The 115,343-nt window shown below is 38.2% G+C and carries 85 protein-coding genes and 1 tRNA gene (1 of these 86 running past the window's edge); 20 read left to right on the plus strand and 66 right to left on the minus strand.

Annotated elements, in window-relative coordinates:
* Positions 1–357 precede the first annotated feature (357 nt).
* From A9996_RS03225 to rnr, 4 genes are all read right to left on the minus strand, one after another.
* Positions 358–1,038, minus strand: a complete 681-nt coding sequence (locus A9996_RS03225) for a LysE family translocator (protein WP_066430826.1) — start codon at positions 1,036–1,038, stop codon at positions 358–360.
* A 130-nt stretch (positions 1,039–1,168) separates the two neighbouring features.
* Positions 1,169–1,735: a head GIN domain-containing protein gene (locus A9996_RS03230; RefSeq protein WP_248912312.1), complete on the minus strand. Its 567-nt coding sequence runs from the start codon at positions 1,733–1,735 to the stop codon at positions 1,169–1,171.
* Between the two features lie 215 nt (positions 1,736–1,950).
* On the minus strand, positions 1,951–2,247 hold the full coding sequence (locus A9996_RS03235; RefSeq protein ID WP_066430830.1) for a YbjQ family protein: 297 nt from the start codon (positions 2,245–2,247) through the stop codon (positions 1,951–1,953).
* 43 nt (positions 2,248–2,290) lie between these two features.
* A complete protein-coding gene (rnr, locus tag A9996_RS03240) occupies positions 2,291–4,489 on the minus strand; it encodes a ribonuclease R (protein WP_066430832.1) in 2,199 nt (732 codons plus the stop codon).
* A gap of 894 nt (positions 4,490–5,383) precedes the next feature.
* On the opposite strand from rnr, the gene rpiB reads away from it, so the two are divergent.
* From rpiB to A9996_RS03255, 3 genes are read left to right on the plus strand one after another with little or no spacing between them, the layout of a single operon-like run.
* Positions 5,384–5,818, plus strand: coding sequence for a ribose 5-phosphate isomerase B (rpiB, locus tag A9996_RS03245; protein WP_066430833.1), 435 nt, complete (start codon positions 5,384–5,386; stop codon positions 5,816–5,818).
* Positions 5,819–5,821: 3 nt separating this feature from the next.
* Positions 5,822–6,721: a cation diffusion facilitator family transporter gene (locus tag A9996_RS03250; RefSeq protein WP_066430834.1), complete on the plus strand. Its 900-nt coding sequence runs from the start codon at positions 5,822–5,824 to the stop codon at positions 6,719–6,721.
* A gap of 60 nt (positions 6,722–6,781) precedes the next feature.
* A complete protein-coding gene (locus tag A9996_RS03255; RefSeq protein WP_066430835.1) occupies positions 6,782–7,225 on the plus strand; it encodes a GNAT family N-acetyltransferase in 444 nt (147 codons plus the stop codon).
* On the opposite strand, the gene A9996_RS03260 is transcribed toward A9996_RS03255, so the two are convergent.
* The 6 genes from A9996_RS03260 to A9996_RS03285 all read right to left on the minus strand — a co-directional run bounded on the left by A9996_RS03260 (position 7,222) and on the right by A9996_RS03285 (position 14,647).
* Positions 7,222–8,055, minus strand: a complete 834-nt coding sequence (locus A9996_RS03260; RefSeq protein ID WP_066430837.1) for an OmpA family protein — start codon at positions 8,053–8,055, stop codon at positions 7,222–7,224. The two genes, A9996_RS03255 and A9996_RS03260, sit on opposite strands and share 4 nt — an antisense overlap.
* Positions 8,056–8,127: 72 nt before the next feature.
* Positions 8,128–9,762 carry a S41 family peptidase gene (locus tag A9996_RS03265; protein WP_066430840.1) on the minus strand — a complete coding sequence of 545 codons (1,635 nt, stop codon included), beginning with the start codon at positions 9,760–9,762 and terminating at the stop codon, positions 8,128–8,130.
* Between the two features lie 19 nt (positions 9,763–9,781).
* On the minus strand, positions 9,782–10,165 hold the full coding sequence (gene rnpA / locus A9996_RS03270) for a ribonuclease P protein component (protein ID WP_066430842.1): 384 nt from the start codon (positions 10,163–10,165) through the stop codon (positions 9,782–9,784).
* Positions 10,166–10,246: 81 nt separating this feature from the next.
* Entirely contained in the window at positions 10,247–12,139 is a 1,893-nt protein-coding gene (locus A9996_RS03275) for a M1 family metallopeptidase (RefSeq protein ID WP_083993829.1), read from the minus strand.
* Positions 12,140–12,155: 16 nt separating this feature from the next.
* Positions 12,156–13,772, minus strand: a complete 1,617-nt coding sequence (locus A9996_RS03280) for a S8 family peptidase (protein WP_066430846.1) — start codon at positions 13,770–13,772, stop codon at positions 12,156–12,158.
* Positions 13,773–13,783: 11 nt separating this feature from the next.
* Entirely contained in the window at positions 13,784–14,647 is an 864-nt protein-coding gene (locus tag A9996_RS03285; RefSeq protein ID WP_066430848.1) for an MBL fold metallo-hydrolase, read from the minus strand.
* A 205-nt stretch (positions 14,648–14,852) separates the two neighbouring features.
* On the opposite strand from A9996_RS03285, the gene A9996_RS03290 reads away from it, so the two are divergent.
* Both A9996_RS03290 and A9996_RS03295 read left to right on the plus strand, forming a co-directional pair.
* Entirely contained in the window at positions 14,853–15,167 is a 315-nt protein-coding gene (locus tag A9996_RS03290; protein WP_066431103.1) for a DUF202 domain-containing protein, read from the plus strand.
* 139 nt (positions 15,168–15,306) lie between these two features.
* Positions 15,307–17,187 (plus strand): cation:proton antiporter, encoded by a 1,881-nt coding sequence (locus tag A9996_RS03295; RefSeq protein WP_066430849.1) that lies wholly within the window; start codon positions 15,307–15,309, stop codon positions 17,185–17,187.
* 38 nt (positions 17,188–17,225) lie between these two features.
* On the opposite strand, the gene A9996_RS03300 is transcribed toward A9996_RS03295, so the two are convergent.
* The 4 genes from A9996_RS03300 to lepA all read right to left on the minus strand — a co-directional run bounded on the left by A9996_RS03300 (position 17,226) and on the right by lepA (position 23,175).
* Complete coding sequence (locus A9996_RS03300) at positions 17,226–18,488, minus strand: glucose-1-phosphate adenylyltransferase (protein ID WP_066430854.1); 1,263 nt, start codon at positions 18,486–18,488, stop codon at positions 17,226–17,228.
* Between the two features lie 2 nt (positions 18,489–18,490).
* Positions 18,491–19,894 carry a glycogen synthase gene (locus tag A9996_RS03305; protein ID WP_066430855.1) on the minus strand — a complete coding sequence of 468 codons (1,404 nt, stop codon included), beginning with the start codon at positions 19,892–19,894 and terminating at the stop codon, positions 18,491–18,493.
* A 71-nt stretch (positions 19,895–19,965) separates the two neighbouring features.
* A complete protein-coding gene (locus A9996_RS03310) occupies positions 19,966–21,105 on the minus strand; it encodes an ATP-binding protein (protein ID WP_245905265.1) in 1,140 nt (379 codons plus the stop codon).
* Positions 21,106–21,378: 273 nt separating this feature from the next.
* Complete coding sequence (lepA, locus tag A9996_RS03315; protein ID WP_066430862.1) at positions 21,379–23,175, minus strand: translation elongation factor 4; 1,797 nt, start codon at positions 23,173–23,175, stop codon at positions 21,379–21,381.
* Between the two features lie 201 nt (positions 23,176–23,376).
* Here lepA and A9996_RS03320 point away from each other — a divergent pair, with 201 nt between their 5' ends.
* Positions 23,377–25,752, plus strand: coding sequence for an outer membrane beta-barrel family protein (locus A9996_RS03320; protein WP_066430863.1), 2,376 nt, complete (start codon positions 23,377–23,379; stop codon positions 25,750–25,752).
* Positions 25,753–26,127: 375 nt separating this feature from the next.
* On the opposite strand, the gene A9996_RS03325 is transcribed toward A9996_RS03320, so the two are convergent.
* Positions 26,128–27,231 carry a TolB family protein gene (locus A9996_RS03325; RefSeq protein ID WP_066430864.1) on the minus strand — a complete coding sequence of 368 codons (1,104 nt, stop codon included), beginning with the start codon at positions 27,229–27,231 and terminating at the stop codon, positions 26,128–26,130.
* Positions 27,232–27,322: 91 nt separating this feature from the next.
* Between A9996_RS03325 and A9996_RS03330 the strand changes: the two genes are divergently transcribed.
* From A9996_RS03330 to dusB, 4 genes are all read left to right on the plus strand, one after another.
* A complete protein-coding gene (locus A9996_RS03330; RefSeq protein WP_066430865.1) occupies positions 27,323–28,549 on the plus strand; it encodes a M20/M25/M40 family metallo-hydrolase in 1,227 nt (408 codons plus the stop codon).
* Positions 28,550–28,617: 68 nt separating this feature from the next.
* Positions 28,618–29,001: a DUF4345 domain-containing protein gene (locus A9996_RS03335; RefSeq protein ID WP_066430866.1), complete on the plus strand. Its 384-nt coding sequence runs from the start codon at positions 28,618–28,620 to the stop codon at positions 28,999–29,001.
* A gap of 270 nt (positions 29,002–29,271) precedes the next feature.
* On the plus strand, positions 29,272–29,766 hold the full coding sequence (locus tag A9996_RS03340; protein ID WP_066430867.1) for an Hcp family type VI secretion system effector: 495 nt from the start codon (positions 29,272–29,274) through the stop codon (positions 29,764–29,766).
* A gap of 351 nt (positions 29,767–30,117) precedes the next feature.
* Positions 30,118–31,110, plus strand: coding sequence for a tRNA dihydrouridine synthase DusB (dusB, locus tag A9996_RS03345; RefSeq protein WP_066431110.1), 993 nt, complete (start codon positions 30,118–30,120; stop codon positions 31,108–31,110).
* A gap of 270 nt (positions 31,111–31,380) precedes the next feature.
* On the opposite strand, the gene A9996_RS03350 is transcribed toward dusB, so the two are convergent.
* Together A9996_RS03350 and rbfA are read right to left on the minus strand one after the other, a co-directional pair.
* A complete protein-coding gene (locus A9996_RS03350) occupies positions 31,381–32,583 on the minus strand; it encodes an ABC transporter permease (protein ID WP_066430868.1) in 1,203 nt (400 codons plus the stop codon).
* Positions 32,584–32,979 (minus strand): 30S ribosome-binding factor RbfA, encoded by a 396-nt coding sequence (gene rbfA / locus A9996_RS03355; RefSeq protein WP_066430869.1) that lies wholly within the window; start codon positions 32,977–32,979, stop codon positions 32,584–32,586.
* 242 nt (positions 32,980–33,221) lie between these two features.
* On the opposite strand from rbfA, the gene mce reads away from it, so the two are divergent.
* The gene (gene mce / locus A9996_RS03360) at positions 33,222–33,626 is read left to right on the plus strand and encodes a methylmalonyl-CoA epimerase (RefSeq protein ID WP_066430870.1); all 405 of its coding nucleotides are present in this window, start codon (positions 33,222–33,224) and stop codon (positions 33,624–33,626) included.
* A gap of 49 nt (positions 33,627–33,675) precedes the next feature.
* Positions 33,676–33,749: transfer RNA gene (locus A9996_RS03365), tRNA-Ile, on the plus strand.
* 714 nt (positions 33,750–34,463) lie between these two features.
* Here A9996_RS03365 and A9996_RS03370 read toward each other — a convergent pair.
* The 6 genes from A9996_RS03370 to A9996_RS03395 form a co-directional block, all read right to left on the minus strand.
* On the minus strand, positions 34,464–38,405 hold the full coding sequence (locus A9996_RS03370) for a hypothetical protein (protein WP_146608924.1): 3,942 nt from the start codon (positions 38,403–38,405) through the stop codon (positions 34,464–34,466).
* A 111-nt stretch (positions 38,406–38,516) separates the two neighbouring features.
* On the minus strand, positions 38,517–43,556 hold the full coding sequence (locus tag A9996_RS03375; protein ID WP_066430876.1) for a hypothetical protein: 5,040 nt from the start codon (positions 43,554–43,556) through the stop codon (positions 38,517–38,519).
* 339 nt (positions 43,557–43,895) lie between these two features.
* A complete protein-coding gene (locus A9996_RS03380) occupies positions 43,896–44,348 on the minus strand; it encodes a nuclear transport factor 2 family protein (protein ID WP_083993830.1) in 453 nt (150 codons plus the stop codon).
* Positions 44,349–44,564: 216 nt separating this feature from the next.
* On the minus strand, positions 44,565–45,488 hold the full coding sequence (locus tag A9996_RS03385) for a hypothetical protein (protein WP_146608925.1): 924 nt from the start codon (positions 45,486–45,488) through the stop codon (positions 44,565–44,567).
* 278 nt (positions 45,489–45,766) lie between these two features.
* The gene (locus A9996_RS03390; RefSeq protein WP_211272627.1) at positions 45,767–46,855 is read right to left on the minus strand and encodes a hypothetical protein; all 1,089 of its coding nucleotides are present in this window, start codon (positions 46,853–46,855) and stop codon (positions 45,767–45,769) included.
* Positions 46,856–47,113: 258 nt separating this feature from the next.
* Entirely contained in the window at positions 47,114–47,956 is an 843-nt protein-coding gene (locus tag A9996_RS03395; RefSeq protein ID WP_066430881.1) for a helix-turn-helix domain-containing protein, read from the minus strand.
* A gap of 1,369 nt (positions 47,957–49,325) precedes the next feature.
* Here A9996_RS03395 and A9996_RS03400 point away from each other — a divergent pair.
* Complete coding sequence (locus tag A9996_RS03400) at positions 49,326–51,098, plus strand: ABC transporter ATP-binding protein (protein WP_066430882.1); 1,773 nt, start codon at positions 49,326–49,328, stop codon at positions 51,096–51,098.
* Between the two features lie 44 nt (positions 51,099–51,142).
* Here A9996_RS03400 and A9996_RS03405 read toward each other — a convergent pair whose 3' ends face one another.
* The 5 genes from A9996_RS03405 to A9996_RS03420 all read right to left on the minus strand — a co-directional run bounded on the left by A9996_RS03405 (position 51,143) and on the right by A9996_RS03420 (position 56,739).
* On the minus strand, positions 51,143–51,940 hold the full coding sequence (locus A9996_RS03405) for a glycosyltransferase family 32 protein (RefSeq protein WP_066430889.1): 798 nt from the start codon (positions 51,938–51,940) through the stop codon (positions 51,143–51,145).
* Positions 51,941–52,832: 892 nt separating this feature from the next.
* Positions 52,833–53,228 (minus strand): hypothetical protein, encoded by a 396-nt coding sequence (locus A9996_RS20415; protein WP_248912313.1) that lies wholly within the window; start codon positions 53,226–53,228, stop codon positions 52,833–52,835.
* Between the two features lie 32 nt (positions 53,229–53,260).
* Positions 53,261–53,986, minus strand: a complete 726-nt coding sequence (locus A9996_RS20420; RefSeq protein ID WP_248912314.1) for a porin — start codon at positions 53,984–53,986, stop codon at positions 53,261–53,263.
* A gap of 276 nt (positions 53,987–54,262) precedes the next feature.
* Positions 54,263–55,165, minus strand: coding sequence for a phospholipase A (locus A9996_RS03415; protein WP_066430890.1), 903 nt, complete (start codon positions 55,163–55,165; stop codon positions 54,263–54,265).
* A 26-nt stretch (positions 55,166–55,191) separates the two neighbouring features.
* Entirely contained in the window at positions 55,192–56,739 is a 1,548-nt protein-coding gene (locus A9996_RS03420) for a hypothetical protein (RefSeq protein ID WP_066430891.1), read from the minus strand.
* Positions 56,740–56,886: 147 nt separating this feature from the next.
* Here A9996_RS03420 and A9996_RS03425 point away from each other — a divergent pair, with 147 nt between their 5' ends.
* The 4 genes from A9996_RS03425 to leuB all read left to right on the plus strand — a co-directional run bounded on the left by A9996_RS03425 (position 56,887) and on the right by leuB (position 61,389).
* Positions 56,887–58,062, plus strand: a complete 1,176-nt coding sequence (locus A9996_RS03425; protein WP_083993833.1) for a 2-isopropylmalate synthase — start codon at positions 56,887–56,889, stop codon at positions 58,060–58,062.
* Between the two features lies 1 nt (position 58,063).
* The gene (leuC, locus tag A9996_RS03430; protein ID WP_066430895.1) at positions 58,064–59,446 is read left to right on the plus strand and encodes a 3-isopropylmalate dehydratase large subunit; all 1,383 of its coding nucleotides are present in this window, start codon (positions 58,064–58,066) and stop codon (positions 59,444–59,446) included.
* A 102-nt stretch (positions 59,447–59,548) separates the two neighbouring features.
* The gene (gene leuD / locus A9996_RS03435) at positions 59,549–60,136 is read left to right on the plus strand and encodes a 3-isopropylmalate dehydratase small subunit (RefSeq protein WP_066430896.1); all 588 of its coding nucleotides are present in this window, start codon (positions 59,549–59,551) and stop codon (positions 60,134–60,136) included.
* 134 nt (positions 60,137–60,270) lie between these two features.
* Positions 60,271–61,389: a 3-isopropylmalate dehydrogenase gene (gene leuB, locus A9996_RS03440; protein ID WP_066430897.1), complete on the plus strand. Its 1,119-nt coding sequence runs from the start codon at positions 60,271–60,273 to the stop codon at positions 61,387–61,389.
* Between the two features lie 51 nt (positions 61,390–61,440).
* Here leuB and argH read toward each other — a convergent pair whose 3' ends face one another.
* From argH to gltB, 17 genes are all read right to left on the minus strand, one after another.
* A complete protein-coding gene (argH, locus tag A9996_RS03445; protein ID WP_066431114.1) occupies positions 61,441–62,730 on the minus strand; it encodes an argininosuccinate lyase in 1,290 nt (429 codons plus the stop codon).
* Between the two features lie 97 nt (positions 62,731–62,827).
* Positions 62,828–63,913 (minus strand): M20 family metallo-hydrolase, encoded by a 1,086-nt coding sequence (locus tag A9996_RS03450; RefSeq protein WP_066430898.1) that lies wholly within the window; start codon positions 63,911–63,913, stop codon positions 62,828–62,830.
* On the minus strand, positions 63,910–64,686 hold the full coding sequence (argB, locus tag A9996_RS03455; protein WP_066430900.1) for an acetylglutamate kinase: 777 nt from the start codon (positions 64,684–64,686) through the stop codon (positions 63,910–63,912). The genes A9996_RS03450 and argB overlap by 4 nt, the downstream gene beginning before the upstream one ends.
* 92 nt (positions 64,687–64,778) lie before the next feature.
* Entirely contained in the window at positions 64,779–65,714 is a 936-nt protein-coding gene (locus A9996_RS03460; protein ID WP_066431118.1) for a Rossmann-fold NAD(P)-binding domain-containing protein, read from the minus strand.
* A gap of 160 nt (positions 65,715–65,874) precedes the next feature.
* Complete coding sequence (locus A9996_RS03465) at positions 65,875–67,017, minus strand: aspartate aminotransferase family protein (RefSeq protein ID WP_066430901.1); 1,143 nt, start codon at positions 67,015–67,017, stop codon at positions 65,875–65,877.
* Positions 67,014–67,814: a pyrroline-5-carboxylate reductase gene (proC, locus tag A9996_RS03470; protein WP_066430902.1), complete on the minus strand. Its 801-nt coding sequence runs from the start codon at positions 67,812–67,814 to the stop codon at positions 67,014–67,016. Before proC ends, A9996_RS03465 begins: the two co-directional genes overlap by 4 nt.
* Before the next feature lie 69 nt (positions 67,815–67,883).
* Positions 67,884–68,861: an N-acetyl-gamma-glutamyl-phosphate reductase gene (gene argC / locus A9996_RS03475; protein ID WP_066430903.1), complete on the minus strand. Its 978-nt coding sequence runs from the start codon at positions 68,859–68,861 to the stop codon at positions 67,884–67,886.
* Positions 68,858–70,048, minus strand: a complete 1,191-nt coding sequence (locus A9996_RS03480) for an argininosuccinate synthase (RefSeq protein WP_066430905.1) — start codon at positions 70,046–70,048, stop codon at positions 68,858–68,860. The genes argC and A9996_RS03480 overlap by 4 nt, the downstream gene beginning before the upstream one ends.
* Positions 70,045–70,662: a GNAT family N-acetyltransferase gene (locus tag A9996_RS03485; protein WP_066430907.1), complete on the minus strand. Its 618-nt coding sequence runs from the start codon at positions 70,660–70,662 to the stop codon at positions 70,045–70,047. Before A9996_RS03485 ends, A9996_RS03480 begins: the two co-directional genes overlap by 4 nt.
* 347 nt (positions 70,663–71,009) lie before the next feature.
* A complete protein-coding gene (locus tag A9996_RS03490; RefSeq protein ID WP_066430909.1) occupies positions 71,010–72,587 on the minus strand; it encodes an NADP-dependent glyceraldehyde-3-phosphate dehydrogenase in 1,578 nt (525 codons plus the stop codon).
* A 7-nt stretch (positions 72,588–72,594) separates the two neighbouring features.
* Positions 72,595–73,860: a threonine ammonia-lyase IlvA gene (ilvA, locus tag A9996_RS03495; protein ID WP_066430911.1), complete on the minus strand. Its 1,266-nt coding sequence runs from the start codon at positions 73,858–73,860 to the stop codon at positions 72,595–72,597.
* A 67-nt stretch (positions 73,861–73,927) separates the two neighbouring features.
* The gene (gene ilvC / locus A9996_RS03500; RefSeq protein WP_066430913.1) at positions 73,928–75,430 is read right to left on the minus strand and encodes a ketol-acid reductoisomerase; all 1,503 of its coding nucleotides are present in this window, start codon (positions 75,428–75,430) and stop codon (positions 73,928–73,930) included.
* 12 nt (positions 75,431–75,442) lie between these two features.
* Positions 75,443–75,970, minus strand: a complete 528-nt coding sequence (ilvN, locus tag A9996_RS03505) for an acetolactate synthase small subunit (RefSeq protein ID WP_066430916.1) — start codon at positions 75,968–75,970, stop codon at positions 75,443–75,445.
* Between the two features lie 142 nt (positions 75,971–76,112).
* Complete coding sequence (ilvB, locus tag A9996_RS03510; protein ID WP_066430917.1) at positions 76,113–77,849, minus strand: biosynthetic-type acetolactate synthase large subunit; 1,737 nt, start codon at positions 77,847–77,849, stop codon at positions 76,113–76,115.
* A 132-nt stretch (positions 77,850–77,981) separates the two neighbouring features.
* Positions 77,982–79,661, minus strand: a complete 1,680-nt coding sequence (gene ilvD, locus A9996_RS03515) for a dihydroxy-acid dehydratase (RefSeq protein WP_066430918.1) — start codon at positions 79,659–79,661, stop codon at positions 77,982–77,984.
* A gap of 574 nt (positions 79,662–80,235) precedes the next feature.
* Positions 80,236–81,702 (minus strand): glutamate synthase subunit beta, encoded by a 1,467-nt coding sequence (locus A9996_RS03520; protein ID WP_066430920.1) that lies wholly within the window; start codon positions 81,700–81,702, stop codon positions 80,236–80,238.
* A 4-nt stretch (positions 81,703–81,706) separates the two neighbouring features.
* Positions 81,707–86,212 (minus strand): glutamate synthase large subunit, encoded by a 4,506-nt coding sequence (gene gltB / locus A9996_RS03525; RefSeq protein ID WP_066430922.1) that lies wholly within the window; start codon positions 86,210–86,212, stop codon positions 81,707–81,709.
* Between the two features lie 440 nt (positions 86,213–86,652).
* Here gltB and A9996_RS03530 point away from each other — a divergent pair, with 440 nt between their 5' ends.
* From A9996_RS03530 to A9996_RS03540, 3 genes are read left to right on the plus strand one after another with little or no spacing between them, the layout of a single operon-like run.
* On the plus strand, positions 86,653–87,678 hold the full coding sequence (locus A9996_RS03530; protein WP_066430925.1) for an outer membrane beta-barrel protein: 1,026 nt from the start codon (positions 86,653–86,655) through the stop codon (positions 87,676–87,678).
* 25 nt (positions 87,679–87,703) lie between these two features.
* Positions 87,704–88,042, plus strand: a complete 339-nt coding sequence (locus tag A9996_RS03535; protein ID WP_066430927.1) for a P-II family nitrogen regulator — start codon at positions 87,704–87,706, stop codon at positions 88,040–88,042.
* A gap of 11 nt (positions 88,043–88,053) precedes the next feature.
* A complete protein-coding gene (locus A9996_RS03540) occupies positions 88,054–89,286 on the plus strand; it encodes an ammonium transporter (RefSeq protein ID WP_066430929.1) in 1,233 nt (410 codons plus the stop codon).
* Between the two features lie 113 nt (positions 89,287–89,399).
* Here A9996_RS03540 and A9996_RS03545 read toward each other — a convergent pair whose 3' ends face one another.
* The 21 genes from A9996_RS03545 to A9996_RS03645 form a co-directional block, all read right to left on the minus strand.
* Positions 89,400–91,979: a phosphoenolpyruvate carboxylase gene (locus A9996_RS03545; protein ID WP_066431120.1), complete on the minus strand. Its 2,580-nt coding sequence runs from the start codon at positions 91,977–91,979 to the stop codon at positions 89,400–89,402.
* A 163-nt stretch (positions 91,980–92,142) separates the two neighbouring features.
* A complete protein-coding gene (locus A9996_RS03550) occupies positions 92,143–93,957 on the minus strand; it encodes an SLC13 family permease (RefSeq protein WP_066430930.1) in 1,815 nt (604 codons plus the stop codon).
* Between the two features lie 25 nt (positions 93,958–93,982).
* On the minus strand, positions 93,983–97,654 hold the full coding sequence (locus A9996_RS03555) for a ShlB/FhaC/HecB family hemolysin secretion/activation protein (protein ID WP_245905266.1): 3,672 nt from the start codon (positions 97,652–97,654) through the stop codon (positions 93,983–93,985).
* Positions 97,655–97,824: 170 nt separating this feature from the next.
* Positions 97,825–98,670, minus strand: a complete 846-nt coding sequence (locus A9996_RS03560; RefSeq protein ID WP_066430934.1) for an alpha/beta hydrolase family protein — start codon at positions 98,668–98,670, stop codon at positions 97,825–97,827.
* A 21-nt stretch (positions 98,671–98,691) separates the two neighbouring features.
* A complete protein-coding gene (flxY, locus tag A9996_RS03565) occupies positions 98,692–99,981 on the minus strand; it encodes a flexirubin biosynthesis putative acyl-CoA ligase FlxY (RefSeq protein WP_066430935.1) in 1,290 nt (429 codons plus the stop codon).
* Positions 99,978–101,657 carry a C45 family peptidase gene (locus A9996_RS03570; RefSeq protein ID WP_066430937.1) on the minus strand — a complete coding sequence of 560 codons (1,680 nt, stop codon included), beginning with the start codon at positions 101,655–101,657 and terminating at the stop codon, positions 99,978–99,980. Before A9996_RS03570 ends, flxY begins: the two co-directional genes overlap by 4 nt.
* Positions 101,650–102,534: a cupin-like domain-containing protein gene (locus A9996_RS03575; protein ID WP_066430939.1), complete on the minus strand. Its 885-nt coding sequence runs from the start codon at positions 102,532–102,534 to the stop codon at positions 101,650–101,652. The genes A9996_RS03570 and A9996_RS03575 overlap by 8 nt, the downstream gene beginning before the upstream one ends.
* A 202-nt stretch (positions 102,535–102,736) precedes the next feature.
* On the minus strand, positions 102,737–105,175 hold the full coding sequence (locus tag A9996_RS03580) for an MMPL family transporter (protein ID WP_066430941.1): 2,439 nt from the start codon (positions 105,173–105,175) through the stop codon (positions 102,737–102,739).
* A gap of 3 nt (positions 105,176–105,178) precedes the next feature.
* On the minus strand, positions 105,179–106,366 hold the full coding sequence (locus A9996_RS03585) for a DUF2062 domain-containing protein (protein WP_066430945.1): 1,188 nt from the start codon (positions 106,364–106,366) through the stop codon (positions 105,179–105,181).
* 14 nt (positions 106,367–106,380) lie between these two features.
* Entirely contained in the window at positions 106,381–106,764 is a 384-nt protein-coding gene (locus tag A9996_RS03590) for an ApeI family dehydratase (protein WP_146608926.1), read from the minus strand.
* A gap of 124 nt (positions 106,765–106,888) precedes the next feature.
* Positions 106,889–107,524, minus strand: a complete 636-nt coding sequence (gene lolA2 / locus A9996_RS03595) for a flexirubin biosynthesis/transport protein LolA2 (protein ID WP_066430949.1) — start codon at positions 107,522–107,524, stop codon at positions 106,889–106,891.
* Positions 107,514–108,281, minus strand: a complete 768-nt coding sequence (locus A9996_RS03600) for a polysaccharide deacetylase family protein (RefSeq protein WP_066430951.1) — start codon at positions 108,279–108,281, stop codon at positions 107,514–107,516. The genes lolA2 and A9996_RS03600 overlap by 11 nt, the downstream gene beginning before the upstream one ends.
* Positions 108,278–109,297, minus strand: a complete 1,020-nt coding sequence (locus A9996_RS03605; protein WP_066430953.1) for a beta-ketoacyl synthase chain length factor — start codon at positions 109,295–109,297, stop codon at positions 108,278–108,280. The genes A9996_RS03600 and A9996_RS03605 overlap by 4 nt, the downstream gene beginning before the upstream one ends.
* Positions 109,294–110,484, minus strand: a complete 1,191-nt coding sequence (locus A9996_RS03610) for a beta-ketoacyl-[acyl-carrier-protein] synthase family protein (RefSeq protein ID WP_066430955.1) — start codon at positions 110,482–110,484, stop codon at positions 109,294–109,296. Before A9996_RS03610 ends, A9996_RS03605 begins: the two co-directional genes overlap by 4 nt.
* A gap of 10 nt (positions 110,485–110,494) precedes the next feature.
* Positions 110,495–110,752 carry a phosphopantetheine-binding protein gene (locus A9996_RS03615; RefSeq protein WP_066430957.1) on the minus strand — a complete coding sequence of 86 codons (258 nt, stop codon included), beginning with the start codon at positions 110,750–110,752 and terminating at the stop codon, positions 110,495–110,497.
* Complete coding sequence (locus A9996_RS03620) at positions 110,749–111,366, minus strand: 3-oxoacyl-ACP synthase (RefSeq protein WP_066430960.1); 618 nt, start codon at positions 111,364–111,366, stop codon at positions 110,749–110,751. Before A9996_RS03620 ends, A9996_RS03615 begins: the two co-directional genes overlap by 4 nt.
* A 6-nt stretch (positions 111,367–111,372) precedes the next feature.
* Complete coding sequence (locus A9996_RS03625; RefSeq protein WP_066430964.1) at positions 111,373–112,434, minus strand: methyltransferase; 1,062 nt, start codon at positions 112,432–112,434, stop codon at positions 111,373–111,375.
* Between the two features lie 6 nt (positions 112,435–112,440).
* Positions 112,441–113,586, minus strand: coding sequence for a beta-ketoacyl-[acyl-carrier-protein] synthase family protein (locus A9996_RS03630; protein ID WP_066430966.1), 1,146 nt, complete (start codon positions 113,584–113,586; stop codon positions 112,441–112,443).
* Entirely contained in the window at positions 113,579–114,031 is a 453-nt protein-coding gene (locus A9996_RS03635) for an acyl-CoA thioesterase (protein ID WP_066430967.1), read from the minus strand. Before A9996_RS03635 ends, A9996_RS03630 begins: the two co-directional genes overlap by 8 nt.
* Before the next feature lie 4 nt (positions 114,032–114,035).
* Positions 114,036–114,473: a hotdog family protein gene (locus tag A9996_RS03640; RefSeq protein ID WP_066430969.1), complete on the minus strand. Its 438-nt coding sequence runs from the start codon at positions 114,471–114,473 to the stop codon at positions 114,036–114,038.
* Positions 114,470–115,343, minus strand: the 3' portion of a protein-coding gene (locus A9996_RS03645) for a lysophospholipid acyltransferase family protein (RefSeq protein WP_066430975.1). Its footprint extends 2 nt past the window's final position; 874 of the gene's 876 nt are visible here — the last part of the coding sequence; its start codon straddles the right edge of the window (only 1 of its three bases is visible, at position 115,343); its stop codon occupies positions 114,470–114,472. The genes A9996_RS03640 and A9996_RS03645 overlap by 4 nt, the downstream gene beginning before the upstream one ends.

Here is a 115,343-nt window from a genome sequence, read left to right on the forward strand (position 1 = left end):
TTCAACTTTTGTTGGGGGTTTTTTTATTACAAATCTTTATAAAAAATTGATTAAAGTAGACAACCTTCTACAGCAGTTCTCCAGATGCGTCGGGACGCTTGATGCCTCAAAAACCTAAAGTCTGAACGATTCAGGAATGGGATTTTGTATTCTGAAATTTTATAATGGAACGCTGATGACGCTGATTGTGCCGATAGATACTGATTTGTTATAGGCGTGCATTGAGATTACATAAAATTTATTAGAGAATCTTATTATTTGTGTTGTAACAAGGGAACGCTATGAATAAATAACTAGCAGAAACAAATCACTGAAAATCATAAAAAATCTGGGTTATCAGCGTTCTAAAAGGAGTTATTAATTCAGCGGATTAATATGCTCTAAACGGTCTTTAAGTAATTCCTTTTCATGAGGGAAGAACGCTTGGGACAAAAGTAAAATTCCAAAACCTAATATGACTAAAGCGATGATTTTTTTTGCCTTAAAAATACGACGTGGTGTCAGTTGATTTTTAAGCTTTTTAGCAATAAGAATCTTAAAAAGATCAATAATAAAATAAGTAACCAGAATTGTACTTAGAAAAACAATCACCCCACCTTTAGAATCAGTAAAAGAGTTGGCAATAATTATAAATCCTAACCATCCTACCAGAACACCAATATTGATAAAATTCAGCAAAAAACCCTTTAAAAACAGTTTACCATAATTCTTCTGAATTTCAACCTTGTGGTATTCTCTAACGATAGATCGAAATGATCTTGAAGTCTTAGTAAAGGTGATAATACCGTAAACCACTAATAGGACACCTCCGAACACAAGAAAGTTTGGATCATCCTTAATTTTATCAAGCAATTTATTGGTACTAAAAAAAGCAACGGCAATAAATAAGATATCCGCAAGCATCACTCCCAAATCAAAAATAAGTGCGCTTTTAAATCCTTTGGTGGCACTAGTTTCTAGCAGTACAAAGAACACCGGACCGATAGTAAATGCCAGTATAATACCAAAAGGAATGGCCGATAGAATGTCGTCAAACATAAAACTTGTGTTTCAACAAAGCTACGTAAATTTATATTTTTAATGGATCTTAGAGGTCGTCAAAAAAATGATCGATACAATGTATTTACTCAAATTCAAACACCTATAAATGAAGATTAACTATAACTATTTAATTCATGCGCTTAATACGTCCACCCAACACTTTACTCTCATTTACTGTTTCTGGATTACCGTAAATGTAAACGTCCCCTCCAGCCCTTACTTTTATATCCGCCAATTTTGAGGCATTGATATGTGCTTCTCCGGCTGCTCTAATAGCCACATGAGTTGACTCTGTTTCCAAAGTCTTTCCATTGAATATTCCCCCTGTATTGATGGAAATATCCTGTCTTAAAGCTTTACCTGACACTTCAATTTGACCCCCTGTAACGGCCTTTACTTCATTTTCACTCACCTCCAACATCAATTTTATGACACCTCCTTCTTGAGCTCTCAATTCTATCTCATACTGTTTAAAGGTATCTTCAGAAGTTACGTATGCGCCTTCGTTGACATCAATAACTTGAATATCTCTATAATACAAGGTTACATTAGTTTTATTACCATCAAATTTTTCACCAAGACGCATTTTTATCTTAAGAGTACCATTACTATTCACCAATTCCACATCACTTTTATGGTCCCCTGAAATAATGGCTTTATTGTTATCAGATTTGACTAAGGTTACATTGATCAAATCATAGACTTTGAGTTCATCAAAATCTCCAATGTTTTTTTCGATGCCTTCTTGGGCTAGGCTATGTACAACCTAAAAAAAGTGACACTATCATCAATACTATCTTCATAATTATTTTTTTTAGAGGTTTAAGCTATGTTAATTTAAAAACTAGCCTCAATTTAATATTTTGAAACTAGTTTGAATCTTTGATACTGATATATAAAACTTAAATTTTAGGCCACGAACACTGCGGTACCAGTAACAGAAACTGCCACATAATTGCTTGCAGTCAATTCAATATCCACCTTAATACCAATAATAGCGTTAGCGCTTAACTTTTTGGCGTTATCCTGCAATTGTTGAAATGCCTGTTCCTTAACAGTGCTCATACTTTCAGCAATACCTTGGTAATATTTTTCTAAGTTAAAGGTCATTTTCATTTTTTGAATATCGACCGAAATGCCAGATACAATGCCTTTGTATTCTATAATTTTAAAGCCTTCAATGGTGTTGGTTGTTGTAAGGATCATTTGTGTTGGTTTTAATACATGAGTATAAAACAATCCAAAATTGTTACAACGTTACGACTTCAGGTTTTCCAATGAGGGTAAAATCAAGATGTTTTTTTACTAAGTCTGTATTTTTTACTTTGACTACGACTTCTTCTCCCAACTGGTAACTTATACCAGATTTTTTACCAACAAGTGCGTATTGCGTCTCATCAAATTCATAATGATCATCTTTCATGTCTCTTACTGAAACCATGCCTTCACATTTATTCGCTACAATTTCTATATAAATTCCCCAGTCAGTCACACCAGAAATGACACCCACAAACTCTTCATTTTTATGGTCTTCCATAAATTTAATTTGCATATATTTTATAGAATCACGCTCTGCCTTGGTTGACAGGTTTTCCATGTTACTGGAATGGTTACATTTCTCTTCGTAAATAGCTTCACTGGCTGATTTATCGCCGTCAAGGTACTGTTGCAATAAGCGATGCACCATAACATCTGGATACCGACGGATTGGCGAGGTAAAATGCGTGTAATAATCAAACGCCAAACCATAATGGCCAATGTTATGTGTTGTATATTCAGCCTTACTCATCGTCCTAATGGTCAAGGTATCTACCAAATTCTGCTCTTTTTTACCCTGGACTTCACTTAATAATCCATTTAAGGAGGATGAAATACTATTCCGATCCTTTAAATTAAGCTTATATCCAAATTTAGAAACGACACTTTGCAATGCAGCCAACTTAGTAGCATCGGGCTCATCATGAACACGGTATACAAAGGTTTTTTTAGGTGATTTTTTGCCTATGAATTCGGCAACTTTTTTATTGGCAAGCAGCATAAATTCTTCAATCAGTTTATTGGCATCTTGACTGGTCTTAAAAAACACCCCAATTGGATTTGCTTGTTCATCCAAATTGAACTTCACCTCTACTTTATCAAACGAAATGGCGCCATCTCTCATACGCTTACTGCGCATAACTTTTGCCATCTCATCCATTTTTAAAATGGCGTCTGCCACCTTCTGATCAGCTACATAGGGTTTTCCTGTAATGGAAACGTCTTCTGGAATTTGATTTGCTTTGGTTTCAATAATGGCTTGTGCTTCTTCATAAGCAAATCGAGCATCACTGTAAGTCACGGTTCTTCCAAACCATTCATTTTTCACTTCAGCTTTTTCATTCATTTGAAACACTGCAGAAAATGTGTATTTTTCCTCATGTGGACGTAATGAACACGCACTATTGGAAAGTACTTCAGGAAGCATCGGCACCACTCTATCAACTAAATATACGGAGGTAGCGCGTTCATAAGCTTCATCATCTAAAATGGTACCTTCTTGCAAATAATGAGACACATCAGCAATATGGATTCCTATTTCATATAAACCATTATCCAAAACTTCAAAAGATAAAGCATCATCAAAATCTTTAGCATCTTTTGGATCTATGGTAAAAGTCAGGGTTTTCCGCATATCGCGACGTTTGGCAATCTCCTCTTGGGTAATTGAAGTGTCCAATGTATTGGCATAGTCTTCAACTTCCTGAGGAAATTCAGCGGGCAGACCATATTCTGCCAAAATTGCGTGGATTTCTGTATTGTGCTCTCCAGGTTTTCCTAAAACTTTTAAAACTTGACCTTTAGGCGAATCTTCACTTTTTTCCCAACTTTCAAGAGATACCAAAACGACATCGCCATTTTCAGCTTTATTAATTTTATTGATAGGTACAAAAATATCAGTATACATTTTTGTACCATTCACCACTACAAAAGCATAATTGTCATGAATTTGAATCACACCAACATATTCGCTTTTAGCGCGTTTGATGATGTTTGTGATCTCACCTTCAAACTTACCACGTTTACGGCGTTTATAAGCGTAGAACTCAACCTCATCGCCATTTAAGGCCTTATTGATATTGTTAGATGAAATGTACACATCTTCATCAAAGTCAGCACTTATAATGTATCCTGAGCCTCTTGAGGCCATATCCAGGATTCCTGTATGATATTCTGTAGTAATTACGGCTTTGAACTTGCCACGCTCTGTCTCTTCAATTTCCTTTTTAGCGAGTAGCTCCTGAAGTTTTTTTATAATCTGATTTCTGCTAGAAGCATCATCAACCTCAAGTTTGGCAGCTATTTGTTTGTAATTAAAAGATTGATTTCTATCTTTTTTTAAAATACTTAGAATTGTATTTGTTAGGTTAGCGATCTTGTTTGAGGATCCCTTTCTTCTTTTTTTCGTCATTTATAATGTAATCATATTGAATTTCTAAAGTTAAGCGAAATTCGGTTATTTGTAACTCAATTTAAGGAGAAGATTGGCAATTAAGTTTTTACAAAGCTAAGGTTTATATATTAAATGCATGTTTACTTTAAATCAATTTTAAGAAAAGTCTCTATTTTTTCAATTTGAAAAGCCAATAAGATATCTAAGCCGCAGCAAGCACTGATCTCTAAACAGAGAAAACATCCCCATGGCTAGCTAATAGGTGAAAAAATAAGTCTCTAATTCAGTGGGACGAGTTGGACTACCTGTTTTCAATACATTGCATCGTTTCTAAAATACAATGACTCAACACTGAGTTTCATCAATAGAACACAATTTGAAAACACTTATGCACAATTATATATATTATAATCAGCTTTTATTTTAAAATTTAAAAAAAAAATGATGGTGATGATGGGGTGTTAATAACCGTTATTAACTTTTTTAGCTTTTGCTTTGTAATCCTAAAGTTGACATTTTGTTAATCTGTAGTTAACATGTTATATGGATCAAACGTACTGATTTTAAGGCTTATTTTAACAGTTGTTAACAACTGTTTATAACTCAATTCGACACTGATTTCATGATAACATTATTCCATTTTTATGTTTACAGGAGCTCCTTTTGATGATGATAAGTACACAGAAAAAAAAGACTTAAATTTTAGGATATCATACTTCTATTCTTGATTGTGAAAATAATTGACTTATAAAATTTTTAATGTTAGTATTTAACGACAAGATATCAACACGTAATGAAGAGAACCTAGCATGTTGTTAACAACGCCATCTAGATCATTATATAGATGGATAATTATATCCTTTTATTTACGTGCAATTAGTAACTTTATGCACAAAATAAAACACAACAAAAATGAAAATTTCAATTGGTAATGATCATGCAGGTACTGAGTATAAACAGGCCATTATGAAGCATTTAGAAAATAAAAACTATGAGGTCAATAACTATGGTACCAACAGTAATGACAGTGTAGACTATCCAGACTTTGTACACCCTGTTGCCAAGGATGTGGAGAATAAGACTGTAGATTACGGAATTATTATCTGCGGAAGCGGTAACGGCGCAAATATGACAGCCAATAAACACCAGGGTGTGCGTTCCGCTTTATGCTGGACCAAAGAAATTGTAGCCTTGGCAAGACAGCACAATAATGCGAATATTTTGAGCATTCCTTCACGTTTTGTTGCCCTACCACAAGCTATTGAAATGGTCGACACGTTTTTGAATACTCCTTTTGAAGGCGGACGTCACGAAAATCGAATCAAAAAAATTCCTGTGGAACAATAATCCATGGGCTACAATCATTCACATCTTAATAAGAAGGATAAGAATTTAATCATTTCTATCTTGCTGAACATCCTTATTACAGCCGCGCAAATAGTGGGCGGTTTAGTTTCAGGAAGTTTGGCCTTGCTTAGTGACGCACTGCACAATTTTAGTGATGTGATAGCGCTTATTGTGAGTTATTTTGCCTCTAAATTGTCCAGAAGAAAAGCCTCATTTCATAGAACATTTGGTTATAAACGCGCTGAGATTTTAGCCGCTTTCATCAACGCATCTACCTTAGTTATTGTGGCCATTCTTTTGATTATTGAAGCGTATAAGCGTTTTCAGAATCCTGAGCCTATTGAATCTTCCTTAGTGATTTGGTTGGCATTGATTGCTATTTTTGCTAACGGATTTAGCGTTTTATTACTTAAAAAAGACGCACAGAATAATCTGAACATACGTTCTGCCTACATCCATTTACTTACAGATATGATGGCTAGTGTTGCAGTATTTATTGGTGGTTTGCTCATGACGTTTTACCAATGGTTTTGGGTAGATAGCATCTTAACTTTCTTAATTGCTCTCTATTTAATTTGGGTTGGTTTTGATTTGCTGATCAAATCTTCAAAAATGCTAATGTTGTTCACGCCAGATCATATTGATATAAAAGACGTGGTTAGGGCCGTTCACAAAATCCCTAAAGTCAATAGATTGCACCATGTGCACATTTGGGGATTAAACGATGACGAACTGCATTTGGAAGCACATTTGGAATTTAAGGAAGACATAAGTTTATCTGAATTTGATAAGATCTTACACGCTATTGAAACGGTACTACATGATCAATTTGAGATCAACCATGTCAATATCCAACCAGAATTTAACAAAGAAGATCCGAAGGAAATTATTGTCCAGGATTAGATTAAGCAGCTACAAATACATTAATGCTATTATCAAAATGATGGCGAATTATAAGATGACATGTTAACTATTATAACAAAAACGTTTAAAGAACTCAGTATTGATGAGTTGTACGCCATTTTGCAATTGCGAAGTGAGATTTTTGTGGTGGAGCAAAATTGTGTCTATCAAGATATCGATTATAAAGACCAAAGTGCTTTACACATTCTAGGCTACAAAGAAGATAAATTGGTGGCGTACACACGTATTTTTAAACCAGAAGATTATTTTGAATACGCAAGTATTGGAAGAGTTTTGGTAAAAGCTGGAGAACGCCATTTAAAATATGGTAACAAAATTATGGAAGCTTCCATAAATACTATTGAAGAAAGGTATAATGAAATCAAAATTAAGATTTCAGCGCAAACCTATTTGATAAGGTTTTATAATAACCTAGGATTCAAGGAGTTTGGTGATGGGTATTTAGAGGACGGTATTCCGCATATTGGGATGTTAAAAGATTAATTATCTTCTCCCGCATAAGTTACCAGAATTTCTACGCGTCTATCATATTTTGCTTCTCCTCCCAGCGGAAATATACGACGCATCCCTACAAACTTCATGCGCTTGGAATCTATTCCTTTTTTGACAAAATAATCATAAATATATTTAGCTCTTGCCACAGATAAGTTACGTTTTTTAGTTTTTCTGTCAATCGCATCTCTACTGTTTTGTGTGCAGCATACATGGCCTTGAATGGTAAAATAAATATCTTTTCTTTTGAGCAGTACTTTTGAGATTTCTTCTAAGGTTTTTGAAGATTCTGGAAGCAAATAACTGTAACTGGTTTTAAACAGAATATTGTCAAGCAAAATATAATCTCCAGCTTTGATATTTCCTTCTAAGGTTTCTTTTGCTGTTTTTTGTTTCGGCTCCTCAATGGGTTTTGGTGGGAAAACTGGTGTCACAACAATCTCCACCTTTCTATTCAAACCTCTTATTTTACTGACGTCTTCTTCTGTTATAAGCTTTAATAATATTTTCCCCTTGCCATCTACATTCGTGATAACAGATTCGTCAAACTCATTGTTTGAGAAGATGGTTTTAATGCTATTGGCTCTATTCTGAGATAATATTAAGTTGTAAGATTCACTGCCTCTATCATCTGTAAACCCATAAATGGAGATTTTTTCAATATCTAGCGTTTCAATTTCAGAAAGAAATATTAAAAGTCTACTGTGTTCTTTTTCGGGAACTTCAAAGACATCAGTTTCAAAAAACACCTCATGTTTCAATTCTTGTTGCGCCCAAATTATATGGGAGAAAAGCAAACCTATGAGGACTATTTTTTTCATAACGTATTCACTTAAAGAATTAAATATAACTAAATTTTTAACAATTTAATTTTCTAATCGACGTAAGGAATGTTATTGAAGGTGACCGAGATAGGTTGAAGGATTTTTGAGTATGTCTGTTCCTTTTTTGATTTCTGGATTATGAGAAATGTAATAGGTATACATCCCTTCTCTATAAAAATAACGCTTTACAATTTCTTCAGCCAACAAACCCATAAGCTGGGTTTTATTATCGTCAATGGCTTCTGTTTTATAAGCATTTAAAGCCATTACCAAACTGGCGTATTGAGAATCAATAATTCCATCCAAAGCTTCTTCTTTAGAAACCAACATTGCATCATCAAATGCTTTTTCGGTCTTGGTTTCAAAGGTAAACTTGTTGTCTTTTAAAAAGTCTTTAAAAGCTTTGAAATCGGTATCTGTCAATTCAAAACTTTTCAAATCCTTGACCTGATGGGAATAATAATAGGCTGTAGCAAAATCAAAGATGAGATTTTCATCAACTATAGCTGAGGTTATAGGGCTTAATTTAGTAATGTCAAGTTCAATATCTGGTTGGATGCCTCCGCCATCATAAACAGTTCTTCCTCTTTTGGTTTTAAATGCTGTATAGTTTTCTTTTTTTACACGTGTGGCTTTACCGGATTTGTCTCTATTCCAATAATCCAATGACTGAATACAGCGTCCTGAAGGAGTGTAATACCGAGAGATGGTAATTTTCATTTGCGTGCCATACACCAATTCTTTAGGACGTTGTACCAAACCTTTTCCAAAGCTTCTGGCGCCAACCACCACTGCTCTATCCAAATCTTGTAAAGCACCTGCAACAATTTCACTGGCAGACGCACTTCTTCCATCAATAAGCACCACTACAGGAATTTCAGTATCAATGGGTTCTTTTTGGGTATAATAGGTTTTGTTGTATTTGTCAACTTTTGATTTTGTGGTGACTACCAATTGGTTTTGAGGTACAAAAATGTTGGTCACGTTTACGGCTTCATTAAGTAAGCCTCCTAAATTACCTCTAAGATCCAAAACGATTTGTTTAGCGCCTTGACTTTTTAGAGCCCTAACCGCAGTAATGGTTTCTGACGATGCTTTTTCATTGAATTTACGCAATACAACGTATCCAATTTTTTCATCGATCATGGAGTAATGGGGCACTGCATGTATTTCTACAGCTTCACGCTGAATAGTGGCAGTTAAGGTTTTACCTTGACGCACATAAGTGACCGCTACTGAAGTACCCGCGGCACCTTGCAACAAATTGCCAGCATCATCATTAAAGTCTGCCACTACCGTATTATCTACTTTAATAATTTCATCTCCCGCCTTTAGTCCCGCTTTATCTGCCGGAAAATCTTTGTAGGGCTCAACAATAACTAATTTGTCTTTTAAGGTCAATACGCTAGCTCCAATACCCGTGTAATCTCCCGTATTGTTGATTCTGGATTCTTCCACATCCTGCTCGTTATAGAAATTGGTGTAAGGATCTAAATCCTGAAGCATGCTTTTAATAGCGGTATCCATCAAATCTGCTGGATTTGTTTCATCAACATAATTCATATTTACCTCTTTGAACAAGGTGGTAAAAATTTCTATTTGTTTGGCAATCTCAAAGAAATCACTTTTAAATGCTGATCCGGTCATAAATAAAACCCCTAGAAAAACAGGGAGTAGTATTTTTTTGGTCAATAACTTTTTCATAATCTTAGTCTCAAAAAGTTTAGGGTTTAGGGTTAGATTGTTCTCTCAAAAAAACGTCCATTAAGGTATTCATTTTTTTGGAAATGGTTTTAAAATCTATGTCCGACTTCCCAGTATACAAGATCATAAACGCATATTGATCAGGAATGTTGTTAAAATATTTCGATTTATTGAGCCTGTAAGCCTCTCTCATCAAGCGTTTTATTCTATTCCTGTCTACCGCCTTTTTAAAATGTCTTTTACTTACTGAAACGCCAGCCTTTATTTTTGCAGCATCGTCAAAGCTGGTCTTAATATAAACTAAACGTAAGGGGTATGCAGCAACCGACTTTCCATCAGAAAAAAGCTTTTCAATAAGCTTCTGGCTTTTAAGTTTTTCTGTTTTTTTAAACGACTGATCCATAAGGCATCAAAGGTAATTAGGTTTGGTCAATAAAAAAAACCGCTTTATTAAAAAGCGGTTTTTATAACGTATGTTCGTAGTTTAATTAACGGTCAGGACATTATTTTCTCTATTGACATCTGCCATATAACCTCTAGGGTCTATGGTGATGGACGTTATAGCACTTTTAGGTTTTTGAATGTCAAACGTATAGGTTGGGTATGCCCAAGCCCAATCGGTCAACACCGATGTTGCACCAGGTGTTGGTTTTGCACCGCGCATCATTCTTAAGGGAATGTAATACTGTGTTTTTGTACCATCTGCAAAGGTTATTTCCAGATCCAAAGGCATTGGCATTAGTCCAATACGTTCTAAAGTGACTGTTGTTGTGTTACCTTCGGAGTCAGCTGTTTTGATGGCGTAATCAATGGTGTTGGTCGTTTGTGTCCAATCCATTAAATACCAATCTAATTCTAGTCCAGAAACCTTTTCAGCAATTCTGATAACATCCATTGGTTTTGGGTGCTTGAATGCCCATTCCTTAAAGTATCTTTTGATGGTTTTATCGAGGTTATCTTCACCAATAATATAGCCTAATTGCGATAAAAATACGGAGCCTTTGCTATAGGCAGAAATAGAATACGAACGGTTGTATGTATAGCGGTCAGAATGGGTAGTTTGTGGCTGCTCTCTGTCAGAATTTGCCAAGGCTGTATATGAACGGTAAGATCCACTAAATGGATTATCGCTATTCTTTCCACTGATAGCATCCATTGCCTTATCTTGAATATAGCTCGTAAAGCCTTCATCCATCCATGAATGTTTGCTTTCATTGCTTGCCAGTAAAAACTGGAACCAACTATGTGCCATTTCATGAGCGGTTACACTGATCAGGCCATTAAAGGAACCTTCTCCAACAATCAGTGTGCTCATACCATATTCCATACCACCATCACCACCTTGAATCACAGAATACTGATCATAAGGATAGTCACCAATATGGGTGCTAAAGTATTGCATGAGCTGTGCAGTAATAGGCTGTAATTTTTTCCAATTCTCTAAATTTTCTGCTGGCATTGAATTTTTGTACAAAAAGTGGAGCATTGGTCCGTTTTCAACCTGAAGTTTATCATGGATGTAATTTTGATCTGCAGCCCATGTAAAGTCGTGTACATTTGGCGCTTTGAAATGCCAGGTTAAGGTTTTTCCTTTTTGTTTTTTCACCGCTTCGGTTCCGTACCCATGGCCTATGTCATTCGGGTTTTGAAGGTAGCCGGTTCCGCCAATGGTATAATTTTTATCGATGGTAATTTTGACATCAAAATCGCCCCAGACACCATAAAATTCTCTGGCGATATATGGGTCAGCATGCCAACCTTCATCATCATACTCTGCCAATTTTGGATACCATTGGGCCATAGATAATGCCACACCTTCTTTACTGTTTCTACCAGAACGTCTAATTTGTAATGGCACCTGGGCATCAAACACCATGTCAAAAGTTGTTGATCCTCCAGGTTGAATCGGGTCGTTTAAAGTAACTATCAAGACGGTCCCTTGAGTTTCATGTGCTACCTGTTTCCCATCTTGAAGCAAAGAAGACACTTTGATAAAGCCAATTTCATCAGGGCCTAATTTGCTGATTCTGCTTTCATAATTTGGTTCGGCTTTGGTTCCTAAATTAGTAACCATTCGGCCATCAGGATCGGCAATACTCTTCAAGCGTGCATCCATTTCGCTATCGGGCTGAAAAGCGTTTGGATACAAATGATAGAACACACGGTTCAAAACATCAGGAGAATTATTGGTATAGACCAATTTTTGAGTTCCTGAATAGGTGTAGGTTTTGACGTCCATATCAATAGCCATCGTATAATCTACGTGTTGTTGCCAATACTGTGGATTGGAGGTTGGTGGTGTTTCATTTTGTGAATACCCGTTAAAAGAAGGCAACATTAAAAGGAAAGCAAGACTGAAAGCGATTGTAAATTTCATTTTAAATAGATTTTTATTAGAGGTTTTTTGCCACTTGTGCCGCTAGAATTAGAGCATTATAGGCATTGGCAATTTTTTGTGATTTTGAAAGTGTGCTGAATGATTTTACTTGTGATGGATCACCACCTACAATCACTTTAGTGGTTAAAGACAAACCAGAATCCATGATAATTTTTTTAACCTGTGGCGCCGTTAATTTTGGATATTGTGAACGAATTAGCGCGGCAATTCCAGCAACTGCAGGAGAAGCCATAGAGGTACCACCAATGGTTTCATAATCATTTTCTGGGAAGGTTGAGTAAATTTCTCCTCCTGGTGCAAAAATATCAACGTTTATTTTACCATAATTTGAAAATCCAGAAATCATTCCTGAACCGTATTTAGGGTCTAAAGAGCCCACGCTGATAAAATTATCCGCAACTTCAACTCCAGTTCCAATGGCATCGTTTGGATACACATTTTTAGTATCCAAATCAGCACCTTCATTTCCGGAAGCATTTACAATCAAAACATCCTTGGAAGCGGCATAAACAATGGCTTCTCTTACCCAGTCACTATGTGGAGAGTAGTATTTACCAAAACTTGTGTTGATTACTTTGGCGCCATTATCGGCAGCATATCTGATAGCCAGAGCAATGTCTTTATCGTATTCATCACCATTAGGAACTGCTCTAAGGCTCATAATTTTTACATTGTTGGCAACTCCATTGCCACCCTTGCCATTATTTCTAGAGGCTGCAATAATGCCTGCTACATGTGTCCCGTGACTTTCAGAATCCTTTACTGGTTTTATGTTACCGTTTCCGTAGAATTTCTGTACCATATCATCAGGATTGTCCCCTGTTTTTCGTCCTTTAAATTCCATATTAAGGTTGTAATTGAGACGGTCTGTAATGTCCACTAATCCTTGGCTAATCTCTTTAGTAGCCGCTTTTAAAGTATCAAAATCTAAGCTGTACACATATTTTGCCACAGCAATGTACTGTTGAAGTGTTTGATTGTTAGTGTTGATGGCATTGACATCTTCTTTGGTGTAATTCTCTTTTTTTGTTTCCTTAGCCAAGGCGTCATCAGCATTTTTGATTTGTTGCAAAAACTGCTCATAATTGGTTTTGATACCAACATATTTATCATATTCTGATTGGCGTTCTGCCTTTGCTTCTGCATATCTTGGATTTGAAGTATCGCCAGTAGCCAGTAAACGCACATATTCCAGCTGCTCATTATAACCATCTCCCAAAAAATTCCATCCGTGAATATCGTCAACATACCCGTTGTTATCATCGTCCTTCCCATTATTTGGAATTTCTTTGGTATTGATCCAGATAGCACCTTGTAGATCTTCATGATCAATGTCAATACCCGAATCAATCACAGCAACTATGGTGGAGGTGCCTTTTTTATTTTTAATAATTTCATTGTAGGCCCTGTCCACGCTCATCCCAGGGATGGTGTCATTTTTAAGATCTAAATGTCCCCAATGTTGCTTTTCAAATTCAGTTAAGTCTGAAATTTTTAGTGGGAGGCTATCTATATTTTCTAACGGCGTTGTAACAACCCCTGAAGATGGGCCACAATTAAGTAGGATACTTGCTGCAAACGCAAGCATAGTGAATGATTTAAATAATTTCATATGATCTCGTATTAATTTGTAAAAATGTCTTGTGTAGTATAGGTTTTATCCAGCCGCACCCCTTTTTCGGTATGTTTTACAGTGATGATTTGGTTGTGGGCATCATGCTCCAAAAAGAGGTAAAAATTTTCATCGGCGGCTTTATTGAGAAAGAGTTCTTTTTCATCTAAAGTCAACAATGGGCGGGTATCATAACCCATTACAAATGGTAATGGCAAATGTCCAACGGTTGGCAATAAATCGGCCATAAAAGCGATGGTTTTATCTTTGTATTTGATGAGTGGGATCATTTGTTTATCGGTATGGCCATCGGCAAAAAAGATATCGAAACCCAGTTCAGAATTTTTGAGAAGTCGATCTTCAGCAATTCCGGTAAACTTAAGTTGACCGCTTTCTTGCATTGGTAGGATATTTTCTGTCAAAAACGAGGCCTTTTCACGATTATTGGGTTGGGTCGCCCATTGCCAATGTTCCTTATTACTCCAAAAGTGTGCGTTTTTAAACGCAGGTTCATAAGCAGTTCTATCTTTGTTCCATTGGACGCTACCCCCGCAGTGGTCAAAATGTAAATGGGTCATAAAAACATCTGTAATGTCATCCCGATGGAAACCAAGTTGTTTTAGTGAGTTATCGATGGAATCAGTTCCCCATAAATAGTAGTAGCCGAAAAACTTGTCATTTTGCTTATCTCCCATCCCAGTATCAATCAAAATAAGACGGTTACCATCTTCAATCAACAAGCAACGCGCCGCAATATCAATCATGTTATTGGCATCTGCCGGATTGGTGCGTTGCCAAAGAGATTTTGGCACAACACCAAACATAGCACCACCATCGAGCTTGAAATTACCAGATTCAATAGGATATAATTGCATAGGTGTAATTTTTGGACTTTGTTGAACTTGCAAATTACTAAAACACTTAAAATTTGAAGGTTTAGGGCATTGATATTGGCTGTTTTTTAACATTTAATCCATAGAAAGTATTAGCTTAGAGAATTTGAATCCGATTAAAAATAATTTAATTTTATAAAAAAGAGTTATGAAAAGAATTGTTCCTGCTGCTTTGAAGTTAGACAAAATAAAACTTTTAAGATTCGGGCGGGATTTTAAACCTGACCAGGAAGTTATTTTAAGAGATTATCTTGCCATTGAACGCACCCGCTTGGCCAATGAGCGCACTTTACTTTCTTATATCAGATCTTCTTTATACCTGCTTTTGGGCGGCATTGCTTTTTTCCAATTAAAGAATTTTCCTGATTTTAAATATTTGGCCATGTTAGCGTTGGTTTTTAGTGCCATTTTTTTTGTGATTGGCATTTATCGATTCACCGTATTAAAAAAGAGTTTAAAGAGATTGTATTACACTTTTGACTCAAAGGACAAGGAGAAATAAACTGGTTTTAGCTTACAAGTAATACCGCTTTTGCTTTGTTGGAAAGCACTCGATTTCATTTTTATGATATATTTTAAGGTTCATTGCACCAAAAAAATAACTTTACCCACCTTTTTAATACACAAACAGGACAAATTATATGGTTGAACTTGCAGGAATTATCATACTAGGTATTTTGGCTCAATGGGTCGCTTGGAAATTAAAAATACCCGCCATATTACCGTTAATATTGATTGGACTTTTAGTAGGACCTATTGCCGCAGAATATCTTTCTAGTGACGGTTCCAAGTGGATAGAACCTATCTATAATGGTGAAGAGGGACTTTTTCCTGGGGAAAGTCTCTTCTACTTTGTTTCACTGGCCATAAGTGTCATCCTATTTGAAGGTGGATTGACCTTACGTGTCAAAGAAATCAAAAATGTAGGTCCGGTTATTTCAAAACTGATCACTATCGGTTCACTTGTCACGTTCTTCGGCGCCGCAGTAGCAGCACATTTTATATTCTATTTAAGTTGGGAAATGTCCTTTCTTTTTTCAGCATTGATAATTGTTACTGGTCCTACAGTAATTACCCCTATTTTGCGTAATATTCCTTTAAAACAAGATGTTTCTGCTGTATTGAGATGGGAAGGTATACTGATTGATCCTATAGGTGCATTAGTGGCCGTATTGGTATTTGAGTTTATAAGTGTAGATGTTGGTGGCGCATTTACAAAAACTGCATTTATTGAGTTTGGAAAGATTGTATTATTTGGCAGTACTTTTGGTTTTGCCTTTGCACATGGACTCAATTTCATTATCAACAAACGTTTGATTCCACATTACCTACTCAATGTTTTTGCTTTAGCCTGTGTATTGGGAGTATTTGTATTGTCTGATTCTTTTGCACATGAATCGGGATTATTAGCTGTAGTTGTGATGGGCATGGTGTTGGGTAACTCCAATTCGCCTTATTTAAAGGAATTATTGTATTTCAAAGAATCATTGAGCGTATTGCTGGTTTCTATTTTATTTATCTTGCTTGCGGCCAACATCAATATGGAGGATCTTCTACTTATTTATAATTGGAACACCGCTGTATTATTTGCAATTGTAGTATTTGTATTGCGGCCACTTGGGGTGTTTTTAAGTACCCATAAATCTTCTTTAAAACTTAATGAAAAGCTATTTATCAGTTGGGTGGGCCCTAGAGGAATTGTTGCCGCTGGAATTGCTTCTTTATTCGGGTTAAAGTTGGCAAAAAACGGGGTTCCGGATGCAGAATATATTACCCCTTTAGTGTTTATGATTGTTTTGGGAACAGTTCTACTTAACGCTACAACTGCACGTTTTGTGGCGCAATGGGTTGGGGTATTTTTGAAAAAATCTAATGGGATTTTAATTATTGGTGCCTCTAAGGCTTCGCGATTGATTGGAAATTATTTAGAAGAAAACGAAAGGCACGTTGTGCTTATTGATAACAATCAGAACAACGTCAACAAAGCAAATGAACTGGGTCTTGAAGCTATCAATACAAACATTTATGCGGATTCTTTAGCGGATAATATCGAATTGAATGATGTAGGCTATATCATTGCATTGACCGGAAACTCTGATATTAATCAATTCGCCATCAACAGATTTGGTGAAGAATTCGGAGAAAATGGAGCCTTCAGGCTGATTACTTCAGAAGAATTAAATGATCCAAACTACACCCCCAAACAAAACATTTTTTTACAATCTGATGATTTTATCTCATTAACTGAAACCACCCGAAAATATCCGGCAATACATGAAATGGACATTACAGATAAGGACCATTATGAAAATTTAATTGAACTTGGTGGAAGAGATCAAAATATCATTCCTTTATTCTTAAAGGATGAATCCAATGAACTGCACATCATCTCAAATATCGATAAGGATGATGAGGAATTTACGGAAGGTTGGAAATTGGTGTATTTGGGCAAACCTTTTGATGTAGAGAAAATTCAGAAGGAAAAAACCGCATCTAAAGAAAAAGAAGAAGCTCCAAACTAATTGCCTGAAGCTTCCTAAAAATCCTTTATAAATGATGCTTAAATTACTGTTCCGTGCGGAATCGTTGCCCCTTTTTTGATCACTATTATGCCATCTCTAACCACGTAAGTGTCAGTTTCTGTGTCTTTGGTAGTTGTGCCTCCATTGATTCTCACATCATTCCCAATCCGACAATTTTTGTCAATAATAGCATTTTTTATAAAACAGCGTTCCCCAATACCCGTTGGAATTTTTGAACTAGAGGTGACTTCATCAAAGGTCTGATAACTATCACTACCCATCATATAGGTATTAATAATGGTAGTTTCATGACCTATTCTTGAACGAATGCCAATAACAGAATGCTCAATTTTTGAGGCGTTTATAATGCAACCTTCCGCAATTACGGCCTTATTAAGTGTGGTACCACTTATTTTTGTGGTTGGTAACATTCTCGCCCTGGTGTAAATACGGTTTTTATTGTTGAAGAGGTCAAATTGCGGAATTTCATCCGTAAGCCCCAAATTGGCTTCAAAAAATGAATCAATGTTTCCAATATCGGTCCAATAGCCTTCAAATTGGTAACTTAATGTTTTGTGTTTATCAATAGATTGTGGGATGATTTCCTTACCAAAATCATTAGTGTCAGGATTACTCATCAACTTTATGAGAAGGTCTCTGTTAAATACATAGATACCCATAGATGCCAAATGATTACGGCCTTGAGCTTTCATCTCATCACTTACTTGAGAGGTCCAATCTGGCAGTAAACTGGCATCTGGTTTTTCTATAAATGATGTTATGATATTATTTTCATCTGTTTTTAAAATTCCAAACGAGGTGGCTTCTTTTTCTTTTACGGGCAATGTCGCAATAGTGATCTCGGCATTGCTTTCTCTGTGCGCGTCCAACAATTTATTAAAATCCATTTGATACAATTGATCTCCGGATAATATAAGCGCATACTCAAATTCATGATTCAAAAAATGGTGCATGCTCTGCCGTACCGCATCAGCCGTACCTTGAAACCATGTATTGTTTGACATGGTCTGTTCCGCGGCCAAAACGTCTACAAAGGCCTGACTGAAAAAACTAAAGTGGTAGGTGTTTTTAATGTGTTTGTTGAGGGATGCCGAATTAAACTGCGTCAAAACAAACATTCGCTTGATTTCTGAATTGATACAGTTTGAAATAGGAATATCCACCAATCTATATTTTCCCGCAATAGGAACAGCAGGTTTTGAACGTGATTCAGTAAGCGGATAAAGTCGAGAGCCTTGACCGCCACCCAAAATGATGGAAATTACATTGTCGTGGTACATAGTTATAGGATTAATGAATTATAAAGATTGATATAAACTTGTGCGGATGAATCCCAAGAATGGTCAATTTTCATGATTAAATTACGATTTTTTTTGAACCTATCGGTATCATTGTAAAAATTAATAGCTCTATGAATGGCAAAACTACCTTCCTGCACGGTTGCACCATCATGTAAAATACCAAAACCACTATTGTCAAAATCTTCAACGGTATCTTTCAGTCCTCCCACTTTATTGACAATGGGCACGGTTCCATAACGCAGCGCATACATTTGATTTAAGCCACATGGCTCTACGCGTGAGGGCATCACTAAAAAATCGGCAGCAGCATATAGGATATGGGCCAAACGTTCATTATACCCAATATAAGTATTGTAAAAACCGGGGTACTGATTTTTCAGACGGTCCAATTCTTGTTCCACCACAGCATCGCCTGAACCCAACATCATAATGGATAAATTTTTATGATATAGTGAATTATTGAAAATCTCAGGCAGTAAATCAGCACCTTTCTCGCCTACCAAACGTCCAATAAATGCAAATAACGGAAGTTCTGGGTTGAGGTTGAACTCCTTGCACAACCACTCCTTGTTCACCTTTTTACCCGAATTAGCGGTTTTAACACTATAGTTTTTTATTAAACTATCATCTGTAGCGGGATCCCATACCTTATCATCAATACCGTTTAAAATACCCACACATTTTCCGCTTTCATAACGCAGCAAATCTTCAAGGCCATTGGCTGCAAATTTTAGCTCTTCCATATAATTTGGAGATACTGTTGTAACCTTCCAAGCACATTTTATGGCTGAAGCCAACGGATTGATGAGGTGCTTCCAATCTAACAGTCCAGCTTTTGAAAAATCGAACGGAGGGATGAGGTGGATTTTATTATGGCTAAACCATCCCTGATATTGTCCGTTGTGGATGGTTATTACCGTTGGCGTATTTCTTAATTTATGATAGGCATAAGACTGAGACATCATAAAAGGAATCAAGCCTGTATGATGATCATGACAGTGCACAATATCAGGCAGTGTTTTCAATTGCACTAACCAATCCAAAGCGGCAATCTGAAAGCCTAAAAAGCGCTCCGTATCATTGGAAGAGTACACATAATCTGTATATAGCAATTCAGGAATATGCACAAGGTAGAGGTCATAACCTAAAGTGTTATCTTCAAGAGTAAGGATATCAAAATTAAAAGTTCTCCCTAAATTAAAGCGTCCACTAAATACCTTTTTGAAGGTATGTGAATGTGTAAATTTATTATTATAAAAGGGCATGATGACACTACTGGTCTCTCCCAATTTATTCTGGTATTTAGGAAGTGCACCAACCACGTCTCCCAAGCCACCAACTTTGGCAATTGGAAAGCATTCTGCACTAATATGAAATATGGTCATTGGTTAATTTTATGAGTCCTTTAAAACTACAAAATATTTGAGCACATTACATCGATAAAATTTAAATAAATTTAAGGATTAAGGAAGTTGATGAAATTGGATTTATTTATAATACTGACCTTGGTATCATATGATTTCTCAAACGCTTTGGCAATCTTTACTTTGGCCTTTTCATTCCATTTAATTTCGTAGGCTGAAATTGCGCCATTAGTCACTTCAATATAATCTATTTCTTGTTGACTTGTCGTTCGCCAGAAATAGGATTTTGACAAAAGTAAATGGTATGTATTTCGTTTAACACGCTCACTGATTAAAAAATTCTCCCATAGTGCTCCTTTGTCTTGTCTAGCATCTAAGGGTCTAAAATCGTTTATGATAGCATTTCTCATACCGTTATCATAAAAATAAATTTTTTGCTTGCGCTTAATTTCGTTTCTCAAGTTTTTGCTGAAACTTGGGAGTTTGAAAATGACATAATTATTGGATAGTATATCAATATAACTGCTGACCGTATTTTTGTCAATTCCTAAAAGTTGTGAGAGTTCATTGTAGCTCACCTCCTGACCAATTTGATAGGCTAAGGCCTGCATCAGTTTTTCCAGTACTTCTGGTTTTTTTAGGTTATGGAAAGCCAAAATGTCTTTGTACAAATAACTGTCTGAAAGGGTTTTTAAAATTTCTGTTTCCTCACCTAAATTAGTGATGACATCGGGATACATTCCATATAAAATCCTCTGTTCTAATTGCTGAACAGCTTTTAAATGACCGCTGTAGATTTCAAATTCTTCCCATGAAATAGGAAAAAGGTAATACTGCCATTTTCGTCCTGTTAAGGGTTCATTAGTTAAATTCTTAATTTCAAATGCAGAAGAACCACTCACTAAAAGTTGAACATTTTTAAATTGATCCGTGATAAGTTTTAAAGTCAGTCCAATATTTTCAATATGCTGTGCCTCATCAATAAAAACCAATTCATGGTTTCCTATGAGTGTTTTAAGTTGTTTTGTATTGATATTTTGAAGTATGTTCCTAAACGTTGGATCATCTCCATCAAGAAAGAGATGGTTTTTGTCATGGATGATTGAATTCAATAAAGTGGTTTTGCCAACTTGTCTAGGACCAATGAGTACAATGGCTTTGCCTTTTCCAAATTTTTTACTAATAGCTGGTTCAATAACACGATAAATCATTCGAAAGACTATGGTATTCACCAAATACAGCCTTTTTTAGTGAGTTCATTCACCAAATATCATGTTATTTGGTGAGTTGATTCACCAATATTAGGATTATGAAATTTCGCAGATTATAATTATGAGAAATAAAAGTCAAACAAGTAAGATGTACCGTGGCCTAAAGTATGACAGCAACGTACTTTGTGCTAATTAAGATCAATTATCAAAACAGATTCGAAAGAAAACGAATCTATGTACACATATAGGAATGGATTTTTGCTACTTTAAATATTAAATGAGATAGTATCTTGACTAATCATTCAACTTCAAAACGGCCATAAATGCTTGTTGTGGAATCTCAACATTTCCTACTTGACGCATACGTTTTTTACCTTTTTTCTGTTTTTCAAGAAGTTTACGTTTACGGGAAATATCACCACCATAACATTTGGCGGTTACATCTTTACGAAGTGCCTTGATAGTCTCTCTAGAAATAATTTTAGCACCCACAGCGGCCTGGATAGGGATATCAAATTGTTGACGCGGAATCAGTTCTTTCAATTTTTCGCACATCTTTTTACCAATATTCTGTGCATTATCTGCATGAATTAAGGCGGAAAGCGCATCTACAGGTTGGGCGTTCAATAAAATATCCAAACGCACCAATTTGGAGGTTTTCATTCCAATAGGATGGTAATCAAAAGAGGCGTAACCTTTAGAAACTGTTTTTAATCGGTCATAAAAATCGAAAACAATCTCCGCCAAAGGCATTTCAAAAGTAAGTTCAACACGTTCTGTAGTCAAATAGGTTTGGTTGATAACGATCCCTCGTTTTTCAATACACAAAGACATTACGTTGCCCACAAAGTCAGATTTTGTAATAATTGTGGCCTTAATATAAGGTTCCTCAACGCGATTAACAGTTGATGGATCAGGTAAATCAGAAGGATTATTGACTATAAAGGGAACGTCAGGATTTTTATTGGTATACGCATGGTAGGATACGTTGGGAACCGTTGTGATAACCGTCATATCGAATTCGCGCTCCAGACGTTCCTGGATAATTTCCATATGCAACATCCCCAAGAAACCACAGCGGAAACCAAAACCTAATGCTGCAGAACTTTCAGGGATAAACACTAGGGAGGCGTCATTTAACTGCAGCTTTTCCATAGAGCTACGCAACTCTTCATAATCTTCAGTATCTACAGGATAAATACCAGCAAAAACCATAGGTTTAACATCTTCAAAACCTTCCACGATATTGGTGGTAGGATTTGCAAAATCCGTAATAGTATCTCCAACTTTGACTTCTTTGGCGGTTTTGATACCGGTAATCAAATAACCAACATCACCAGCTTTAACGCTTTTTTTTGGAACTTGTGTCAGTTTTAAGGTGCCCACCTCATCAGCATAATACTCTTTCTCAGTGGCGACAAACTTAATTTTTTGTCCTTTTTTTATCTCGCCGTTAAAAACTCTAAAATAAGTTTCAATACCTCTAAAGGTATTGTAGACCGAATCAAAAATCAAGGCTTGCAATGGCCCGTCCGGATCTCCTTTCGGAGCCGGGATACGTTCAATAACCGCTTCAAGAATTTTATCTACGCCAAAACCTGTTTTTCCACTTGCATGAATAACATCTTCTGGCTTACAGCCCAACAAATCAACAATGTCATCAGTAACCTCTTCCGGATTTGCACTTGGCAAATCAACTTTATTCAAAATCGGGATGATTTCCAAATCATTCTCTAAAGCCAAATATAAATTAGAAATGGTTTGTGCCTGAATGCTTTGAGCAGCATCAACAATTAGCAAAGCACCTTCACATGCAGCAATTGAACGAGACACTTCATAAGAAAAATCAACGTGTCCAGGAGTGTCAATCAGGTTAAGAATATAGTTTTCGCCCTTATAGGTATATTCCATTTGTATGGCGTGAGATTTTATGGTTATCCCACGTTCACGTTCCAAGTCCATACTGTCCAAAAGTTGGTTTTGTTTCTCTCGCTCGGTTACTGTACCTGTAAAGTCCAATAATCGGTCTGCAAGGGTACTTTTACCGTGATCAATATGTGCTATAATACAAAAATTTCTAATGTTCTTCATAAATAACTGCGCTAACTAAGTTGCAAAGATAATTGATTTATTGAGGTTATAGATGTTTTTTATTCTTTCCAAGTAGTGACATTTCTACGGAAAAACCGTAATTAGAATCCTAAAACTATTTATATATTGCACACCCTAAACGAACTAATTTGAAACGCCCCATAAAAATTTGCTTACTCTTTTGTTGTTTTTTTTTCAACAATGCTAGGCTTCGCACAGGATAATTTCATTTCAGGCGCTGTTGCTGACATAGACGGTCAACCTATTGCATTTGCCAATGTTATTTTAATGAATGCACAAGACTCTAGTTTAGTCCGAGGAATTTCAACAAATGAAAAAGGCTTTTTTATCCTAGATAAGATACTAGAAAATAAATACTTGTTAAAGTTAAGCTTTATCGGGTATACTGACATCTATAAATCGGTTTTGGTCAACCAATCCATTCAATTGGGAACTATTATTTTAGAAGAATCTTCTCAGGAACTCGATGAAGTTAATATTTTGGTCAAAAGGCCAACTTTAAAAAAGGAGGCTGACCGATTGGTATTCAACATTGAAAATACCGCACTTATTGAAGGCAACATGTTTCAAGTACTCAAAAATACACCAGGAATTTTGGTGTTGAACAATACCATTCAAGTTAAGAACTCCACACCAACCGTTTATATCAATGATAAAAGGGTACATCTCAACACTGCGGAGCTGATACAACTATTAGAAGGATCTTCAGCAAATAACATTAAATCAGTAGAGGTGATAACTAATCCTTCTGCAAAGTATGATGCCTCTAGCGGAACGGTCATTAATATTGTAATGAGTAAAAATTTAATTACGGGTTACAGGGGAAATGTATTTGCCAATTTCACCCAAGGGGTTTTTCCGCGGTACAATCCAGGTACAAGTCACTTTTTTAAGAACGATAAGATTGATTTTTTTGCAAATTATAGCTATTCGCAAGACAAGATTAATAGAGACCAAAACGATGTGGTCAATTATTTGGACGGGAGTAATGCCATAGACCAAATCTTCAAATCCAATACCAATAGAAATACGTGGTCTAAGACACACAATCTTAATTTCAATTTTGATTATGCCCTTAATGAAAACAATACTTTAAGTTTGTCATCTAACATGCTCGTAGTGCCTTATTTTGAATATAAAATTAACAATACGACCAATGTTTTTGATGCCAATCAAAATTTGGAATACTTTTTCGATGCTAACAATTTCTCAGATGATGATAAGTATAACCTTGGATTTGATCTCGATTACGTCCATAAATTTAAAAATGAAGGCGAAAAACTTTCTGTGAATTTCCATTTTACAACATTTAATTATAGTAGAAATCAAGATGTAAAGAGCACTTATTTCGATACTGACGGAAGCTTTTTGGAAACTACCGCTTTCAGAACAGACAATCATCAGGATACGGAAATCTATACTGCCAAGGTTGATTATATGCTGCCTTTAAGTGATATTTCAAATTTAGAATTAGGCGCTAAAGGCATTAATATTAGAAGTTCAAGTAACATTACACAGTTTGATGTGATTAGCGGGACAGAAACCATTGACCCTAACAATACGGATGCTTTTGATTATGATGAAACCAATTTTGCCGGCTATGTCAATTTCTCGACAGATTGGGAAAAATTGAGTTTGGTTACCGGACTGCGGGCCGAACAAACTAATGTCAAAAGCAATTCCTTAGCAGATGGAATGACCAAAACTCAAGATTATTTAGAATGGTTCCCAACTGCAAGTTTAAATTATAGTGCTTCAGATAAAGTTTCTGTGTATACCAATTACAAAAGAAGTATTCAACGTCCTAATTATCAAAATTTAAATCCTTTTCAGTTCTACTTAAATGACTTTAATATCGTTACAGGAAATCCAAATTTACAACCTGTAATTGTTGATCATGCTGTATTGGGAACGTCTTTATTTCGAGGCACGTATACCGTAGAGGCCTACTATAAAACCTACACAAATAATATATTTGAGCTGCCATTTCAAGACAACACCAACACTATTTTGATTTACACACCAGTCAATCTTAGTAAGACCATAGAGTTTGGTTTTGACTTTATTACCTATTTCTATGTCATGGATAATTGGTCGTTATACTTTGTAACTTCTTTTTTTAATACCAAAGACGAAGCTGAATTTGATGGGATGATGATCGATAGGGATTTATGGTCGAATTACAGTGTTTTGAGCAATGATTTTACGTTTTTGAAAGACCAAAGTCTCAACGTCAATTTCAATCTCACCTATCTCAGTAAAAGCATGAGTGGTCTGAGAGAAATCAAAGATATATTACAATCAGAATTGACAATTTCAAAGAGTATCCTAAAAGATAAGGGCAGTATTTCATTGGTTGTTGCAGATCTTTTCAATACACAAAATTTTGATATCAGTTCGCGCTTTTTGAATCAGAATAGTTCGGTTTTCTACGATCAGGACACAAGATTTATCAAATTAGGGTTTCGATACAAATTTGGAAACACCAATTTAGAGACCAACCAACGCAGTAAGTCGCAACAAGAAACAGAGCGTTTGGAGAAACAAGGGAATTGAATTCCTAACCATATAAACGTATAAAAATCAGTGACAATCTGTTCGATCAGCGTTGTCAGCGTTCTATGTATTGGAACACAGATGACACAGTTTTCTTAAGATTTTCACTGATTTTTCACTGTCAAGTTAAAAGGTTAAAACCCTGCCATTCTGCAATATATGTATCTCATTATGAGATATTTCAGAATATTAATTTTGCCATTCTGCAATACTAGTATCAGTTTTTAAGGTATATCAGTATGCCAATCCTTTCAGTCTTGCCAATCTGCAATACTAGTATCAGTTTTTAAGGTATTTCAGAATGTCAACCCTTTCAGTCTTGCCATTCTGCAATACTAGTATCAGTTTTTAAGGTATTTCAGAATGTCAATCCTTTCAGTCTTGCCATTCTGCAATAAACAAATTGGTATCGCGTCCACCACCATTATTTCTATTGGAAGAGAATATCAGTTTTTTACCATCATTGGAAAACACAGGGAAAGCGTCAAAAGTCTCGCTGTGCGTCACGCGTTCCAAACCTTTACCATCAATCCCAATAATATACAAATTGAAAGGAAACCCGCGCTCCGCTTCAAAATTTGAAGAGAAAATAATACGTTTTCCATCTGGTAAAAAGAACGGGCTCCAATTGGCATTACCAAGGTTGGTCAACTGTCGCAAATCACTACCGTCTGCATTACAAATATAAAGCTCCATTTCAGTGGGCTGCACCAAACCTTCCTCCAGTAAACTTTTGTATTCTGCAATGGCTTCATCAGTTTTAGGACGTGAAGAACGGAAGATGATTTTTGTACCATCAGGCGAAAAGAAGGCGCCACCATCATAGCCCAATTCAAAAGTGATTTGTTTAACGTCAGACCCATCCAAATTCATGGTGTAAAGATCAATATCTCCATTTCTGGTTGAGGTAAATACAATTTTATCGCCTTTCGGAGAGACCGTTGGTTCTGCATCATAACCAATTTCGTTGGTCAATTGTGCGGTGATGTTGCCCTCTAAATCGGCCACAAAAATATCATAAGAGTCGTAAATTGGCCAGATGTATTTTCCGTCCTTTTTCAGAGGCGTTTCAGGACATGCTTCATCACCTAAATGCGTAGAGGCGTATATAATATGCTTATTGTCTGGTAGAAAGTAAGCACAGGTGGTCCGGCCTTTTCCGGTACTGATCATGGGTGGCATCTTGTCCTTAAATGTTTCATCGGCATTCATCAAAAACATTTGATCACAACCTACATTCCAGTTGGTATTATTGGACTGAAACACCAATTGTTTGTCGTCAAAACTCCAATAGGCTTCAGCATTATCGCCTCCAAAAGTGATTTGTTTTAAAGATTTGAAATATTTTTCTTCAGGATAAATTAAAGAATCAGATGCGGTTTTAACAAGGTTTTTAGTGGATTGCGGTCTCAAATTCTCCTCGTTTTTACATGAAATAATAACTATAGAAAGGATCGTGATAAAAAAAATGTGCTTCATAAATTAGTTGTTTAAAAGTTACAAGGCTTTTGAAACTTTGCAGGTTTAATCAGATATTACTTAATTTAGTACAAAATTAATAGATATCAACATGAAATCAATAATAGCACTTCTCTTTTTAGTTTTTGTCACCTCATGTAAGCAGGAAAAATTCAAAGAAATAAGCATCAAGGATGATGTTTCCGTTTTAGCGTCTGACGGCTTTGAAGGCAGGGAAACGGGTACTAAGGGAGAGCAGGAAGCAGCTGCCTTTATTTCAGAACGTTTTAAGGCCTTGGGCTTGCAATCAAAAGGGACGGATGGCTTTTATCAAACGTTTAGTTTTAAGCCCAAAAAAGATCCTCATGGTGACGTGTCTTATGATACAAAAACGACAGACAGTACCATAACGGGTACTAATATCTTAGGATATATAGACAACAATGCAAAAAACACCATTATTATTGGGGCACATTATGACCACTTGGGTTACGGTGGTGAAGGTTCTTTGTACCGTGAAAAGGATAAAGCCATTCACAACGGTGCCGATGATAATGCCAGTGGTGTTGCTGTGTTATTGAATTTGGTAGCCAAATTGAGAAAAACCAATACCAACAACAACTACTTATTTATGGCTTTTTCAGGAGAAGAAATGGGCCTATTGGGAAGTAATTATTTTGTAAAACACCCTACCTTTGATATCAAGACCGCCAATTATATGATCAATATGGATATGGTTGGGCGTTTAAAACCAGATAGCACTTTGGCAGTTTACGGCACAGGAACCTCGCCACGATTTAAGCAAGTGCTGCATGCTGCCAACAAGGGTTTTAATTTGATAGAAGATGAATCTGGCGTTGGACCTTCAGATCATACCTCATTCTATTTAAGTGATATTCCCGTATTGCACTTTTTTACCGGGCAACATGAAGATTACCACAAGCCTAGTGATGATTTTGATAAGCTGAATTATGACGGGATGGAGCTCATTGCGGATTATATTTTTGATGTGATTACAGAGTTGGACAACAGCGGAAAATTAGCCTTCAGAAAAACGAAAGATGAAAGTAGAGAGATGGCCCGATTTAAAGTTGGTTTAGGTGTTGTGCCAGATTATTTATTTGATGGCAGAGGCATGCGGATCGATGGCACCAGAGAAGACACACCAGCCTCAAGAGCAGGATTGCTCAAGGGTGATATTGTGCTTAAATTAGGGGATAGCACAATAACTGATATCTACGGTTATATGAGAGCGCTCTCGGTATTTGAAGAAGGTGATGAAACTAAGGTGATGTTTGATAGAAATGGGCAACAAATTGTGGCCGATTTAAAGTTTTAAAAAGAGTTGTACCTCTTAGATTTTCAATATCTGACAGATTTATAAATATATGCTTTATGAGATTATAAATGAACAGTCACAACCAATTTGTAACCAAAATCCATCTTCTCATATCTGTGCTTATCGTCGTGCCAACGGCGATAATATATGGATTTCAATTGGACTCGCTTTTAAATTTCCAATTAGACACACTTGATGAATTGAACCAATTTAAGGCAATGATGGGGCTCTACTTAGGGTTTTCAGCACTTTGGATTTTGGGAATTTTTAAAACGGAGTATTTAAAAATGGCGGTAATTACCAACATGATTTTTATGTTGGGGTTAGGTTTTGGAAGGATTTTAAGCATCTGGTTGGATGGAATTCCAAGTCTTGCCTATGTTTTTGGTGCCCTTGGAGAATTTGGATTGGGTTTTTATAGTCTTTGGCTTTTAAAATCGAAAAAGCTTTAGTGCTTCGCAATCATATTTCCAATCCTATAAGCCGCTAAATCTCAGGATTAAATTTCCTAGTTTATGAATAGGTAGGTCTTTATATTTTAACGTCTAAAAAACTTAACAGTATTAGGGCTCTGCAAACTCCACGGCTCATGCCTTGAAAATAATATGGTAAACAGATATTTAAGTTGTATATGCTCGAAAAATTTCATAACTTCAAGTAAATCAAATTTTTATGAAAACAATATGCATCTTATTTATTAGTATATTTTTAATTTCCATACCATGAGCAGTCAAAGTATACAAGAAAATCCAACGTCCTCCAACACTGTCGTTGGTTATTTGAAAATTCCTGATATTGCTGGAGAATCAAACGCTGTTCGCTTTGAAGATCAAATAGAGATTTTTGGGCTATCGTCTTTAATTGAACAAGGGAGTGCAGCACGAGTGGGTAAAGGAAGACGTAGAGCAAGAGCTCAAGTATCTCCAATGTATGTGGTAAAGAGGATAGATAGTGCAACACCCTATGTCATGTTAGCAAGTATGCAAGGTAGATCTTTCCCTGATATGGTAATTACTCTTGTTGAATCTGAAAGTAGTAACCAGATAGCTTATTTTATCGTAACACTTGAAAACGTTACAATTATTAAGCATCAATTTGATTCTAGCTCCAACCGCCAAGAAATAATTTCTTTATCCTATGAAAATATTACCGTTAAATACGTGTCTAATGATGGGAGCGAACATGAAATTACATTTGATGTGGCTGCAGGTGTTTAAGTGAGTTAGCAAAAATTGTAAGGATATACGCTGTTTTTGATTGAGGTTCTCAACTCGCACATTTTTGTTCTTAAGCTGTGTGCCCTAGAAACTTTTGGGGCTATATTTTAGTCTTTCTAGAGATATCATTATGCAAGAACGGCAAATAACAAGTCTTTACGCTTCCTTTAATTTCATCCTAAATAGTATTCAATTATCTGAAATCACAAAAACATTGAGGCCGCTTTGACATTTTGAACCCCGTCCTTTACAAGGACAATCGTGTTATCTCATATCACGAATTTTGAAACCTTTGAGGTCTCATAATTGCAATTGCGGAAAAATACCTAATTTTGCACTAAAATTTTGACCGTGGTAAAAATAGGTGACATACAACTTTCTGATTTTCCTTTGCTTTTGGCACCTATGGAAGACGTCAGTGATCCGCCGTTTAGGGCCTTGTGCAAAGAGCATGGTGCAGACGTTGTTTACACGGAGTTTATCTCTAGTGAGGGCTTGATCAGAGATGCTGCAAAAAGCATCATGAAATTGGACATCTATGAAAGGGAGCGTCCGGTTGGTATTCAAATCTTTGGAGCCAATCTTGAAAGTATGCTCCAAACTATTGATATTGTCGAAAAATCAAATCCAGATATCATTGATATTAATTTTGGCTGTCCAGTCAAAAAAGTTGTGAGTAAGGGCGCTGGCGCTGGCATTTTAAAAGATGTGTGCCTCATGGAAAAGTTAACGGCAGAAATGGTCAAACGTACCAATTTGCCAATTACCGTAAAAACCCGTTTGGGTTGGGACCATGATTCTATCAGAATTGTTGAGGTGGCCGAACGTTTGCAGGATGTGGGCTGTAAGGCCATTGCCATTCATGGACGTACACGTGCACAAATGTATAAGGGCAATGCTGATTGGCGACCAATTGCTGAGGTTAAGAACAATCCGCGGATGCACATTCCTGTTTTTGGGAATGGTGATGTCGATACACCTGAGAAAGCGATGGAAATGCGTGATGTTTACGGATTGGATGGGTGCATGATTGGCCGCGCCAGTATTGGAAATCCATGGTTTTTTAAGCAAGTCAAACATTTTTTTAATACTGGTGAACATTTGGCGGCTATTTCTTTGGAAGAACGCGTGGATGCTGCGCGCCGACATCTTCAAATGGCTATTGATTGGAAAGGTGAAAAACTGGGAGTTTTTGAAACTAGGCGGCATTATACTAATTACTTTAAAGGCATTCCAAACTTCAAGGAGCACCGCACCAAAATGGTGACTAGTGATGATTCTGGTGACGTGTTTGCGGCTTTTGATGAGGTATTGGAAGCTTTTTCTGGTTATGAGTTTGTTTAAAGTTCAGAGCTTGAAGCATGAAGCGTGAAGCATGAAGCGCGAAGTATGAGGCATGAAGCATGAATTTGGTACTTGGAGTTTGGAGTTTGAAGTTTGAAGATCGAAAGTTCACGTCTAAAATCCTCAACTTTTTTAATATTTAGTTTTTTTTACTCTTGGAAATTTTGTTTTTGGGTTGAATTTTACAGTTTTGAAGACTGAAGACTGAAGACTGAAGACTGAAGACTGAAGACCGCCTGCCCGTCCGCAGCCTTTGCGAAGGCGGGAACATTAACTCCTCACCAACTTCTCATTAATCCGTCCCGAAGCAATTTTAGAAGCAATCAAGCCTAAAACAGTTATGGTTACCAAGACAACCACAATATTCAGAAATTTAATATTGACAGGATAGGGGAGCGATGGTGTAATCATCACCAATGCAAATTGCTGCTGAAGCACTACAAGTATAAAACCTATCAAAACCCCAATAAATCCGCCAAGAACAGTCATCAAACTGCCTTGAAGAAAAAATACACGTCGGATATCTTTCGTAGTGGCACCAATATTATAAAGCGTGTGCAATGAGCCCTTTTTATCCAAAATCATCATGATCAAAGCACCAATCACATTGAATAATGCAATGATGATGACCAAGGTGAAAATAAGATAGACCACCAAATTTTCAGTATTCAACATTTTGTAGAGTGAATCATTTAATTGCGCTCTATTTTTTACTATAACGTCCGTATCAAAATTATCCAAAATAGCGTTTTTGACGGTTTCTTCATCTGCATTAGGTTGCAGCTTAATTTCAATACTACTCAATTGGTTAGTGGCGTAATCCATCAAATAGCGGGCGTTTACAATATCAGTATACACATAAGTTCCATTCAAATCCTCATTAACATCAAACACACCAATATTGACCATATTCAGTGAATTAAAGGCGCCCTTAATAGAACTTATTTGTCCAACACCAGGTTTTGGAACATAAATGCTGAGTGTTTTTCCATAATCTAAGACACCAAAAGACAGGTTGTGCGCAATGCCCCAGCCAGAAACCATTTGCCCACTCCCTTTTTCGAACCATTGACCTTGAATAATCATAGAATCCATATGGGTGACCTTCAAATAATTTTCATCCACACCTTTCAGGGATGCCAGCATATTTTTATTATCAAATTCGATAATGATGCGCTCTTCAATAATATTTGAATAGGATGCAATACCGTCTATGTTTTGTAGAGCGGTAGAATCTTTATCGGTTAGTAAAAAAGATTTTCCTTGGGAGGGAAGAATTTTAAGATCAGGATCAACAAAAGAAGAAAATTCAAGGCTAAAATCCTTTAAGCCAGCAAACCCTGAAAGTACAATAAACAACGCTGCAGCAGCAACAACCACGCCTGAAGCTGCAATAATGGTCATGATATTTATGGCATTATTGCTACTTTTGGTAAAGAGGTATCGCTTAGCGATGTAAAGCGCAAAGTTCAATTACGATTTTTTACGTTTGTCCAGTAAATCAGCATCCTTAATAGGGTTTTCTTCCCCTTTTAAAGATTTATCAATCCGTTCAATATACTCGAGAGAATCATCAATAAAGAATTCTAAATTCGGCATTCTGCGCAGTTGATGTCTGGTGCGTTGTGCCAATTCATGACGAATTAATGGGGTGTTGGAGCGAATACCAATCAATAATTCTGCAGCTTCCTTATTGGGGAAAATGCTCAAATATACTTTTGCCAATGACAAATCGGCTGTGACGTTTACCTTGCTTACAGATATGATGACACCGCGTAAACCGCCTTTAGTAGCTGCACTTTGAAGCACGTCAACCAAGTCTTCCTGTAAAATACCTCCTATTTTTTTCTGTCTATGACTTTCTTCCAAAATGTTTTGTTTTTATAAATCAAGTAGTTATCCAATGACTTAAATTAGTAATTAAAAGCCAAATAGAGGCTTATCGACTGCAAAAATAGAGCATATTTAAGGATTATTGTATTTTTGGTAAGACAAAGTTGAATTGTAGTAGGTTTGAACTTTGATTAACTATAATCAGATATGAAATTCTTTCTGTAGATAGGTAAATTTGCTGAAAATTAATAAGATTCCTACTTTCACTGGAAATGAATATGAAAAAAATTGAACACATAGGTATCGCCGTCAAAGATTTGGATGTTTCTAATGAGGTATTTGCCGCACTCTTTGGGAAACCCCATTATAAAACAGAAGCCGTTGAAAGTGAAGGCGTCCGTACGTCGTTTTTTAAAACGGGCCCCAATAAAATTGAATTGTTAGAAGCGACTTCAGCCGATAGCCCCATTGCTAAATTTATTGAAAAGAAAGGGGAGGGCGTCCATCACATTGCATTTGCAGTAGATGATATAGAAGCAGAAATTGAGCGTCTCTCCGAAGAAGGATTTATCGTGTTGAACAAAATCCCTAAAAAAGGTGCCGATAATAAGTTAGTCGCCTTTTTGCACCCAAAAAGCACCAATGGTGTTTTGATTGAGTTGTGCCAAGAGATAAAGCCGTAAAATTGTTGTAAGATTTTAAAATAAGTAGTAATATTGCATCCTCTAAACCGGTCCTATAGCTCAGCTGGTTAGAGCACCTGACTCATAATCAGGTGGTCCCTGGTTCGAGCCCAGGTGGGACCACGTCAATGATTACAAAGCTTCCGAGAAATCGGGAGCTTTTCTTTTATATGATGGGTACAACAGAGATACAATAAATTAGTGTTACCTGTATCTTGATCTAAAACGAATCTACATATTAATTCATCCAGTCTGGTAGAAAAGCACCTTCGACGCCAATTCAAAATTTCTATTCCACAGGTTTCTTTAGGAAACCACCTTTTAGAATACCAAACTTTTTTATAGTGGCACATACTGCTGATTCGCATCACCTACCGAAAGGATAAGAACCGTATTTTTTTGAATGTTAAACGCTAATCCACATCTATCATTATTTACAAGAATAGAGTAGAAGTCGCACATGCGAATATGCAGCATTGCGCAGTAGTACTTTCACTTTATAAATTATGGGATAATTGAAAAGGCTCCAGATTAACATTACGTTGACATTCATTTTTCATAGTTGGCCGGATTTTCGCAAAGCGCTCTGGCCGGATAGTTTCGAGAGTGGCCACACGCCCGAAGCGCAGTAAGGACCGTCTAAGTATTGCCAAAAATTGGTGACCACAATGTATTACTCAAAATTATCGTAAAGAAATGATTTGGAAAGTAATTTGTGTTTTTCCAGATATAAATCCAAATTTAACGTCTTGAAAACTTTACATAAGCTCATATTATAATTAGATTTTAGAAACAATTATCGAACGCTAAAATAGAAACTTTTTAAAACTAGGTTGCTTATATTTCTAAGAGACAGGTTTCCATCACCGGACACAATTTAGACGTTCTCAAGATTCTAATTTTATCCAATAAAACTTCCTGTGGGGATAGTGGATGAATGGAAAAGTTAGAATCGGGTATTTCGCCATTATGAAAATCATTTCTGGGCATCAGTTCAATGGATAAAACACTCAAAGGTGCATTTTCATCAATGCCTAAGAAACGCAACTTTTCCCGAATGTTTTTCATATTCCAAAAACCGACGGAATAAGGTGGTGTGCCAGCCAATAATACAGGCGATTCCGGTGGACTGAATGGTTTTTCGGGATTTTCTTTTTCCATTTTACGTCTATTATATGCTTCCACTTCATCTAAATCCAACGTCAAAAAAGGTTTCAACAACAATAATTTATCGAGCAAAATATTCCGATACTGAACGCCATCGGCCTGTATTACCTGGGCATATAAGCAGGCATGAATATCGGTTCTGGGTTTGGAAGGGGTTACATTTCTTCCTTCAAAAAAAGATTGCGCATGCCGTGTACTTACCAGAATTTTACCCCTATCTCTCATGGTGTGTACTATCATTGAAGGCGCAGGGTGCTGGACTCCGGTTACTCGCAAGGGAGAACCATAACGGCCTTGGGCGGTTGACCATTTTTTCGGATCGGCATGTCCCACTCGAAATTCATACGTGAAAAAGCCAAATAATTCTTCTGAATCTTGATAAACTCCCGGTGGAAGAGGTAATAGAAAATGTGTAGGCTTCTCATCCGGAACTACCGCGTTAGCAGGTATCATAGCCTGCATGGCGTCAAGACCACTTTGATCGAACGGCTGGCCTGGCCTTACGATCCTTACCGTCTCTGGATCGAGATTTATAGGTGGTTCGGGCTGTTCATTCCGCAAATAAGCTTGCCAATTTTCCTTTGTCCAATTGGGATTATTTCCGTCCCTCAAAAAGCCATCCGATAAGATTGTTCCTTCCAGACGTTCATCCAACGCAGCGAGCATAGGATCTGGGGAATAGGACAATACACGGGCAAAGTACATATCTTGATTATCCACAAGGGGTTTGTCAAATTCCACCCACAAATAACGATTACGATTGAATGTTTCCGAATAACGGTTTGCTATTAATTCTTCCTCCGGGCTTTCGGGAGACAGAGCGATGCCTACAGCAACAATCTTTGGCACTTGTGCGGGAACCGTTGTAATGGGCAGTAAATTAGTGAGTTGCTTTACAGTGCTGGATTCATCAAATCCAAATTCAATAGGCACATCATTTTTGATTACCTGCTTAAATTGTGGTTCAATAAAATACCGTACTTCTATAGGTTCGGGAAAGTTCCCTTCGGATGGTTTTGGGTCTAAGGCATCGATAAATACCAACTTCGTAAAAGAACGATTCGGTTCATTCATTGCCTGCCAATTTAATCCTTTCGTTAGGCCAATGATGCCCAATTCTTCTTTTTCCTGAAAGTCTTCATTACCCTCAAACTTCCAATGTCTGAAAACTTTAAAGCTGTCAGGCTTGAGCATATCCCAAGTCCAGTCGCGGTTAAGATCGAGCTGTATTACATTGATCCATTTATGATAAAAATCATCACGGCTGGCAAAGGTTATAGAACTGCGATCTGGCGAAACAGAATGGTTGATGATTTTACTGCACCCCATTTGTGTTCGGACATTGTCCTTTCCGGTAAGTGATCCTGTTTTATGAGTCAAACTGGTAATGGCTGCAAGCCGATCGAGCAAATCCGAATCGGTTGCATTGCCTTTTCCGCGGGTCTTTTGTTCTTTCCTGAATTGGGGAGTGATAATAGGTTGTGGTTGAAAGAACATACTTAGCAATGAATCTATAGGTTCATCCAATAACGGTTCTTTTTCAAGCTTTTTGGGATCCTGACGAAGGAATTGCACGGTTGGAATACTTATTCTTGAATCTTCCGAGCCAAAATATTCTGAGGTTTCATTAGGGCAAAATGAACGAATCGTAATGCGTATGTCCCTTGCCGTTGGAAGTAGCAATGGTCCTTTTTTACTGTTTATTTTCCCAACTAATCCGAACTTTTTATCAGGAGCTAAAAAATTAATCACGGGTATGTCCTGATAGTCAAGCTTAAGGTCAATGACATCTTTTGGATGGTTATGTTTTAATATATATTTCGGAAAATCCCGGAACGTTTTATACAAAAAAACATATGCTTCTTTAGGCGTTGTTCCAGTAATTGCATGATAAGAATCTTCCCGATCCATATCGAGCGTATTTATTTCTACCACAATTTCTACCTGGGCTACATCAGGATCGGGCAAACTTACCTCGCGAAGCCATGTATGAAAATTACGGGTTGCATCGTCGCGATTTCGCAATGCGATGAGTTCCTTTCTGTCCTCCAATAATTCATCGGTAGCTTTTTTTGTGTCAACATTGGTGTAAAGTACTGCAGGATAATTGAGGCGAGGCCTTTCGATAACGAGAGAGTTTCCATCTTTTGCTATCTTTATGGTTGGTGGTTGAGGCGCAACGTATCTTTTGAATTTTTGAACGGCTATTTTATGTTCGCCCTTATTTTGGGAATTACTTTTTGGCCCAGGGCCGCCGCCCGATATATCGGATAAGCGTACACGAAAGGCATAAACATTGCCATATTTCAAATCTAGTTGATCTTCTTTTGGGTGAGTGTAAAGTGCTTTGGGCAAATCGTCAGGATTCTCGTTTTTATTTCTCATCATTTCATCCTTGATCACATCGAGCTGGTTGAGTTTTTCTGGCAGCGGATCAGGAATACACAAACAGGTACCATTCCAGTTGGTGAAATAAGCGGGTAACCAATAACTTCCATTATCGCCATGTTTTGCAAACGATACTGATACCCCCGATTCCATATCAACTTTACCGAGGTCAATATCTCCAGTTTTTAAATTGGTAGACGTTAAGGATACTTGAGACTTCCATGTATCTTTGAGTTTTTCTTCCAATTGAGCGGAGTTTAAAGAAATATCCTCAGGATTAATTTGCGCGACATCTATCCGGTATTTACTCACAACCAGTGGAGTATCGGCTTTATTCCCGGCAACAATATTTGCTTGTGACTGCAAGCCGCGATTGTACCATTCTAGCACCTGTTCGTCATCCCACGCCAAACGGATACCCATATCCGTTACAGGGGCAGTACCACTGGCCTCTTCTCCAAGATGATCAGTACTAATTGGCTGGCTGGAATGCACAATTTTTGCGAAGCCATCGCTATAGTGCAAAACGTCATCAAAAATAGCATCAAATGGACCGGCTGCTTCTGGTTCTTCTACTGGAAAAAGCACAGGGCTGAATAAATTTCTGCTTTCAGTAACCGGTGGAATCCAAGCTGAGTAGCGCTGGATATTTTCTGGTAATAGGTCCTTAAAAGAAGATCCAACTTTAAAGTCAACGTAAACCCAACCCCCATCTTTGAAATAATCGGAAGAAGGCAATTCCATCTCGACCTTTTCATAAAGTATCCCCATTTGAGTCGCTAGCTTTGGTTGATGCAAACAAAAAGCCATCACTTGCGCCCAGTTAACAATATCCTTATTTGCAACATCTATATTTTTAAAGGAATTTTCTTTTAAGGCACAGAAATAACTGTCATCAGAGACCGCTCCCTGCCGGGTTCCAGCAAAACCAAAAGCCTTTCTGTAACTTTCTGGAAGGTATTTTTTAATGGGGATGGCAATAATTGGTTCTCTGCCATGTTCATCCTGGATTTTAAAGTAAGTTCCTATTTCTTCAAATAATGCTGTACGGTCGGGATTGACAGGGTCAAGGACGGTTTCTACCGTTGCATATGAATCTGTGTGGGTTTCTAATGCGGGCACTAATTCATTGCCTTTCACCAAAAAGGCATTCAATTGAATATTGGATTTAGCAAAAGAAACTGCGCCTGCCATCAACGGTTTCGTTGGATCGAACTTTGGCATTATCACAATGTTACAAACCAGTTTTTTCTCTGCCTCATTTATAATGATTTCTTGTGGAAGTGTAAAAATGAAAATCTTTGTGACTGTTGAATTCATGATGTTTGATTTACTTTAATTTAAGGCGATTTCTTCTGTATAGGTTTTTGTAAAATCATAGCTGATTACAAATGCCAAGCTTACATCCAACGAGAATTTCATGGCGAAAATGGCTGTTGTTTTTGGGTCATCATTTACTTTGTCCTTTCTGTCAACTCCTGCACTTCCTTCTATCTGAATGGCAACAACCAGCAAACCGCCGGCAAGAGATACAACGCCCCGAAGCATTTGTCCGGCGATTGCTCTAAAATTGCCGGAATCGATATTTCCTGCAAGGCTGAATGAACGCGTAACAGATACCAAGCCTACCACCGGTAAGTCCACCACCACCGTTGCCCCAAAACCAAAGGTGAACTCAAAAGTGGGTTTAGGATCAGCAAAGTCGACGTAAGCTTTCACTTTGGTTATACCTACGCCATAAGCCGCTGCAATGCCGATGGTAATCAGTTGAATCTGAATCATTCCTTCAAATCCAAAAACAGCACCGGCACCGGGTTTTATAAGGTTTTTAGGATCGGGGCTTAAGGAAAGATTAAAGAAAATTCCGAGTGAAAGGCTTGCCTCGATGATTAATGGCGGCGGCGTGGTGAGTGTTATTTCTTCTACGGAAGGAAACTGAATTACGGGAATATTTTGGTCAATGCTCATTTTGTAGCTGTAAACGTCGGGGCTGTTTCCCATGACCACTTTTAAATTATCGGATTGGGCCTTGCCTGCTAAAAGCGCCAATATCTGTAGAATGTCTTTCACCGCTTGAAGTTCGTCACCCAGTTCAGCTTTGGGATTTTCAAATACGGGATCTTTACCTGCCTCTGAACGGAAAGTGCCCCTTAAAGTTAAAAGTGGTTTAATACTTCCGAGGTTTATCTTGATTGCGACATCCTTATTGATGGTTTGATATTTTTTTCTTTCATTGTCAAGGGCTTGCTCAACAGCATCACTGTTCAAATCAACCTTAAAAACAGAAGGGCTTTTGGCTGCATCATTAGCGCTGTAACTAATAATTATTTGTAATCCAGCTTCATTTAATAATTCAAACTCCTGTGAGGCGAGACCCTTTGTTAATTGAGGCGGAATAAATTTATCTAGACTGCCTTCTCCACCGAAAAATTCTTGAGGAAATTTTAATCCACTGCCATTGTCTGTAATATCCAATGACGTTACGAAATCAGGAAGGGATAGAGTTCCCAGTAGATTAGGAAAAACTGTTTTGCATTTGAGCAACCGGAATGCATCCGCAAGGTCTGGCGTGTCATGGAATATTTTAGCGGGATTTATTTCTGAAAAGGATGGACGCCGGAACAATAGTTTTTGTGTCCCTGTTGTTTGCAAAAAACTATATTGGATTGACGGTAAAGAACCATTAGGAGGATTGCCAGCATACTTATCAATTTCTACAGGATCTCCAATGCATTGATGGGAATTAGAGTACTGGACTTTCCTCACATTATTGGCATCAATCTTAAGTAATCCATTGCGAATTACGGGGACAGCTTCTGCCGCATTCAAAGGAATGACATCTTTTGAAGCAAGGCATTTAACGACCGTCCAAGAACCTTCTTTCGGAAATTCGACAGTACCTCTTACTGCAACCACAAAGGTGGGAGGTGCCTCATTGCTTGCCGACACATCAACCCTTGTAACCTGCATGCGCTGACCGGTAGCCCCTATATCAATAATGGCATTTATCGGGCCACCCAGGTTACCACCTATTTTGGGATCGTTCAATAATTTCTTGAACTGCTCAGATGGAAACAGATTTTTTAAAGTCGTGTTCTCGTTAAGTAATGCTGGGTCGGCAAGCATTACATAACCAAATTGTCCCACAGAATGAACCAATGAAAATTCATTATCCTTAACGTTTGGAAGGGCGCCTTTGATAATATTTTGAATTTTAATATCCCCGTTAAAATAGACCCCGGTAAATCGTATTCCGGGCATTATAATATCCATGGTTTCCGGGATATTTTTAATTTCTTTTACATTGTAGATGCCCTTAACCATTCCGGGATGAAAATTATATGGATTGGCTTCTTCAGGATGTACGTGCGCCCGATAATCAAACTCTCCAGGTCCCTGTGCCACCCATCCTGAATCATATCTATTGACAATACCTGTATTTTTTCTTTGGATTACAACAGAACGTACCACAGGTGCGCCCCATGGAAACAACATACTTTTTATCTGTATAACTTCATGTGCGGTTCGCCCGATGAGCACATCAAATCTTACTTGGCTCACGGCACCATAGTTGGCACTTTCATTTAACCAGTTGCTAAAGATACTTGCACCATATCCTGAAAAATCTATGCGCTCCAAAGGGACTTTTTCATTTCCGCCTCTTGAGAATTCTTTGTTGAACTGGCCGGATATGTCCTTCCCGAGAATATTGATTTTGGTGATAGTGTCGGTAGGATTTTGTATTGCCGAGCCAATAAAATAAGTAAGGTGATTGTCTTTATCATTTACTTCAACACCTTTTGGAGGAATTGCTTCTAGATGCAGTTGCATTGCGCCACTCAAATCCCCCGTCTTTTTGGTGGAAAAGTCGGGTTGGTTGGCACGAGCTTTCGCTGATGGCAAGCCATCAAATATATTTGGATTGAAATAGGCAAAGGCACAAATACCAAAAGGAAGACTGAAATGGGCGGCCATGCCCCGTGGTTTTTCCACATTATTAAAACCATCAATTATAAAATTGTAAACATTCCGCGGCACCAATGCCACTTCATTTTTTTGTGCACTTGCGATACGGGTCGGCGCTCCATTGTCTAAAAAATTTATAACGGATGGAATTGGAGTGTCTTCATGCACCAACGGATTGTCAATTTGCATTACAGGTTCCCATTGAATGTGAGGCAGCGTAAATAATCTGCTCATCCTTCCTGAGCTGACGAGGTCCATATTTTTTAGTCTGAAAGGAAATTCGCCTTGATAGCCTAAACTTTCTGAAAGTCTCCTTTGGTCTTCATGGTTTGCACCAATGAAATCGGAAAAGGAAACGCCCCACCTGTTTGTTCTTTCTGAAACATCAACCAGACAACGATTACCGGGAAGCAATTTTAAAAAGCCATCGGCCCCCAATACATTTTCAGCATCTCGATTAACTAATTGACGGATCTCTTCATTGTTGTAACTCTCGTCCACAAGTGGGCCACATGGTGAATCTGTATGCGATAATATACGTACCAATTCATCGTTACTTATTTTGTTATTCACAAATGATTGAATTGTATTAAAATGCAGGCTTTGTGTGTCGTCGTTCCATTTTACCAAAGATGCAATGGAGAACTTGAACTGATCTGGCAACGTATCGGCACCACTTCTCCATAACTCATTAAACCGAACTACTTCCGCGTCATCAAAAATGCCATCCTGATTGCTTATATATGGATCTGGCAAAGTATTAATTACACGATACACACGAAATACAAGAGAAAAAAAGCCTTCGTTGATTGTTTCATTATTTGACAGGACACCTTTTATAAAAACACCTTTGGGATCTCCGGTGGTAAGCAACGCATTGTGCAGGCATAAACTTTGGAGCAGATTTCTTTTTTTAAGATTGCCACCGTCACCCTTTATTTTGTTGCCTATGATAATTAAAGAAGTTGTATCCTCAATTTTCAAAAATTCAATCACGCCAAGATGATCGGATATTTCAAACCGTTTTTGATTGGAATTTAAAGGCCGATCTGCTTTTGCGGTAATATTAACGGGTTGTATCAACGCTTCCATGTTTTGATTATCACTTATACAAATGCCGGTGCCCTGTGGTAAAGGCCGAATGTTTACTGAAGAAAATGATTCACCTTCGGAAATTGCTTTCCACATTTGGAAATTTTGGTTAAGTTTCACTGTTGCAGTGAAAGTGTATTTTAGGTTCATTCTTCCGGGTCTCGCGAGCAACAAAAAGCTTGTGATTGAAAGTTTCCCGTTTGCCAAGTTGGGCCAGTCCAACAACAATCCATCCGCGCCTCTAAAGCCTAGGTATCCAGTAAAAATAGAGGTTCCCAACATCCCATTACCGGCATTGTTGTCAGTGCTTACAATAGGTAAATACCATCCTGCATCACTGATAGCTGTTTTTTCACTTAACTGAAAACGTAGTGTATCAGTATCGAGAATATTCCAAGTGTCTTTATTTACCTTTAAAGAAAACTGGATTAAATTGTCTGTTTCAAGAAATATTGGAGTACTATTTTCGTTTCTGTCGAATGCAATAGTGTCTCCGTTTAGATTGATGCTTGATCCATCGAAAGATTCAACGGAACATTTTGTTCCGGAAAAAGACAATGCTATTTTATTGGGAAATAATGCTTTAGGTTGGGCGATATTGAGAGGATTATTGGTGGATTGATCAAAAGGTTCAAAAATTAATTGAAAATTATCTGCTTGTATCGAACCAAGTCCTGAAGCTTGTATGGCAATGCGTCCTGAAGGTAAAAGCTCACAATTTTTTGCACGCATACCAATGTATTTTTTTGAGCTCGTCGGGACAACTGTTTTTAAGGATATCCAAATGGTGCAATCTGGGAAATTTAAGGTTTCTTGGATTCCTGCAGGTGGCAATTCTTCACCGTTTGGTAAGGCAATGACTAAAAAATCAGCGATTCCCCCTTGTGATATTTCTAAGAGAAGTTGCTTCGGAAATTCAAAAAAATCAAACCAAACTGGGCTTGAATGTTCATTGATGAAAGGGCCAAAAGAAAACGTGGGTTCAATAAAGTTTTCAATGCTTTCCTCAATGCCTATCCTTATAGGCACATCTCTTTGGCGCAACCAATACACAGGGTCTGAAATATTTCTGTTTGCCTGTTCAGCAATAATTTTTTCAGCCAGCCTATCCAGTTCATCGCTTTTGTCTTCCGGCAACATTTGAGTTTGCATACCTGGAAATTCCAAAGCGTTTTTTCTGAACTCCAACGATGATTGTGTAAGCACAAACATGAGTAAGTCCTGAAATTTTCCAAAATTCGAATCTTCCGGCTGTGGCTGCATTTTTAAAGGCCCGAGAATCTGGATGAGCCAGGAGATAATATCCTTCCGTATCATAGTTTGATTTTTTCGAATGAAAATAGATTTTATGAAAAAACAGTTAAATGTAGCAGCTACCCAGTCTGAAAAATAGTACAAACACGACAATTTTTAGGCTATGAATAAATGTAACTGGTATAGTGCTCTTCCGTCTACGGCGTTTGTTCCAAGAAGGTATCCACGGAAAATCTAATAAAGTCCTTGACGAGGTGCGTTCAAGCAAATAAGCGATATCCGAGGACAATGAAAAATCCGACTCGGCTAAACTCGGCAAGAGAGGAAAGATACTTGCCCTAGAGGGGGTTTCCATGTTTAATCACGTTGAGCAGCAGGTACCCATTGACATTTAAATCAAAATTATTCAACCGATATAATTGTTGCCTGCCTGGCCGTTAGCCGCCAACTGTTACCATTTTTTATCCAAATATTGGTGTATCGCCTTTTTACCGTTTTACCTGCATTGGGCATTTTTCCGGTGGGCCTTAAAGTCTCATTGCCCATGGCAATGGCTATATCTCCGGTAAATGTTACCTTTTCGGTAACCCGGTCAAAAGATTCGAGGTCAACCTTTCCATTCCTTATAAGTTGCTTGAGCTCTTGAAGGGTTGTAATTTTATTGGTAGGTGCATTTACCACAAAAGTTGGGGAGAATAATTTGTATAGCGCCGTGGTGTCCTTTTTTAAAAATGCTTCCCTTTGGGCATTTTCAAGCGTTCGGATTTGCGTTTCTTGGGAAGATTGTGCCAAGCTGGAAGAAGAAAAGAGTATCATGGTTGTAAGGAAGAATGTTAGGATCTGTATCTTTTTCATGAACTTTTGGCTTTTAAATGTTATATTTTTATCCCCTCGTAACCAAGGTGCTGACGTTCTATTTGGGCAATTGAAATTGAATTTTTTTTAGCCGCAATCAATCTGTACTCGGCACAGCAGAAAGATGCTCGCGCTAGCAGGGGGCTCTTGTGAGGGTAATTTGATAAATAAGCGGTTTGTTATTGTTGGGACGTTGATTTTTATGGCACTGAAAATTTATAATTTTTTTGCACTCACCTTGATTATAGGTCCTGGAAAATGTGTCAACTCCACCTGAAATTTAACATCCCCTAACGGTTCTATCCATTCTGCAGTTGTTCCGGCGATAGAAGGGATTGATATAAAACCAAGATACGCAGGTGTTCCGTTATATTTTGGCGACATTCTTCGTATGAAAAGATAAGGTGCACCAGGCAGACCCCGATTCCATTCAGTTGGTATAACATATTCCAAATAATAGTCCCAACTGCTTCCGTTCAAGCCATAGGCTAGTTTAATACCTAGATTGGCACGGGCACCAGGTCTGCTGATTGGTGCTAGCGGAAGCGTTATACCTTCAGGCTGGCTCATCCAACCGCCGTTATCAAAAAAAACTCTGCGGTCATATATCCAACCTTGCTTTATCAAATGTGGAAGGCATATGGCAGGACCGAAGTTGACCTGCCATTTGGGGTGAACAAATGAACCATTCTGGCTCATAATGCAGCATGGATCCTTATAATCAGTTTTTAAATCTGAATCAACGTCGTGATCCATAGCAAATACATGTCCCATTTCGTGAGCGGTTATATCTCCATCATACGGAGGAGTCAGACACACTGTTTTTTTGTCACTGCTTCCATCAATCCATGTAGGCCACCAAGGTTTTAGTGGATCGTCATCTTGCCAGGTTGGTGTTCCTGGAGGACGTTGGGGATCATCGTTTGACCAATTATGCGTTACAATTGCTATTTGACTGTGAAATCCATCTACAGGATTGAATCCAATACCCTTTGCAGCCTCAATCGCAAGATTAACCATCGCAGTGCGACCAATACCACCTGCCTGACTTCTAGGTATACCAAGTTCTATCCATTGAGAGATCTGGCTTCCAGTAACATCAATAGCCGCCAACGATGCATCACGCCAGTACTCAATCAATCCTCCGGTACCCCCAGTGAATATTTCACGAAAAAATCTTTCGGTGGGTATTTCCATATTAGGATTTGGTGATTCTCCTTTAAACCTGCAAAGGATAATTGCCCAAGGTCGATTCGCTGATACTCCTTCTAGCATCTTTGCCATAAGAGATCTTACTGAACATGAATTAGGTTTAAATCTATTATTAAGTTCCCTAATGCATGTAGTTCCAGTTGTTGGTAGCGAGCCGTTGTTTCGTAAACGCTCTACAATCTGCAATAATGTCATGACGGAAGTTTTTATTGTAATACTACCAAAATCGGTATCAATCCTTTACCCATTTTTAATGTTCCCAATGCCTTTCCTATAATTGCTCCGAAGGCTTTAGATGGATCAACTGCCTTCATAGCATAGCCAGGAATATTTGAAGTTGTAAGCATGTCTCCCATTTCAATAGCTGAAGAATCAGCATCAACTTTGCAGTATACTTTGCCCATTACGGCAATAGGTTGTCTGTTATTTTTGTCATGTTGTTTATCAAGAGTGATGCCCGGCTTATAATTACCGGCACCTGAAATTACTCCTACAACTTTTTTATCATATTCTTTTGTGCTGGGTTCCAGGGCATCTGTTTCCGTTAAAACCATTACCTCACCAGGCTCAACTTCTTTTATAACATTAAAATCTTCGGCAAAATCAGCACCAGGGCAGCACACATCCCGTGCAGTTAATAATCCAGTTACTTCAACGTCACCTTCAAAAAAGCCAGCGAGTTTTCCGCCTTTCCCAAAAACCCCTATGCCACTTGTGCTTGTCCCCAATACACCAACACCGGCACCTTCAGTTTGTCCCCAGACACCGTTCCCGCTCGTACTGATTCCGACAACACCCTCGGCCTTAGTAGCCCAACCTTCCACGCCTCGCCCTTCAGTAGAACTTCCCCGAATCCCAGCCGACGTTCGGCTAGCAGCCCGTAAACCATAGTCGGTATCGCTCAAAGCCACCACACCTCGGCCGCTCTTTGATTCTCCAAGTACTCCAGGTGCGGTTTCGCTGATGCCATGAATTCCATTACCACTTATACTTGTACCCCTTACACCATCTCCAACACCTCCGGCTTCACCTTCTACACCACTACCCTCGGCAGAACTGCAACGGGCAGCCGAAAGTGTTCTGCTCACTGCTCTCAGGCCATAGTTAGTATCGCTAACGGCCACTACACCACGACCAACCTCGCTAGTTCCGTAAACTCCATATCCATTCTGGCTGTGACCGTGGATACCTTTGCCGCCATCATGAACATAAGTTGGACCAGTTCCAGTGAACTCTCCTTTTACTGCGGGAGCATCAACTTTTGATGAATTCCCATTTACAATTTTGTCTGCCATGTTAATGTTTTTAAATATTTGAAATATAGTTTTTTCAAGAACCTGAGTTTCATTATCCGATCCACATGAAACTATTTCCCGTATTTTCAATTATCCCATCTATACCGGCTATCATCTGCGAATTACTCAATTATTCCCTCAGCTTTGTTATCCGAGGGAGTTGATAATGAAGGTAACAGCAAATTTATTTGAATTCAACTCCTCCAAAATTAGAACCTGATTTCAAAAAAAAATAGTATAAACACGACAATCTTTTGCCTACGTTCCTAACGGACTTATATACTCTCGTTCGGCTAAGGGAGTCTGTTTTATGAAGGAAACTGGCGAGTTTCCGGAAAACCGCTTAAAGTCCTTGACCAAGTGCATCTGGTCAAAATAACCGCATTCATGGGCAATAGAGGTCCAATCTTTTTGAGGATATTTTAGTTTAATCTCAAAGGCGTGATTAAAACGAGTAACACTGCAGAAGAGTTTTGGTGGCATACCAACCTCTTCCAAGAAATGGCGCTCAAAATTCCGTAAGCCCATGTTAGCATAATTGGCCAATTGCACAACATTAGTTGGTTCGGTTCTTTTAAGTACCAAATCAATAATAAAAGAAATGGCGTCAGTATGATTGCTCGATTTTTGTTTTCTTAGCCAACCCAGAAGAAAGGTGTCGGTCAAAAGCCCTCTTTCAGATAGGTTTTTTGCGGTACAGAGTTGTTCAAAGAGGTAGCTTATTGTTTTATTAAAAATATCTTCAGCAGCAATTATATGATTGGTAAAGCTATTTGGAGGCAGACCGAAAATTTTATTGAATCCATTAGGCTTAAAGCATATTTCAAAAAATGAATAAACGCCATTGAAAGTTGCCATCCCTAAATAACGCGTGGCCAAACCTGTAACATCGCAATAAGTTCCGGTTTTTACGATTTGTTCCGTTTGCCAGTCGATCAATTTAATCGGTTTAGCCTTAAAGAAGAAGACCATTGTCATTTCATGGGCTGCGCGCCATGGCTTTTCCATGTTCTTGCCATTTGTGTCAAATTCCAGATAGGAGTAGCAACGGACAAAAGGGGCCAATTCTGAAGAAGGTAATATTTCAGATGTAGTAATCACGATTACAAATTTTTATAGTATTGTAAAATATGTTGCCAAATCAGTACTCTTAAAGGATTCCCAATAATCTGTTAGCCGAAAAGGAGGTCTTTGATCCCAAATAGGTTTTTTTGCAAGGCTATTAATTTCAAATCATCGCTTAAATCAGTAGGGCTGGGCCAATTACATGTAATTCGCTTTTTTTAAACGTCATTATTTTTGCTACTAACTTGTGTTAATTAACTTTTTAAAGGATTTTCAGAAAGCTTAGTTCAATTAGGTGTAGGTTGTTGGGGTAATGTGCCTGCCATCTAAAAAAGCGGCTATTAAAAGATGTTTGCAGGCAAAATTTGCAATGTCGGACGAAGAAATGAAGCTAGGTTTGGAAGGGTTTAAAATATCACGTTCTCATCCAAACTTCTTTATACTTGAATATTTGAATAGTTTGTTGATATATTCAAATTAAAGATAATTTTTTTCCGTTTCTATTTACATAAAAATTGTATAGATGGTAGGGTTTATTGGACAATTAGTATAGAGCTCGGTGCGGTTAGAAAATGTGACTCGGTTTAGGGCCGTATAATTGAAGCTTTGTGGAGCATTTTTACAAAAGCACAAAATATTTTTCCCCAGCGATAGTTCTGGTCTACTTAAGTATTCTCGTTCATTACCCTTTAGCGAGACACTTAAAGTAAATTTAAAACAGGTTTGCGGATAAAATTTCAAGTGCGGCCTAAGAAAGCAAAAGCCTACCAAAACTGTAGAATTTCATCAGGGAAGGTGAACCAATTTTGGTTTAAAAATTGGCCCGTTTGGCAAGAAGCCAGATCCACTTTACCACGCTGATAACAACCACAAGGACAACGACGTTAATTTCAAAATTATCACGGAACCTTTTCTAGATACCACCAAAAATTCGAAATCAGGGAAACCCAAGAATATGCAGCCGAAAATATTCGATTTTCATTTACCTCTTTGGATCTGTATTTTTAGTGAAGGACGCTTTAGAATGAATGCGAAACCAAAACCGTCATTGCACATCATTATTTCAGAACGATTCACGTATTAAAACTCCGAAATTAATTCAGTGCATTTCCTTCAAGTGGTCCCAAATGGTGGTCGGCCACCCATTAAGTTATTTGCCGTTATGGCGAGTATGTTGTCAAAAAATTTAAAAACTATTTTCTAAATCTTTTTTTCCAACAATTGCCGTTATTTCAACAATGTCATAATCTATTCCAAAATACAACTCCAACTAACCACTCTTCCATTTCTTTAAATAGTCTATTTGCTTATTAAATTTTCATGGCCAACACTCTTTTAATTAAGTCTGCTCATTTAACCTGGCTTTAATGAGTATTTTTGCCATTTATATTAGTTCTCAAGAAATATGCAACATCTAAAAGAAACATCAAAGATTACCGATAAATCACAGCCAAAAGTCACTATGAAACAGGCTTTCAAAACGATAATTTGGCCTAGGCGAAATTTAGTTTTTATTGGTTTAATCCTGATTGTTATTAAAAGTTTGTCTGGTCTCATTTTACCTTGGCAGAGTAAAGTATTACTAGATGATGTGGTGCCAAATAAAGATTACTCACAACTCTATACCTTAATTGCTATAGTCATAGGTGCCATAACCGTACAGGCTGCGACATCATTTTTATTGACCCGAATATTAAGTGTCCAAGCACAATACCTGATAAGTGAATTACGATCTCAAGTACAGAAAAAAGTACTGTCGTTACCTATTAGTTTTTTTGATAATACAAAATCAGGTGCGCTGGTTTCAAGAATAATGAATGATGTTGAAGGCGTCCGAAACCTCATCGGTACAGGTTTGGTGCAATTGGTAGGCGGTTCATTTACGGCTGTTGTGTCCTTAATTATTTTGATAAAATTAAATGCGTGGATGACACTTTTTGTATTTGTGCCCCTCTCAATATTCGGGTATATCGCATTGAGAGCCTTCAAATATATTCGTCCAATATTTAGGACGCGTGGCAAAATTAATGCCGAAGTTACCGGAAGGTTAACGGAAACACTTGCGGGTGTTCGGGTTATTAAAGCATTTAATGCAGAAGAACAAGAAAATATAGTTTTTGAAAAAGGGGTGGATAAATTGTACCAAAATGTCAAAAAGAGTTTAACCGCAACCGCTTTAATGACCAGCTCTGCAACCTTTTTAATTGGAGTCGCCACAACTGGAATTATGGGAATGGGCGGCTATTATATGATGATTGGTGAAATGACCACCGGAGATTTTTTATTCTTCACCTTAATACTCGGTTTTATGATTGCGCCCATTGTACAAATGAGTAACATCGGCAGTCAATTAACAGAAGCATTGGCCGGTTTGGATAGAACTGAAGATCTCATGAACAGGACGGCTGAAGAAGATAACCAAGAGAGAACTATTCAACTGCATACCATAAAAGGGGATATTGAATTTAATGATGTTTCATTTTCTTATGAAGAAGGAGAAGAAGTTTTGCATAACATTAGTTTTAAAGCGGCAGCGGGATCTGTGACTGCTTTAGTGGGAAGTTCAGGTTCTGGAAAATCGACTATTGCGGGATTATCGGCTACATTTTTAGCACCAAAATCAGGTCAAGTCACTATTGATAATCAAGATTTATCAAAAGTTAAATTAAGTACCTACCGTCAATATTTAGGTGTGGTATTGCAGGATGAGTTTTTATTTGAAGGAACGATTCGTGAAAACATCATGTTCCCAAGACCAGATGCCACCGAAGCAGAAGTGCTAAATGCCGTAAACGCAGCTTATGTCAACGAATTTACCGACAGGTTTGATGCAGGTTTGGAAACCTTGATAGGAGAAAGGGGTGTGAAACTTTCTGGCGGTCAACGTCAACGCCTGGCTATTGCGCGTGCTATTTTGGCAAACCCTAAAATTATTATCCTAGACGAAGCAACTTCAAGTTTAGATACCGAAAGTGAAGCTTTAATTCAGAAAAGTTTAGCAGAACTAATTAAAGACAGGACCACTATTGTTATTGCCCACCGTTTAAGTACCATTAGAAAAGCAGATCAGATTTTAGTTATCGAAGCTGGACACATTGTAGAACGTGGTACACACGAGCAATTGATTGCTAAAGAAGGTAGATATTATGAATTATATACCTATCAAGCGAAAATATAAGTGATTGGGAGCGCATAGGAAGTGCTAGTCTGTGTTGTACACTCTTATAATGACAGTTTCTTCCTATGTGTAGACCAAAAATACTTTAAGAAATTTCGCAGTTGTCTTAACCTCAGATGATAAATAATTTTTTCTGCGCTTCCAACGCCTATAGTTCGCATTAATTTTCGTCTTAGTTTGGAAGACAGAGGCAACCAATAACTAGAGAAATGATGGATTGTGTAGGTGTTATTTGTTACCGAGATTTTTCCAGTTTCTATATCTTTGGGACTAAAATAGTGGTATGGAAATACACAGAATAAACTTCCGTTTTGATGTAAAAGGTTCACCTCTTCCATTTTATCAGTATCCATAATTTTAATTTCTCTCATCAAAGCTATCCGTGATTTCATAATTGAAGGCAATACAGCCATATCAAAAGAGCCATCTTCCTTTACAAAAGGCCTATTGTCATAATGCTCCATAATACTCGCGATCCATTGAGCATTCTTTTCGGCACCAAAAATAGCTGCTTCTATACCTTTAGTTTTTTCTGAGCCTATAAAATATGGTAGATGAAGAAGATCGTCAAAAGTTTTCAAAACCTCTACATCACAATCTAAGTAAATACCACCATAGGTGTAAACGGCATATAATCGGATCAGATCAGAAGCGAATGCATATTTTCTAGTTTTTAAGGCTTCTTGCGTCCATAAACACTTAATTACTTCTGATCTTTTGGCATCCCATAATATAAATTCATAATCAGGGAGTATGTTTCTCCAAGAGGCCAGGTTGTGTTTTACGGCTGGTGTAAATTCTTGCCCACTTAACCAGCAATAATGAATTATTTTTGGAATCATTAATTTTTTTTTTCAGAAGTGTATAACTTTACAAATTAGCGGGTGTTCTAGATCTAGCGTTTTAGAAATACCCTTCGTATTAAATGATCTTTTAATAGTTTGAACTGCGAAGCACATCATGAATGCTTAATTGTACATTGCGATATTTACATATGCACCATAGTGATAAATTAACGCCATCGTATTTGTTCTTACCAAGGTGTTTTCATGACCGTAGTTCTATTTAGGCGAATGACATTATTATCTTTTTGCTTTAAATAAATTCACAAATTCGTTTATCAATAATGCTGATAACGCGCCAATAGCAAATATTGAGATAAACGCTACAGTTCGGATATTCTCGCTGCCTGTCAGTCTTGTGTAATTTACTAGTGTCAACACTAATAATACTGCAATAATTAGTCTTCTTCTCTTTTCCACAGTGCTAGTTTAATGAGTTGATTTGTGATACTCAATACCCTTTTTAGATTTTCTAAATGCCATAAAAAATTGAAAACCTATGTACAGCCCGGTTCCGTTTACCTCTATTTTTAAATATGTTGTCCAAATTCAATTTCTTATGATTAAAGGTATTAAATATTTTGAAGTGTAAAGCACATCCTTAATGCCTATTTATGAAATAGTTACGCTACTGATATATTGATAATTGCCCTTTGGTTTTAGAGGGCAATTTTTTTCAGTTTAAAGGCAATCCTAAACATTCAAATAGATGTAAAACTGTTGGATACTCATAGTCATTGTGCGATTGAAGCTACAGGATATGATCATTATAAATTGGCCGGTTTTTTACTAGGGTTTAATTCATGTAAGCTTATCCCGTTACTCGTAAGTTCTCAAATGGGTTAGCTGTGCAGATAGATTTAGCTCTTTACACATTGAGTCTGTCGGTCCTCTATAATAGGGATAGGGGCGCAATAAAGCCAACCCTTACTTCATTTCTGTTATAATTAGATGCACCCAAATTTTCTACGGCATAATTTGTATAATCATAGTACCGGCCAATATAAGCAAAGAAAAACCGAACATCTATGCTTTTAAATGGACTGTAATATAAGGTGGGGACCATGCCATAACTCGTTCTGAGGTGCTGGTTATCACTTCTGACATTGGCATAGGCACTGCTGGTCATGAGGCTCAATAGTCCTTTAAATTTTGGGGATAATTGGTATTCTGCTCTTAACCAATTTTCGATATACAGTGCATCCTCAGCCACCGTGTCGCTACCGAGAATAGTTGTCACAATACCCTTCGTATCGATCTCTTCAAAGCTGTAATTAAAGTCATACATTAGGGTGAGGTTATGGTTCTGGTATTTATGGCCTAAAGTAAAAAAATAGGTACCTCTTTTTTTACCTGGTTGGAATAGCTCAAGCTATAAATGGTTTGTAATTTGTCATCGAAAAAGCTTCCACGCCAGTTTCCAACAATTGCTACCGGCCAATCAGGTTCCTGGATGTTTTCCGCAACTACATCGCCATATAGGTCTTCATAAAGCATGGTACGCGAGTTGAGCACCTGGAATCCGAATTTGTGATATTTTGAATTTTGGTAGGTAATTCCGGCCCCGGTAACAAATGCCAGGGCATTGCTTTGAATATCATTATATTCCAGAACATCCATAGCTTTGAACTCGTATTCATAACCCCCGTAAAACGCATAGGTTTTTCCTAGTGCAATAGTAAGTGTCGGACTTGCTTTAATGTCAATGTAGGCCAATTCGATATTGCTGCCCAGTTGATCTAACGATTGCACATCGCCGCCTTTGTTAAAGCGGTTTCTAAAATGAAAGTTTAGCCTTTCGTGTAGTTTAGCAGAAATTCCCAACGCTGTGAACCCATTTTCAAACTGAATCCCATTATAATAACGGTCCCCTCCCCTAAAGGTATAGGCCTGAAACTCCATGCGCATATCGAAGGTGATAGATAAATTTTTTAAGTGGTTTTTCTTTTCTATGGAGATAACAGGTTCAACCAGACTATCGTTTATCTGCGAGAATCCCAAGAAAGGGATTAATAGAAGCACGCTTATAAAAAATGACTTTATCATAAATTAATAGGATTTACAATTCAAACTTTAGCTGGACTGTAGGCAGAAGTGCCACCATTCCATGCGTTTGCTTAAATGAGTATACATTATTTTAGATGTAGCCTTATAAATTTACTAAATTTTAATGGAATTAAAGTATAGACTAAGCATATGGGTTCATCATCTTCTTTTGAACACTATGGTTTCTTGTTTCGGCAGCTGCCATTCTTGATAGTTCCATAGGGCATTGAGAGCCGTTAAATTTTAGTCACCCTATTTTAGGACGAAGCGTTAATTCTACCACTCCACAAATGAAATCCCGAGTCCTATAGTTGTTTGATAATGGTTATAATCAATCAAATTTTCGCCATAACCACTAAACACCTGTAAGTGGCCTCTCAGATTATTTCTGATAGGATACATATAATTGAATTGGATGCTGCCGTGATTTTCGTTAAATGACAATGAGTTGCGCCACAAAAGATCTAGGCTATGACCATTTTTCTTATAAATCACGTTGGCTTCGGCACGCCCCACATAATCTTCAATTTTTGGGTTGTCATCTTCTTCTGAACCTGAACCAATTCTTAGCCAAGGTTTGAGATACACCTGAAAATTATCGCGCTCTACGGCAAAATGCAACATCACCCTGTTCCAACTTCTTGAAATGGGATCTGCTCTTCCGTTAGATTGATGATTGAATCCCACCCCAACCATTTTACCCTTAAATCCAAAAACATTAAAGGTTAGTGGAAAGATGGCAATTAGCTCTGGTTCATAATTAAGTTCCCTGAAAGGTCGTGAAAGCTTTTTATTGTAAACCTGCCAATTGGCGGTTTGCGTATATCCCATCCAAAGGTCGCCTTTGCCGAATAAAAAGGATTGTAATACTTTGGTTTTAAAGCTGAGCTGAAACTTGACTTCTGTTGACTGATAGTCAATAGGCTCTTCAAAGGCAGGTTCTGATCCGATACTTTGAGGTTGCTTATTAATACGATTGCTCCATTGCAAGGGCAAAATATAAAATGGTTTATAAGAATTGAGTCTAAATGTTCCATTTTTATCTTTCTGATCAAGTTCCCAAGATTCAGACAAGGACTTGGTTACAATGGAATCTTTTTTCTTAAACAGACCTTGGGCATGCAAGCTATATGAAAATATCAACAACACTATAAATAAAGAAAGTCTTAAAAGGCGCATAAGTTTAATGTATGAATATTAATGTTTTAAGAGGAAAATTGGGTCACATATTTATCTCTAATGATTTGTCCAACAGGTTTGTTTTCAATTTTGCTTTCTAGCCAAGAAATAATATCCAAATATAAAAAGGCGCGACGTTCATAAGGGTGGTCTTCATAAGTTTTTAAGGTTTTGTGAAGTTCTATAAACGCATTTTTCAAATCATGCGGATAAATATCCTGCAAGCCTTTGATAAATTTTATCATCTCCTTTTGAACCTTGTACAAATCATTGATTTTCAAAAGAAATTTATAGGTGCTTTTTAGCAAACTTTCCATATGATAATCCAAGCCCGCCTCATAATGGGCCACCAAATTTAAAACCCTTGCAAAACACTGCAAATCTTCACGCATGGATAAAGATTTATTGGAAATAATTTTATCGAGATAGAAAATACAGGCCTTATTATTTCCAGCACCAAACTGCATGCTGGCAAATTTATAGTAAAAAATCATCTTATGGTGATCATCCAGACGGCTATTAAATTTTTTGAATCTATTTTCAATCCGTGGGATGAGGTTCAGACCTTCATCAAAACTGCCATCGATAAAATGTTGATTGATTCTGTGAAAATTAAGATACAAGAACACTAGAGCTTCTACGTTTTCATCCTTTGGAAAATCTGGCTGTTCCAATTGGTCTTCCAATATTTGAAGCTGTTTTAAAAACCTTGGCTTGTTTCTGATAAAAAATAGGGATTCCAGTAGATAATTATTGCCCTTTAAAAAAAACACTGGGTTTAAACTGATCATATGCGGATTGTCATAGAACAAATTGACCCATTTTGAGGCGTACTTATAGCAGTTTAAAAAATCCTGAAGCAAAAAGCTATACCATAAATAGGAATTATAAAGCCATAATTTTTCTCTGAAACCTATTTTAGCGAGTTCAAATTTTGGCAGTCGATCATTAAAATATGCAGTAATCTTTTGCCCTTCCTCAGCATCTTTTACATACCCAGTTTTTAAGATAATACTGTATAATTGCAGAGATAAATTGGAGAGTTTACTTGTAATCACATTCAACTCGCTCAATTCTTTGGCTTGCACCGTCAGCTCATCAGCACGGGTGCTGATACTTCTAGTTATATATTGTGATTCTATAATTTTTTCGAGCTCCACAATCTCATAGGCAAGATTTTTTTCTTCATGCTGAATGGCAACTTCTTTGGCCTTTTCAAGAATTTTTAAACTCTGTTTATAAAGGCCCTTATGGTACAAGATGGAAGCAAAATCAAGTTGTTCCCGTATTTGGGAGCGAATGTTTTGATGTGATGGATTGAGTTTTAAGCTAATTAAAATCTGCTTATACAAATGTGCTTTTACGTTTGCCAATTGCTGTTTTTTGACAATTCCCGTTTTTATAATAGCCGTTTCATCATATGTATTGGCTTTATCCAAAAAGTTAAAAAGATTCAAAAATTTGGAGTCGGCATTCACACCAAGACGTCCCACATAGAGTTTAAATTGTCGTTTTTCTGACTTGGTCAGTGATTTTACCAACTGAAATAAATTATCTTTTTGCTCCTTAGTCATCACGTTAAATCAGCTTTTAAGTATGTGTCTGTCAAATAGTTGTAATGTTAAAAATCGACTGAACATCGTAAAATCAAAATCCTTGGAAATCTCAATTTGAATCCAAAGTATACATTAGCTAGTCAATACGAAAATAAAATGCAACAAATGTCTGATAATAATGTTCAAATTTTTGATACCACTTTAAGGGATGGGGAGCAAGTTCCGGGATGTAAACTTAATACCAAGCAAAAATTGATAATTGCAGAGCACCTCGAAAATTTGGGTGTAGATATCATTGAAGCTGGTTTTCCGGTTTCGAGTCCTGGCGATTTCAAATCGGTAGAGGAAATCTCAAAACTGATCAAACACACTACCGTTTGTGGATTGACCCGTGCGGTTGAAAATGATATTAAAGTAGCGGCGGAAGCTTTAAGATACGCGAAATATCCACGAATCCATACCGGTATTGGCACCTCAGCATCACATATCAAATATAAATTCAATTCCAATCAAGATGCCATTATAGAACGTGCTTTTGAGGCTGTCAAATTTGCGAAATCCTTCGTGGAAGATGTCGAATTTTATGCGGAAGATGCGGGACGTACAGACAACGAATTTTTAGCACGCATTTGTGAAATGGCCATTAAAGCCGGAGCAACCGTGTTGAATATTCCAGACACCACAGGGTATTGTTTGCCTAGTGAATATGGCGCAAAAATAAAATATTTAAAAGAAAACGTAAAAGGTATTGAAAAGGCCATTTTGTCCTGTCATTGCCATAATGATTTGGGATTGGCGACTGCCAATTCTATTGAAGGCGTCATCAATGGCGCAAGACAAATTGAATGCACCATTAACGGTATAGGCGAACGTGCCGGAAACACGGCACTTGAAGAAGTGGTGATGGTGCTGAAACAACACCCGTATCTCAACTTAGACACCAATATCAAAACACAAAATTTGTACGGTATCAGCCAATTGGTTTCTGAAAGTATGGGCATCTATACCCAACCCAATAAAGCTATTGTTGGTGCCAACGCGTTTGCGCACAGTTCTGGGATCCATCAGGATGGGATGATTAAGAATAGAGGAACTTATGAAATCATAAACCCAGCTGATGTTGGGGTTACAGAATCAGCTATCGTATTGACCGCGAGAAGTGGTCGTGCAGCCTTGGCTTACAGAGCTAAAAATGTGGGTTATGAATTGACAAAATTGCAATTGGATGATGTGTATGCCAATTTCTTGAATTTCGCTGATCAGAAGAAAGAAGTCAATGACAAAGATATCCATCAAATCATTGAGACCAGTAAAGTGTATCAACAAATAATTTCAGCGTAAGATGGGAAAAACCTTATTTGATAAAGTTTGGGATGCACATGTGGTCGATAAGATAAAAGACGGCCCACAAATCTTGTACATCGATAAACATCTGATTCATGAAGTGACGAGTCCGCAAGCTTTTAATGAGCTTGAAGAGCGCCAGATTCCAGTATTCAGACCGAACCAGATTGTGGCCACGGCAGACCATAATACACCAACCTTAAATCAGCATTTACCAATAAAGGATGAGCTTTCAAGAAAACAGTTGGAACAGCTTTCTGAAAATTGCAAGAAGAACAATATTACCCTCTATGAGCTAGGGCATAAATATAACGGCATTGTACACGTCATGGCTCCAGAATTAGGGATCACTCAACCCGGAATGACCATTGTATGCGGCGACAGCCATACCTCAACACATGGTGCTTTTGGTACCATTGCGTTCGGTATCGGCACCAGTCAAGTAGCGCAGGTTTTTGCAAGCCAATGTTTACTGCTTACAAAACCAAAGAGTTTGAGAGTCACCGTTAACGGAACGTTGAGAAATGGCGTGCTTTCTAAAGATGTTATTCTTTATATTATTTCTAAAATCGGCACCAATGCTGGCACAGGCTATTTTTGCGAATACGCCGGAGATGTTTTTGAAAATATGTCTATGGAAGGCCGCATGACCGTTTGTAATATGAGTATTGAAATGGGCGCTCGTGGTGGGATGATTGCTCCTGATAAAACTACTTTTGAATATGTAAAAGGACGTGAATTTGCACCAAAAGGTGAAGTCTTCGATAAAAAAGTGGCCTATTGGAAAACCTTGCCAACAGATGCTGATGCCACATTTGACAAAGAATACCATTTTGATGCCGAGGATATTGAACCGATGGTGACCTACGGCACCAATCCGGGAATGGGCATCAAAATTTCTGAGTTTATTCCAGAAACCAGTGACGCCTCTTTCGAGAAAGCTTTGGAATATATGGACTTCAAAAAAGGGGAGACCTTGATTGGCAAACCGATTAATTTTGTTTTTATAGGAAGTTGCACCAATTCAAGAATAGAAGATTTTAGGATTGCTGCAGATTATATTAAGGGCAAACAAAAAGCAGATAATGTTACAGCATGGTTAGTCCCTGGAAGCAAGCAGGTAGAAGCTCAGATTATTGAAGAAGGCTTAAAAATCATTTTTGATGATGCCGGATTTGAGTTGCGCCAACCCGGTTGCTCAGCATGTTTGGCGATGAACGATGATAAAATTCCGCAAGGCGAATATTGCGTTTCGACTTCCAACAGGAATTTTGAGGGCAGGCAAGGGCAAGGCGCGCGTACTATTTTAGCAAGTCCGTTAATGGCCGCTGCCACTGCGGTTGAGGGGAAGATTATTGATATTACGAAACAATTGAATTAAAACAGTAACTAACCTATAAGGTTTTTATCCCGAAGTGTCGGGACTGACAGGTTTGAATAATAAAATTAAATTTAAAAAAGTCCCCTTCGGGGATTTAGGGGAATGGAAAAATTTAAAACACTAACAGCAACAGCAATCCCATTGGATATCGAGAATGTCGATACCGATCAGATTATCCCTGCGCGTTTTTTAAAAGCCACCAACAGGGAAGGTTTTGGAGAAAATGCATTTAGAGATTGGCGTTTTCAAAAGGAGGGTACCGTCAATAATAACTTTGTGTTGAATCAATCTCAATTTGATGGTCCAATTTTAGTGGCCGGTGATAATTTTGGATGCGGCAGCAGCAGAGAACATGCCGCTTGGGCATTAACCGATTACGGATTTAAAGTGATTGTCTCCAGTTTTTTTGCAGATATCTTTAAAGGCAACGCTCTTAATAATGGTTTACTTCCAGTTCAGGTGTCTCCTGAATTTTTAAAGGAATTAATGACCGCGATCAAAGTGACTCCTAAAACTGAAATAACTGTCGATTTAGAAGCGCAGACTATCGGAATAAAAGATTCAAATCATAAAGAAGCTTTTGAGATTGACGCTTATAAAAAAACATGTATGATCAATGGATATGATGATATTGACTATTTGCTGAGTAAAAAAGAAAGTATTGAAGCATTTGAATTGAGTTTGCAGTAAACACTGTTCTTAATGAAAGAATGTTGAAAAAAGAGAAAATAGGTTGTCAGGTCGAGCGCAGTCGAGATCAGATGTAAAGAACATTAACACTAATAATTGAAGGTTGGGTGAGATTCCTGCCTTCGCTGTAATTTATGAAACTAAAAATAGCTGTATTGCCAGGAGATGGCGTAGGACCAGAAGTAACTGCACAAGCGGTTAAAGTTTTGAAGGCCATTGCACAAGAATTTGATCACACATTTCAATTCAAATACGCACCTGTTGGGGCTGTTGCAATTGATGAAACTGGGGAGCCGTTACCAAAAACAACCCTCGATTTATGTAAAGCCACAGATGCCATTTTGTTTGGCGCCATTGGCGATCCAAAATATGATAATGATCCGTCGGCCAAAGTGCGCCCGGAGCAAGGCTTGCTAAAGCTGCGCAAGGAATTAGGGTTGTATGCCAATATCAGACCAGTGAAAGCTTATGACACACTTTTGGATAAATCGCCCTTAAAAAGGCATATTATAAAAGGCACTGATATTTGCATTTATAGAGAGTTGACCGGTGGCATTTACTTTGGAGAGAAAAAACTCAGTGACGATGGCAATACGGCATCAGATCTATGTGAGTATACACGTGCAGAAATTGAACGCATCACACATTTGGCATTCAAATCTGCCCAGTCCAGAAAGCGTAAAGTGACCTTAGTGGATAAAGCCAATGTTTTGGAAAGTTCGCGTTTATGGCGAAGGGTGGTAACAGAAGTTTCACAAGAGTACAAAGATGTCAAACTCGACTTCTTATTTGTTGATAATGCAGCGATGCAAATCATCTTAAACCCTAAACAATTTGATGTCATCTTAACAGAAAATATGTTTGGAGACATCATCAGCGACGAGGCGAGTGTTATAGGTGGCTCTATCGGTCTTTTGGCATCAGCGTCAGTTGGTGATTACTTTGCCATGTTTGAGCCAATTCACGGCTCTTATCCGCAGGCAAAAGATTTGGGAATAGCCAACCCGATTGCGTCCATTTTATCCGCAGCCATGTTGTTGGATCATTTTGGGCTTTTTGAAGAAGCTGAATTGATTAGGGAAGGGGTGGAACGTTCGTTGAAGTTGAATATCACAACGCCAGATTTGAACACTAAATTCAATCACATATCAACAAGCAAAGTGGGCGATTTTATAGAAGATTTTATCAATAACCCGAAAGACAACAACATGAATTTTACAAACATTCACTTGGGACAATCTACTATTATTTAAAATAAATTAGTTAGTCAGATTTAAATAGTAGAACTTCAGAAAAGCATCCTTTCACGGGTGCTTTTCGCGTTTCGGAAACTTCGCTTTAATCTCCTCCAAACATAAATTCCCAATACTGCCTTTGTGGGTATGCGCTTTAGAAATATCCGGTTTATATGTTCCTTCCTGCACCTGTTTTCCAATAATTTGATAAGCTTCACGGAAACTCATTCCTCCTTCAACCAATGTATTAATGTTGTCAACCGTAAATAAATACTGGTATTTTGCATCGTTTAAATCGATGTCCTTAACTTCTATTTGTTGAATGGCGTAATTAAAAATATCCAAAATATCCTTCACATCGTTGATGGCCAAAATCATGTTCTCCTTTAACAACTGATAATCGCGATGGTAACCGCTTGGAAGATTATTGGTGATCAGTATCATCTCCGTATGTAGCGCTTGAATTTTATTGCACTTCCCTCGGATCAGTTCAAACACATCAGGATTCTTTTTGTGTGGCATGATGCTGCTTCCCGTAGTCAGCTCATCAGGAAAACTGATAAAGCTAAAATTTTGGCTCATATAGAGGCAAATATCCATCGCAAATCGGGCCATGGTATTGCACAAGCTTCCCAAGGTTAACGCAATGGTGCGCTCACTTTTGCCACGAGCCATTTGGGCTGCCACAACGTTGTACTTTAAGGTGGAAAATTTCAGTTCTTTGGTCGTCAATTCACGATCAATTCCGAAGGAACTGCCATAACCAGCTGCGGATCCCAACGGATTTTGATCTACCGTTTTTAAAGCAGCATTAAGCAGATAGACATCGTCAATAAGCACTTCGGCATAGGCTGAAAACCATAATCCGAAAGATGAAGGCATTGCCACCTGTAAATGCGTGTATCCAGGAAGCATTGCTTTTTTGTGGGTTTCGGCTAAGTTTAACAACGTGTTGAAAAAGACTTCTGTTTTGTCATAAATGAGTCCTAGATTATCTTTGTAATATAGCTGTAATGCCACTAAAACCTGATCATTTCTTGAACGCGCGGTATGGATTTTTTTCCCGACTTCACCTAAAGTTTTGGTCAGTTCAAACTCAATTTTAGAGTGCACGTCTTCAAATTGTGCTTCTATTTCAAACGTACCATCTTCAATTTGTTCCGCCAAGATTTTTAAACCACCTTCTAATTTTGCTAATTCTTCTTTTGATAAAACACCAATAGATTCAAGCATTTTGGCGTGTGCCAAAGACGCTTGTATATCATATTTAGCGATATGCAAATCAATTTCCCTATCGTTTCCAACGGTAAATTGTTCTATTTTTTTATCAATACTAATTCCTTTATCCCAGAGTTTCATACAAATTCCTGCGAAGGCAGTAATCCCTACCTTCATTTTTTAATTATTTTTCTATTGACATCAAGTTTTGAATTATTCCTACACCAAGTCTTAATTCTCAAATCTTAATACTTAATTCTATCTTTAATATTTTCTTCAATAATTGAATATACAACCCAATCCCTTCCTCAATCTCATTAATATAAATAAATTCATCTGCCGAATGTGAGCGCGTACTATCTCCTGGGCCCAATTTTAACGACGGACAGCTCAAAACTGCTTGATCTGAAAGCGTTGGTGAGCCGTAAGTTTCTCGTCCCAAAGCGATGCCTGCTTTTACCAATTCATGATCTTTAGGAATTGAAGACGAATTTAATCGGATACTTCTCGGAATAATGCTGCTGCAAGGCGACTCCTTTTGAAGAATCTCGACAATTTCAGCATTGGTATAGCAATCATTCACCCGCACATCCACTACCAAATCCACTTCAGCAGGTATAGCGTTGTGCTGTTTTCCCGCATTTATCTGGGACACTGTTACTTTAACTTCGCCCAAAGCAGCAGATACCTTTTCAAATTTATAATCTTTAAACCATTGTAGCACTTTAATGCTGTTATAAATGGCATTATCTTCATTAGGATGGGCCGCATGGCTTGGCGTTCCTTTTACTTTGGCATCAAAAACGACAAGGCCTTTTTCGGCAATGGCGAGTTGCATCAAGGTAGGTTCTCCCACAATGGCGACATCTATTTTAGGGATGACCTTCAGCATGCTGTTCAGTCCATTGGGGCCGCTGCTTTCTTCTTCTGCGGAAGCGACCATCACCAAATTGTACAGTAAGTCTTGATGCTCATAAAAATAAGTAAACGTAGCGATAAGAGACACCAAACAGCCTCCAGCGTCATTACTCCCCAAACCATATAATTTGCCGTCTTCAACAATGGCCTTAAAAGGATCTTTGGTGTAAGCGGTATTAGGCTTTACTGTGTCGTGGTGGGAATTGAGCAATAATGTGGGTTTGGAAACGTCAAAATGTTTATTGGTTGCCCAAACATTGTTTATCGTCCTTGTATAGTCAATAGTATAGTTTTGAAACCATTGCTCAATAAGCAATGCCGTTTGAACTTCTTCTGATGAAAAGGAAGAAGTTTCGATCAAATTTTTGAGCAATGCAATGGCATCTGTCGTTAGCTTTTGTGTCATTTGGTAATGGTTGTAAAATTAGCTGCGGCGTCATATAACATTTCAGATTTACCGATACAGACTTTGTGAACGTTCTTTTCAATAGCATGAATGCAGTTATTCAATTTAGGAAGCATGCCATCTGCAATGATGTTATCATCAATTAAACGTTGATAGGTTTGCGTGGTGATTTGTTTGATCACTGAATCTTCATCATTTACATCGCTCAGAACACCATTTTTTTCAAAGCAATAGTATAATTCCGTTTGATACTGATCAGCAAAACCAATGGCCAATTCAGAAGCGATAGTATCGGCATTAGTGTTTAAAAGTTGCCCTTTTTTGTCGTGTGTTAAGGCGCAGAAGACAGGGGTCAGTTTATGCTCCAATAACACCTGAAGAATCTCCGTGTTTACTTTTTCAACATCACCCACAAATCCGAAGTCGACGGTTTTTACGGGTCGCTTTTTAGAGACAATGGTATTGCCATCAGCACCAGAAAACCCAATAGCATTGCAGTTTCTGGATTGTAATTGCGCTACAATGTTTTTGTTGATTTTCCCCGCATACACCATCGTGATGAGGTCTAAAGTCGCCTTGTCTGTAATCCGTCTACCATCAATCATTTTGACTTCAAGTCCCAATTGATTGGCGAGTTGCGTCGCTAATTTGCCACCACCATGGATCAATATTTTAGGCGATTCAATAGCAGCAAATGTGTCTAAAAAAGAGGATAGCGCATCTTCATTATCGATGATGTTACCGCCTATTTTGATGATTTTTAGTATTTTCATAGTATGCCCGTGAAAGCGGGTATCTTTTTATGTTCTGTCCTAATTTAGACCTAACAGGTTTTTAAAACCTGTTAGGTCTGTACTATAACCTTTTACAAATTTTCTAAAATACGTTTCAGAACAACCTGCGCTGCAAAAGTTCTGTTATTGGCCTGTTTGATAACGATGGAATTTCCCCCATCTAAAACTGCGTCTTCCACCACCACATTCCGTCTTACCGGTAAGCAATGCATAAACTTCGCAGTGCCCAATTTTTCTTGGGTCATCATCCAATTTGGATCTTCATTTAGAACCTTTCCATAGTCTTTATAATTGCTCCAGTTTTTGACATAAACGAAATCGGCATCTTTTAAAGCGGCTGTCTGATTATGGGTAATGGGCGTATTTTTGGTAATAATTTCATCAAGCTCATAACCTTCCGGATGGGTGATGGTCAGATCAACGTCCATTTCTATCATCATTTCTACAAACGAATTGGCAACCGCTTGCGGCAATGCTTTTGGATGGGGCGCCCAAGACAAGACAACTTTAGGTTTACGTTTTTCAGAAAGTTCAGTGATGGTAATGGCATCGGCCAACGCTTGTAACGGATGTGCTGTGGCACTTTCCATATTCACGATAGGCACCGTGGCATATTTGATAAAACTTTGAAGGATATATTCTGAAGCGTCTTTTTCCTTATCCACAAGACCTGGAAATGCGCGAACGGCAATAATATCAGCATATTGCGAAATCACTTTGGCAGCTTCTTTGATATGTTCAGAGCTGTTGGTATTCATGATGCTGCCATCTTCAAATTCGATGTTCCACGCATCATTAACATTCAAAATACTGACGTGCATTCCTAAATTGCTTGCTGCTTTTTCAGTGCTCAAACGGGTTCTCAAACTTGAGTTGAAAAACAACATCACTAAGGTTTTATGTGTTCCTAATTCTGAAAATTCAAAAGGTTGCATTTTGAGTAAAATGGCTTCCTTAATCATGTCAGAAAGATTGGAAATGTCTTTTATTTCGGTGTATTTTTTCATTGAAAATTTATTTTTCATTCCCACGGAGGTGGGAATCTTAATCACTTCCCGTCTTTCGACTCCGCTCAAGATAAACTCCAGCGGGAATCTCTTTAATTGATCCTTGTTTTTTATCAAACCTAACAGGTTTCAAAAACCTGTTAGGTTTTATTACTGATTGCTATCCACCATTCATCAAAAGCAATTCCTGTTTCAATGCGTCAAAAAGCAAATCTATATGATGCTCTTGTATTGTTAACGGTGGAAGGATCCGTATCAAATTCGGGTTTTTGGCGCTTCCAGTAAAGATCTTATGGGTGTAAATGAGCTTTTTGCGCAACTCTGCAACTGGAAAATCAAACTCCAATCCCAACATGAGTCCGCGGCCTTTTACCCTTTTCAAATGTGGCAAATGCTGCGCTTTCTTCATAAAATAAGCCGACATCTCATCTGCATTTTTCATCAACTTCTCAGATTCCAAAACTTTCAAAACGGCTAATGAAGCGGCACAGGCCAAATGATTGCCACCAAAAGTGGTGCCCAACAAGCCAAATGACGCCTTAATATCGGGATGAATCAAAATACCGCCTATGGGAAATCCGTTGCCCATCCCTTTGGCTATTGAGATAATATCTGGAGTCCATTCGTATTTCTGAAACGCAAAAAAATCGCCCGTTCTTCCAAAACCAGATTGGACTTCATCTGCAATCAACATGACCTTATAAGATTTACATAACTTCTCCAACCCTTTGTAAAATTCCGCAGTACTTTCATCCAAACCGCCCACACCCTGAATGCATTCAATGATAACGGCGCAGGTGTCTTTTTGCTTTAAAACAGTTTCGACACCGTTCAAATCCCCCAAAGCTACAAAGTCCACATGTTGCTGTGCATTTATTGGCGCTACAATTTTGAGATCGTCAGTAGCGGCAACAGCTGCTGAGGTTCGTCCGTGGAAGGAATTTTTAAAGGCCACAATATTCTTTTTTCCTGTGTGGAACGATGCCAATTTAAGCGCGTTTTCATTAGCCTCAGCACCAGAATTACATAAAAACAATTGGTAATCCTTACAGCCAGAAATGCGTTCAAGTTCTACGGCTAAGGATTCTTGTAGCGGATTTTGAATTGCGTTGCTATAAAAACCTAACTTTTCTACTTGGTTTGAAATGGCATGCACATATTCTGGATGTGAATGTCCTATGGAAATCACGGCATGACCGCCATACAAATCCAAATATTCGACGCCTTTATCATCGTATACGGCAAGGTCTTTGGCGTTTACAGGCGTGATATCAAAAAGTGGATAGACATTAAATAAACTCATAGTTGTTCCTCTCTAATGTTGCTAATTTTATTGTAGGAAGCGACCATGCCCTGAATTAACGACGAGCTCAAGCCTTTGTGCTCCATTTCATTCAACCCTTCAATGGTGCAGCCTTTTGGTGTGGTCACACGATCAATTTCCTCTTCAGGATGATGGCCGGTGGCAATTAATAAATTGGCGGCACCTTCGCTCGTGTACATCGCTAATTCTTGAGCTTCTTTAGCATCAAAACCTAACTGAATGGCAGCTTGGGTTGTGGCGCGAATGAGTCGCATCCAAAAGGCAATCCCACTTGCACAAACCACCGTTGCGGCTTGCATTTGCGATTCGGGAATGATCATCGAATGACCCAAACGGTTAAAAATGGCTTCAGCAATTTTGATGCGCTTTGTACCTTGGACATTGCTGCAAATGCAGGTCATAGATTTCCCGACGGCAATGGCCGTATTTGGCATCGCTCTAATGATAAATTGTTCTGTACCAATTATAGCCTCAATTTTGGGAATCAAAAATCCTGTAACAGTAGAGATTACGACGTGTTTTTCAGTAATCAACGGACTAAGCTCCTTTAAGACATTTTCTAAATGTGAAGGCTGAACTGCTAAAATTAAAATATCAGAATTTTGAACCGCCAAAGCATTGTCCGTCGTTAAGGTGACATTTTTGTAACCTTCAAACTCTAAGATGCTTTCCGTATTTCTTTTGGTAAGGTATAAGGTGGTAATCGCACTGTTGGTAATGAGCCCTTTGGCGATAGATTTACCTAAATTTCCTGTACCGATGATTGCTATTTTCATAGTTGTGATATTATTCAAACCTTTCAGTCCCGAAGCGTCGGGATCAAAACCTGAAAGGTTTTATTGAGGTTAAAAAAAGTTAGCTTTTAATTGTAATCCTTCAGTCTCTTCAAATCCAAAAATCAAATTCATATTTTGAATGGCTTGTCCTGAAGCGCCTTTTAATAAATTGTCTATGATGCTCGTTATTAATAGTTTGTTATTGTGTTTATATAAGTGAAGAATGCATTTATTGGTATTGACCACTTGTTTTAAATGAATGTCTTCATCAGAAACATACGTAAATGCCGCATCTTTATAATAGGCTTTATATAGCTTTTTTGCATCTTCTAAACTACCGTCAAAATCAGTATAGGCTGTGGCAAAAATGCCTCTTGAAAAGTTGCCTCTGTTGGTAACTAAATGGACTTCACTAGAGACCTCTTTTTGCAACAGATGTATACTTTCATTAATTTCTCCCAAATGCTGATGCGTAAAAGCTTTATAATGTGAAAAGTTATTGTCGCGCCAGGAAAAATGGGTTGTGTCAGACAATGATGTTCCTGCACCTGTAGAACCCGTAACGGCATTGACGTGTATATCTTCTTTTAAAAGTTGATGGGCTGCTAATGGTAAGATTGCTAATTGAATAGCTGTTGCAAAACACCCTGGATTTGCTATATAATTAGCGTTTATAATAGCGTCTTTTTGTAATTCTGGCAAGCCGTAAACGAAATGCTTTCCTTCAAAGTCGCGATCCTTTTCCAACCTGAAATCGTTGCTTAAATCGATGATTTTAGTGTGATCAGAAAAGGTATGTGTTTCTAAAAATGCTTTGGAATTGCCATGACCTAAACACAAAAACAACACATCCACTTTTGGATTTATGGAGCTTGAAAATTCCAAATCTGTGCTGCCTAGCAAATCTTGGTGTACTTTATAAATTTTATTTCCTGCGTTGGATGTGCTGTAAATGAAATTAAGATTTGTTTTTGGATGGTTTAAAAGCAACCGAATCAATTCACCAGCAGTGTAACCTGCACCTCCAATAATGCCTACGTCGATCATGACTCTGAATTTACTTGATGATAAATTTTATTTTGATTGCCTATGATTTTTATAAATCCTTTGGCTTCATCTGCGGTCCAACCTTTGTTCATTTCGCCATAACTACCAAACTTGGCATTCATCAGGTCATGTTTGGAAGAAATGCCGTCCAAAGTAAAATGATACGGTTTTAAAGTCACCACCACATCTCCTGATACATTTTGCTGGCTGCTTTCCAAAAAGGCTTCTATGTTTCGCATCACTGGATCTAAATATTGTCCTTCGTGCAAGTGCATGCCGTAAAAACTGGAGAGGTATTCTTTATGCTGCAATTGCCATTTGGTAAGCGTGTGCTTTTCCAATAGGTGGTGTGCTTTCACAGTAATGAGTGCCGCTGCCGCTTCGAAACCAACCCGTCCCTTAATGCCAACTATAGTATCGCCAACGTGAATATCACGACCGATAGCATAAGCAGAAGCGAGTTTATGTAAAGCTTCAATATTTTTTTCTGGCGTGTTGGAGGTACTATTAAGCGCTACTAACTGCCCTTTTTTAAACGTTAGGGTCACTTTTTCTTCGCCCTCTTTCTCTAATTGTGAAGGAAAGGCATGCTCAGGCAAAGGTTTTTCTGAAGTCAGGGTTTCTTCGCCACCAACACTGGTGCCCCAAAGACCTTTGTTAACCGAGTATTTGGCTTTCTCCCAAGACATATCAACATCATTTTTTTTGAGATAATCAATTTCTTCCTGTCGGGATAGTTTTTTATCTCTTATAGGTGTGATGATTTCAATATGAGGTGCCAAGGTTTGAAAAATCATGTCAAAGCGTACTTGGTCGTTACCTGCGCCTGTACTGCCATGGGCAATATAGTCGGCATTGATGCTTTTGGCGTATTCAACAATTTCAATGGCTTGAATGATACGTTCCGCACTTACTGATAAAGGATAGGTGTTGTTTTTCAACACATTTCCATAGATCAAATATTTGATGACTTTTTCATAATAAGAGGCCACTGCATCAATATTCGTATACGTGGATACACCCATTTTGTAGGCGTTGGCTTCAATTTTCCCTATTTCTTCAGAAGTAAACCCACCAGTATTCACACTGACAGCGTGCACCTCGTAGCCTAAATCCTTGCTTAAATGAACAGCACAATAGGAGGTATCCAATCCGCCACTATAGGCTAAAACTAATTTTTTGCTCATGATTTATCTTTTTTTAAGAACAAGGCCTGTTTGATTTGCTTTAGGCGTTGAAACGCTTTTGTTTTTACTTCTTTTGGTTCGTTGCTATCTTTTACTTTAGGGTCGTATATCATGCCTGTACATAAGCACATTTTCTGTTCCATACGCTGAAGTATATCATAGTTTTTGCAGGTTTGGCAGCCTTTCCAAAAGCTCTGATCATCTGTCAATTCTGAAAATGTAACAGGTTTGTAACCCAGATCACTGTTCATTTTCATAACCGCTAATCCTGTAGTGATACTGAATATTTTGGAGTCTGGGAATTTCTCTCGGGAATGTTGAAAAATACGTTGTTTTATTTTCTTGGCTAAGCCTTGCTCTCTATAGTCCGGGTGTACAATCAGTCCAGAATTGGCAACAAATTTGCCATGTCCCCAAGCTTCGATATAACAAAAGCCAGCAAAGGTGTCACCATCCAAAGCAATAACGGCATTGCCGATTTCTAATTTGGAGATGATGTATTCAGGGGTGCGCTTGGCAATGCCTGTGCCTCTTACTTTTGCTGAATCTGCAATGGTGTCGCAAATGATCTGAGCATAGATAGTATGAGATTTATTAGCAATAACAATGTCCATTGTTTTGATATTTAGAATTTAAAAAAATTAAAGTTTGAGTTGTTGAGAAAAAGAACCGGACTCACCTAAGTTCCAAATATAAATCGCACCCTTAAGGGCGACGGAACAGAAAAGGACATGTCCTCTCAAGGTTGTTATCTGAAACAACTGAATTTGAAAAGTAAACTATGTTTGGTGATTTGATCAAGGTAAAAAAATAAATATACGTTAGTGACTTCTTTTTAGGCTAGAATGCACAGCGTCTGCGCAATAGCATTGCGGGACTTGATGGACGTATTTTATTTTTTATGAGAAACATGAATCAAAAGTAACATTTTATTTTACATCTCAAATATTTTTAACTTTTTTTAAAGTATATAATCTGTACTTACAAAATTGGAGGCTTTGCTATCTAATAAATTCTTTAAAATGGCATTGTTATAAGGGTTGTCTTTTGAGGCAACAAAAGTCCTAATGGAAAATGAGCGCAGTGCGTCATGGACACTCAGGGTGCCTACAGCAGAATCTTTTCTACCTGTAAACGGATACACATCTGGCCCACGTTGGCAAGAACTGTTGAGGTTGACACGGCATACTAAATTAACCAAGGTATCAATCAATGGGGCCAAGGTGTTAATATCACTACCAAATAAACTTACTTGCTGACCATAGTTTGAAGCGGCCATATCATCTAATGGCTCGTCAATATCTTTAAACGATAGCACAGGAATTACAGGTCCAAATTGTTCTTCTTGAAACACCCGCATCTCCTTATTGACAGGATATAAAACAGCAGGAAATATATAATTTTCAGTGGTTTCACCACCTTTCTCATTTACTATCTTAGCACCTTTATCAAGAGCGTCATCAATCAATTCCTGAATATATTGTGGTTTATCAGGTTCAGGTAATGGCGTTAATTTAGCACCAGCTTCCCAAGGGTTTCCAAATTTTAAAGCATCTACTCTTGCAGAAAAACTCTTGTTGAACTCGTCCACAATGTCTTCATGCACATACACTATTTTTAAAGCGGTACAGCGTTGTCCGTTAAATGATGTGGTTCCGGCAATACATTCGTCGATAGCCAAATCTAAATCGGCATCTTTAAGAACAATGGCAGGATTTTTTGCTTCCAAACCTAAAACCAATCGTAATCGGTTGCTTTTGGGGTGTTGGTTCTGCAGAGCGTTCGCCGATTTACTATTCCCAATAAGCGCCAAAACATCCACCTTTCCAGATTGCATGATGGGCGTGGCAACCGTTCTTCCACGGCCGTATATGATATTGACAACACCTTTTGGAAAACTGCTTTGAAAAGCTTCCAATAGTGGAGAAATCAATAACACGCCATGCTTTGCTGGTTTAAAGATGGCGGTATTCCCCATAATCAGCGCAGGTATCAACAGCGCAAACGTTTCATTTAAAGGATAATTGTAGGGTCCTAAACAGAGCACGACGCCAAGTGGTCCTCTTCGGATATGTGCATAAACACCATCCTGTTTTTCAAATTTGGCATTGTCCCTATCTAATTGTTTGTATTCTTCAATCGTGTCATAAATATAATCGACCGTTCTGTCAAATTCTTTTTCTGAATCTGGCAACGTTTTGCCAATTTCCCACATGAGCAATTTTACAATTTCCTCGCGCTTGGTTTTCATTTGGGTCACAAACGTTTCCATGCACTCAATACGATCCTTCACTTTCATAGTTGGCCATAAACCCTGACCCTTGTCATAGGCGTGAACCGCAGCGTCCATGGCTTCTAGAGCTTCTTTTTCTCCTAAGGTTGGAATGCTGCCCAACAACGTTGGCTTGTAAGTTTCTGTTGAAGAAATGGTAGAATAGACGTCCGAGCTTTCTCCAGACCAAGGTTTTAATTCGCCATTAACTAAATAACTGTTTTGGTGGATAAGTGTTTTTATTTGATACTGTTCTGGAATGTTCATAAGTTTTTTATACTAAAAATTGAAATAAATCTGGTTTGTTATTGAGGTAATCGCCGTAAAAATTATGGAGTTTCATTTTGGTGATGAGTGGTTGTAAATCATCTGCTGACCTTAACTCCAAACCAACTACGGCGGCGCCGTTTTCGCGGTTGGTTTTTTTGGTGTATTCAAAGTGTGTGATATCGTCCGTCGGTCCCAAAATATCAACCACAAACTCACGAAGTGCCCCTGCGCGCTGTGGAAACTTGATAATAAAATAGTGTTTCAGATTGGCATATAAAAGTGCGCGTTCCTTTATTTCAGCAGTTCTGGTGATGTCATTATTGCTGCCACTAACAATGCAGATGACATTTTTACCTTTGATGTCATCTGCATACTGTTCCAAAGCGGCAATGCTTAAAGCGCCCGCAGGTTCTACCACAATAGCGTCTTTGTTGTATAAATCTAGAATGGTTTGGCACACGTTGCCTTCATCAACAGTCACCATAGCGTGAAGGTTCTGCTGACATATAGCGAAGTTTAAGTCGCCCACACGCTTTACTGCTGCACCATCTACAAAATTTTCTATCTTTTTTAATTCGGTATTGCGCTTGTTGGTGATAGACGTTAACATTGATGGCGCACCTTTAGGCTCCACACCAATAATTTTTGTGTTTGGAGATAATTCTCTAAACACAGAAGATAATCCAGAAGACAATCCGCCGCCGCCAACAGGAACAAAGACATAATGAATAGGATGTTGTGCCTGATCTATAATTTCTAAGCCTACCGTTGCCTGACCTTCAATAACCTTTTCATCATTAAAAGGATGAATAAAGGTTTTGTTTAACCGCTCACATTCTAACATTGCGGCAGTGTTGGCATCATCAAAAGTATCACCCACCAAAACCACATCAATATAGTCTTCACCAAACATGTTGACTTGTTCAATTTTTTGTTTTGGTGTAGGTGAGGGCATAAAAATAGTACCCTTGATTTTTAATAATTTGCAAGATAACGCCACACCTTGCGCGTGGTTTCCTGCACTTGCACACACAATGCCATTTTCAATTTCCGTTGGGCTCAACGATGACATTTTATTGTAAGCACCCCTAATTTTATAGGAGCGTACTTGCTGTAAATCTTCACGCTTAAACACGATGTTGGCCTCAAATTGTTTTGAGTAACGCTGGTTTGGAATCAGTGGCGTTACCGCGGCAACACCCTGTAATTTTCTGGCGGCCGCTTCAACAGCTGCCAAATTGGGGTAATATATTTTGGTTTCAACTTCCATACACTTCTTTAGAGGTAGGACTTTCATCCTGCCTGTTTAATATTCTTAACACTAATGTGATTCTATATTATACTAACACTGAATCTTCAACCTCAGCATCTGTTTTTATAGTTTTCATGGCAGACATGGCTGCTCTTAAACGTTTGCCGACAGTTTCGATAGGATGGTTTCTGATGGCATCATTAACGGCAATTAATTCTTGATTGTCAATGGCATTTGATGTTGAAAATGATTTTCCAATCGTTTTTGGATCCACGTTTTTCATAAAATCTTCCAATAATGGCTTGCAGGCATGGTCAAATAAATAACAACCATATTCCGCTGTATCAGAAATGACACGGTTCATTTCAAACAATTTTTTTCTGGCGATGGTGTTGGCGATTAATGGCAATTCATGCAATGATTCGTAATATGCTGAATCTTCAATAATGCCTGCGCTTACCATCGTTTCAAAGGCCAATTCTACGCCTGACTTTACGAATGCTACCAATAAGACGCCATGATCAAAATAGGTTTGTTCTGAAATATGGTCTGAGGTGAGCTCTGTTTTTTCGAAGGCTGTTTCGCCAGTTGCGGCACGCCATTTTAAAAGATTGACATCATCATTTGCCCAATCTTCCATCATGGTTTGCGAGAAATGTCCAGAAATGATATCGTCCATGTGTTTTTCAAACAACGGTTTCATGATGGTCTTTAGTTCTTCAGACAATTCAAACGCTTTAATTTTTGCGGGGTTAGACAAGCGGTCCATCATGTTAGTGATCCCGCCATGTTTTAAAGCTTCAGTAATAGTTTCCCAACCTAATTGGATCAGTTTTGCGGCATAATTAGCGTTGACCCCATCGGCAACCATTTTGTTGAATGCCAAGATAGATCCGGTTTGAAGCACGCCACAAAGAATAGTCTGCTCGCCCATTAAATCACTCTTCACTTCAGCTATAAAAGAGGATGCCAGAACACCTGCTTTATCGCCACCAGTTGCTACGGCGTAAGCTTTTGCTTGTTCCCAACCTTTTTGTTCTGGATCATTTTCTGGATGTACGGCAATTAAGGTTGGCACCCCAAAGCCGCGTTTATATTCTTCACGAACTTCCGTACCAGGACATTTTGGAGCCACCATGATGACGGTGATATCTTTTCGGATTTTAGTGCCTTCTTCCACAATGTTAAATCCGTGGGAATAACTTAAGGTCGCCCCTTTTTTCATCAAAGGCATGACGGCTTTCACGACACTTGTATGTTGTTTGTCTGGCGTTAAATTCAAGACCAAATCAGCAGTTGGAATCAACTCCTTATAAGTGCCCACGTTAAAGCCGTTAGACGTGGCGTTTTTATAGGAATCACGTTTTTCTTTGATGGCAGCATCACGCAAGGCGTATGAAATATCCAATCCAGAATCGCGCATGTTCAACCCTTGGTTCAATCCTTGGGCGCCGCAGCCTACAATAACTATTTTCTTTCCTTTTAAAGCATTGATGCCGTCTTCAAATTCTGAAGCGGCCATAAATCGGCATTTTCCCAATTGCTCTAACTGTTGTCTTAATGGTAATGTGTTGAAATAATTTGACATTTTATTCGATTTTTAATGTTGAAATGCTTCAAGCATTTTTGATATTTTCATTTCGTCTTTGGTCACTGCAATACGCCCTGAGCGTGTAAATTGCATGATTCCGAAAACACTTAATTCGCGATGTAATAATTCTAATTCTTCTTTGCGCCCAGATTTTACAATGACAAAAAACTCTCTGTTCACGGTCACAATGTTGGCATTGCTTTCCTTGATAATATTTTGAATTTGGCGTTCGTCAAAAAGCAAGTTGGATCTAAGTTTAAACATGCAAGATTCCTGATAAATGGTCTCTTCTTCAGTATGATAATAGGCTTTAATGACCTCTACCTGTTTTTCTATCTGACCGATTATTTTTTTCATTTGTTCTTCGGAAAGCTTCACAACAATCGTCCATTTAGAGACATGATCAATTTCAGAAACCGATGAATTGATACTCTCGATATTGATGTGCCGACGCTGAAAAATAGCTGAAATCCGGTTTAACAGACCAATGTTATTTTCAGTATAAATGGATACGGTATATAATTTAAGTTCACTCATTTTTTTGAGATGTTAGATGATAGAGATTAGAAATTAGACGTGATGCTGCTTCATTTTTGTTCTCTTCTTATTCTATATTCTTGATTCTTTTTATCTATTTGCTGTACTTCAAGATCCGTGCTTCAAGCGTCCCGCTCCTAACTTATTCTAAACGGATATCTGAAACACTCGCACCTGTTGGAATCATAGGGAAAACATTGCCCTCCTTTTCCACTCGTACCTCTAAAAAGTAAGGCCCTTCACACGCCATCATTTCAGCAACGGCATTTTTCAAGTCTTCTCGTTTGGTTACTTTTTGAGCGTCGATATAATAGCCTTTTGCAATGGCCACGAAATCTGGATTGGTCATTTCGGTTGACGCATAACGTTTTTCAAAGAATAGTTGTTGCCATTGACGGACCATTCCTAAAAATTCGTTGTTCAAAACCACAATCTTTACCGGTACTTTTTGTTGGAAAATGGTGCCCAATTCCTGAATGGTCATTTGATAGCCTCCATCACCAATAATAGCGACGACATCGCGCTCAGGAGCTGACATTTTTGCGCCAATGGCTGCTGGAAGTGCAAATCCCATCGTCCCCAATCCGCCAGAGGTAATATTACTTTTGGTAGTGGTAAATTCAGCATAACGGCATGCAATCATTTGATGTTGGCCAACGTCAGATACAATAGCGGCATTCCCTTTGGTTTGAATATTGATTTCTTTGAGCACTTCGCCCATAGTCAAACCTTCTTTTGTAGGATAGAGATCATGCTTAATCACTTTGTCATACTCTATAGCGTACAAATCTTTAAACTTTTGATGCCAATCTGTATGGGAATTGGCTTTCAACAATGGCAATAATTGAGAGAGACTTTCTTTGGCATCTCCTAAAACGGCAACGTCAGTTTTTACATTTTTATCAATCTCAGCAGGATCAATATCAAAGTGAATTACTTTAGCTTGTTTGGCATAAGTGGATAGATTTCCGGTAACACGATCGTCAAAACGCATCCCTATTGCAATTAATACATCACAGTCATTTGTCAACACATTAGGGGCATAATTACCATGCATGCCAACCATGCCTACATTTAATGGATGTGCTGTAGGAATTGCCGAAGCACCAAGAATGGTCCATGCTGATGGAATCCCCGCTTTTTCGATGACAGCTTTCAACTCATTTTCGGCTTCACTAAGAATAACGCCTTGTCCCCAAACAATAAATGGTTTTTTTGCGGAATTTATTAGGAGTGCTGCCGCTTTAACATCATCAATATCCGTTTTTGGAACAGGTTTATAACTTCTGACCCCTTTGCATTTTTCATAAGAAAAATCGAGTTCTTCAAACTGGGCATCCTTGGTAATATCAATCAATACAGGTCCTGGACGGCCGCTTTTGGCAATGTAAAATGCTTTGGCAATGACCTCAGGAATTTGAGAAGCTTTGGTGATTTGATGGTTCCACTTAGTGACTGGTGTTGAAATACCAATAATGTCCGTTTCCTGAAATGCATCACTCCCCAATAAATGCGAAGCTACCTGACCTGTAATGCATACCATAGGGGTAGAATCTATCTGCGCATCTGCAATTCCGGTGATGAGGTTTGTGGCTCCTGGCCCGGAAGTGGCCATAGCCACACCAACTTTTCCTGAAATTCGGGCATAGCCTTGTGCTGCATGCGTAGCCCCTTGTTCATGGCGGGTTAGCACGTGATGAATTTGATCCCTGAATTTATAAAGTTCATCATAAACCGGCATGATAGCGCCGCCTGGGTAACCGTAAAGTATATCCACGCCCTCAGCGATTAGGCACCTAATGACTGCTTCACTCCCAGAGATTCGTATTTTAGATGGTGTTGTTTTTTGTACTTTGTCTAGTGTTTGTGTGTCTTTCATATTGAAAACTTGTTTTTCATTCCTATTAAAAAGGAACTTCAATAATCTTTCTGCTTTTAATAATTTTCTTAAGTTTTACTTGCAATTTTTTGTGAATCTTACTAAGTGATTCCTGTCTATTCAGGAATTTATTTAGAATTCATCCGTTACACATCCTTTAGATGCTGAGGACACTGTTTTTGCATATTTGTAAAGCACGCCACGTTCAAATTTTAGTGCAGGGGCTTGCCATGTTGAGCGGCGATTTTGAAGTTCTTCATCTGATACTTCCAAGTTGATGGTATTGGTTTCAGCATCAATGGAAATCATGTCGCCATCTTTTACCAAAGCAATGGTACCACCTTCTTGTGCTTCTGGAGTAATATGGCCCACAACAAATCCGTGGGTACCTCCTGAAAATCGCCCATCTGTAATCAGGGCCACATCATTACCTAATCCTGCTCCAATAATAGCAGCAGTTGGTTTCAGCATTTCAGGCATTCCAGGACCTCCTTTCGGACCTTCATACCTAATAACAACCACATCTCCTTTTTCAACTTTTCCGTCTCTAATGCCATCATTGGCCGCATACTCGCCTTCAAACACTTTAGCTTTTCCAACAAAACTCAACCCTTCTTTTCCTGTGATTTTGGCCACGCTCCCTTCAGGCGCTAAATTGCCGAAAAGCATGCGTAAATGTCCAGAGATCTTAATCGGATTTTCGATAGATTTAATGACGTCTTGCCCTTCTTTCAAATCATCCACATCCAATAAATTTTCTGCCATTGTTTTTCCTGTAACCGTCAAACAATCGCCATGAAGCATCCCTTTTTTCAAGAGATATTTTAAAACTGCAGGAATGCCACCAACTGCGTACACATCTTCCATAAGATATTTGCCGCTTGGTTTTAGGTCTGCCAAAAATGGTGTCGTGTCACTTATTTTTTGAAAATCCTTTAATGTAAAATCTATTTGAGCCGCTCGTGCAATTGCTAAAAAATGGAGTACTGCGTTAGTAGAGCCTCCAAGTATGGTCACCAAACGCACTGCATTTTCTAAAGATTTTCTGGTAATGATGTCTGAAGGTTTGATGTCTTTTTCCAATAAAAGACGCATGGCTTCACCGGCAGTAACCGATTCTTTCTTTTTGGCGTCGCTCAGCGCAGGGTTTGAGGAGTTGAAAGGTAAGGTCATTCCCAAAGCTTCAATGGCCGATGCCATGGTGTTTGCGGTATACATACCACCACAAGCACCAGCGCCTGGACAGGCTTTTTCAACAATACTTTGATATTCGGTTTCGGTCATGGTACCTGCCACTTTGCTGCCCCAAGCTTCAAATGCTGAAACGACATCGAGTTTTTTTCCATTGTGGCAACCAGAATCGATGGTACCACCATACACCAAAATACTTGGACGATCCAATCGAATCATCGCCATTAGAGCTCCAGGCATATTTTTATCACAGCCAACAACGGTTACCAAACCATCATAACTCATGGCTTGAACAACGGTTTCCATGGAATCTGCAATGATATCCCGAGATGGCAACGAATAACGCATTCCCGGAGTTCCCATAGAAATACCATCACTAACGCCAATCGTATTAAAAATGAGTCCGATGATATCTTCATTTTTAGTGCCTTCCTTGACTAATTTTGCCAAATCATTCAGGTGCATATTGCAAGGGTTGCCTTCATAACCTGTACTCGCAATCCCGATCATGGGTTTGGAAAAATCTTCAGTAGTCAATCCGATGGCGTGCAACATCGCTTGTGCAGCGGGTTGTGTTGGATCTTGTGTGACTGTTTTACTATATTTATTTAATGTACTCATAGTGCTTTTGCTAATTCTTTTTGCGTTGGCTCAAAACTTTTTGTGGTATAAATAATTTAAACTTCGATAATGTAATCACCCCTTCATGAATTAGAAGACACGCGTTCAAACTTCTAAATTACTATATGGTGTTGTTTCATTAACCTGAGTCAGACACCTTAGACTAAACCCAGTGTTTCTTTTTTATACTTAAAGTATTTATATTCAGCTCCTTATATGGGTTGGTTTATGATGTTCAAAATGCTAAACTTTTCAATAAAATGTTATAAGCATTAGCTCAAACACTGAATTCTATAGATCGACACAATTTTTATAGCTATTGCAAGGGGTAATAGTACTGTGATACTGCTAAAAAGTGGGAGTCATTCAATCAGCTGTTTCGTATGTGATGCTTCGCGAATTTTCAAGACAAAGTTTCACTAATAAATAAAGCCCGTATCTCAATTGACACGGGCTTTAATTAAAAATAGCGACCTGTATCACCTAACTTGAGTTACTTATTACCACGCTAATAATGATACTAATTGGATTCATATATAAATAATTGAGAGTGGCACTGCATTTGAATTAGTTCTTAGATTCTTGGCAAATCATTATCATCTTTTAGCGGTAAATTACTAGAGCCCATCAAATATTTGTCCACATGGTATGCAGCTTGACGGCCTTCTGAAATTGCCCAAACAATTAAGGATTGTCCGCGACGCATATCGCCAGCACTGAAAATTCCAGGAACGTTGGTAGCATAATCTGTAGTTGATGCTTTGATGTTGGTTCTAAAGTCCAATTCCAATCCAAATTGTTCTGCCAATGTTTTTTCTGAACCTGTAAAACCTAAGGCGAGCAAAACCATATCACAATCCCATTGCTTTTCAGAATTCGCAAGTTCTCTTAATTCTGGACGTTCACCTTCTTTAAAAATCCATTCTACTTCTATGGTTTTTAATCCGATGAGATTTCCGTTTTTATCACCTAAAAACTCTTTGGTGGATAGGCTAAAAAAGCGCTCTACGCCTTCTTGATGCGATGAGGTGGTTTTCAATTTCATGGGCCAATACGGCCAAGGCTGGTGAGCAGGTCGACCGATAGAGGGTTTGCTTAAAATTTCAAAATTGGTCACACTTTCAGCACCATGACGATTGCTTGTACCAATACAGTCAGACCCTGTGTCTCCACCACCAATCACGACAACGTTTTTATCTTTTGCAGAGAGAACAGCTTCAAAATCAATTAATCCATCCACATATTGATTGTTTAATTTTAAGAAGTCCATAGCCTGGTGAATGCCTTTAAGATGATTGCCTTTAATGGGAATCCCTCTGCGGGCTGTCGCACCGCCGCATAACACGACAGCTTCAAAATCGGCTATAATGGTTTCTACACTTATGTTTTGGCCTACATGGGCATTGGTTATAAATTTGATGCCTTCCTCTTCAAGAATGGCAATGCGTCTGTCAATAATCTGTTTTTCAAGTTTAAAATCGGGGATACCGTATCGCAACAAGCCGCCTACCTTGGCATCGCGTTCAAAAACCGTCACCAAATGGCCAGCTCTATTCAATTGTTGTGCAGCTGCCAATCCTGAAGGTCCAGAACCAATAACCGCCACTTTTTTATTGGTTCTTGTTTTTGGTGGATGCGCTTTGATCCAGCCTTCTTCAAAAGCTTTTTCGGCAATATTTTTCTCAATATTTTCTATGGAAACAGGATCTTCATTGATACCCAAAACACAGGCTTCCTCACAAGGAGCAGGACATAATCTTCCTGTAAACTCCGGGAAATTATTGGTAGCATGTAAAATTTGAGCCGCTTCTTTCCAGCGGCCTTTGTAGACTTTATCATTAAAATCTGGAATAAGGTTCCCTAACGGACAGCCGCTATGGCAAAAGGGAATCCCGCAATCCATGCAGCGTGCGCCTTGGTCTTTAAGTTTTTTCTCTTCCAACGGAAGGGTAAATTCCTTATAATTTTCCAAGCGCTCTGCAACTGCAATGTAAGGCTCATCAACTCTTTCGTATTCTAAAAATCCTGTTATCTTTCCCATGGTCCTATGCGTTTACTTTGTTTTCTTCTTCTAATCTTATCAATGCTTGTCTGTATTCCTCTGGCATAACTTTTATAAATTTTGGCAGTTCTTTCTGCCAGCTTTCTAATAATCGCTGTGCTAGCGGACTCAACGTGGCGTTATAATGGCTTTCAACCAAATGCTTTAATTCCGAGATGTCTTCTGCGGAAGCGACAGGTTCCAAATTCAAACCTTCTTTGTTGCAATTTTTATCAAACGTACCATTGGCATCATAGATATACGCAATGCCACCACTCATTCCTGCACCAAAATTTCGGCCAACTTCACCTAAAATAACGGCGCGTCCTCCAGTCATATATTCACAGCCATGGTCGCCAATACCTTCAACAACCGCATGTGCACCAGAGTTTCTGACACAAAAACGTTCTCCTGCTTTTCCATTGATATACACTTCACCGCTGGTAGCGCCATATAAAGCAACGTTCCCAATAATGATATTCTCTTCAGGAACAATAGTAGATTCTTCCGGAACTTTAACGCTAATTTTAGCTCCTGAAAGTCCTTTTCCTAAGTAATCATTGGTATTGCCATTGACAATAAGCGTGAGTCCTTTAGTTGCAAAGGCTCCAAAACTCTGTCCAGCCGATCCTGTAAAGTTTATTTTTAAGGTGTTTTCTGGAAGGCCTTGCGAACCGTAAATCTTAGAAATCTCATTGCTTAAAATGGCTCCAAAAGCACGATCTCTATTGGTAATTTTTGATTCAATCACTGTTTTTTCCTTACGGAACAAGGCAGGATGTGCTTGACTGATAATCTTAAAATCCAAAGATTTTTCTAGCTGGTGGTCCTGCTTTTCTGTATTGTATAATTTTGTGCCGTCAGGTACGAGAACTTGATGCAGAATAGGCGATAAGTCTAAACCCAACGCTTTATAATGTGAAATTGTTTTGTTACGGTTTAGTTTTTGAACTTGACCCACCATTTCATTGACGGTTCTGAAACCGAGATCCGCCATGATTTCGCGCAATTCCTGAGCTACGAAATACATGAAATTGACCACGTGCTCTGGTTTGCCTTGAAACTTTTTCCGAAGCTCTGGATTTTGGGTCGCGATGCCCACAGGACAGGTATTCAAATGGCACACGCGCATCATCACACAGCCTGATGCCACCAAAGGTGCTGTGGCAAAACCGAATTCTTCTGCCCCTAAAAGGCAGGCGATGGCTACATCTCGTCCCGTCTTCATTTGTCCGTCGCACTCCAAAACTACACGGTTTCTCAAATTGTTCATCACAAGGGTTTGTTGGGCTTCGGCGAGGCCTAATTCCCACGGTAAGCCGGCATGTTTTAAAGAAGTCAATGGCGAAGCGCCCGTGCCGCCATCGTGGCCCGAGATTAAAATCACATCGCCTTTTGCTTTGGCTACTCCAGCAGCAACGGTACCAATTCCAACTTCAGAGACTAATTTGACGTTGATTCTAGCTTCTCGATTGGCTGATTTCAAATCGTAGATCAATTGTGATAGATCTTCAATAGAGTAAATATCATGATGTGGTGGCGGAGAAATCAATCCCACATAAGGGGTAGAATTTCTTGTTTTTGCAATATCAGGATTCACTTTTGGCCCAGGCAACTGGCCACCTTCACCAGGTTTTGCACCTTGTGCCATTTTAATTTGAATTTCAGATGCGCTCGTCAAATAATTTGAGGTTACCCCAAAGCGTCCCGATGCTACTTGCTTGATGGCAGAATTCTTCCAATCGCCGTTGGCATCTTTATAAAAGCGTTCTTCATCTTCGCCACCTTCACCAGAATTGCTTTTGCCGCCAATTCTGTTCATCGCAATCGCCAAATTCTCATGCGCTTCCTTGCTGATGGAGCCGTATGACATCGCTCCTGTTTTAAAACGTTTTACGATTTCCGTCCATGGTTCTACTTCTGAAAGAGGAATAGGATCATAATTGGTAAATTCAAACAAGCCACGTATGGTCATCAATTGTTTGGTCTGCTCATTGATTAACGTAGAATATTCCTTGAAGGTTGCAGGTTTGTTGGTTCTCACTGATTCTTGCAGTTTTGCAACGGTTATTGGGTTAAAGGCGTGCTTTTCGCCATTGCGTCTCCATTTGTAGATGCCGCCAAACTCCAACCCAAGGTCAGCATCCACGTTTTTCGTGTGATAGGCTTGGTGGTGACGTTTGGATATTTCTTTCTCTATTTCGCGTAACCCTATGCCTTGAATACGCGTCACCGTATTTGGAAAGTAATTATTTACGACTGTGGTATTAAGTCCTACACATTCAAAAAGTTGAGATCCGCGATACGAATTGAGAGTAGAAATCCCAATTTTGTTCATCACCTTAAGAATGCCCATCCCAATAGCTTTGTTATAATTCTTAATGGCAGTAATATAATCCAAACCTTCAATATCCTGTTTTTCAACCTGATCTTGAACAATTTCATTAACGATATAAGGATTGATGGCACTTGCACCGTACCCAAAGAGTAATGCAAAATGGTGCACTTCACGCGGTTCAGCAGATTCCATGATGATGCTTACCCTGGCGCGTTTTCCTATTTTGTACAGTTCATGATTGACATAGGAGCAGGCCATTAACGCAGGAATTGGCGCCATTTTTTTGTTGACGCCCCTATCAGATAAAATGATGATGTTGCCGCCTTCATCAATGGCTTTAGATGCTTTTTTGACAAGATTAAGCAAGGCGCGCTCCAATTCATTCAATCCTTTATCCACTTCATATAATATAGGAATGGTGGTCACTACAAAATCTGGATTTTGCGTATAGTTTTTAATTTTATCAAGATCGTGCTTTGAAATGACTGGGTTTTGGATTTTCAGCTTTCGACATTGATCTTCGTTGATCTTGAAAATATTAGTATCGCTTCCTAGGGTCAGACTGATATCTGTGATCAGTTTTTCACGAATCCCGTCCAACGGCGGATTGGTCACTTGGGCAAACAGTTGTTTAAAGTAATTATAAAGGAGTTGCGGTTTTTGCGAAAGAATCGCAATTGGGGCGTCATTTCCCATGGAACCAATTGGTTCTTTGCCTAATTGTGCCATCGGTTTGATAATGACACTCAGGTCTTCTTCAGTATATCCAAAAACGACTTGACGTTTCAGTAAAGGCTCTTCTTTGTGTTTGATAGCACCTTTTTTTGCAGGAATATTTGCCAAATGGACCAAATTTTTCTGTAACCATTCCTGATAAGGATATTTGGAAACTATGGCTTCCTTAACTTCTTCATCTTTAATGATGCGACCTTGGTTCATATCTACCAAAAACATTTTCCCCGGTTCCAGTCGGCCATGGTGTTCCACATTTTTTGGATCGATTTCGATCACGCCAGTTTCAGAAGACATCACTACAAAACCATCTTTGGTGACCGTGTAGCGCGATGGGCGCAATCCGTTTCTGTCCAAAACGGCGCCAATATAGTTGCCGTCAGTAAACGGAATGGACGCAGGGCCATCCCAAGGTTCCATAATGCAGGAGTTATATTCGTAGAATGCTTTTTTAGCTTCAGACATGTCAGGGTTTTTTTCCCATGCTTCAGGGACGAGCATCATCATGACTTCGGGAAGTGAGCGTCCTGTCATCAACAACAATTCCACCATCATATCCATTTGCGCAGAATCTGATTTTCCTGGAAGAATGATTGGGAAAATGCTTTTAATGTCCTCCCCAAACCAATCGCTTTCCATCAATTCTTGACGAGACAAGGTACGCGAGACATTGCCTCTCAACGTATTGATTTCACCATTGTGGCACATGTATCTGAACGGTTGTGCCAAATCCCAAGTAGGGAAAGTGTTGGTAGAAAAACGCTGATGTACTAATGCCAAACGTGTTACCAAGGATGGATCTTGAAGGTCTTTATAATAGAGCTTGATATCTTCAGGCACCAAAAGTCCTTTAAAAATGATGATTTTGGTAGATAAACTTGGCAGGTAAAAACGTGCGCTCTCAGAAAGTTTGGAAGCGTTGAGATGGTGTTCTGCTTGTTTTCTTGCGGTAAACAGTTTGAGGTTGAAGCTGAAATCATCTTGTTTTTTGTCGGCTTTTCCAATAAAGATCTGTTTAACGAAGGGCTCCGTCAAGGCGGCAACACTTCCCAAAATTGATGTGTCTACAGGTACGTCTCGCCAACCTAAAATATGTAGGCCTTGACCTTTTAAATAATGCTCCAATTTTTCAATACAATAATTGCGCTGGTTTTCTTTTTTTGGAAGAAAGACATTACTTACGGCATAGTCTCCAAATTTTGGTAAACTGAAATCGCAATTTTTCACAAAGAACTCATGGGGGATATCGATTAAAATGCCCGCACCATCACCAGTTTTACCATCAGAACTTACAGCACCTCTGTGCTCTAGTTTTTCTAATATTTCAAGTGCCTTATGAATGATGGCGTTAGATTTATTTCCTTTCAAACTGCATATAAATCCGGCGCCACAATTATCATGTTCAAATTCTGGTAAATAAAGTCCTTGCTGCTTCAACATATTTTGGAAAATTTAGTGGTTTAAAACCTTTAATAAGTTTCTAATATATATTCAAAAACTTGATATTTAAAATAGTAGGATCACTTTTCCGAGATTGATAATGAGACGTCCTTTAATTGTGAGATACTCAATTTGAGGGGTCTCAAATTCTTGTATTCTCAATCCATTTAATTGATTTGTTTTCAGTTTATGTTAAATTATCCTTAGTGTTTTTCATTCTTACCTGAATTTTATCCATCAAAATAAAACATTTTAGCACAATCCTTCATTATCAATAATGTCGATTTATCAATTTTTCATAATAAATTAATGTTACCCCATAAAATATATGGGTTTAAAAACTGTATTTCATAAAAATAAACAATTGACCCCTATTAAATTAGGGGTTGAAACAAAATATTATATAGATTTGATTTCTAAACTTCAAAAATCCAATCTTTATGAAATCAAAATTTACAGGTGTGATTCTTCTGTTTACGCTGTTCTTATCGGCACAAGAAGAAAGTGAAAAAAAATTCACCATCGGCGGAAGTGTTGATGCCTATTTTAGAACAAATTTGACAGGACCAAATGAGGCCTTTGAAGATGACGATGGCAGCAGCTATTTTTTGAACCCAGGAACTTCGTTTGCCAATAGAAGTGGTTTTAGTCTCGGCATGGCCAATGTTATAATTAGTTATGAGGGAGAAAAAGTAGGTTTTGTGGCAGATTTGGTTTTTGGTCCTAGAGGAGAGGATGCCGTTTTCTTGTCTACAGGTTCTGCCAATATTCTCAATCAGCTCTATGCGTATTGGAACGTGAGTGACAAAGTGCGATTGACCTTAGGTAATTTCAATACCTTTTTGGGTTATGAAGTTATTTCTCCTGTAGGGAATTTTAATTACAGCACTTCTTACATGTTTTCAAACGGACCGTTTTCTCATACTGGTTTGAAGGCAGATTTTACGCTTTCAGATGATTTTTCTTTACTACTTGCGGTTATGAACAGTACAGATTATACCGAGATCAATCTTGACGGCAGCTACACGCTCGGTGCGCAATTGGGCTATAAGGACCAGTATCTTAATTTTATTTACGGCAATCAAACGGGAAATTCTGAAGCCACTTTTCAGGTAGATTATACTGGAGGAACAGATGTGAGCGATGCTTTTTTCTTGGGCATCAACGCGACCTACAATGATACTGATGGCAGTGGCTTCTATGGCGCAGCATTATACCCTAAATACACCATATCAGATGCTTTCGGTTTAGGATTAAGAGGCGAGTATTTTGGATTTCACTATGATGGTTTTGATGATGATACTGTTTTTGCGGCAACATTATCAGCCAATTACACCATTGAAGACTTAACGATAATTCCTGAACTACGTTTGGACAGTTGGTCAGACGACACCTATGTAAACACCGATTTTGAGCCAACAAAAAGTTTGGCATCCTTCTTAATTGCTGCCGTTTACAAATTTTAAAAAACTAACTATAAATAAAATTTTCATGAAAAAAATAGAAGCAATCATCAGGAAATCTAAATTTTCTGAAGTTAAAAAGGCACTACATGAAGTAGGAGTCAATTTCTTCTCCTATTGGGATGTTACCGGATTGGGCAATGAAAAGGAAGGCCATGTATATAGAGGCGTTTCTTATAGTACGAGCGATATACAAAGACGCTATTTATCTATTGTGGTCAATGATGATTTTGAGGCAGTGACTGTCCAGGCCATTTTAGAATCTGGCGCCACTGGAGATGTTGGTGATGGCAAAATATTTGTCTCTCACATTGAAGAGGTTTATAGAATACGTACTGGTGATAAAGGAGGAGATACTTTAAAATAAAACAATAAAATATGGAATTACTTACTACAAATAACGTATGGATGATGATCTGTACAGCACTGGTTTTCTTTATGCATTTAGGCTTTGCACTCTTGGAAATTGGTTTGACACGTCAAAAGAACACCTTGAATATTTTATTCAAGAACATATTCATTATTACAATGGGTTTACTTCTTTACTGTCTTGTTGGATTCAATTTAATGTATCCAGGGGAGTTTAATGGTGTTCTTGGTTTTGCAGGTTTTGGATTGGACGCCCCGTTAACCACTGAAGGCGCATTGGACTTGACCTATAATGCAGGTTATACCTATTGGACTGATTTCTTGTTTCAAGGTATGTTTGCCGCTACAGCAGCAACCATAGTATCTGGAGCAGTGGCAGAACGCATGAAGATTGGCCCATTTATGGTGTTTGCTATCCTTTATGTAGGATTAATTTACCCTATTGCGGGCTCATGGAAATGGGGTGGCGGATTTTTGCAAACGCTAGAAACCCCTTTCTATGATTTTGCAGGCTCTACATTAGTCCATTCCGTAGGTGGTTGGGCCGCTTTGGTAGCCGTTTGCTTATTGGGCGCCAGGATTGGAAAATTTAAGGACGGGAAAATACAAGCGATACCAGGTCATAATATTCCGTTGGCAACAGCAGGGGTTTTAATCTTATGGTTGGGCTGGTTTGGCTTTAATGGTGGCTCTGTGCTTTCAGCTGATCCAGCATTAACGTCTTTGGTACTAGTAACCACCTGTTTGGCAGCAGCGGCAGGAGGAGTTGTAGCCGCTTTAGTGTCTGCCATTAAATTTAAGAACTTAGATTTGACCATGTTTTTGAATGGTATTTTAGGTGGATTGGTCGGTATTACCGCAGGCGCAGACCAAATGAGTCCTTTAGATGCTATTGTTATTGGAGCGATTGCAGGCATTATTATTGTTTTTGCGGTGTCCTTAATTGATCGACTTAGGTTGGATGATCCGGTTGGCGCTATTGCGGTGCATCTAGTGTGCGGTATTTGGGGTACTCTAGCTGTCGGAATTTTTGGAAACCTCGCTGGAGGCGCACAGTTTGTGAGCCAATTGATTGGAGTAGCATCTTATGCAGGCATTTGTATTGTGTCTTCTTTTGTAATTCTGTTTATTATGAAGAAAACCGTTGGCATTAGAGTTTCAGAAATTGAAGAAATAGAAGGTTTGGACGCTCATGAACATGGAATGGAAGCGTATCCAAATTTTAGGATGAATGATAATTAGAATGTTATAGGTTTTATTTTTGATATGAAAAACCCCAACGTAAAAGCTGTTGGGGTTTTTTGTTTTTGGGTGCAGGTTGTGTTTAAATTTAAGTATCCTATTCTTTCAGCATCTTAAGCCGAGTTTCTACTCGCATTGATATTCCCAAATAAAGAACGCATCACAATCTTCTCGTAAACCTTTATCTGTGCTTCATCTCTAGGCGACTCTTTTTCCAATTCTTGAATTTTCTTCAAGGCAAACTGTTGGATGGTCAATAATGGAAGCACAATAGATTCCCTAACGTTAATGGAGGCCTTACCTGCGGGTTCTTCCTGCATCAATTCGGTGTAGCCTGTTAATTTAAGGATCAAACGTTTTGTGATGATGTATTCATCGTGGATAATATTCCAAAATTCGCCATACTCAGGATCATCAGACATGTATTTTGTCAAATCAAAAAACGATTTTGAGAGCGACATCATACTGTTTTCAATCAGTGTCTTGAAGAAGCTTGAGGTTTTGAACAGATGTTGAACTTTTTCAAATTCGTCAGCATCTTCATAATGCTTCAATGCTGTTCCAACACCAAAGAATCCTGGGACGTTTTGTTTAAGTTGGCTCCATGACCCTACAAAAGGGATAGCTCTTAAATCTTCAAAAACCAATCCTTCAGATTTTCCACGCTTGGACGGTCTGCTTCCAATATTGGTCTTAGCATAATATTTTAAGGTACTCATGTTCTCTAAATAAGAAATGAATTTTGGGTGCGATTTAAAGTCACTATAAGCTTTATAGCTCAAGGTTGCCAATTTGCCCATAACTTCTCTGTTTTCTGGTTTCATACGCAAATCAGCATCACTCATACTGTTAGAAATACCAGAACTGATCAGTTGTTCCAAGTTGTATTGTGACGAATCCAAAGTACCAAAATTAGAACTGATGGTTTGTCCCTGTATGGTCAATTGCACCTCTTTGTCTTCAATAGTTGGCCCTAATGATGCATAAAAATTATGGGTTTTTCCACCACCACGAGCAGGAGGTCCACCGCGCCCATCAAAGAAAATTGCCGTCACGTCGTACTTTCTTGAAATTTCTGTAAGGCGTTCTTTCGCTTTGTAAATGCCCCAATTGGCCATTAAATATCCACCATCTTTGGTACCGTCACTAAACCCAAGCATTATGGTTTGCCTGTTGCCTCTTGATTTTAAATGTGCAGCATATTCAGGATTTGTATAGAGCTCTTCCATCACATCATGGGCGTTTTCCAAGTCAGTAATTGTTTCAAAAAGAGGACCGATATCCACAGTCAATTTATCGTGGAATGCTACCAATTTCAACATGGCAAACAACTGCATGACGTGCAGCGTGCTTTGGTTGTTGCTAATAATATATCTGTTTGACGCCTGTTCGCCATTGTTTTCCTGAATGGTTTTTATGGCGGTAATGGTTTGTAGGGTTTTGAGCGTCTCTTCATCTTTAATCAATGATAAGTCAATTTTTCCCTCAATTTTGGAGAGGACATCCACTTGTTCATTCGGAGAAAGATCGAAATAATTCTTCGGAAAAATAGTACTGGCATTAGCCAATAACGTTTCTACCAAATCTTTAAATACCTTCTCGTGCGCACGACTGTCCTGACGGATGTCCAAGGTTGAGAAATGGAATCCGAAAAGATGCATTTTATTGATCAAACTGTTGATTTCTGAAACGTATAAGGATTGATGGCCTTCAATGATCACCTCTTTAATTGCATTTAATTCTGCTTTAAAACTTTCTAAGGTCAATTCAGACGTATTGCCAATCATAAGTTCATACAGTTCTTTTTCAAGTACTGACATGCGCTCCTCAATACCCGTAAACGTTAATTTTCGTTTCAGCCTTCTGATATCGCGATAGTAATTTTTAATGATGGTTTCTTTTAAACGCGCTGCCACTTTAAGGGTGATTTCTGGAGTGACAAAAGGGTTTCCATCTCTATCACCACCGGGCCAAAAACCAATATTGATAATGTTGTTGTCTATTTGTTTGCCATCAAAAATGTTCTGTTGGATATAGTCAAAAATGTCTCCAAAAGATTTATAAAATACGTTCTCCAAATACCAGATCAAACTAACGGCTTCATCATAGGGCGTTGGTTTTTTATGTTTAAAAAATGGTGTCTTTCCTAATTGGGCGAGTAAATCGTTGATACGAAGTAGATCATTTTCTTTTATAGCTTCGGTCAGATCTGTAATAATTCCTAAAACAGCACCTGGATAAAATTGGGTAGGATGTGCTGTTAACACAATGCGGACTTTAAATTCTTCCAAATATTTTTGGAGCAATTCCATTTTGTTTTCGGCAGTAGCACTTTCCTTTAAACTTCTCAAAGTACCAATCCCGTCCATATTGTTGACTTTTGAGAATGCGGCATCTTCAATAGCATCAAACAACACCACTTGGCGTTCAATATACTGAATAAAGCGAAAGAGCAAATTGATTTGACTTTCTGGTGAACGTCGCGCCTGGTATTTTTTAAAGAATGTATTGACAATAGTGGTAGGATCATCGCCATCACTAAATCCTTTTTGGCAAGTTTCATGAAACAATGGCAAAAGAACACCGGTTTTTGTGACGGCATCAAATGGTAAAGTCATGAAAATACCGTTGTAGATTTGATATTTTGATAAAACACTTTGATTGAATCGCGTTAATTTTGGCTGTGTTGACATATTTTTAAATTTATTTGAACCCTTAAAATTACTAAAGCTAAGCGTAACACTTTGACCCATTTACAATTTTTAGTGAATAACGAAATTATATAGGCCTAGGTTTAGGATATCGCAATAAAGTAGGGACTAACATGTTGAAATCATAGGCTATCTCAAAAGAATTTTATGCCTTTTGAAGCATTGTGGACAATAATAGGGTGCCGACAACTAATAGAATAATTGACAATAAACCTCCAATAATCAAGAAATGTTTGAATTTATAAGCCCCTGTTCCGTAAATGAGCGTATTGGTTTGATAGCCCATAGGTGTAAAAAAGCTAAAGTTAGCAGCAAACATGACCGCCAAAATAAAGGGTTTAGCAGGCAAATCCAGTCCGGCAGCAAGCGTGATGGCAATGGGTGTGATAATGACCGCCGTGGCATTATTGGATATAAAACCACTCATGATCATGGTAATACCAAAGAGTACTCCTAAAATGATGATGTTGTTCTGACCTGTTAGTAAATCCAATAACAACTTAGAGATCCATATATCCGTTTGAGAATTGTTCATGGCTATCCCCAACGGAATCATGCCTGCCAATAAAAAAATGATTTGCCAGTTGACCTTTTTATAAATTTTTGATAAATTAATGCAATCCGTTACGAGCAACAATGCAACTCCAGTTAAAGTGCTCGATAGAATTGATAAGACGCCACTTGCTGCCAACCCGACTACCATGACCAACGCAAATAAACTAATGGCGCGTTTGTATGGGTTGATGTTATAGTCTTCTTCATGATGTCTCAAAACGATAGTATTATCTAGAGAATATAGATGTTGTATTTCTTCCTTTTTTGCCTTTAGAAGTAATTTATCCCCCGCCTGCAAGTTGGTGTTCTTAATTATTTTGGGAAGGTTTAGACGCATCCCTTTCTGGAAGAGTTTTCTATTTTGAATGCCCAAAGGTCTTGCAATATTATAGAGCAGATTTTTAATTTCAGAGAAGGACTTATCTATAAATTCTGAGCCGGGAAGAATGAGCAACTCAACATAGCTGTAAACATTGTTTTTCTCTTCATCTGTCTCAGTCTCATCAGGAATGTGCAATTCGGTTTCAGCGGTAAGCGTAAACTCATTTTTTGAGATGGAAGCATAGGCTTTAACATCACTTAAAACGACTAACTTATCATTAGCTCTTAAGGTTGTGTTGGGTCCTGGATTGTCATTAATGATATCATTGCGAATAAGTTTTAAAACCCTAATATCTGGATTCTTATAAAACTTGGCGTCAGAAAGAGCAGTACCCACAAGTTTCGATTCTGGTTTAACCGTAAGCGTAAATAAAAAGGTATTGTCAATAAAGGTTTCCACCAGTTCATCACTGTTTGATTTTGGTAACCATCTGCTTGCAATGGTCATAAATACAATACCCACGGCTAAGAGTATAAGACCGTACACCGTAAATTCAAAAAATGAAAATTGTTCTGCACCTAACTTTTTTGCCACTGAATTTACCAAGAGATTGGTGGAGGTTCCCATCAAGGTGCAGCTGCCACCCAAGATACCTGCAAAGGAAATAGGCATCAATAGTTTTGGCGCTGAGAAATTATATTTTTCTGAAAGCTGCGCAATAATTTTTATAAAAATGACCACAACAGCGGTGGTACTAATAAATGCCGAAATAGATGCCGATATGAGCATAAATGCCGGAACCAATAACACCATGGGTAAAATTTTGAGTCTTTTGATTGACTGGGTCAAGAGATCGATAACACCATTTTCTTCTAGCCCAATTGAAAGAATCATGAGCATTAGAATGGTTATTGTTGCCGGACTTGAAAACCCGCTAATAGCTTCCTCCGGGGTGGTCAATCCGGATAAAACGAGCGCCACTATGATAAGAAATGCAATCTTATCAATAGGCAAAGCTTCAGTTGCAAAGAGTAGAATGGTTACCCCCAGAATGACAAATACAAGGATGATCTCAAAACTCATGGCACCGAATTTTTCAACGGATTAACTAAAAACCAAAACCTAAGCCTACCTGGATGATGGCATCTTCTTCAGATAGAAAATAACCGGCATTAACTGAAAACGCATTCAAACTGCCTATCCAAAAACCACCGCCAAAAGAGTTGTGCCATGTATCAGAATCATCACTTGGAACCCATACACGGCCATAATCAAATCCTCCAAAAACCCCAATGGTTATTGGCGTTACTGCTGTTACATACTGTTTGAGGCGCAATTTAAGATCTGTGCTGTGATAAAAGGATGTTTTACCTGAAAAGCGCTCATTTCTGTAGCCTCTCAACCCGGTGTCTCCACCTATGGATTGTGCGTGATAAAACAAATAATCTTCTCCAAAATTGGTTCTGATCTCAGCTTTTGAGCCTAATACCAAGTCTCCTGATGGAATTAATTTCTTGTCGAAACCTAATTTTAAGGCAGCATATCCAAATTGATTGTTGTCTAATTTAAGGTTTTTCTTGTAACCAAGCAGCGCTTTAAAATAAAGTCCGCGCGTTGGAAAGTCCAAGGCATCAACATTCTCGTACAAAATATCTGCCTCAGCACCTACATAACTCTGGTTGTCAAAAATTGATTCTTCAAAATTAGTAGTGTTAAAAAATCGGTTCGGGTTGTCCTCAACCTTATAGTTTTCAAAAAGCGCATTAAAATGGATACTTCTATAGGCTATTCCTGTTGTTAATTTTAGTTGCTGTATTCGCGCCCTATTGAAATCTCTACCAACGGCATCTTCATCATACTCAGAATCATTGCCATAACCAAAAAAGTTATTGGAAAATTTCGCACTGGTATAATAGCCACTGGCTTCAAAATTCCAATTAGGGATGATGTTGGCAAAGGTGCCAGCATACTCTAGTTCAACGGCACTAAAATTGAAAAAGTAATTGGCAGATAGGAAGTGCTTGTATCTAAAATCTTCCCCATTAAATCCGTGATTGGTATAAGTGTCCTTCGCACCCAAAAACAACCCATCATCCGTTCTGAATCCTAAATTTGGGAAAAAGACATTCGTATTCTCTTTGAACTCACGGTAAGAGAACGTGTTGGTTTCATAAAGTGGTGTAAATTGTTTGGCAGGCGTTTTATCCGTAAATTCAGCCTTTTCGTGTTTCCAATCATAGACCTTCAACTTTCTACGATTGCTGATATCGAAAACATCATCACCATAACCGCCAACCAAGCGTATCATAATTTCACGATTCCCGTCTCCAGAAACTTCAAAGGCATCATCATCATTCAAACCGTAGATCCAGATTTCTTTTGTGGCATCTTTATTAAATATACGCTCATAAAACACAGGGTTAGGAGCATCCGTTTTTAAACGTTTCATAACCACTTTGGTCTTACCTTCTGGTAGTCTCGTTATTTCTATTTTATCATCTTTATGGGTCCCGTGAATAACCACTACTTGCTGCATTCTGTCGCCATAGCGCTTTGCAATGTCATCAAGATTCTTTAATCGGCCTTTGAGTTTGTTTTTGATATCTTCAGAGGCCTCATCCTGAACTTCAACTGGCAACCTTGTAAAAGCTTGATCAATGACTTGATCATTCATTTTAGCCTGGATTATTTTAGCTTCTTCCACCCATACCGAGGTATCATATTTGTTCAATAATGCCATATCTAGGTTGTTGCCTTCAGCATTAAACCATTTTACATTTTTTATATCCGTGTCATAAGATTGCCAAAAACGAACGTCAGGAAGCAGCATTTTAATTATTGGAATAGCAACCCCGTCAAACTTAGAGAAGGCGGCGTCCCGGTCTCTTGGGATTGGGATAAATCTGATATCATCATCACTGATTTCATATTCATTCCAACGCCATTGGTCATGATGACGGTCCCAATCTCCAATTAGCATGTCAAATAATCGTGCACGAATATATGCGCGCTGATCAATGGTATATTTTTCGTCTTCATTTAATTTTTCCAGAACATCAGTAGTACTTTCATTATTGACTATTTCTCCTTCTTCTTCAGGGTTTGAGCGGTTGAATCCCTCGTAATCACTTTGTTCATCATTTGATCGCTCTTCAATAAAGTACAGTTGGTCGCCGTAAGCATCTCCCAAAAATTTAAATCCCGGTTGTTTTGGTAAGTAATACAATTGCGTGTTGGCGTGATTGATACCTGCTGATTTTGCCAAAGGGTCAATGACCAATTGCATGTAAGGATGCGTAGTGGTGAAGAAATCTGAGATTGCAGTTTCCGGAAAAGTACCTCTAAAATCTTCTTCCACGTAAGCTATTCCTGGAACCTTAAATCGCAGGAATTTTAGTGCATCTTTTTCAAGACCTCGCATTGCGTATTCCCGATTCTCGGCATCAACAAGTCGTGCTGAATAAGATTGATGTCCGCCGCCTTGTTGCGTGATCTCTAAACCGGAGTATAAGGTATCCAATATCGCTATATTTGCGGTGACCGGTGTCCCGAAATAACTTCGGTAACGTTCTCCCCAAATAAATTTATAGAAACCAGATTTATCCAGCTTATCTTTATTGGTGGTAATAGGTAGTGTTTTGGTGGTTTCAGAAAATGACGGAATTGGGTATTCTTTTTCCTTTTCTGGGAATTTTTGGTTCATTTCAAAAGCAAAGGTGTCTTGTTCTGTGACAAAATTGACATCTGAAGTGCCGTCTTCATAGTAATTAATCACAGCAAAACCTTTTTCACCGTAACTAAACTTACCTTCAAAATCCAACGAACCACCAACATTGGCAATGGTGCCTTTAGAAAGTTTGGTGGCCGTGCGTGAACCTAATGAGCCACTTATAATTTGCCGAATATTATTGCTTGCAAGATATTGCAAACTCTCCTCATGTCCTGATACAATAGTCACACGATCATTGTCCTGCACTAAAGAACTGATGACCGTACGTAAATAATTATAGCGATGGGAATTGAGACGCTGTTTGGAGAAACCACCCAAATTTACAAATTCATGAACAATATTTCCAACTATTGGCAAGGGTGTGATACTTTCTAAAAAAGTTTGACTTCCGGCATATTTTCCATTACTGAAAATAGGATGGTGCATCACGATCAAAAGGTTTTTACCTCGTGAATCTTTGATGTAACCTTCAAATGCTTCATTGAATCTGCGCTTGGTATTAATATCTGTACATTTTTTATTGATGCCCTCTACATGGTCCCAATTGATGGAAAACCAGTTGGAATCTACATATAAAATGTCTAAAGTTTCATTGACTTCAACGTATTCTAAAGGACAAACGTTGTTGGGCTGTACTTCAAAATTTTTGATATTGTTGTCCTTCAAATAATCTTCAACCCATTCAATTTCATTGGTGTTATTACTACTCCATTCATGATGGCCAGGTATGAAAACGGTATGGCCTTTAAAATCTTTGGCGATATCAATTTGAGTTTTTATATAAGATTCCCTTGTGCTTTTGTCCGCATTTTTAGGGATATAATCACCAGTATAAAGTAAGGTGCTCTTTTTGTCAGCTTTATTTAAATAGGAGGTCAAAAGTTGTTGCAGCTCAACATTGGCATCTGTTGCTTCCGTACCAAGTCCGCCCGCCACAAAAAATGTATGGATAGGTTTTTTTGTGGCGGTATCTGATTTTAAAGAGATTTTAGATTGTGGTTTATATGTAGCACAAGCTGCTATAGTAACAAAAAATGAAAGTATTAGCATTTTGTTCGCAGTGTACTTCAAAGCGTTTTTTATCATAAAAATTAAATTGTTCTTATTAGAAAGAATTATTATAAATATTAAAGATCTAAAAAAGTGTGCATACTATGAATTGTTTCAAACTTGTGCGTCCCCATTTCAGATTATTGTTAACTGCAATGTTTGGACGGACATCAGGCTTGATTAATAAATTCCATACTTTTTTGCACTACGGACTCTAAAGGTTTTGGAAGATTTTCTTTTCGCCAAGGATGTGATGCGCCAAAAACGTGGTCACTTTTTTCTATAGGAAAGAGGATACTGTCCGTATTCCATGCGTGCAAATGTTCAGCTTCTTCGTATGCTACCGAAGGATCTTCCTTTGCATGAATAATGAGATGCGGAATGTCTAGCCTTTTAACTGCTTTTTCGATATTTAAACGTGTTTCATTCGCCTTAAAATCTTTATAAAATTGGTAATTATGAGGCATTTGTTGTTTGGTCCTGCCGTTAAGCACGTATTTGACGCCTGCAGATTTCCATTGCGCTATTTCATTGGATGTGCCATTTCTTTGTCCAAAGTCGCTCACACCTGCCCAAGTAATCAATTTGGTAATTCTAGCATCTTCTGAGGCTTTTAGAGTTGCAATGCCACCCCCACGCGAATGGCCTATGAGGATGAGTTGATTGGGATCGATTTCAGCATAATACGAGTTGTCCATGGAATGTAGAAAGCTGATGAGATCTTCCAAATCTTCCAATTCTTTGGAATAATTATTCTCAGCAAAAGCTTCCAAATCTGGAAAATCAATCGGTTGCTCCATCGTACCACCGTTGTGCGAGAAATTGAATTTCACAAAAAACAACCCGGCTTCAGAAAACGCCTCGGCTACCAAATCCCAAGCGCCCCAATCTTTAAAACCTTTATAGCCATGGCAAAAAATAACCAAGGGCTTCTGGGTTTCACTAGCTTTATAAAAAGCATCCCAAAGTATCGGTTTCTTGTGTTCTCTTTTTAAGATGTGCTGTTTGTGTGTCATGATACCGTTAAAAATACTGTATTATTTTCGTTTGTCAATAACCAATACTGGTTTTCGGCTCAATTTTGGAAAACGCAGTGCATCAATTTCCTTTTTGTCACACCATTCTAGTTTTGGAGTGACACGCAATTTGGCTCTAAAATGATCTTTTATTTGACCTAATAAAGATTCTGAAGGTACATTTGACGCTATTTTTATTAAAATTTCATCTGTTCCTATGGTGTTGTGACTAATTTCAATAACAAAACTTTCTAATTGATTAAAATTATTGAGAACATTTTCCATGGCAGGAGGGTACAACGTGGTGCCTTTGTATTTTATCATTTGCTTTTTTCTTCCGGCAATTGGTCCCAGCCTAAGCGTAGTCCGGCCGCACTGACAAGGTGAATGATGGGCTTGCATCATATCGCCAGTTTTGAAACGCAATAATGGCATGGCTTCAACACCTAACGTAGTAATGGTCAATTCTCCAATAGCACCTTCTTTTACAGGTTGGTTGTGTTCATCCAAAAGTTCAGTAATGATCAGTTCGGGATGCAGGTGGCCACCTTGCTGTGCCTCACATTCTGTAAATGCAGTGCTCATTTCGGTAGACGCATAGGTGGAAAACAAATCTATTTGCCAATGTTCTGTAATTTTTTGGCCTAAGGTATTGAGGCTAAAATCGTCATTCCTGAACGCTTCGCCAATGCAGATGGCGCCTTTTATGCCAGACGAATTTAAATCAATATGATGCTGTTGTGCATATTCAATCATTTTCAATAAAAATGACGGTACAACGATGAGGTAGGTGGGTTGAAATTTCAAAATGGAATCCCATTGCAATTCTGGAATTCCGGCGCCTACTCTTATAATTGCCGCGCCCAATTTCCGAACACCTAAAAAGTAGGCCAATCCGGCCATAAAACGTCGGTCCATGGTGGTCATTAATTGTAACACATCTTCTGATTTTACACCAGCACAAGCAAAGGAAATAGCTTCATTATAAGCCAAACGCTCCAAATCAGCATCGGTTAATGCAAAGGTCACAGGATCTCCTAAAGTGCCTGAAGTAGTAACATAATCTATGATTTTTGATTTGGGAACGCAGATAAAATCGTCATCAAAACGTTGTAGATCATCTTTTGTGGTGACTGGAATTTTTGTTAGATCTTCAAGCGTCTGAATCTCTGAAATAGAAATAGAATGCTGCTCAAAATGCCGTTTGTAAAAGGGTGAATTTTGGGACAAATAATCTAAGGCCTCTTTCAATTTGGCTTCCTGAAATGCTTCTATTTCTGCTGCAGATTTGGTCTCTATATCAGGAATCATTTGAGTTTTCGTTTTGATTTTTTGATGTATTTAGCAATTTGTTCTTCATCAGGGAGTGTGGTGATTTCCATTGTAGAAGCCGTTTCAAAATTCTTTAGCGCTTTAGCATAGTGCTTATGTTGATAATAATAACGTCCTGCAAGATAGTAGGCTTTCCAGTAATTTGGATTTAGTTCCGATAGCTTTTGAAGGTCTCTCTCGTCAATGTTTCCTTTTTGTTTTATAATAGCCTCCACTTTTCGTTCTAAAATCCGATACGCTTCATAGTTTTTATAAGCTTCAGTTTCGAGAAATGGATCTTTAATAATGTTCAACGCTTGATTTGATAGCGTTACTACAGACGGATTGCCGCTTCTATCCCCGAAAGCCGTATTCAAATCATAAGCCACAAACGTACCCAATTGGTATGGATTTGCGGACACCCAAACCTTTAATTCTTCGGGCTTAAAAACAATGCCATGATGTGCTAGCAGTTTGTTCAGAGCCTTTTCATTCCCATAACCTATCGCTTTATCATTTAAACCGTCTTTATTTCTCAATATCGCAACTGCTTTTTCAGGGTTCATTTTAACTTTTTCTTCAAGCAATTGCAACATTCTGTCATATCGGTATTGTGAATGGCTGTTTTTGATGGTGTTTTTATTGCGTCGGTCTTTTTTATATGCTTCGCTCTGAAAATGGTTGGAGCAAATTAATTCATCCGAATTTTCCACATCGTAAATACCAAAATTCTGCGGCGAGACTTCAATCACCACCGCTTTATGATCAATGGCGCTGCCTACCATAATAGCTTCAGATACAAAAACTTCACGCTTTTTGGCAATGGCAATAGCTTCATCAATGGTAGCGGCGTATTGCAGAATTTCACGAGTGACAATTGAAATTGGTGTTTTGGCAACCCATGGAATCTGGGATTTCCCAGCATTGAGTGTCACGGTTAGGCCTTTTTCATTCATTCCAGAAACCACACCAATAAATCCGCTCCAAGAGATGGACATGAATTTATAACCTTGATCCGGATTGATAAATGACACCACTTTATCTTCTGCAAAATCATCGCCAGCGTAGAAGTCGAAGTTTCTGCCAATCAGTAATTGGCCATCCTCGGTTTTTTGATCCCATGTGGCAAATGAGGTACAGCCTACCAACGCCAAATCTTGCAGTGAATGTCCAATATCATGCGCAGCATGAAGGTAGAGCGCTCTCAAATAAGGTGTTGCAATGGCATCATGATCTTTAGACATATAGCGAGAAATGCCATAAATCTCAGATTTGAATTCGTTGGGAACATGTGTGTACATTTTGCGGTTGTACCAAGACAGAAACTTTCTCAGGAATCTTTGCCGACCTTTGGAAGGAACCAAATCTTTGATTCTATTCAAAAAAACAGCTTCCTGTCTGTAGATCACTTCTTCTGAGAGACGCCCTGAAATGAGTCCGCGTTCCAACGGATCACCTTCTACATAAAGTTCCCAAAGTCCTTGTTCGTTTTTGGTCAAAAAACTATTCCCAACAACAAAAGTAGAATCATTGATTTTGGTGCGTTCCGGAATATCAGCGTTATAACCACTGAGATCGGGAAGATTGTTAAGGGATTTTTTTATGCCACATGATGTTAAAGCCAAGGCAACGATCCCACAAAAAAATAAATGTATTATGTGATGCTTGTTATGCATCTGTATGTTGTTTTTTGAACTTTTGGTTCATACGTTTTACCATCTGCTTTTCTTTGTAATCCACCCAACCTTGGCCGATGGAGCGACGCATTACATTCTCAAATGTGCGCATCAAAACAATGTTGGAAAACAGTTTGGCCAAACGTCCTACTTTTCTTGGAAAAGCACGTAAGGTAATGGAAAACCCACCATCTAAATAGGTAATGTAGTGCCAGTAACCACTTGGCATATAAAGCGCATCGCCATGTTTCATTTCTACCGAAATTCCTTCTGCAAGTTGCAGGGCTGGATAGTTTTCAAAATCGGGAGTATCCATATCAATCGTTTCAAGATTATGGACTGTAAAAGGCACTTTATAGAGATGTTTTGCTTGGTCTGGCGCAAAAAGAGTCACCTGTTTATGACCATGAAAATGAAAATGTACCAAATCTGCCAAGTCCATATCGTAATGTGCTAAAACCTTAGATCCTTTGCCGCCAAAGAACATCACTGGTAGTTTTTTGAAAAAGTGCAATCCGATATCCGGATAAGTAATATCTTTGGTCAATTCTGGCATTTTTTGAAGCACGTTGTAGAAAAACATGCGCAAGTCAGTAGGCTGTGTTTTTAAGATTTCGATATAATCATACAGCTTCATTTTTTTTGCCGGAACTACTGAGTTTTGTCGGCCTTTGGTGGGTTCATTATTGTATAAAGGCACAATTTGATCCCCTGCCAAACTTTGAATATAATCCAGATTCCATTTTTTATAGGCAGGCCAATCTTTAGCTAAATCCTCAATTAAGACTGGTTTTTGGGGCTTGAAATACTGCTCAATAAAATCGTCTCTAGTGATGGATTTTACTCTTGTGATTGGTGTGGTCTTGATGGTTCCCATAGTTGAGATTTTTGGCGTTCGCTAAATTACTTAAAGATATTGGATTTCTGGTTTTTCTTCCAGATTGCCCTTATTTTCTCAGATGTCGTTCTTCTTGATGGTGCCTTAAAGATTTCTGCGTCCATCTGCGTTATCTGCGGGAGTACTTTTCTATTTCCCGCAGATTGCGCAGAATTTTTCAGATTCTTATAGATTTCATAATCTACGATTTTCCGCTTGCATCTGCGGGAGAACTTCTCGAAATTAAGAGTACATACAAGATCGGCTGAATCGTAAACGTGATGAACATTGCCGAAAGTATCCCAATTATTGAGATGGTCGCCAGAGAATTTAAGGCAGGATGTTTTGCAAAAATCAATACGCCAACACCCAGAATGGTTGTTAAAACCGATAAGATGATTGACGTTTTATGCGTGGTCATTGAAGATACTCCAGACCTCATGCCGTTGGTCATGAAAATACTGTAATCAACGCCTAGTCCAAAGATAAAGGTGGAAATGATGATATTAAAAATGTTGAATTCCAAATGAAATAGTCCCATGATACCAATAGTGACAAACCAAGTAATGATGATGGGAATAACAGTAACCAGCGTCAATTTCAGATTTCTGTAGAACAGCAACAATAATAGCACCACAGCAATCAGGCAATATCCCAACAGCGTGTTGAAATCATTTTTAAGATGTCCCAAGAGTGTTTCATTGATGGCCTGACGGTCAATAATGAGTGTGTTATCAGAGTTTTTGAAAGCGTTTTTTACTTTTTGAATCTTGGCTTCAGCCACATTTACCACTGAAGAAATAGTCATGAAATCCCCATCCATCGCAATAAAATCATCAATAGGGATCACATCAATCTTTTTGAAATCTTGAATCGTTAAAGGTTGAAATTCCTGATCCAATAATTCGTAAAATTCTTGAAAAGTGGTGGGTTTGAATCCGAATTCACTTCCATTTTCAACCAAACGAGATTGCGTTTGCGCTTTGATCTCTGGAGTCCAAAAGCTGTTCCAACGCTCAATATCAGCTTGCTGTTTTTTATCTGAGGTCACCAAAGCACCCACAGAATTATAGCCCAAAACATCATGGTCTTTTTCTAACTCCTGAAGCTTATTGAAAATTTGATCATTAGTTTCAAGCACCATCTGTTCTTCATTTCCAAAAGCAATCACATATAAGGACTTTGAAGAGATATTGATCAATTTATCCAAAGTCGCTTCCGCAGATTTGAGCCGTTCTGGTTGAAAATTTAGATTTGAAATGTCTTTGTTAAAGACCACACGCTGATAGGTGAATGCGCTTAAAATAAGAAGCGCAGCAACAGTTCCAATAAAGATTTTGTTTTTATGAAACTCATAGGACGCCAATTTGTCTAAATGAGATGTTCTGGAAGTAGGTGTAGTTGTGCTCTTATATACTTGCGGTATAAAAATAAGCGCAAATATTGAAGCGCCAACGACGCTAATAGCTGCGAAAATACCCAAATCCTGAAGCGCTTGAGAATCTACAAACAGCAGACATAAAAATGCTAAAGCGGTAGTTAAACTACTCATTAAGATGGGTTTTGAAACGCCATCAAAAAGTTCTTCAACCGTTTCATTATTTCGGATGTGCGTCAGGATGTGCAACGAATAATCTAAGGTGACGCCTAAAAGTACGGCGCCAATTCCCAAAGAAATAACAGAAATTTCAGAGCGGATTATTGATAAAATAGCAATGGCCAATAAACCGCCAAAAAGTGTGGGTATAAATAGAATAATGGGGATGGTCAATTTTCTATAAAAAACGATAAAAACAACCATGAGTAAGACCATGGCAATGGTTACCGTTACCTGAATATCGCTTTTTATCTGTTGTGCATTGGCCACGGCAATCAGCGTTCCACCAAAATAAGAACTCTTCACTTTGTCCGTAAAAACCGCATTTAAATTTTCTTGAAGTTGATAGAGTTGTTCTGAAAAGATAGCGTTTTGAGAGGTGTTATTGCTAGAATATGCTGGAGTGATAAATAGTAATACATGCTGCTCATCCTTGCTGATCAAAAATCCGTCTTTAAGTGTGAAATCATCTGAAATTCCAAGTTCTTGCAAATGTTTTATAGCCATCAAAGAAATTCCCAAAGGATCTTTGACGATGGTTTTTTTGGCGACAATCCCTGAAGGTGAAATCAGGGTTTTATAATTGTTCTCGGTAATTTTGGCAATGGAATCTGGATATAATTTATCTGAAATGCTCTGATAATCGGTCTCTTTTAAAAAAAGGGGCACGTTGTAGTAGACAAAATCTAAGGTTTCAAATATAGTTTCGTCCTCTATTTTACCTTGAATATCCTTTACATAGAGGTTTGAATTTTTAGAAAGGGAATCTAAAAACCGAGTGGCATAATCTGTCAAATCATCGGTAGAGCCATTTTGCGCTTTCTCAATATTAACAATGATCTTATCTGCAAATTCTGCCGTTTTCAATACTTTTTGCAGGTGCTCATTTTCAGAATTGGTAGGAATCAATTTTGAAATGTCTTCATCAAACTTAAGCGTGGAAGCCATCCAAATGAGGATTCCAAAAACAACAACCAAGATGATGCTAAAAACGAACTTTCGTCGTTGTAGGGTTTGATATAATGTGTAGAAAAATTTAGCCATGGGTCAGCATTTTTTTCTATCGATTATTAAAAAGAACAAATAGCCCAACACACCAAAAACTAGTGCTGAGGTTGTGGATAGGACAATACTGCCCACAAGGTAAGCTTCCAAGTGTTGCATTAAATCAAAATTATCTCGAATGCCTTCTAACGTGTAATAGGATTCAATCCCCAAAATCCAATTGCCAACCTGTAAACTGATTAAAAGTACCAGCGGAATAAGTGGAGGCAAGCTGATATTTGAAAATGCAAAGGCAATAACCTTATTGAGATTTGACACTATGGCCAAAGAAATAACGATGAGGGTTTGAAAACCCCAAAGTGGCGATAAACCTATAAAGACGCCTAAAGCAATAGATAGCGCTTTCTTTCTTGGCGAATCTTGATTTCTTAAAAAATCTTCAAAGAAGAATCGTTTTAGACCTTTTTTTTTTAGTTTCCTAAAGAGGTTTCGGGGAGTTATGTAAAACAGTCTTAACATTAAAAACCAGGTGTAGAGGACAACCATTCTTGCAATATCCTTAAACGGCCGGAAGTGGGAAACACGTTCATTCAAGTCATATAGTACTTTGATAGGTACGTGTACAATGGCAATACCAGCCCAATAGGATTTGACAATAGCTTCAATTTCAAACTCAAATTTTCTGGTAGCCTCCATGAAGTTGATCTTGGCCATGTCTTTGATGGGATATAGGCGAAATCCTGATTGCGAATCCTGGAGTTTGAGTCCTGTGGCGGCTTTCATCCAAAAAGTGGACACCCGATTGCCTTTGGCACTGGTGGCCAGAACATCGGCAGTGTTCATATTCCGATCGCCAATCATTAAGAGGCTTTTATTTTTTGAAGTCTCAAGCGCCTCAATAAAATTTGGAATATCTGAAGGAAAATGTTGCCCGTCCGTATCTAAGGTAATCGCATAATCAAAGCCTAAACTGACAGCATGTTTAAAACCAATTTTTAAGGCATGACCCTTTCCAATATTTTGAGGCTGATGGAGTTGGACGATATTTGGATATTTTTTTAAAATTTCCAAGGTATTGTCCGTTGAGCCGTCATTGACGATAATGATGTCTTTGGTGAATTCCAAAACGCCATTGATGACCCGTTCCAAAGTGTTCTGATTGTTGTAAGTGGGCAAGACTACACAACAGCGATAGAATTTTATTTTGGAATGAATTTCAGCGAGTGTCATGATTGTGACCGTAATTAGTGTTTGACAAAGGTAACATTACATTTTAATACTGGCGTTCCGTCCTCAAAAGATGTGGTATTTTTTACCTTGATATATTGCGAGTCTTCCTGAATTATGATGTCAAATTTTAAGGTGGCGTTTACATTTGGATCAACAAGAGATAAAAACTTAACATTAGAAGCCGATTCTAAAAACAATGATAGACGAAGGTGGTTTTCAGTAAGTTCTTTAAGTATTTGAAGCATTGCAACGCCAGGAGTTACCGAGAGATTAGGAAAATGCCCTTCAAAAATGGGATGCTCTTTTTGGATTTCGATAGTTGCTGAGAAAGAGTTTGCTTCTAAAGATTCAGACTTTACGATCGTGTAGAAGTTTTTTAGTAGCATATTATGTTTCAACTAAGGATTTTTACTTTTTTTTTATCTCGCAGAGGTGCAGAGGTGCAGAGGCCCAAAGTTCAAAACCTTTTTAAAATTCGCTTGCAATGATTCTCCGGGTCTCTGCGCCTTTGCGAGCATTTATTTAATTCTCAAAAGCAGCCTCTGAAACCTTCGTATTCACTTTTCGATTCTGAAAGGTAATCAATGTGTAATCATCATTCGGTTCAATCAATTTGACCTCTTTGACTTCTGCCGTAGCATTGGAAAATTTCAGTTCAAAAGATGCGATAAACTTTTTCATGCGTTTATCTTTCGGAACAAATTGCACCAAATAACCCACGTCAGATTTAAAATAGGCCAAATCAAACTGAGAGTCATCAAACATGTCGCCTTTAATGCTGTTTATAATCAATGAATTTAAACTTCTGAATAGTTTATTGGAGCTCAAATCAACTTTGTCTTTCTTCCCTGCGTTGCTCACCAAAAGTTGGTCATCCTTAAAAATAGCACTATTTCGATAAGGTTTCAGATATTCCCATTTCACAAGATTTGGTGCTTTAAAAACAAGTTTTCCCTCTGAAGAAATGTCATTATCCAAGACGCTTAAATGTTTGGTCTGAGTGAAATCGCTGACAATTGTTTGGGTGTTTCGCGCTGTTTTTTGAACTTTAGCTTTGAATTCTTTTTGTTCTGATGCTGAGAGCTTTGACTGGGAAATCCCGCGGAAACCAAATATTACAGCGAATGCAAAAAGAAGAATAAAAGGTCTATTTTTCATGGAGAAGTTCATTGATTGTTACTGCTTGGTAATTCTGTTTTTCGAGGAATTGCAATAAATGTTCCAAAACTGGCAAGACGTTCTTTTGTTTGTCGTGTAATAAGATAATAGCGCCTGGTTTGATGTGTTTGGAGATGCTCTTGACGATGCGTTCAGGATTTTTGGTAACCGTATCATAAGACCTAATATTCCAACCAATTACCTCATGTTCCGTAACTTTTAAAGCCTTTGCCAATTTGGGCGTGGTCACTCCAAAAGGCGGTCGGAATAGCGTTGATTTTTTGTTAGTTATTTTACGAATGGCATTATCGGTTTGTTTGATTTCATGCAACCAATTTTCTGTAGAATTGAAATCAATCGTGACATCATGCGAAAACGAATGGTTCCCAATATCGTGGCCATCTTCTGAAATCGCCTTCAAAATTGTAGGATGTCGTTCAATGTTTTGACCGATGCAGAAAAAGGTGGCCTTAGCGTTATAATTCTTTAAAATAGCTAATACCTTCAGAGTAAATTCTAGGTTTGGACCATCATCAAATGTAATGGCGATTTTTTTCTCTTTTAGATTTTTATTGAATGTAAACGCTTTCAGATAAAAATTCCCGCTCAATACAAATGAACCCATGGCCATGACTAAAAACCAAACTACAAAAAGTAGTAAATACCACCACAATGCAATCCCAGTGATCGTATCAAGAATTATCAAAAGCAAGAAGAGTCCAATTGTTGCGAACGTTGTGATCCTGAAATTTTTCATCGTTTCAACAAGATAAAACTATGGTCGCGACCTTTAAACTGGTTGTAAAGTAAAATAGTATTGATTTCAGATGTTGACTCATCTTTGTAAATTAAGGGTTTAGGAATTTCCTGTCGATTTAAAATCTCATAAGCTGCCCATAATCCGAAAGATGAGGCGGTGTAAAATTCGCCACTCAAATGTTTGTAATGGAGTTCAGTTGCGTTTTCAAAAAAACTGGAGGCACTGTCATAATAGACATCAAAGGCGTCACCATTTCTACCTGCGATTAAAACGTCAATTTGAAAAGGTTCAATCTTATTTCTCAATAAAAAGCCCTTTAAATTTTCCTGAAGTTTTTCTTCGGATGCGGTACTGCAAACTTCCATATCCACTAATTGAATGGCGGCTTCTTTAGCTTCCGAGGAGACCACAAAAAATGAAGCACCTTCACTAAAAGGTACCTGAATTCCAGAAGAATCACGGTCTTCCATCAATCGGACATAGTTGATGATTTCTTTGCCCAATTCATCGACGCCGCCCACTAAAACATGTTTGCCTTCATCTTGTTGCAAGAGCAGTTGCGCATCCAAAAGTGCCGATTCAAAAGACAAAGCAGCATGGACATAGGTGTTATTATAGGCCTTACAGTTCAAACCCAAAGCAATTTGTGCACCAACCGTATTGTGCGTGGATTGGATAAATGGGGTTGGCGTTAAAAACGCTTCCTCGTTGCTAATGATGTTGTTTAAGAATTTTTCAGTGTCTTCAATGCAGCCCATTCCTGTTCCGGTAATAATCGCATCCGGCTGTTTTAAATTGGCTTTTTCAAGCGCCTTGCTTGCTGCGGTAACTCCCATTTTGACTGCAGTAGCCATGCGTCTGGAGGCTGCAAGGGCAATATAATCTCTATAATTCGGGTAGTTTGCACTGACTGTTTTACCTGAGATGTCTTTAATTTCTTCCAAAAACCCGTAAGTATCAAAAGTGTTTTGAGCCGAAATACTTACTGCGCTATCGATGAAGACTTTTTTCATGCCTTTGAGAAAATGAGCGTAGCGCAATTGCCACCAAATCCAAACGAATTTGACAACACATGGTGCAACTCCTTTTTGACGATTGAAGTTATGGGTTTTAATCCAGTTTCAGGCATTGCGGTTTTAAAATTCAGATTTGGGAAAATGGTTTGTTCCTGTAACGCTAAAACTGAATATACAGCCTCTACAACCCCAGCAGCGGCCAATGTATGTCCTGTAAAAGCCTTGGTAGAACTAAAATCAGGAACGTCATTTCCGAAAACACGTCTATAAGCGTTACTTTCCGAAAGATCATTGTTGGGTGTGGCGGTCCCGTGGGCATTGATATAATCGATATGTTCAGGATTCAGTTTGGCCATTTTTAAGGCTTTTTGCATGGCTAAAAAAGCGCCTTCACCATTTTCAGAAGATGCCGTTTGATGAAACGCGTCATTGGCATTCCCATAACTTGAAAGGTAGGCCAAGACTTTTTTTTCTTCTTTTTGAACTACTGCATCAGATTCCAAGACCAAATAGGCTGCGGCTTCTCCTAAATTCAAACCTTTACGATCCGCATCAAAAGGTGCACAAAGGGCGTCAGATTGGATCATTAAGGTTTTGAATCCGTTAATGGTGAATTTTGACAACGCGTCTGTGCCGCCAACCACAACCCTGTCCAATTTCCCTGCCTTGATCAAACGAGCACCCAACATAATCGCATTGGCAGCTGAAGAACATGCCGTACTAATGGTGGTTACAAATTCTGTAATACCAATAGCATCTGCTATTTTTTGTGTAGAATCTCCGGCATGATGGCTTTGAATATATTTTTGAGCTTCGGTATCTGTAGCAAATTGTTTTAAATAGAGCTCCGTCATGTCCATACCACCGACAGTTGTGGCCGATATAAATCCTGTTCTATACTCTGAACTATCGGTAATATTGGCATCTTTGAGCGATGCTTTTGCGGCGAATAGTCCCAATAATCCTGTTCTTGTGTAGTTGTGATCTTCTGAGAGCTGTAATTGTTCTGTCAATTCTGCATTGGAAAACGAAATTTCACCAACTTTTATAAGCTTTGAATGCTTGGTTTGAATATGTTTTAATGAAGCAATACCACTTTTTGAAGCCAACAAAGACGTTTTATTTTCTTCAACGGAATGACCAATTGCAGAAATTATACCCATTCCGGTAATTGCAACGCCCATAGTTTTAGTGTTATTTGGCTCTTTTGTCCGCAATATAATCTGCCAAAACAGCGATAGATTTAAAAATCTCTTGTCCTTCTTTAGGATCCGTCAATTGGATGCCGTAATCTTTATCCAACATTACAATAAGTTCTAAAGCATCAATAGAATCCAATCCCAATCCATCACCAAAAAGTGCATCGTCATCCGCAATATCAGCAACGGTGAACTCTTCTAAATTCAGTTGCTCAATAATCTTTTCCTTAAGTTCTTGTTTTAACTCTGTCATGTTCTGTATAATTTCTTAATCTCATTAGGGCTATGTGCAATAATACCATTTTCTTCCACCAAATATAAAAAAGCTTCGTAATTTTTATCATCAAAATCGACCCAACCGCACAAGACTTTTTCTGCTTTATTGCGCTTTAGAAGACTTTGCGCATTGGTCCATAAATGATCGGCATTAAAGCTGTCAAAGATAAAAAAACAATTTTCAGAATGGAGCTGGTGTTTGATACTAATTTCACCGATGCAAATGTTGGGTAAGGTGTATACAAAAACAGAAGGACTAGGGAAAAAGTTATCAGGATCATCTATGGAAGCTTGATAAGTTCTATCAGTACCCAAACTTGACGCTTTGTTTGATAAAATGATGGCGATATCGTTTTCAGTATCCACGGGTAATTCAGCGTTTTTTAACAACACATCCGCCGCTAAAAATGCCAATTTGCTCAAATTATCCATTTTGTAGAATTTAGCGTAATTGGTGTGCAACTGTTGCGCTGCACTTTTTACAAAGGCTGTAAATTCTTGAATGGGGCTTGTAAACAGCAGCTTTCCATCCAATGAAACACTGTTGTTTTTAATATGGCAATAGGATGATATGTGAAAAGTTTTATCCAAGAATGCTTAATTTTTTTTACACACGAGCATGGTGTGGTATTCACCAAGCGGCACGTCTTCTTTTATGGTCAACCCCGCGTCATCGATCAATTTCTCAAACACCGTGGCTGGATACATTTTGCTATTACCATTTGCCATTACGGTAAAATATAGCGATGTGGCTTCCAATATGAATTTTGACATTGCAAATTCTTGACGGTCTGTAAAGGTTTCGATGATGATCAATTCCGTGCCAGCATTCATGGAAGCTGCGCAAGTTGATAAGATTTTCAAAATTTCATCTTCTGAAAAACAATCTAAAAACTGACTCATCCAAATCACGTCGGCGCCTGTTGGGATTTTTGGATTTGGTTTTAGCCAATTAATTTCCTGTCCGCTAATACGATTTTCAAAACCAGCATCCGCACTATTTTTTAAGGCTTTATTCAACTGTCCGGGCAAATCGATGATTTTAACTTGGATGTTTTCATCAAAATTAAAACATTGTAAGGCGAATTTTCCAGTATTGCCACCAATGTCAAACAACAATTTTGGCTGATTTTTGAACACACGTTTTAAGGCTTCTTCAAAAATCCCGTCCGAATAATAATGGTCAAACTCAAACCACGATTGCTGTTCTTTGGGCGTCAATTGCGAAAGGCCTTCATAAATAGTATCCCATTGCCCAAGTTCTTTTAAGCCTGAAGGCTTACCGGTTTCAATGGCTTCATCGAGATGGAACAAGCCTTTATAACACACGTCATGTGTGAAGTTCAGGTTCACGTTGACGGCTTTATTGTAATTTAAAAAATAGCCGGTTTTAGTAAGTTCGTAGGTGCCATCTTCAGATTTACTGACAATATCGGCACTTTCAGAAAACTCTAAAAGCACGCCAATACCATAACGACTGATGCTTAATTGTTCACAAATAGCATCAAGGGTGATGCCACCATCATGACGGCTGTCAAAAATCAGGTCAAATACACCTAACTTTTTCAAGGTGACTGAAGATTGAAATATAAAAGGAGCGAAAGCTATTTTTTGTGCTTCCAATAATGCATCTGCTGCTCTAATTGTTTTTTTTGACATAAACGGTTATGATACTTTTCTGAATAACGCTGCGGTGTTGCAACCTCCAAATCCAGAAGCGGTTTTTAAAAATGTTCGTAATTCTTTTGCTGTTGTTTTTGTAATAATATTGAGCGGTTTTGAAACACCCAACGTTTCAAATCCTGCGGAAGCAATCAACGTATTTTGACGTAAGGATTGCATCCCAACAAGGGTTTCTAGCAAACCAGAAGCTCCCAAAGTGTGCCCAAAATAGCCTTTTAAGCTGTGCAATGGTGTCTCGTGCAATCTTAATCTGTTAAAAGCAATGGCTTCCATTTCATCATTAAATGCCGTGGCTGTGCCGTGGGCTGAAATATAGTCGATGTCATTTGAATGCATATTTGCTTCTTTTAAAGCCGATGTGATACTTCTATACAAGCCTTCACCAGTGCGCGACGGACCAGAAATATGGTTGGCATCGTTGCAACTGCCTTCTCCTAAAACTTCTACTGCATCCTCAGATAGCTCTTCTTTTTTTGTGGTCACCAAAACACTTGCGGCTACTTCGCCCAAATTAATGCCGATACGATCTTTATCATATGGTCTGCAAGGGCCGTGGCTCAAGGCTTGAAACGAGTTGAAACCCGAAATCACAAAATCAGAGACCAAGTCTCCAGCTACCACAAACACCGCATCGTAAAGTCCTTCTTGGATATAGCGTTTGGCGACAGCAACAGCCAAAACTCCAGAAACACACGCATTGGAGATGACAATGGCATCATTTTCAAAACTAAAAAAATCTTTGACTACGTGACCTAACGTGCCCAAATAGACACGTTCGTTTGGGAATTGGCTTTGGCTATTTAAGATATCAATATTGCCCTTGGTGGTAGAAATGATGAGACCGATCCGATTGTTGATTGTAACTCCTGAAGCTTTGATCGTTTTTGAAAGCGATACAATCAACATTTTTTCTAAACGTGTGTATTGATGTTTTGCTTCTAAAGTTTCGAACTCTGAATTTAATGTATCCGTCGGAATGACGGCGGCAAAAACGGATTTGTAAAAACGGGTTGGATCTTGGACCGGTTGGATCCCACTTTTTCCAGTTTTGAGATGTTCAAAAACGCTGGTGGTGTCAAAGCCCAAAGAGGACAGGATATTGTTATATGACAAATAGCAATTAGGCATGGAGTAGGCCGTGTTTTTGTTTCCAGACCTTATAAAAATCGGGTAGATTTAATGCCATGTTGCTTGATTCAAAATTGGTGAATACCTGAGTGGTTTCGCCAGTACAAACGGTTTGGCCCTGATCGTTTTTTATAATATATGAAAACATCAATTTTGCAGCGCGTGAATTTATATAGGTTGTTTCAATAGTGGCCACTTCACCATATCTTAAAGGCAATTGGTGTTCTAAAGAGGTCTTGACGATTGGCGTTGCAAACCCATGATTTTTAGCATCGAGATAGGTCAATCCAAATTCTCGACCGAAAGCTTCCCGACCATCTTCAAAATATTTGATATAATGGCCATGCCAAACAATATTTAAGGAATCGACTTCATTAAATCGAACTCTGATTTGATGGGAGGATTTTAATAGAGATGCCTCTTGATCTGTAATTGTTTTTTTCATTTTTCTATTCTTTGAGAACCGTATTCATCTCTGCATGGGCTATTTCAATGCCTTTGTTAAAAGTAGAGAGTTTTATAGAGGTCATGTGCATAATCTCGTGAATAATGGTCACTTCCGTTATTAGATGATCATCAATTTTTGGCAACTTGTGGATCTTTAATTTTTTGATAGAAGCGATAAATCCTTCTTTTGCAGCGGTTTCTTCATTGTGGTTTTTGAATCCGGTGTATAGAGCTGCGGCTTGCGCCATGTGTTCTATCAAGCCGGTTTCTGAAAATTCGTCATCAGCCACAAATAGATTCTCTTTCAATATAGTGAACCCCACGATTGCTTTTCCATCAGCAAATTCCAATAGAGAATTGACCATGATCATCGGTTCTCGATGTGGCAGCAACTTTTTTATAGTGGTCATGTCTATAATAGGAATCTTTAATGCTTTCATTTTTTATCGTTCCAAAAATCATAAAAATTGAACCATTGCATCGGATATTTTTTGACCATCTGTTCTACGTTTTCTGTGTATTTTTTTAAGAGATCGTTCATGTCGCCTTCTTTATAATTAATCCATTTGGCATACAAATGATAATGTCGTTTGGGCTCGCGCATTACATAAACAAACAGAACAGGAACTTTTAAGCGGCTGGCCAAATAAAAAGGGCCTAATGGAAACTTGGCTTTTTTGCCCAGAAGTGTTTCTTCCAAACACTTGGTATTGTCCATATATCGGTCGCCCGCAATACATATAATTCTGTTTTGTGCCAATGCCGCATTGATTTCAAAAATATGGGACAAATCATCTCTTACTACAATAAAATGGGTTTCTTTCTTAACATATTGTCCTAAGTAGTCCTTAATTTCTTCATGATCCTGATCTGTAACAACAATACTGATGGAATCTTTCGCCAATCGTTCCTTAAAAAAATATTGCGCCAGTTCAAAGTTGCCAATATGAGCACTGATAAGGACGCCGCCTCTTTTCATTTCCAGCACTTCAGCAATTTTGACTTCCCCATCAAATTCATAAGTATAATTGCTTCGTAACCCTGACGATATAGCAATTTTGTCAACTAGGGTCTGGCCAAAAGTATAATAGGTTTTATAAATGCTGAGCATGGTTTTAAAACGCGAATAGCCTAATCTGTTTCTGAAATAAAACCGTAAACCTTTTACATTTTTACCTGAAAACAAACAGAAGTAAGGCACGGGAAGATGCATCAACGCATAAGCCGCATTAATTCCGAAATTCTTTATAAAAAACACAAAGACCTTAAAACCGAAAACAGTGCCCCTCGATTTTCCATCCCATTCTGCC

The sequence above is a fragment of the Gelidibacter algens genome (assembly GCF_001678675.1).
Taxonomy (GTDB): domain Bacteria; phylum Bacteroidota; class Bacteroidia; order Flavobacteriales; family Flavobacteriaceae; genus Gelidibacter; species Gelidibacter algens.

Bases quoted from the DNA above. Each gene is read 5' to 3' on its own strand.
- A9996_RS03420 (WP_066430891.1), bottom strand. From the start codon at position 56,739: ATGACTAAGGAGCAAAAAGATAATTTATTTCAGTTGGTAAAATCACTG.
- A9996_RS03540 (WP_066430929.1), top strand. From the start codon at position 88,054: ATGGAATTACTTACTACAAATAACGTATGGATGATGATCTGTACAGCA.
- ilvA (WP_066430911.1), bottom strand. From the start codon at position 73,860: ATGGAAGTTGAAACCAAAATATATTACCCCAATTTGGCAGCTGTTGAA.
- lolA2 (WP_066430949.1), bottom strand. From the start codon at position 107,524: ATGAAAAATAGACCTTTTATTCTTCTTTTTGCATTCGCTGTAATATTT.
- A9996_RS03585 (WP_066430945.1), bottom strand. From the start codon at position 106,366: ATGACACTCGCTGAAATTCATTCCAAAATAAAATTCTATCGCTGTTGT.
- ilvN (WP_066430916.1), bottom strand. From the start codon at position 75,970: ATGAGTGAACTTAAATTATATACCGTATCCATTTATACTGAAAATAAC.
- A9996_RS03265 (WP_066430840.1), bottom strand. From the start codon at position 9,762: ATGAAAAAGTTATTGACCAAAAAAATACTACTCCCTGTTTTTCTAGGG.
- gltB (WP_066430922.1), bottom strand. From the start codon at position 86,212: ATGTTGAAGCAGCAAGGACTTTATTTACCAGAATTTGAACATGATAAT.
- A9996_RS03575 (WP_066430939.1), bottom strand. From the start codon at position 102,534: ATGGGAACCATCAAGACCACACCAATCACAAGAGTAAAATCCATCACT.
- A9996_RS03460 (WP_066431118.1), bottom strand. From the start codon at position 65,714: ATGAAAAAATACACCGAAATAAAAGACATTTCCAATCTTTCTGACATG.
- ilvD (WP_066430918.1), bottom strand. From the start codon at position 79,661: ATGAGTACATTAAATAAATATAGTAAAACAGTCACACAAGATCCAACA.
- A9996_RS03425 (WP_083993833.1), top strand. From the start codon at position 56,887: ATGTCTGATAATAATGTTCAAATTTTTGATACCACTTTAAGGGATGGG.
- A9996_RS03465 (WP_066430901.1), bottom strand. From the start codon at position 67,017: ATGAGTTTATTTAATGTCTATCCACTTTTTGATATCACGCCTGTAAAC.
- ilvC (WP_066430913.1), bottom strand. From the start codon at position 75,430: ATGTCAAATTATTTCAACACATTACCATTAAGACAACAGTTAGAGCAA.
- A9996_RS20420 (WP_248912314.1), bottom strand. From the start codon at position 53,986: ATGATAAAGTCATTTTTTATAAGCGTGCTTCTATTAATCCCTTTCTTG.
- rnpA (WP_066430842.1), bottom strand. From the start codon at position 10,165: ATGGATCAGTCGTTTAAAAAAACAGAAAAACTTAAAAGCCAGAAGCTT.
- A9996_RS03320 (WP_066430863.1), top strand. From the start codon at position 23,377: ATGCTAGGCTTCGCACAGGATAATTTCATTTCAGGCGCTGTTGCTGAC.
- A9996_RS03335 (WP_066430866.1), top strand. From the start codon at position 28,618: ATGAACAGTCACAACCAATTTGTAACCAAAATCCATCTTCTCATATCT.
- A9996_RS03580 (WP_066430941.1), bottom strand. From the start codon at position 105,175: ATGGCTAAATTTTTCTACACATTATATCAAACCCTACAACGACGAAAG.
- A9996_RS03260 (WP_066430837.1), bottom strand. From the start codon at position 8,055: ATGAAAAAAATAGTCCTCATAGGTTTGCTTTTCTCCCATATAATTTGG.
- A9996_RS03640 (WP_066430969.1), bottom strand. From the start codon at position 114,473: ATGAAAGCATTAAAGATTCCTATTATAGACATGACCACTATAAAAAAG.
- rnr (WP_066430832.1), bottom strand. From the start codon at position 4,489: ATGACGAAAAAAAGAAGAAAGGGATCCTCAAACAAGATCGCTAACCTA.
- proC (WP_066430902.1), bottom strand. From the start codon at position 67,814: ATGAAAATAGCAATCATCGGTACAGGAAATTTAGGTAAATCTATCGCC.
- A9996_RS03340 (WP_066430867.1), top strand. From the start codon at position 29,272: ATGAGCAGTCAAAGTATACAAGAAAATCCAACGTCCTCCAACACTGTC.
- A9996_RS03325 (WP_066430864.1), bottom strand. From the start codon at position 27,231: ATGAAGCACATTTTTTTTATCACGATCCTTTCTATAGTTATTATTTCA.
- A9996_RS03295 (WP_066430849.1), top strand. From the start codon at position 15,307: ATGGTTGAACTTGCAGGAATTATCATACTAGGTATTTTGGCTCAATGG.
- A9996_RS03555 (WP_245905266.1), bottom strand. From the start codon at position 97,654: ATGCTAATACTTTCATTTTTTGTTACTATAGCAGCTTGTGCTACATAT.
- A9996_RS03485 (WP_066430907.1), bottom strand. From the start codon at position 70,662: ATGGACATTGTTATTGCTAATAAATCTCATACTATCTATGCTCAGATC.
- A9996_RS03550 (WP_066430930.1), bottom strand. From the start codon at position 93,957: ATGAGTTTTGAGATCATCCTTGTATTTGTCATTCTGGGGGTAACCATT.
- A9996_RS03600 (WP_066430951.1), bottom strand. From the start codon at position 108,281: ATGAAAAATTTCAGGATCACAACGTTCGCAACAATTGGACTCTTCTTG.
- A9996_RS03400 (WP_066430882.1), top strand. From the start codon at position 49,326: ATGCAACATCTAAAAGAAACATCAAAGATTACCGATAAATCACAGCCA.
- A9996_RS03300 (WP_066430854.1), bottom strand. From the start codon at position 18,488: ATGTACCACGACAATGTAATTTCCATCATTTTGGGTGGCGGTCAAGGC.
- A9996_RS03250 (WP_066430834.1), top strand. From the start codon at position 5,822: ATGGGCTACAATCATTCACATCTTAATAAGAAGGATAAGAATTTAATC.
- A9996_RS03225 (WP_066430826.1), bottom strand. From the start codon at position 1,038: ATGTTTGACGACATTCTATCGGCCATTCCTTTTGGTATTATACTGGCA.
- mce (WP_066430870.1), top strand. From the start codon at position 33,222: ATGAAAAAAATTGAACACATAGGTATCGCCGTCAAAGATTTGGATGTT.
- A9996_RS03415 (WP_066430890.1), bottom strand. From the start codon at position 55,165: ATGCGCCTTTTAAGACTTTCTTTATTTATAGTGTTGTTGATATTTTCA.
- A9996_RS03305 (WP_066430855.1), bottom strand. From the start codon at position 19,894: ATGACCATATTTCATATTAGTGCAGAATGCTTTCCAATTGCCAAAGTT.
- A9996_RS03530 (WP_066430925.1), top strand. From the start codon at position 86,653: ATGAAATCAAAATTTACAGGTGTGATTCTTCTGTTTACGCTGTTCTTA.
- ilvB (WP_066430917.1), bottom strand. From the start codon at position 77,849: ATGAAAGACACACAAACACTAGACAAAGTACAAAAAACAACACCATCT.
- leuC (WP_066430895.1), top strand. From the start codon at position 58,064: ATGGGAAAAACCTTATTTGATAAAGTTTGGGATGCACATGTGGTCGAT.
- A9996_RS03615 (WP_066430957.1), bottom strand. From the start codon at position 110,752: ATGACAGAGTTAAAACAAGAACTTAAGGAAAAGATTATTGAGCAACTG.
- A9996_RS03630 (WP_066430966.1), bottom strand. From the start codon at position 113,586: ATGCCTAATTGCTATTTGTCATATAACAATATCCTGTCCTCTTTGGGC.
- A9996_RS03480 (WP_066430905.1), bottom strand. From the start codon at position 70,048: ATGAGCAAAAAATTAGTTTTAGCCTATAGTGGCGGATTGGATACCTCC.
- leuB (WP_066430897.1), top strand. From the start codon at position 60,271: ATGAAACTAAAAATAGCTGTATTGCCAGGAGATGGCGTAGGACCAGAA.
- A9996_RS03605 (WP_066430953.1), bottom strand. From the start codon at position 109,297: ATGAAAAAAGTCTTCATCGATAGCGCAGTAAGTATTTCGGCTCAAAAC.
- flxY (WP_066430935.1), bottom strand. From the start codon at position 99,981: ATGATTCCTGATATAGAGACCAAATCTGCAGCAGAAATAGAAGCATTT.
- A9996_RS03330 (WP_066430865.1), top strand. From the start codon at position 27,323: ATGAAATCAATAATAGCACTTCTCTTTTTAGTTTTTGTCACCTCATGT.
- lepA (WP_066430862.1), bottom strand. From the start codon at position 23,175: ATGAAGAACATTAGAAATTTTTGTATTATAGCACATATTGATCACGGT.
- rpiB (WP_066430833.1), top strand. From the start codon at position 5,384: ATGAAAATTTCAATTGGTAATGATCATGCAGGTACTGAGTATAAACAG.
- A9996_RS03235 (WP_066430830.1), bottom strand. From the start codon at position 2,247: ATGATCCTTACAACAACCAACACCATTGAAGGCTTTAAAATTATAGAA.
- A9996_RS03405 (WP_066430889.1), bottom strand. From the start codon at position 51,940: ATGATTCCAAAAATAATTCATTATTGCTGGTTAAGTGGGCAAGAATTT.
- A9996_RS03375 (WP_066430876.1), bottom strand. From the start codon at position 43,556: ATGATACGGAAGGATATTATCTCCTGGCTCATCCAGATTCTCGGGCCT.
- argB (WP_066430900.1), bottom strand. From the start codon at position 64,686: ATGAAAATACTAAAAATCATCAAAATAGGCGGTAACATCATCGATAAT.
- leuD (WP_066430896.1), top strand. From the start codon at position 59,549: ATGGAAAAATTTAAAACACTAACAGCAACAGCAATCCCATTGGATATC.
- A9996_RS03520 (WP_066430920.1), bottom strand. From the start codon at position 81,702: ATGGGAAAGATAACAGGATTTTTAGAATACGAAAGAGTTGATGAGCCT.
- A9996_RS03535 (WP_066430927.1), top strand. From the start codon at position 87,704: ATGAAAAAAATAGAAGCAATCATCAGGAAATCTAAATTTTCTGAAGTT.
- A9996_RS03625 (WP_066430964.1), bottom strand. From the start codon at position 112,434: ATGTCAAAAAAAACAATTAGAGCAGCAGATGCATTATTGGAAGCACAA.
- argC (WP_066430903.1), bottom strand. From the start codon at position 68,861: ATGATCGACGTAGGCATTATTGGAGGTGCAGGTTACACTGCTGGTGAA.
- A9996_RS03570 (WP_066430937.1), bottom strand. From the start codon at position 101,657: ATGCATAACAAGCATCACATAATACATTTATTTTTTTGTGGGATCGTT.
- A9996_RS03450 (WP_066430898.1), bottom strand. From the start codon at position 63,913: ATGACACAAAAGCTAACGACAGATGCCATTGCATTGCTCAAAAATTTG.
- A9996_RS03490 (WP_066430909.1), bottom strand. From the start codon at position 72,587: ATGAACATTCCAGAACAGTATCAAATAAAAACACTTATCCACCAAAAC.
- A9996_RS03545 (WP_066431120.1), bottom strand. From the start codon at position 91,979: ATGTCAACACAGCCAAAATTAACGCGATTCAATCAAAGTGTTTTATCA.
- A9996_RS03610 (WP_066430955.1), bottom strand. From the start codon at position 110,484: ATGGGCGTTGCAATTACCGGAATGGGTATAATTTCTGCAATTGGTCAT.
- A9996_RS03275 (WP_083993829.1), bottom strand. From the start codon at position 12,139: ATGAAATTTACAATCGCTTTCAGTCTTGCTTTCCTTTTAATGTTGCCT.
- A9996_RS20415 (WP_248912313.1), bottom strand. From the start codon at position 53,228: ATGTATGACTTTAATTACAGCTTTGAAGAGATCGATACGAAGGGTATT.
- A9996_RS03370 (WP_146608924.1), bottom strand. From the start codon at position 38,405: ATGCCAAAGTTCGATCCAACGAAACCGTTGATGGCAGGCGCAGTTTCT.
- A9996_RS03635 (WP_066430967.1), bottom strand. From the start codon at position 114,031: ATGAAAAAAACAATTACAGATCAAGAGGCATCTCTATTAAAATCCTCC.
- A9996_RS03390 (WP_211272627.1), bottom strand. From the start codon at position 46,855: ATGGCAGACAAAATTGTAAATGGGAATTCATCAAAAGTTGATGCTCCC.
- A9996_RS03380 (WP_083993830.1), bottom strand. From the start codon at position 44,348: ATGAAAAAGATACAGATCCTAACATTCTTCCTTACAACCATGATACTC.
- A9996_RS03280 (WP_066430846.1), bottom strand. From the start codon at position 13,772: ATGAAATTATTTAAATCATTCACTATGCTTGCGTTTGCAGCAAGTATC.
- A9996_RS03560 (WP_066430934.1), bottom strand. From the start codon at position 98,670: ATGACACACAAACAGCACATCTTAAAAAGAGAACACAAGAAACCGATA.
- A9996_RS03255 (WP_066430835.1), top strand. From the start codon at position 6,782: ATGTTAACTATTATAACAAAAACGTTTAAAGAACTCAGTATTGATGAG.
- argH (WP_066431114.1), bottom strand. From the start codon at position 62,730: ATGAAACTCTGGGATAAAGGAATTAGTATTGATAAAAAAATAGAACAA.
- A9996_RS03285 (WP_066430848.1), bottom strand. From the start codon at position 14,647: ATGCAATTATATCCTATTGAATCTGGTAATTTCAAGCTCGATGGTGGT.